The sequence below is a fragment of the Bradyrhizobium sp. USDA 3256 genome (assembly GCF_054058275.1).
Window position 1 is genome coordinate 1,813,159 of the sequence record NZ_JBSSAE010000002.1, and the last position, 115,343, is coordinate 1,928,501.

Below are 115,343 nucleotides of genomic sequence, written 5' to 3' on the forward strand. Positions count from 1 at the left end.
ATCAAGGGCAATCCCGATTTCACCTATCACAACAAGTCGGAGAAGCGCGCCGAGATCGACCGGCAGGGATTCATCACCTCGGGCGATGTCGGCTATATCGATGCCGACGGCTACGTCTTCATCTGCGATCGCAAGCGCGACATGGTGATCTCGGGTGGCGTCAACATCTATCCGGCCGAAATCGAGGCGGTGCTGCATGCCGTCCCCGGCGTGCACGACTGCGCGGTGTTCGGCATTCCCGATGCCGAGTTCGGCGAGGCGCTGATGGCGGTGGTCGAGCCGCAGCCAGCCGTCGTGCTCGACATCGCCTCGGTCCGCGCCCAGCTCAAGACCGCGCTCGCCGATTACAAGGTGCCCAAGCACATCGAGATCCAGACCAACCTGCCGCGCGAGGATTCCGGAAAGATCTTCAAGCGCCGGCTGCGCGATCCCTATTGGGAGCGGGCGGGGCGGAGAATCTAGGCCGCAAAACTCGACGTCGTCCCGGCCTACGTCGGGACGACGTTGGTGGATGTGTGCACCGCCACCAAGTTCATCTTGCGCTGCGGCAGAAAAAGCGCACACTCGGGAGGAGCCGGGCAGCCTCTGGAGTAGCCAAGCCATGTCTCCCCAGGTAATGCCTCCCCAGACCATGCAGTCCGAGGCGGAAATCCGCGCAAAGCGTGCCGCAGAGGCCAGCCTTCTGGAAGCGACCGCGCAGGAGGAGGATGCGCGGCTCCGGAACGACATCCGCCTCCTGGGGCGCGTTCTCGGCGACACCGTGCGCGACCAGGAAGGGGCAGATGTGTTCGACCTGGTCGAGCGCATCCGCCAGACCTCGGTTCGCTTCCATCGCGACGAGGACAAGCTGGCGCGGCGGGAGCTGGAGGGCATCCTCGACGGCATGTCGATTGCCGAGACGCTGCAGATCGTCCGCGCCTTCAGCTATTTCTCCCACCTCGCCAACATCGCCGAGGACCAGAACAACATCCGCCAGATGCGCAGCCACGGGCCGAGCGGGGCACCGCGGCCGAGCACGCTGGAACAGACGCTGGTGCATGCCCGTCAGGCCGGCATCAGCCCGGCCGATCTGCGCAGCTTCTTCAAGAGTGCACTGGTCAGCCCGGTATTGACCGCGCATCCGACCGAGGTCCGCCGCAAGAGCACGATGGACCGCGAGATGGAGATCGCCGATCTGCTCGACCGCCGCGAGCGGTTGCAGATGACGCCGGACGAGAGCGAGGCCAGCGACGAGCAGCTTCGCCGCGCCGTGGTGACGCTGTGGCAGACCAATCTGCTGCGCCGGACCAAATTGACCGTCCTCGACGAGGTCGCCAACGGCCTGTCGTTCTACGACTACACCTTCCTGCAGGAGGTGCCGCGGCTGCATTGCGCGCTGGAGGACCGCCTGAACAAGGAGGGCGGCGAGGCCGGCGAACTCGCATCCTTCCTCAGGATGGGAAGCTGGATCGGCGGCGATCGCGACGGCAATCCCTTCGTCACCGCGGAGGTGATGCGCGGCACGCTGCGCCTGCAGTCGAGCCAGGCGCTCAACTTCTACCTCGAGGAGCTGCATGCGCTTGGCGCCGAATTGTCGCTGGCGGCGCATCTCGCTGACGTCTCGGACGAGTTGCGGAGCCTGGCCGAGCGTTCGCCCGACACCTCACCGCATCGCAGCGGCGAACCGTATCGTCTGGCCGTTTCGGGCATCTATGCGAGGCTTGCGGCGACGGCCTCTCGGCTCGAGGTCGAGACCACGCGGCCGCCGGTCGGCAAGGCCGAGCCGTATGCGACCGTGAAGGAGTTCCAGGCCGATCTCGACGTGCTCAACCGCTCGCTGATCGCGAACAATTCCAGCGTGATCGCGCGCGGCCGGCTGCGGCTGTTGCGGCGGGCGGTGGATTGCTTCGGCTTCCATCTGACGCGGCTCGACATCCGCCAGAACTCGGCGGTGCACGAGCGCACCATCGCCGAACTGTTCGACACCGCCAATCCGGGGATGTCCTATCTGGCGCTCGGCGAGGACGCCCGCGTCAGCCTGCTGCTCGGCGAGCTGCGCAATGCACGGCCGCTGGCCTCGCCCTTCGTGAAATATTCCGAGGAGACCCAGAGCGAGCTCGCCGTGTTCCGAGCCGCGGCCGAGGCGCACGCCAGGTTCGGGCCGGAGGTGATCTCCCAATGCATCATCTCGATGTGCCAGGGCATGTCCGACATGCTCGAGGTCGCGGTGCTGCTGAAAGAGGTCGGGCTCGTCAATCCGTCCGGCCGCAGCGCCGTCAACATCGTGCCGCTGTTCGAAACCATCGAGGATCTGCAGGCCTCCAGCGGCATCATGGATCGCATGCTGGTGCTGCACGACTATCGCAAGCTGGTCGACAGTCTCGGCGGCGTGCAGGAGGTGATGCTCGGTTACTCCGACAGCAACAAGGATGGCGGCTTCGTCACCTCGGGTTGGGAACTCTACAAGGCAGAGATCGGCCTGGTCGAGGTGTTCGAGCGCCACGGCGTGCGGCTGCGCCTGTTCCATGGCCGCGGCGGTTCGGTCGGTCGCGGCGGCGGCCCGAGCTATGACGCGATCATCGCGCAGCCCGGCGGCGCCGTGAACGGCCAGATCCGCATCACGGAGCAGGGCGAGATCATCTCGTCGAAATATTCCAATGCCGAGGTCGGCCGCAGCAATCTGGAGATCCTCGCGGCTGCAACGCTGGAAACCAGCCTGCTGCAGCCGCGACAGAGCGCGCCGCGCCCCGAATATCTCAAGGCGATGGAGGAGATTTCCGCGCTCGCCTTCAAGGCCTATCGCGGCCTTGTCTATGAGACCGAAGGCTTCGCCGATTATTTCTGGGGCTCGACCGTCATCAACGAGATCGCGACGCTGAACATCGGCAGCCGCCCGGCCTCGCGCAAGAAGACCCGCGAGATCGAGGACCTGCGCGCCATTCCGTGGGTGTTCTCCTGGGCGCAATGCCGGCTGATGCTGCCGGGATGGTATGGTTTCGGCAGCGCGGTCGAGAGCTGGATATCAGAGCATCCGGAGCAGGGCATGGCGTTCCTGCAGGAGCTCTATCGGGAATGGCCGTTCTTCCGTACGCTGCTCTCCAACATGGATATGGTGCTGGCGAAGAGCTCGATCGCGATCGCCTCGCGCTATGCTGAACTGGTGCCTGACGTCGCGTTGCGCGAGAAGATTTTCGGCCGGATCCGCCGCGAATGGCACCTGTCGATCGAGACGCTGCTCGACATCATGGGGCATGACCGGCTGCTGCAGGGCAACCCGCTGCTGGAGCGCGGCATCCGCAACCGCTTCCCTTACATGGATCCGCTCAATCACGTGCAGGTCGAGCTGTTGAAGGAGTATCGCGCGCAGAATCCGGACGAGCAGGTGCTGCGCGGGATTCAGATTACGATCAACGGGATTTCGGCGGGGCTGAGGAATAGCGGCTAGCTACGCTGTCGTCCCGGCGAAGGCTGGGACCCATAACCACGACCGGGAGTGTCGTGAACGATGTGGGCCCCAGCTTTCTTACAACCAACTGTAGTGGTAATGGGTCCCGGCCTTCGCCGGGACGACGGTTAGATCAGCAGTTATGCGCGCCCTTCGTCTCCACATAAACCGCGTAGAGCGACTGGCTTGCCGTCATGAACAGGCGGTTGCGCTTCTTGCCGCCGAAGGTGAGGTTGGCGCAAGTCTCCGGCAGCAGGATCTGGCCGATCCGCTGGCCGTCGGGCGCGAACACCTGCACGCCGTCATAGCCCGGTCCGACCCAGCCGGCGCCGACCCAGATATTGCCGTCGATGTCGACACGCATGCCGTCCGGGAAGCCTGACTTGCCGTCCAGCGTCATGTCGATCAGCGTACGCGGGTTCGAGATCTTGTCGCCGTTGAGGTCGTACTGCCAGACGATGTTCTTGGCATTCGGATAATGCGTGATGCCGGTGTCGCAGACATAGACCTTCTTGTAGTCGTGGCTGAAGGCGATGCCGTTCGGCTTGAACGGCTCGTCGGCGACCTTGGTGATCTGGCCGGTAACAGCGTCGATGCGATAGACGGCTTCCTTCTGGTAGGGCTGCTTCGATCCCGTGTTGGCCAGCTGGCCCTCATAGATCGAGATCGCGCCATAGCCGGGATCGGTGAACCAGATCGACTTGTCGTTGGGATGCACGACCATGTCGTTCGGCCCGTTGAGCTGCTTGCCATTGGCCTGCTCCGCCAAGGGCGTGACGGTTCCGTCGTGCTCGTAGCGCACCAGGCGCGTGCGCTCGGCGGTGATCTGGCGGCCCTCGAAATCGAAAGTCGAGCCGTTGGCCTCGTTTGACGGCTTGTGGAATTGCTCGGAGATGTGGCCGTCATCATCGAGATAACGCAACTGCCGGTTGGCCGGGATATCGCTCCAGACCAGATACTGGCCCTGCGCGTTCCAGGCCGGACCCTCCGCCCACAGGCAGCCGGTGTAGAGCCGCTTGATCGCGGTGTTGCCGACCTTGGCCTTGAAGCGCTTGTCGTCGATCACGACGATGTCCGGATCGGGATAGCGCTGCGGCTCCGCGTTGGAACCGAAGTCGCGCGCTGCGGCATCGGATGCCGCCATCGCGGTGGCAGCAAGCGCGGTTGCGCCGCGCAAGATTGTCCGACGGTCGAACGCCTTCGCACCGTCGCGCTCGTGTTTCTGAATGTTGCTTGGATTTGTCACGAAAGTCCTCCCAGGCTTTTTTGTTATCGGGAGGACGATCATACCCCCGCAATTCTGGCACAATGCGGGCACGCTATGCTGAAACAACCAAAGAGTGTGTCGCCCCCGCTGTTTCGCGGAGGCGACGATTTCATAAAAATGTCAGATCGGATCGGAAGATCAGATCAAATTCAGATCGGATCCCAGGTGAAGACGTCGGCCGAGCGGTCGAGCTTGGCGAACGATCCCTTCAGCGCCGGCATGCCGTGTTCGGCAATGGTCTCGGGCGTCCAGCCTTCGCCACGATGAACCGAGCGCACCGGACGATGCTGGCCGAACAGGAAGATCTCGTTCATGCGCACGCCGAAGATCTGTCCGGTGACGTCCTTGGCCGCGTCCGACAGCAGATAGGCGCAGACCGGCGCGATCTTCTCCGGCCCCATCTGCTTGATCTTCTCGACGCGCGCCTTCTCGGCGTCGGTCTCGGTCGGGATGGTGCCGATCATGCGGGTCCAGGCGAACGGCGACACGCAGTTCGAGCGCACGTTGAAGCGGCCCATGTCGAGCGCAATCGATTTCGACAGGCCGACGATGCCGAGCTTGGCGGCGGCGTAGTTGGCCTGGCCGTAATTGCCGATCAGGCCGGAGGTCGAGGTGAAGTGCACGAACGAACCCGATTCCTGCTCGCGGTAGATGCGCGCCGCGGCGTGGCTGACATAGAACGAGCCCATCAGATGCACCTTGATGACGGCCTCGAACGCTTCCACGCTCATCTTGTGGAAGATCATGTCGCGCAGGATGCCGGCGTTGTTGACGACGCCGTCGAGCCGGCCGAAATGATCGGTCGCGGTCTTCACGATCTTGCTGGCGGGAATGGCTTCCGCCACCGACTCGAAATTGGCGACCGCGGTGCCGCCGCGCTTCTTGATCTCCTCGACCACCTCCTCGGCGGGCGCGGCGCTCGTGCCGGCACCGTCGGCGGCGCCGCCGGGATCGTTGACCACGACCTTGGCGCCTTCCGCCGCGCAGAGCAGTGCGATCTCGCGGCCGATGCCGCGGCCCGCGCCGGTGACGATGATGACTTTATCCTGCAGTGATTTTGCCATGTCGGTTCTCCTGGTTGGGACCGTCATTCCGGGGCGCACGAAGTGCGAACCCGGAATCTCGAGATTCCGGGTCTGGTCCTTCGGACCATCCCGGAATGACGGAGGTTGTTACTTCTCGTTCGTAAAGATGATCGTGCCACTTGCGGCGAACATGCCGCCAACGCCGTGACAGACCGAGATCTTTGCGTTCGGCACCTGCGCCGGCGCGATGCCGCGCATCTGCCGCACGCTCTCCTGCAGCGCGTACATGCCGTACATGCCGGAGTGCATGTAGCTGAGGCCGCCGCCATTGGTGTTGAGCGGCAGCTTGCCGCCGGGGCGGGTGTTACCGTCGGCGATGAACTTGCCGGTCTCCTCGTACGGCATGAAGCCGAGGTCGCCGAGGCCGTAGAGCGGCAGATGCGCGAAGGCGTCGTAGATCATCAGATGATCGACGTCCTTGTGGGTGATGCCGGCCTCCTTGAAGGCCAGGGGACCCGCCACCTTGAAGGCGCGCGACGAGTCGAACGTCTTCATCTGGCTGACCATCGGCGTCTCCACGCTCTCGCCGGTGCCTGATATGTAGACCGGCTTGTTCGGGAAATCCTTGGCGCGGTCGGCCGAGGTGAGGATCAGCGCGCCGCCGCCGTCGGTGACGAGGCAGCATTGCAGCAGCCGGAACGGATAGGCGATCATCCGCGAGTTCAGGACGTCGGCGATGGTGATCGGATCCTTCATGGTCGCGCGCGGATTCTTCGCCGCCCATTCGCGCTGCACGACGGCGACCATTGCAAGCTGCTCATGCGTGATGCCGTGCGTCTTCATGAAGCGCAGCACGGGAATCGGGAACATGCTCGGTGGCCCGTAGACGCCGAACGGTGCCTCGAACTGCCCATTGAGGCTGTCGGCCGGCGTGAAGCGCGGCTGCTTGCCGATCATCGACTTGCCGCTCTCGGCATGGGTGATCAGCACGGTCTTGCAGAGGCCGGCCTCGATCGCCGCGGCGGCGTGGCGGACATGGAGCATGAAGGAGCAGCCGCCGACCGAGGTGCCGTCGACCCAGGTCGGCGTGATGCCGAGATAGTGCGCCATCTGCTGCGGGGTCTCGACCGCGGTGGCGAACCCGTCGATATCCGACAGCTTCAGGCCGGCGTCCGCGATCGCATTCAGCGCCGCGTCCGCGTGCAGCTGGATCTGCGACATGTTCGGGATGACGCCGAGTTCGGTGGTTTCGGCCGCACCGACGACGGCAACCTGGTTCCTGCGCATCACATTACCCCTTTGCCGGACGGAACAAAGGAAGGGTGATCTTGTCGTCGAGCGCCTCGAAGGCGACCTCGAGCGGCATGTCGAGTTCGAGCGCTTCCGGCGTCTGCGGACAATCGACGATGTTGCTCATCATGCGCGGGCCCTCGTCGAGCTCGACCACCGCGATCGCGTAAGGCGGCGTGAAGCCGGGCGCGGCCGGACGGTGGTTGATGACGTAGCTGTAGAGCTTGCCCTTGCCGCTGGCCTTGAAGATCGAGACCTTGCGCGAGGCGCAGGAGGGGCAGAACGGCCGCGGCGGAAAGTAGACATTGGCGCAGGCATCGCAGCGCTGCAGGCGCAACTCGCCGGCCTTGGTGCCATCCCAGAAATGCTGGGTCTCCGGTGTCGGCTTTGGTTTCGCGCGCGCGGGCTCGGCCATGTCTGATGTCTCCTCCCGAAATCGTTACAGTCTTGATGCGACATTGAACCAAGGCCCGTCAACGGTCCATCCATGCTCCGCGCAGCGGCCTGTGTCCCGCGCATGCCGCATATTCCGCCCCTCGCACAATTGCTAAGGCCGCGATGCTTGTGTCGCTCCGATCCGGCGCGTAGAAGGGCCGCGTCCAAGATACGTCCAAGACACGTTCAAGATAGCCGGGAGGAACATATCATGCTGAGGATCATCGGCGCGGCACTCGCTGCCAGCCTCGCATTTGCCACGCAGGCGATGGCCGCCGACGCACCGTCGGAGATCAAGATCGGCACGCTCTATGCGTCGTCGGGGCGCTACGCCTCGATCTCGATGCCGGTCTACAGCTCGCTAAAATTGTGGGTCGAACAGAAGAACGCCGAGGGCGGCGTGTTCGTGAAGGCGTTCGACAAGAAGATCCCGATCAAGCTCGTCTCCTATGACGACCAGAGCAACACCGCGACCGCCTCGACGCTTTATAATCAGCTCGTCACCCAGGATAAGGTCGATCTCCTGGTCGCCGATTCCGGATCGGTGCTGACGGCGCCCGCGGTTGCGATCGCGCGCGATCACAAGATGTTCCTGTTCGACCAGACCGGCACCGGCGCGAGCTTCTTCTCCAAGGACAATCCCTACATCGCGCTGATGGCCGATCCGGTGTCGACGGTGTGGCCGAAGCCGGTCGCCGACTTCATCAGCCATGACGGCCCTGGCCTCGGCATCAAGAAGGTCGCGATCCTCTATTCGACCAACGAGTTCACCGGCACCCAGGCCAACGCGTTCCGCAAGTTCGTCAAGGAGTCCGGTGCGCCGATCGAGATCGTCTATGACCAGGGCGTTCCGACCGAGACCACCAACTACAACGTCATCATCAACAACATCAGCAACGCCAATCCGGACGCGGTGATCCATTTTGGCTATGCGCCGAACGACATCGCCTTCCTGCGCAACGTCCAGGACGTCGGCACCAAGTTCAAGATGCTGTTTGCGATCTATGCCGGCCTCGAGACCGAGTTGCTCGAGAAGAATGTCGGCGCCAAGGGCCTCGAGCACATCTGGACCTATGTGCCGCCGTCCGAATTGGACTATCCCGTCAATTTCGGGATGAACATGAAGGATTTCCGCGCCGCCTGGACCAAGAAGTACAACGACGGCAAGATGGAGTTCGGCTTCAACGCGGTGGCCGGCTACACCACGGCGCTGGTGATCGAGAAGACGCTGTCGGTTGCGACCAGCCTCGACCAGATGGAGCTGCGCCGCGCGGTGTTCTCGCTCAGCGGCCAGCTCAAGACGCTGGACGGCACCTTCGCGCTGGATGAGACCGGCGGTCAGATCGGCGAACTGACGCCGCTCGGCCAGCTCACGGTCGACGAGCACGACCACATCAAGTTCGTCTCGATCTATCCGCACGAGACCGCCACCGGCAAGCCGATCTATCCGGCGCCGTGATGCAGGTGAGTGCGGCAGGCGTAACCTTCGGCGGCGAGCGGTAGCATGACCTATGCGCTCGTTGCCGGCGTGCTGTTCGGGCTGTATTTCAGCCTGGTCGGCATCGGTCTCAATCTCGTGTTCGGCGTCGTGCGTATCGTCAACCTTGCGCATGGCGACATCCTGATGCTCGGCGCCTTCATCGCGCTCGGCGTGGTCGGCCTCGCCGGCATCGACCCGCTGTTCGCGGTGCCGCTCGCCTTCGTGGTGTTCGTGCTGGTGGGCGTGCTGCTGTACTGGGTGCTGGTACCGCGGCTGCAAGGCTCGGCCAATCCGGAAATGCTGTCGATCATCCTGTTCTTCGGCCTGTCGCAGGTGATCGAAGCCGTCACCACGATCTTCGCCGGCACCAGCGAGCGTTCGATCCAGAGCCGGCTGCTCGGCACCGTGTTCACGACCATCAAGGTGAAGTGGTTCGGCGGCAAGGCAGGCGGCGCAGGGCCGATCCAGATCTTCGGCCAGGGCTTTCCCGCACCCTGGGTGATCGCGGCCATCACCAGCCTGATCGCGATCGCGCTGGTCTACCTCTACCTCTACCACACCCGGCTCGGCACCCTGACCCGCGCGGTGATGTCACGGCGCGACGAGGCATTGGCGACCGGCATCGATGTCGATCGCGTCTCGGCGGCGGCGTTCGGTATCGGGCTCGGCATCGCAGCGGTCGCCGGCGTATTCGCGCCCTTCATGTTCGGCTCGGTGACGCCAGCGTTCGGCGCCGACGCGACCGTGACGTCGTTTGCGATCGTCGTGCTGGGTTCGCTCGGCAATCCGCTCGGCACCGCGCTCGGCGGTGTCGTCTACGGCCTGTGCTACATGCTTGTGCAGACCTATCTCAGTTCCTGGGCCGACTTGCTGCCCTATGTGTTGTTGATCGTGATCCTGTTGTTGCGTCCGAGCGGTCTGCTCGGAAGGCGGGTGCGCGTTGCATAACGCCTCGAAACACCTGCTGTTCATCTTGGCGCCGCTGGTGGTGGTGTTCGCACTGCTGCCCGGCGTCTATCAAAACCATCTGCTGCTGTTCAACTTCGTGATCTTCTTGATCCTCGCGCAAGGCGTGAACATCATCTATGGCTTCACCGGCTATCTGCCGTTCGGCTATGTCGGCTTCTTCGGCGCCGGCGCCTATGGCTTTGCCATCATGGTGATGCATCTGCAGACGCCGGCGCCGCTCGCCGTGCTGGTCGGCGGCGTCGTGGCGGTTGCGCTCGGCCTGCTATTGACGCCGCTGCTGCGGCTGTCGGGTGCGTATTTCGCGATCGCCAATCTCGCGGCCTCGCTCGCGGTGCTGCACTTCGTCGCCAATCCGGCGCTGGAGGGCATCACCAAGGGGCCCTACGGCGTGTCGCTCACCGGCACGTTCAACCCGAGCCATGCGTATTATGCCGCGGTCGTCGTGATGGCGCTGACCGTCGGCGCAGTGGTCTATCTGAAGAACTCGCCGTTCGGGCTGGCGCTGCAGGCTGTGCGCGAGGACGCGGTGTCGGCCTCGATGGCCGGCGTCAATATTGTGAAGATGCGGGTGATCGCCTGGCTCGCCTCGGCGCTGGTCGCCGGCCTCGCAGGCGGCATCTACGCCTGGTACGTCTCGGTGTTCTATCCGGACAACGTGTTCTCCGGCGAGTTCTCGATCTTCGCGATCGTGTTCGCGCTGTTCGGCGGCGTCGCCACCATCACCGGACCGATCGTCGGCGTGCTGATCCTCTACGGCATCTACAATCTGATCGGCTTCACCACGCCGCAATATTTCCAGCTGATCTATGGCCTTCTGATCATGGGCCTGGTGCTGTTCCTGCCCGCAGGACTGGTGTCGCTGGCAACCCGCAGGGGGTGGCATGTCCCCTGAGAAAACCCCGATCCTTGAGGTCTCGAAGCTGGTCAAGCGCTTCGGCGGTTTCCACGCACTCGACGGCCTCAGCTTTCACGTCGTGCCGGGCGAGATCCTCGGCCTCGTCGGCCCGAACGGCTCCGGCAAGACCACGGCGATCAATGTGATCTCCGGTCTCTATGCGCCTGATGGCGGCGAGGTCGTGTTCGACGGCGCGTCCGCCGGCGGCGTCGCCTCGCACAAGCTCGTTCATCGCGGCATCAACCGCACCTTCCAGGTGCCGAAGCCGTTCCTGTCGCTCACGGTGCGCGAGAACATCCAGGTGGCGCTGGCCTATGGCGGCGCGACCGGTGCGCCGTCGATCGCCGAACTGCTCGAGGATTTCAGGCTGAAGGAGGTCGCCGACCGTCCGGCCGCCGATCTCAACAGCGCGCAGCAGAAGATGCTCGATCTGACCCGTGCGCTCGCCACGCGGCCGCGGCTGTTGCTGCTCGACGAACTCGCGGCCGGCCTCAACCCGGCAGAGCTCGACTGGATCGCCGGCCGCATCAAGGCCTTGGCCGCGACCGGCATGGCGATCATCGTGGTCGAGCATCTGATGGGCTTCATCGAGCAGATCACCGACCGCGTCATCGTGCTCAATGCGGGCAGGGAGATCTTCGAGGGCACGCTGGCGACCGCGGTACGCGAGCCGCAGGTGATCGAGGTATTTTTGGGAGGCGAGCATGCCCACTGATGCGGTGCCGCTTCTGGACACGAGGGGCGTCGATGCCGGCTACGGCACCATGCAGGTGCTGTGGGGCGTCGATCTCGACGTCCGCCCCGGCGAGACCGTGCTGCTGCTCGGCGCCAACGGCGCGGGCAAGACCACGTTCCTGAAGTCGCTGGTCGGCCTGATCGAAGCCCGCAGCGGCCACATCAAGCTCGGCGGTGAGGACATCACCAGGATGCGCTCGTCGGACCGCATGAAGCGCGGCATGACCTACATGTCGGAGCTTGCGGTGTTTCCCGACCTGTCGATCGAGGAGAACATCCGCGTCGGCGCGCAGGCGCTGGGCCATGCCGATCCGGGGGCGCGGGTCGACGAACTGTACGGCCTGTTCCCGGTGCTGCGCGACAAGCGCCGCGACCCCGCATCCAGCCTGTCCGGCGGCCAGCGCAAGATGCTTGGCATCGCCAAGGCGCTGTCGGCCGAGCCGAAGCTGCTGGTGATGGACGAGCCTTCGGCCGGGCTGTCGCCGCTGTTCGTCAAGGAGGTGCTGCGCGCCTTGTCGAGCCTGCAGGGCCGCGGACTGGCACTCTTGATCGCTGAGCAAAATATCGGTTTTCTTGAGATTGCCACCCGCGTATTCGTGCTGGAAGGCGGGCGGATCCGCTTCTCCGGCACGGTTGCCGAGATGAGCGGCAATGAAGAGCTGCACCGCGCCTATTTCGGGCTGAAGTGATGCGAGGTGAGGGGCCGGCGGGCTGGAAATCGGCCCCGGTTCGCGCGACAATTAACTGCAAGCCATGAAGTGCAAGCCGTGAAGTGAAAGCCATGCCCAAGAATCCGACACTCGCCTCCCTTGCCGCCGATCTCGCCAGCGGCGCGACCTCTGCCCGCAAGCTCGTCGAGCAGTGCATCGCCAGGATCGCTGATCCCTCAGGCGAGGGCCAGCGCACCTTCATCCATGTCGACCGCGACGCTGCGCTGGAGGCCGCCGACGCCATGGACCGGCTGCGCAAGGCCAATGCGGCGCCGTCGCCGTTTGCCGGCATTCCGGTCTCGATCAAGGACCTGTTCGACATCAAGGGGCAGGTGACCCGCGCCGGCTCGCGGGCGCTGGACGATTCGGCGCCGGCGGATGCCGATGCGCCGGTGGTGGCGCGGCTCAAGCGCGCCGGCTTCGTCGCGATCGGCCGCACCAACATGACCGAGTTCGCCTATTCCGGCATCGGCATCAATCCGCATTACGGCACGCCGAAGAGCGCCTGGACCCGGAGCGTCGGTCACGTGCCGGGCGGCTCGTCCTCGGGGGCGGCGGTCTCGATCGCCGACGGCATGGCGTTCGGCGCGCTCGGCACCGACACCGGCGGCTCCTGCCGGATTCCCGCGGCCTTCAACGGCATCGTCGGCTACAAGCCGACGCAACGCCGGATTCCGCTCGATGGCGGCGTGCCGCTATCGTTCACGCTGGACAGCTACGGTCCACTGGCCAATTCGGTGGCCTGCTGCGCCGCGCTCGACGCGGTGCTGGCGGATCAGCCGGTGACGCCGGTCACGCCGCGCCCGGTCAAGGGCATGCGGCTCGCGGTGCCGACCACGGTTGCGCTCGACGACCTCGACGATGCCGTCGCAAAAACCTTCGAGCGCGCGCTCGCTTCGCTGTCGCGCGCCGGCGCCTTGATCGAGCGGATCGAGGTGCCCGAATTGCTCGATGTCGGCGTCATGAACGCCAAGGGCGGCTTTGCCGCCGCCGAAAGCTATGCCTGGCATCGCTTCCTGCTGGCCAGCAAGGGCGACGTCTACGATCCGCGCGTCGCCGTGCGCATCCAGCGCGGCGAGGGCTTTCCTGCCGCCGACTATATCGATCTGCTCAACGCGCGCCGCTCCTTCATCGCCCGCACCGAGAAGCGGATCGCGCCCTATGATGCGATGGTGCTGCCGACCACGGCGAACCTGCCGCCGACGATCGCCAGCCTCTCCGACGACAAGGCGTTCGCCACCGAGAATTTGCGCGCGCTGCGCAATTGCACGCTGATCAATGTGCTCGACGGCTGCGCGATCTCGCTGCCCGCGCATCGCGAGGGCGAGGCGCCGGTCGGCCTGATGCTCGCCGCCGCGGGCGGTTCGGATCGGCGCATTTTCGAGCTCGCTGCCGGAATGGAGACCGTGATCCGTGTTTGATCTCACCTTCAATGTCGACGACAAGGGCGTCGCCACTCCGCTGACGCTGGAAATCAGGCAGGCCGTGATCGCCGGCTGGACAGGCCGCGATCCGGTGGCGCGCGACAAGCATATCGCCGAGCTCGAGGCGCTCGGCATCGCGCGGCCCGCGACCACGCCGATCTACTACCGCTGCTCGGCGCGCCGGCTTACCTTCGCCGATGCCATCGAGGTCTGCGGCGAGGATTCCAGTGGCGAGGTCGAGTTCGTGCTGATCGGCTGGCAGGGCCGCATCTTCGTCGGCTGCGGTTCCGACCATACCGACCGCAAGGTCGAGAGCTACAGCGTCACGGTGTCGAAGCAGATGTGCGACAAGCCGATGGCATCGGAGCTCTGGGAGCTCGAGGACGTGATCGGCCATTGGGACCAGCTGGTTCTGCGCTCCTGGGCGGTGATCGGCGGCCAGCGCGTGCTCTACCAGGAAGGCACGCTCGATCACATGCTGCCGGTGAAGGACCTGATCGCGCGCGGCTTCGATCAGGGCGCGCTGCCGGACGGCTGCGCCATGTTCGGCGGCACCTTCGCCGCCAAGGGCGGCATCCGCCCGGCCAGCCGGTTCGAGTTCGAGTTGGAAGACCCGGTGCTGAAGCGGAAGATCAGCCACGGCTACGATGTGGTGACGCTGCCGGTGAGGGGTTGATTTCGTCGCAAGTCGCGCCCGAAAAAGTCAGCTAACACTCGCTCCACGCGTCGTCCCGGCGAAAGCCGGGACCCATAGCCACGGGGCGTTGTGGTTGGCACGCTGTGGCCCCAGCGATTTCAACAACTAGCGACGGTGGTTATGGGTCCCGGCTTTCGCCGGGACGACACCGTAATTGCGGTGACGTTCTCCAACTTTCGATCAGAAATCGGGTGGCGACTCCCGCAATCAGGGGCCAGATTCCGTCCCATGACAGCAACAGCCAAAACCATCACCCGCCTACCCACCGGCATCCCGGCCCGCGTCGACGGGCTCGATTGGGACCGGATCACGACCGACCTCGACGGGCAGGGATGCGCCGTCCTCAACAGTCTGCTGACGCCTGAGGAATGTGATGCCATCGCCGCGCTGTATCCCGACGACAGCCAGTTCCGTGGCCGGATCGTGATGAGCCGTCACGGCTTCGGCCGCGGCGAGTACAAGTATTTCTCCTATCCGCTGCCGGATTTAATCGCGGAGCTGCGGCCGGCGCTCTATGCGCGGCTGACCGCGACAGCCAATTGCTGGAACGAGACGATGGGGATCGATATCCGATATCCTCCGTCGCATGCGGCGTTCCTGAAGCGCTGCCATGACGCCGGACAGACGCGGCCGACGCCGCTGCTGCTGCAATATGGCGAGGGCGACTACAATTGCCTGCATCAGGATCTCTATGGCGAGCATGTGTTCCCGATCCAGGTCGCGATCCTGCTGTCGCAGCCCGGGCGCGATTTCACCGGCGGCGAATTCGTGCTGACCGAGCAGCGGCCGCGGATGCAGTCACGGCCCGAGGTGGTGCCGCTCGCCAAGGGCGATGCGGTGGCTTTTGCCGTGCATCATCGCCCGGTGCAGGGGACGCGCGGACCGTATCGTGTCAATCTGCGCCACGGCGTCAGCCGGATTCGCTCCGGCCATCGCCACACCGTCGGTGTGATCTTCCACGACGCGAAGTGAGTGCGAGAGAGGCGTGGCCGCTGATCTGTTCGAGACCATTGGCGATGCTCGGCCGTCGCGCGAGACGATCGCGGATGGCGCGGTGCTGTTGCGCGGCTTTGTCCGGCCGTTCGAGGCCGAGCTGATCCCGGCCTTGCGCACCATTGTCAAGCAGGCGCCGTTCCGGCATCTGATCACGCCGGGCGGCCACCGCATGTCGGTCGCGATGACGAATTGCGGCAGCGTCGGCTGGGTCTCCGATCCCAGCGGCTATCGCTATGATGCGATCGATCCCGACTCGGGACAACCCTGGCCTGAAATGCCGGAGGTGTTGCGCAGGCTCGCCGCCGGCGCCGCTGACGAAGCCGGCTTCAACGGCTTCGCGCCTGAGGCCTGCCTGATCAATCGCTACGTCCCCGGCGCAAAACTGTCGCTGCACCAGGACAAGGACGAGCTCGACTACCGCGCACCGATCGTGTCGATCTCGCTCGGGCTGCCGGCGATCTTCCTGTTCGGCGGCCTGCAGCGCAGCGACACGCCGCGCCGCTATCGACTCGAACATGGCGACGTTGCGGTGTGGGGCGGCCCGTCACGGCTATTTTATCACGGCGTCGCACCGCTCGCCGATGGCGAGCACAGCGTGCTCGGCCGCCAGCGCATCAATTTGACCTTCCGCAAGGTGCGCTGAAGCGCCGGGTGGTCTAGACTTGGCGGATGACCACCAAGGCCGACCGCGCCGTCAACCGCACCGGCGTCTATCTCGCCGTGCTGCAGCTCGTGTTCACGCTGGGCTGGACCACCTATCTGATCTATCTGCCGAAGCTGTGCGCCGATGTCGGCATCGCACCGTCGACCGTGATCCTGATCCTGATGATGGATCAGGGCATCTTTACCGTCACCGACACGGCGATGGGCATGGCTGCCGACAGGATCTCGAGCCTGGTCGGCCGCCTCGGCTTGTTTGTCGGTATCCTTGCCGCAATCTCCTGCGCCGCCTTCATCGCGTTGCCTTACGTCGCCGGCACCGGGCCGGGTGCAAAGGTCTGGCTGATCGTGCTGATCGTGATCTGGGCCGTGACGTCGTCGGCCTTGCGGGCGCCGCCGCTGACGCTGCTCGGCAAGTATCGCGCGCAACCCTCGGTCCCGTTCCTCGCGGCGCTGGCGATGCTGGGTTATGGCATCGCGGGCGCGGTCTCGCCCTATCTTGGCGTCGTGCTGCGCAACCAGGATGCACGGCTGCCGTTCGTGCTGTCAGGCGCCGTGCTGCTGCTGACGGCGCTCGCCTTCTCCGGCGTCGAGCGCCGCATCGCGGCGGAGGCGCAGCCGGCGCGGCTGGCGCCCCCGGCGAAGCGGCTCGGCGCGGTGCCGATGTTCCTGATCGGATCGATGGTGCTGCTGTCGCTCGGCTACCAGCTGCACTTCAACATCAACAGCGCGCCGTTCTATTTGCGCTTTGCCAAGGCGGACGAGCTGCAATGGCTGATGCCGGTATTCTGGATCGGTTTCAACATCGCGATGTTTCCGGCAAGCATCGTCGTCAAGCATCGCGGCGGCCTGATCGCGATGGGCATGGCGGGGCTGCTTGGCGCCTTTGCGCTCATCGCCGCCGAGATCGCCGGCAGTCTCAACGTCCTGATCGTGGCGCAATTCATGGCGGGGGCCGCCTGGGGCTGCATGCTGATGAGCGCGGTGTCCGCGGCGCTTGCGATCGGGGAGACCGGCGCGGAAGGCAAGGTCACCGGCCTCGTCTTCTCGGCGCTCGCGCTTGCGACCTTTGCGCGGATGGCGGCGGTCGCGGGCGGCCTGCAGAAGATGCCGGACTATGCGCCGTTGGTGCACTGGGCGCCGGTCGCCTGCTGGTCGGTCGCCGGCGCCGGCCTGCTCGTGATCGCCGCGTCACGGCTGCAACGCGGCATGAAGAGCGCTTAGCGTCGTCATTCCGGGGCGCGAAGCGAACCCGGAATCTCGAGATTCCCCGATGCGCAATTGCGCATCTGAGGTTCGATGCTGCGCATCGCCCCGGAATGACGAGCGTTTGGCTTAGTTATTCCGCGCCGGATGGATGAACGCCCAGGGGCTAACTTCCGAATCCGTCGGCACTTCCACCGAGATCACGTAAGGGCCGCCGTCGGCCAGCGCCTTCTCCAGCACGGGGCGGAAGTGATCGGGCGAGGTGACGCGCGCGGCGCCGACGCCGAAGGATTCTGCAAGCTTCACGAAATCCGGATTTACCAGGTCGGAGGCGACGACGCGGCCGTCGAAGCGTTCGCGTTGGTCGCGGCGGACATTGCCATATGCGTTGTTGTTGAACACCAGCGTCACCACGCCGATCTTGAACTGCACGGCGGTGGCAAGCTCCTGCACGCCGAACATGAAGCCGCCGTCGCCAGTGATCGCGACCACCGGCTTGTCCGGATTGGCGACCTTGGCGCCGAGCGCGGTCGGGAAACCCGAGCCGAGCGCGCCCTGATAGCCCGAGGTGACGAAGGTCCGCGGCTCGTAGATTGGAAAACCGTACCAGGAGGCGAAACCGACCTGCGACAGCTCGTCGGTGACGATGGCGCTCGCCGGCAGCACCTCGCGCAGGATCTTCAGATAGGCCATCTGCGGCTGGATGCGCTGGATCTCCTGCTCGGTCGCGGCCGTCGCCTCGCGGATCGCGGCGCGGCGGCCGGAGGTCTTGCGGTAGCCCATGCGCATAGCGGCGGCGAGATCGGCGGTGCCGGCCTTGGCGTCCGCGATCACGCCAGCATCGGCCGGCCAGCGCCGCAGCTCGACCGGATCGATATCGATGCGCACGCATTTCAGTCCGGCGGGCTGGTAGGGCCAGCGCGACATCGTCGGCAGCTCGAGGCGCGTGCCGATGCCGATCATCAGATCGGTCTTCGGCCAGAGCTTGTAGGCCGAAGCCATGGTGAGCCCGAGCTCATGCGCGTTGGAGACGATGCCGCGGCCGCTGCGGAATGCGACGACCGGTGCGTCGATCATCTCGGCCAATTCGAGGATCTCCTCGCGCGCCTCGATGGCGCCGCTGCCGACGAAGATCATCGGCGCCTTGCTGCCGGCGATCAGGTCGGCAGCGGCCTTGATACGGTCCGGATCGGGATGCGGCGCCGGCAACGGATCGAACGGCTTGACGGGGGCGACCTGGGTGCGCTGGGTGAACACGTCCCACGGCATCTCCAGCGAAGCCGGGCCGCGCCGGCCCGACAGCATCTCCTGGAATGCGCGTGACACCAGTGCGGGCGCGTTGTCGGGATATTCGATCCGGTCGGCCCATTTCACGAAGGTGCGCAGCGTCGCGAGCTGGTCCGGCATCTCGTGCAGATGGCCGCGGCCCTTGCCCAGAAACTGCGTCGGCACCTGACCGGTCAGGCACAGCACCGGCTCGTTGCAGCCGAATGCGGTGAGCAGCGCCGCCGAGGCGTTGAGCACGCCAGGGCCGGGCACCACGCTGAACACGCCGGGCTTGCCGCTGGAGCGTGCATAGCCGAACGCCATGTAGCCGCAGGCCTGCTCATGTCGGGCGCCGATCACCTTGAGCTGGGCCTGGTGGAAGGCATCGAACAGGCCATAGATCTGCGCGCCGGGCAGGCCGAACACGGTGTCGACGCCGTGGGCGACGAGGCCGTTGACGATCGCTTCGCCGCCGGATGTTGAGGTCATGGCACTGTCCACTTTGCTTGTGAGGTTAGGTGGCTTCGTCGACGACGCCATTGCGCAGGATGCCGACGCCTTCGGCCTCGACCTCGACGACATCGCCGGGCTTCAGATAGCGCGGTGGATCGAACCGCGCACCTGCGCCGGTCGGCGTCCCCGTGACGATGATGTCGCCGGGAACCAGCGTCGTGAAGGTCGAGATATAGTTGATGAGGTAGCGGAAGCCGAAGATCAAGCGCGAGGTGCGGTCGTCCTGGCGGGTCTCGCCGTTCACCCGCGTGGTCAGACGGATATCGGCGATCTGCGCTTCACCGCTGTAGGGCACGATCCACGGGCCGAGGCTGCCGGTGGAATCGAAGTTCTTGCCCTGGGTGACGTTGAACTTGGCGTGGCGCACCCAGTCGCGGATGGTGCCTTCGTTGCAGAGCGTGATCGCGGCGATGTGATCGAGCGCGACGCTCTCCGCAATGTGCCGGCCAGCCTTGCCGATCACCAGCACGAGCTCCCCCTCATAGTCGAGCTGCGGCGAGACGCGCGGCCGCACCACCGGCGTGTTGTGGCCGACGAAGGAACGTGGCACCCGCAGGAACATGCTCGGGTATTTCGGCGCGTCCGAGCCGTCTCTGTATTCGGCATTGCGGTCCGGGTAGTTGACGCCGATGCAGATGATTTTTTCCGGCGTGGGAATCGGCGGCTTCCACGCGACTGCGTCGAGCGCGTGGTCGGGCGCGCGCCTGGCGGCGTCCTCCACGAGCCTGCTCAGCGCGCCGGCGGCGATCGCATCGCGCAAGGTCGGATAGTCCTTGAAGCGCGACGAGAGGTCGACGATGCCGGTGTCGGTGACCGCGCCATAGCTGGTGGCGCCGTTGACGGAATAGGTGGCGAGGCGAGGGGCAGTCATCGGCAATCCAATCATTGGTGTCGTCCCGGCCAAGCGAAGCGCGAGCCGGGACCCATAACCACAGGCTTCACATTATGGCACGCGGGGCGACGATCTTCGCAACAACGTGGGTCGGTGGTTATGGGTCCCTGCTTTCGCAGGGACGACGGGTGAGCAGTATCTCGTATCAGTCCGCGACCAGCACGTCGGCGACGAAGCGCGGCTCGCGCACCGCCTGGCCGGCGAAGGTCGAGCCTTCCTCGAACCAGGAGCGCGGCGCCGGCGCGCCCCACAGCGTCTGGCGGCGCGGATCGCGCAGCGACCAGCGCAGCGGCTCATGGTCGTGATCGCCCGTGAAATAGTCGCTGGTGTAGAGCTCGATGCGGTGGCCGTCGGGATCGCGGATGTACAGGAAGAAGGCGTTGGAGATGCCGTGCCGGCCAGGGCCCCGCTCGATGTTCTTTAGGTAGCCGGAGGAGGCCATCACGTCGCAGAGATGCACGATGTTCATCGCGGTCGGTACCCAATAGGCGATGTGGTGCAGGCGCGGGCCGCGGCCGTTGGTGATCGCGAAGTCGTGGACGTTGCCCTTGCGGTGCATCCAGGCGGCTGCGATGCGGCCGTTGTCGCCGTCCTCCTCGGCATATTCGGTGAGGCGGAAGCCGAGCCGGGCGTAGAAATCGACGGTGTCCTGCACCTCGGCGGCGAACACGTTGAAATGGTCGAGTCGCTGCGGATGGCAGCCCTTGTAGAGATCGTAGCGCCGCAGCAGATGCGGGCGCTTCTCCATCGTAGCGTAAAGCTCGATCTGGAAGCCGAACGGATCGGTGAATTGCAGGGTGCGGCCCTGAAACGGCTGGTCGACGAAAGCGTAGGCGATGCCGTTCTCGGAGAAGAAGGCAGCGGCCTTGTCGAGGTCGCCGTCATTGCCGACCTTGAAGCCAAGCCGGTTGCAGGCCGCCTTCGCTGCCTTGCGCAGCACCACCGAGTGATGCTGGTGCTCCTCGCTGGCGCGCAGATACACCGACTTGTCGTCGCGGTCCTCGATGTGGAGGCCGACTGTCTTTTCGTAGAAGGCGGCGCTCTTGTCGAGATCCGTGACGTCGAGCACGGCATGGCTGCTGCGGATGATGTTGAACGGCGGATCGAAAACGTGTGTCGGAACGGGCATCGGTGTTTCCTCAATTTGTGTCCGTCATTCCGGGATGGTCCGAAGGACCAGACCTGGAATCTCGAGGTTCCGGGTTCGCCGCTACGCGCCACCCCGGAACGACGTGCAATCAAATTCCCAGTTTCTGAATCTTGTGCGTCCCGCGCGCGAGCGAGACGTGCTTGGTTTCCATGTAGAAGTCGAACGAGTAGTCGCCGCCGTCGCGGCCGATGCCTGACGACTTCATGCCGCCGAACGGAGTCGGCAGATGGCGGACGTTTTCCGAGTTAAGCCAGATCATGCCGGCTTCCAGCGCATCCGCCACGCGCAGCGCGCGGCCCATGTCGCCGGTCCAGACATAGCCGGTCAGGCCGTATTGCACGCCATTGGCGATCTCGATCGCCTCTCGCTCGTCCTTGAACGGGATCACGGTCAGGAACGGGCCGAACACCTCCTCCTGCGCGACGCGCATTGCCGAGTTCGCGCCGGTGACCAGCGTCGGCTGCACATAGTGGCCGCCGCCGGGGCCGTCATGCGGCTGGCCGCCGACCGCGATCGTCGCGCCGTCCTTCTTTGCGACGTCGAAATAGCTGCACACCTTGGCGAGATGCCGCTCATGGATCAGCGGCCCGATCTCGGTGACGGGATCGAGGGGGTGGCCGACCTTGAGCGCCTTGACGCGCGCGGTCAGCTTCTCGATGAACTTGCCGGCGACGCTCTCCTGAACCAGCAGCCGGCTCGACGACGTGCAGCGCTCGCCATTGAGCGAGTAGATCATGAACACGACGGCATCGAGCGCGCGGTCGAGGTCGGCATCGTCGAATACGATCACCGGGTTCTTGCCGCCGAGCTCGAAATGCACCCGCTTCAGGGTCGGCGCGCCCTGCGCCATGATCGCCGAGCCCGTCGCGCTTTCGCCGACGAAGCCGATCGCCTTGATGGCGGGGTGCTCGGTCAGCGCCTTGCCGGCCTCCTCGCCGAAACCATGCACGGTGTTGAGCACGCCGTCGGGGATGCCGGCCTGTTTTGCGAGTTTGACCAGCAGATCGGCGGTGACCGGCGACCATTCCGCCGGTTTATGCACCACGGTGCAGCCGGCGGCGAGCGCCGGCGCGATCTTCCAGGTCGAGAGCATGAACGGCGTATTCCACGGCGTGATCACGCCGACCGGGCCGATCGGCACGCGGGTCGAGATGTTCCAGTGCTCGTCCGACGGCGTGTTGAGGCCGTCGCGGGCCTCGCCGCATTTGTCGGCGAAGAAGCGGAAATTCTCCGCGGCGCGGATCGCGGCTTTGGCCATGAAGCGGTGCGCCTGGCCGGTGTCGATGCATTCGAGCACGGCGATGTCGTCGGCGCGCGCCTCGATCGCATCGGCGACGCGATGCAGCAGCTTGCGGCGCTGCGCCGCCGGCATGTCGCGCCAGGCCTTGAAGGCCTTGGACGCCGCGGTCGCGGCACGGTCGATGTCTTCTGCATTGCCGCGTGCGACGGTCGCCAGCACCGTGCCGTCGATCGGTGATTTCGTCTCAAAAGTCTGGCCGGAGGCCGCCGGGACGATCTTGCCGTCGATCACATGACCGATGCCTTCGGCTTTCAAACTTGCGAGCAGCGGGCCGGCGCGATCGCGGTTGGCCTGGAACACGTCGGCTGACGATTTCGGGGCGGCTTTATCCATTGACCGTCTCCACCTTCAGTGCATCGTGGATGTTGTTGCGCTTCCAGCTGGTTTCCTTGTCGTTGATCTGCATGTCGAACGACAACGCGAATTTGCTGTTGGCGAAGACCGGATCGAGATGGGCCGACAGCGCCTTGAAGATGTGCTCGCCGGCCTTCTTGCGGGTGGCGAGATCGCGGCCTTCGCCGAGCCGGAGCACCATGTCGAGGAAGCCGTAATTCTTGCGGCCGTCGGCGATCGCGTAGTGCTCGCATCTGACGGCACGGACGCGGATGCCGCCGAGCGGGAAGATGCCGGTCTCGACCGCCGCCTTGCGGACCAGTTCGACCGTCGCGCCCATGTCGACGAGATCGTCGAGATTGGCGGAGTATTCAAGGGTGAAATGCGGCATGCAGCGCTCCTGCTGAAGGCGTCAGGCGAAGTAGCAGCTCACGGAACCGTACGGTCCGTAGTCGGCCTGGATGGTGTCGCCCTTGCGGGTCTCGATCGGACGGATGAAGGAGCCCGCCAGCACGACGTGGCCGGCTTCCAGCGCCAGCCCGTTCGGTGCGATCTTGTTGGCGAGCCACGCCACCGCGGTCGCCGGATGATTCAACACGCCGGCGGCCAGACCGGTTTCCTCGAGCTGGCCATTTCGGAAGCACAACGCGCCGATCCAGCGCAGGTCGGCGTCCAGCGGGCGGATCGGCCGGCCGCCGAGCACGATACCGGCATTGGCGGCGTTGTCGGCGATGGTGTCGAAGATCTTGCGCGTCGTCTCGGTCTCGGGATCGACGCGCTCGACCCTGGTATCCAAGATCTCCAGCGCCGGTACCACGAAATCGGTGGCGTTGAGCACATCGAACAGTGTGCAGTTCGGCCCGGCCAGGCGATGCTTCATCACGAAGGCGAGCTCGGCCTCGACGCGGGTGGCGATGAAGCGGTCGGTCGGCACCAGGCCGCCATCGGCGAAGAACATGTCGTCGAGCAGGATTCCAGAATCGGGCTCGTCGATATGGAGCGCGCTCTGCATCGCCTTCGAGGTCAGGCCGATCTTGTGGCCCTTGACGACGCGGCCCTGCGCCACCTTCATCTCGACCCAGGCCTTCTGAATCGCGTAGGCGTCATCGAGGGTGATGCGGGGGTATTCCAGCGAGAGCTGGCGGATTTGCTTGCGGGTCTTTTCCGCGCCGTCGAGCCGTTCGGCTGCACCGCGGATATCGTCCTTGGAGAGGGCCATGCGTGCTACACAAAAGTGGATGCCGGGAGATGATTAACATGTTAAGTGAATTCCCGCAAACTGAATCAGGGCATGCTGCGACGCAAAAATTTGTTGCGCAGGATTAGGTAATGGCGCGCAAAAATTCGAACGACATTCAGCCCGGGCAGGGCGACGACGCGGCGGCGCGACGGACCCCGATGCGCGAGTTTTCGCGCTCGCTGCCGATGTCGCTGCTTCGCGGCCGCGAGGCGGTGATGCGGCAATTCCGTCCGTCGCTGCGCAATCACGGGCTGACCGAGCAGCAATGGCGGATCCTGCGCGCGCTCACCGCGGTCGACGAGATCGAGGTCACCGAACTAGCGCGCATGGCGTTTCTGCTCGGCCCGAGCCTATCGCGAATCCTTCGCGATCTCGAGGGCCGCGCGTTGATCGAGCGCAAGGCGGCGGAGAACGACGCGCGGCGCGCGGTGGTCTCGATCTCCGCCAAAGGGTTGAAGCTGATCGAGGCGGTGGCGCCGACGTCGGAGGTGATCTATGCCGAGATCACCCGGCGCTTCGGGGCGCGCAAGCTTGCCGAATTGCAGGAGATGCTGGGCGCGCTCGAAGCGAGCCTGGCCGGAATGGGCTCGTCCGATGACGCCGAAGTCGAGGCTGACGAGTAGCTGCGATCATGCGCGGCATTCGCCCTCAGGCCATGTAGGGCACGCGCGAAATCACGTTGATGGCGCGGAATTCGGCAATCCAGCCCGCAACCTTCGAGTGGGACCATTCGATATGGCGGCGCAAGATGGCTGCCGCCGCGTCGCCGTCCCGCGCGCGCAAAGCCTCGATGATCACCAGATGCTCGTCCATGAAGGAATCGATCTGCGGCGCGGTCAGGGCGACCTGGATGTGCTTGCCGATCACGAACGCACAATGGGTGCGCTTGAGCGCTTCGATCATCTCGCGATTGGCGCCGTAGCCCAGGCAGCGGATATGGAGGTCGCCTTCGATCTCATCGAGTTCGCCGACGCCGACGCGGTCGCGGTGCTGGATCCCCTCGCGCAGCCGCTCCGCCATCCGGTCGAGCAGGGCGGCAGGAATCGTCGCCGTCGCGGATTTGAGGAGCAGCGGCTCGAGCGTTGCGCGCACCTCGAAGATGTCGCGGAGGCGATCCTCGTCCAACGGCACCACGTACCAGTGCGCCTTGGCGCCCTTCTCGAGGATGCCGATCGCCTGCGCACGCAGCAGCAGGTTGCGCGCCACCGTGCGCCCCACCCGGAAATGCCGCGCCAATGCGAGCTCGCTGACGCGGAAGCGTCCGAACAGCGACCGGTAAATGATCTCACGTTCGAGCTTGTAGTAGAGCGTATCCCAGGCGTCGCTGCGCACGGCGTCGACGGGGCCGTCGGTCAGCCCGAACATTTCCGGTGTGATCGGGACGCGCCGAGGGTCGACCTTGCGCTTGCCGGCGATGACGCCGCGACCATCGAACCGGCGCACCAGACCGATATGCTCGAGCTGTTCGAAAGCCTGCCGCACCGGAGAGCGGCTGGAGCCGAACAAGGTCGCGATCGCCGATTCGGAGAGGACCGTTCCGGGTGGAACGTCGCCGGCCCGGATGTGCTTTGCCAATGCGCTCTTGATCAGCGCGTAAGCCGGCTGTTTTCGTCTGGTTTGCGATTTCGCTCGTGGAATCGACATGGAATGGCTGCCCGCTGGCCACACTATCACGTGATCGCGTCATGGTCGCTCGTAGCAGGCATTTACGCACCTCTGCCAGCGAACTTTTGACTATTGCGTGCAATGTGCAATCATGTTTAGCTGGATCAAACGCCAGATTGATGGTCGCCGTTGTACGTCTTGTGCACTGCAGCGGCGCTCACGTTTGCTCGTCGCGCCGTTTGATGGCTGCGGATGGGCCGACAGATCGACGCGTCCGCTCGTCTCAACGCAGCCGACAGCAAGCTCGGCGCATCACAGGGAGGATGGAATGAAACTGACGAGACGTGAGTTTTCCGCCGGTTTGGCGGCAGGTCTCGCTGCACCGGCGCTGATGCGCAGCGCTTGGGCGCAGGGTGCGACGATCAAGATCGGCATGTGCGTGCCGGTGACCGGACCCGCCGCGGAGCAGGGGCTGTGGGCCCAGAACGGCGCCAAGCTGGCGCTGGCCGCGGTTAACAAGGCCGGCGGCGTGCTCGGCAAGCAGGTCGAGCTCGTCATCGAGGATGATCAGACCACCAATCCGGGCATCGTGCTGGCATTCTCCAAGCTCGCCGCGCAATCCGACATCGTTGCATTCCTCGGCTCGATCCGTTCGACCCAGGTGCAGGCGATGGCGCCCGACGTAATCAAGGTCGGCAAGCCTGTGATGATCGGCGGCACCAATCCCGATCTCACCCATTCCGGCAATCCCTGGCTGTTCCGCTTCCGTCCGAACGACAATTATTCCGGCCGCGTGATCGCCGACTTCGGCGTCAACACGCTCGGCAAGAAGAAATGGGCGATCGTGCATTCCACCGACGCCTTCGGTACCGCAGGGGGCAAGGCGCTGTCCGAAGCGCTGACCAAGCTTGGCGCGCCGCCGGTGCTTGACCAAGGCTATGCCAACCAGAGTCAGGACTTCACCCCGGTCGTGCTGGCCGTGAAGCAGTCCGGCGCTGACGTGCTCGGCACCTACTTCACCTTCGAGAACGATCTCGGCATCTTCGCCCGCCAGCTGCGCCAGCTCGGCGTCAATATCCCCTGGGTCGGCTCGCCCTCGGTGGTGGCGGTCTCCTCGACCAAGCTCGCCGGCCCCGCGCTGTTCAACACCTACGGTGTCGCCGACTTCGCCGAGGATTCGAGCGATGCCGCGAAGGCGTTCGGCAAGGCCTATCGCGATGCCTACAAGACCGCGCCCGACAACCAGAGCGCCTGGCCGTACGATGCGATCACCATCCTGTCGGCGGCGATCAACAAGGCCGGCTCGACCGATCCGAACAAGATCCGCGACGCCATCCTTGCGACGCAGAAGTTCGCCGGCGCCGAGGGCGAGTACAATTTCGACAAGAACGGCGACGGTCTGCACGGCTACAATGTCGTGAAGAACGACAAGGGCAAGATCGTCTACGACAAGCATATCGACTTCAACGATTGATAGCGGTTCGGCCTCTCCGGGTCGCCTCGGAGAGGCCGTTCGTTCGCGACACAATTCTCAGATCGAGCGCTCGTCATGGATCTCGTCCTCCAACTGCTCTTTACCGGAATCGGCATTGGCGCGGTCTACGCGCTGGTCGCGCTCGGTTTCGTGCTGATCTTCCGTGCCACCAACGTAGTGAACTTCGCGCAAGGCGAGTTCTCGATGGTGGCCGCCTATCTGATGGTGGTGTTCTCGGTCGATCTCGGCTGGCCTTACTGGCTGTCGTTCCTGATCGCGCTCGCCGGCATGGCGTTGTTCGGCGTCATCTTCAATCTCGGCGTCTACTATCCACTGCGCAATCGCACCTATCTGCCCGTGATCATCGCCACCATTGGTGCCTCGATCCTGCTGTCGAATTCGGTGCTTGCGATCTATGGCCCGCAGCCGCAGGTGCTGCAGGGCTGGTTCGATACGCCCGGCATTCAGCTCGGCCCGGTCTATCTCGACAGCCAGTATCTTCTGATCATCGGCGTCACGATCCTCTTGGTGCTGTTCAATTTCTGGTTCTTCGAGAAGACGCTGCTCGGCAAGAAGCTGCAGGCGACCTCGCAGGACAAGGAAATGGCCTCGCTGCTCGGCATTTCCGTTTCCACCATGATCATGATCACCTTCATCTATTCGGCCGTGCTCGGCGGTCTCGCCGGCATCCTGGTGGCGCCGGTGCTGTTCGTCTCGATCCAGATGGGCTCGACGATTGCGCTGAAGGCGTTTGCCGCGACCATCATCGGCGGCTTCGGTGACGTCGCCGGCGCCATCGTCGGCGGCCTCGCGCTCGGCGTCATCGAGACGTTCGGTGCAGCCTACATCTCGGTGCCATACAAGGACGGCTTTGCCTTCCTGGTGCTGATCGCTTTCCTGGTGTTCCGGCCGCAGGGCATCTTCGGCGAACGTGTCGCGGAGAAAGCATGAGCGCCACCGACAACATGATCCCCGCGCCGGCCGTGCGCTCGAAGCCGTTGATCATCCGCCATCTGCCGTACTTCATCGGCGCCGCGGTGCTGGTGGCGCTCGCCGCCGGCATGCGGTTCGACGGTTACATCCTCAACATCCTGCTGCAGGCCACGACCTTCTCGATCGCGGTGTTCGGGCTGTCGGTCGTGCTCGGCCTGTGCGGCCAGATCAACCTCGCGCAGGCCGCGTTCTTCGGCTTCGGCGCCTATGCGGTCGGGCTCGGGACCGCGGATCTGCATCTGAACTTCTGGCTCTGCCTGGTTGGCGCCTGCGCGATCACGCTGATCGCCGGCGCGTTCCTCGGCATGTCGACGCTCAGATTGGGCGGGCACTACCTTGCGATGGTGACGATCTCGTTCCAGCAGATCGTGACGCTGGTGATGATCAACGCCATCGGCGTGACCCACGGGCCGGACGGCGTTGCCAATATTCGCCGGCCGGAGCTGTTCCAGTCCTCGCAGAGCTATCTGGCCTTCTGCGTCGCGATGCTCGCGATCGTCGGCTATCTGGTCTGGCATCTGCCGGACACCAAGCTCGGCCGCGCCATGCGCGCGGTGCGCGACAACGAGCTTGCGGCGGGCGTCAACGGCATCGACGTGTTCCGCACCAAGATCTACGCCTTCGGGCTCTGCGCGTTGCTCGGCGGTCTGGCCGGCGGTCTGTTCGCCGGCGGCTTCGCCTATGTCAGCCCGGATCAGTTCTCGTTCGCGGAATCGATCGTGTTCCTGACCATGTCGCTGCTCGGCGGCGTGGCCTCGCCGATCGGCTCGGTGATCGGTACGGGCCTCTTGATCCTGATCCCGGAATGGCTGCGCTTCCTCAAGAGCGTGCCCGGACTTTATCTGGCGATCTATGGCCTGTTCGTGATCCTGATCATCCGCTTCATGCCCGACGGTATCTGGGGTTTTGTGTCGGACGCATTCACGCGCTGGCGTGCGCACACCAAGGCGCCGCCGGCCGCGGCGGCCTTGCAGCTCAAGCCGGCGACGTCAGGCGGCGACATCGTGCTCGAAGTGACCGGGCTCTCGAAGCATTTCGGCGGCCTCAAGGCGGTGGACGGCGTCGATATCGCGGTGAAGCGCGGCGGCGTGCACGCGCTGATCGGGCCCAACGGCTCCGGCAAGACCACGACGCTGAACGTGCTGTCCGGTCTCTACAAGGCGACCGCGGGCAGGATCGTGCTCGACGGCACCGACATCACCAATATGGCGCCGCATCAGCGCACGGCGGCGGGCCTCGGACGCACCTTCCAGAACATCCGCCTGTTCCGTTCGATGACCGCGCTGGAGAATGTCGAGATCGGCGCCGAACGGCCCGGCAACACCATGATCGGGAAGGGCGAGGACGCGCTGACCGAGCGCGCGATGGAGGCGCTGACCTTCGTCGGGCTCGGCAACCGCGCCAACGAATTGATCTCGAGCTTCTCTTACGGCCACCAGCGCCTGATCGAGATCGCGCGGGCGCTGGCGTCGAACCCGACGCTGCTGCTGCTCGACGAGCCGGCGGCCGGCCTCAACTCGACCGAGAAGCTCGAGCTGCATGAGCTGCTCAAGCGCATCGCAGCCCAGGGCCTCACGATCCTGATCATCGATCACGACATGACGCTGGTCTCGGAAGCCGCCCAGCACATCACCGTGCTGAACTTCGGACGCCGCATCGCGGATGGCGAGTCCATGGCGGTGCTGCGCCATCCCGACGTCGTCTCCGCCTATCTCGGGAGCGAATGATGCCGCTGCTCGAAATCCGCAATCTCGTGGTCCGCTACGGCGAGATCGAGGCGCTGCGCGGCGTCACCATCGCCGTGGAGCAGGGCCAGGTGGTCACGCTGCTCGGCGCCAACGGCGCCGGCAAGTCGACCACGTTGCGCGCGATCTCAGGCCTCGCCAAGCCCGCCTCCGGCGACATTATGTTCGACGGCCACTCGATCGCGGGCCTCGGGCCGGAAGCGATCGTCCGGCTCGGCATCTCGCATGTGCCGGAAGGCCGCCGCGTGTTTCCGGGCCTCACCGTGAAAGAGAACATCATGCTCGGCGCGTCGAACCGGAAGGTGTCGGCGTCGCAGATCTCGCGCGAGGCCGACGCGATGTTCGACCTGTTTCCGGACATCCGCGCCTTTTCCAACGCGCTCGGTTGGACGCTGTCGGGCGGCCAGCTGCAGATGGTCGCGGTGGCGCGCGGCCTGATGGCCAAGCCGCGGCTGTTGCTGCTCGACGAACCGTCGCTCGGGCTGGCGCCTGTCATCGTGCAGGCGGTGTTCCGCATCATTTCGCAGATCAGGAAGGACACCACGGTCTTGCTCGTCGAGCAAAATGCGCGCATGGGACTCTCGGTCGCCGATCACGGCTTCGTCCTGGAAACGGGGCGGATCGTGTTGGGCGGCAAGCCCGACGAATTGTGGGGCAATGAAGCCATCGCCGCGGCCTATCTCGGCGGCCACGCCAAGACCCACGCCTGACAACGTCCTGTGCTTTACTGAGCGAGCTGGTTTTTCATGGTCACCATCAAGGTCGATAACCTCATCAACTTCGTGTCCGAGGTGTTTTCCCATTCGGAGTCCTCTCCGGAAGAGGCGAAGCGCATCGCGACCTATCTGACGACAGCGAACCTCACCGGGCATGACAGCCACGGCGTGATCCGCGTGCCCGTCTATGTCAGGTGGAAGAAGATGGGCTCGATCGTGCCGAACCAGACTGCGGAGGTGGTGGTCGACACGCCGTCGCTCGCGGTGGTCGACGGCAAGTTCGGCTATGGCCAGACCGTCACGCCGGTTGCGGTCAAGCTCGGCATCGAGAAGTGCAAGAAGGCGGGGCTCGCCGCGGTCGCGCTGCGCAACTCCGGTCATCTCGGCCGCGTCGGCGACTGGGCCGAGATGGCCGCCGCCGAAGGCCTTGTTTCAATTCATTTCGTGACCGCGGCCGGCTCGCTGCTGGTTGCGCCTTACGGCGGCGTCGAGAAGCGCCTGTCCACTGCGCCGTATTGCGTCGGCATTCCACGTCAGGGCCAGGATCCGATTGTGCTCGATTTTGCGACCTCGGTTGTCGCCGAGGGCAAGTGCCTGGTCGCAAGCCGCGGCGGCAAGAAGCTGCCGACCGGCGCGCTCGTCGATGCCGACGGCACGCTGAGCGAGGATCCGCACGTGCTGTATGGTCCGTACACGCCGGACGGACCGCGCGACCACACCAAGGGAACCGGCGCGATCCGCGCCTTCGGCGATCACAAGGGCTCGGGTCTTGCCTTCATCTGCGAACTGCTCGGTGGCGCGTTGACCGGCACCGGCGCGACGTCGTCAGACCGGCGCTTCGCCAACGGCATGATGGCGTTCTACATCGACCCCAAGGTGATCGACACCAGCAATTTCTTCGACGGCGAAATCACCCGCTACACCGATTTCATCCGCGCCACCAAGCCGATCGCGGGCACGGATTCCGTGCTGGTTCCAGGTGATCCGGAGCGAAAAACCCGTGCCGATCGCACCAGGAACGGCATCCCCTTGCCTGACGACACCTGGGCGGCGATAGTGAATACCGCGCGCGAAGTCGGCGTCAGCGAAGTTTCTATCCAGCGGGCGACCAGCTGAAGGCTCGTCCCCCAATAAACCGCAAAGGGAAACGCGATCAATGGCAAACAAGGTCAAGCAAGTCTGGGCATCCGGCAAGGCGGTGGTGAACGCGTGGCTTGCGATTCCCTCCGGGTTTTCAGCCGAGGTGATCGCGCAATGCGGCTTCGACAGCGTCACCGTCGACATGCAGCATGGTGTGCAGGATTATCAGTCGATGGTGCAATGCTTCCAGTCGATGCACGCCCATCCGGTGACGCCGATGGTCCGCGTGCCCTGGAATGAGCCCGGCATCATCGGCAAGGTGCTGGACGGCGGCGCCTATGGCGTGATCTGCCCGATGGTCAACACGCCGCAGGAAGCCAAGAACCTCGTCTCCTACGCCAAATATCCGCCGAAGGGCGTGCGCTCCAACGGCCCGATCCGCGCCGGCATGTACGGCTCGGCCGGCACCTATCAGCAGACCGCCAACGACGAGATCGTGCTGCTGCCGATGATGGAGACCAAGACCGCGGTCGAGAACATGGAAGCGATCCTCGATGTCGAAGGCATCGACGGCGTGTATATCGGCCCGTCCGATCTCGGCTTCTCCTACGGCCTGGTGCCGAAGCTCGATCGCGACGAGCCGGAGATCCTCAAGATCTACGAGAAGATCATCAAGGAGTGCGGCAAGCGCGGCCTCAATCCAGGCATCCACTGCTCGGGCGCCGAGGGCGCGGTGCGCGCAATCAACATGGGCTTCAAGCTCGTGACGCTGTCGAACGAAGTCGGCCTGATGCAGGTCTACGCCAAGATGCAGGTCAATGCGACCCGCGAGAAGTCCGGCGGCAAGGCGTAAGCTCTGTCCGCGATGTTAGCTCTGCTCCCTCGCCCCGCTCTCTTGTCCACCGAAGCCCGCCTTCGGGCGAAGGCGGATGCGGGGAGAGGGTTGGGGTGAGGGGCCTCTATCCGGCGAGCACCATCGTTGTAAGTGACATCGTGCCTCGCCCCTCACCCGGATCGCTGACGCGATCCGACCTCTCCCCGTAAAGGACGGTGAGAGGTGAAGAAGACACCTAGGAGAACTCCCATGGCCACGGCACAAGTGATCCGCCTGCACGCCGACGACAGCGTCCTGATCGCGCGCGCGAGCTTGCCGCCGGGGCTTGAGGTCGCCGATGGCGTCACCACCGTGGATCGGATCCCCGCGGGCCACAAGGTTGCGATCAAGCCGATCGCGCAAGGTGAGCCGATCCGGCGCTACGGTCAGATCATCGGCTTCGCGACCCAGGCGATCGCGCCCGGCCAGCACGTGCATACCCAGAACTGCGGCATGGGCGATTTCGCCAAGGATTATGCCTACGGCGTCGACGTCAAGCCGGTGCCGAACTTCGATCTGCCGGCGACCTTCGAAGGCATCCGCCGCGCCGACGGCCGCGTCGCGACCCGCAACTATATCGGCATCCTCACCTCGGTGAATTGCAGCGCCCATGTCGCCGGCATCGTGGCCGACATGTTCAAGAAGAATCCGTTCACCGGCGACAATCCGCTCGCCGATTACCCGAATGTCGACGGCGTCGTCGCGCTGACCCACAAGACCGGCTGCGGCATGACCCAGGACGAGCCCTTGGCGCTGCTGCGCCGCACGCTCGGCGGCTATGCGCGGCACGTCAATTTCTCCAACGTCATCGTGCTCGGCCTCGGCTGCGAGGTGAACCAGATCGGCGGCCTGATTCAGGAGCAGAAGCTCGCCGGCCGTCTGCGCGCGATGGACATCCAGGAGGTCGGCGGTACCCGCAAGACGGTGGAAGCCGGCGTTGCCTTCGTGAAGGAGGCGCTTGCCGATGGCAACAAGGTCAAGCGCGAGGCGGTGCCGGCGAGCGAACTCACCGTGGCGCTGCAATGCGGCGGCTCGGATGGTTACTCCGGCGTGTCGGCCAATCCGGCGCTCGGCGCGGCGAGCGATTTGCTGGTCCGCCACGGCGGCACCGTGATCCTCTCGGAGACGCCCGAGACCTATGGCGCCGAGCATCTGTTGACTCGCCGCGCCGTCAGCCGCGAGGTCGGTGAGAAGCTGGTCGGCCTGATGCGCTGGTGGGAGGAGTACACCCAGCGTGAGGGCGCTGAGATGAACGCCAATCCGAGCCCCGGCAACAAGGCCGGAGGTCTCACCACCATCCTGGAGAAGTCGCTCGGCGCGATGGCCAAGGCCGGCAGCACCAATCTCGTCGACGTCCTCAACTACGCCGAGCCCGTCACCAAGAAGGGCTTTGTGTTCATGGACACGCCCGGCTACGATCCGGTCGCGGCGACCGGGCAGGTCGCGGGCGGCGCCAACCTCGTGTGCTTCACCACTGGCCGCGGCAGCGTGTTCGGCTGCAAGCCCGCGCCGTCGATCAAGCTCGCCACCAACACGCCGATGTACAAGCGGATGGAAGACGACATGGACGTCAATTGCGGCACCATCCTCGACGGCGAGGAGAGCGTGCAGGAATGCGGCCAGCGCATCTTCGACCTCATCCTCAAGATCGCCTCGGGCCAGCCGACCAAGAGCGAGAGCTTTGACTTCGGCGGCGCCGAATTCGCGCCGTGGGTGCTCGGCGCGACGATGTAGTTTAGAGCCACGATCTAGCCCTTCACTCCGCCGTCGTCCCTGCCGAGTGCGCTATTGCGCACGGAGCAGGGACCCATAACCACCGGCCGTAGTGTGTGCAAGGCATCCGCCACCTTCTTTCATCAATAGGATCACGCGGTATGGGTCCCTGCTTTCGCAGGGACGACGAGGAAGTACGTTGGCGAATGCAGCTTCCCGGACTACGCTGCCCCTCCATCCGGAGCTACGGATGGGGCGGAGGAAGCATGCGTGCGCGTCGGTTGGGAATTGTTGGATGCATCGCATTTCTCGCCGCTTTGAGCCTCGGCGTCGGTTCGGCTGACGCCGCAACCATAGTCGCTCTTGGCGCGAGCAATACCTACGGCAAGGGCGTGGCGCGCAACCAGGCCTATCCCGCGCAGCTCGAAGCGATCTTGCGGGCGAAAGGATTGAACGTCCGTGTCGTGAACGCCGGCATCAACGGCGATACCACGGAAGGGATGCTGCAACGCCTGGACCGCGCCGTCCCGAACGGGACCCGTGCGGTTATTTTGCAGCCAGGCGGCAATGATCGACGCAAGGGCAGCCCAGACCGGACAGCGGATATTCAAAGTCGCCTCAGCGCCCGCGGCATCGCGGTGATCATGCTCCCTAACGGGATGCTGGGTGGACTCCCCCATCAGCCCGATGGTGTGCATTTGACCCCCGACGGCTATCACATGCTCGCCGAGCAACTCGCGTCGCAGGTATCCGGCGCGATCGGCCGCTAGCTATCGCGTAGCCCGGATGAAGCCAACGGGTCGCGCGAATGCGCGCCCGATGACGGGCTCCGCGCAATCCGGGACTCTTCCTGCGGATGAAGACCTCGGATTTCGCTTCGCTCCATCCGGGCTACGGATCACGCCCTTACCTTGGGCACCCCGTGCCCGTTGTTAGTGCTTGATGTCGACCGGCAGCAGTGTTCTGCTCAAAAAAGCTGCTGGAGCCCTCGGTCCGTGTCGATATCAGTCGCACTGCATCACGTCACGCACTACAAATACGACCGGCCGATCGATCTCGGGCCTCAGACCATTCGGCTTCGGCCCGCGCCGCATACGCGCACGCCGATCACAAGCTACTCGCTCAAGGTCTCGCCCGCCAATCACTTCGTGAACTGGCAGCAGGACCCGCAGGGCAACTGGCTGGCGCGCTACGTCTTTCCGGAGAAGACCACCGAGCTCAAGGTCGAGGTCGATTTCACCGCTGACATGACGGTGGTCAATCCGTTCGACTTCTTCGTCGAGCCCTTTGCCAACAGCTTTCCGTTCGAATATCCCGGCGATCTCAAGACCGAACTCGCGCCCTATCTCGAGACCGATGAGCCCGAGCCGTTGCTCGCGGCTTACCTGAAGGAGATTCCGCGCCAGGCCGACAGCACCGTCAACTTCCTGGTCGAGCTGAACGCGCAGCTGCAAAAGAAGATCGGCTACGTGATCCGCATGGAGGCCGGCATCCAGACGCCGGAGGAGACGCTGGCCGCGGGCTCCGGCTCCTGCCGTGACTCGGCGTGGCTCTTGATCCAGACGCTGCGCCACCTCGGGCTCGCCGCGCGCTTCGTCTCCGGATATCTCATTCAGCTGCGGCCCGACATCGATCCGCTCGAGGGACCGCGCGAGGTCGAGAGCGATTTCACCGACCTGCACGCCTGGGCCGAGGTCTATCTGCCGGGCGCGGGCTGGATCGGTTTCGACGTCACCTCCGGCATGCTGACGGGCGAGGGCCACATCCCGGTCTGTGCCACGCCGCACTATCGCTCGGCCGCGCCGGTGACCGGCACCGCGGGCGTTGCCAATGTCGAGTTCGGCTTCGAGATGAGCGTCAAGCGCATCGGCGAGGCGCCGCGCATCACCAAACCATTCTCCGATGAATCCTGGGCGCGGCTCGACCGGCTCGGCGAGCAGGTCGATGCCGACCTGGGGAAAGACGATGTGCGCCTGACCATGGGCGGCGAGCCGACCTTCGTTTCGGTCGACGATCTGGAATCGCCGGAGTGGAATGTCGCCGCGGTCGGCCCGACCAAGCGCGCGCTGGCCGACGAATTGATCCGCAAGCTGCGCACGCGGTTCGCGCCCGGCGGCCTGCTGCATTACGGTCAGGGCAAATGGTATCCCGGCGAGAGCCTGCCGCGCTGGGCGTTCGGTCTCTACTGGCGCAAGGACGGCAAGCCGATCTGGAAGAATGCCGAGCTGATCGCCGGCATCGAGAACTCGCGGAAGGCCGAGATCGCGGAGGCCCAGCGTTTCGTCGAAGTAACAGCAACCAAGCTTGGTCTCGGCGCCGACTATGCCATGCCGGCTTATGAAGACCCCGCCTTCTGGCTGCAGCGTGAGGCCGGCCTGCCGGCCAATGTCAGCCCGGCGAATTCCAAGCTGACCGATCCGGAAGAGCGCGCCCGGATGGCGCGGGTGTTCGATGAGGGGCTGACCACGCCGAAAGGTTACGTGCTGCCGATCCAGCGCTGGAGCCCGCTCGGCGATCGTGTGCCGGCACGCTGGCGCAGCGAGCGCTGGAAGATCCGGCGTAGCCATCTGTTCCTGTCGCCCGGTGACTCGCCGCTGGGCTTGCGGCTTCCGATCGCCTCGCTCGAATATGTGCCACCGGACGATTATCCCTACGTCGTCGAACGCGATCCGATGGCGCCGCGCGCTGCGCTTTCCGACGAGCTGCAGCAGGCCTTGAGGGAGATTCCCGAACCGCTGCCGGTGCGCACCGCGATGTCGATCGAGGTTCGCGACGGCGTGCTGTGCGCCTTCATGCCGCCGGTCGAGAGGGCCGAGGATTATCTCGACCTGATCGCAGCGATCGAAGCCGCCGCCGAGGAGCTGCAGCTACAAGTTCATGTCGAAGGTTACCCGCCGCCGTTCGATTCGCGCATCGAGGTGATCAAGGTGACGCCGGATCCCGGCGTGATCGAGATCAATGTGCAGCCGGCACAGAGCTGGCGCGAGGCCGTCGACATCACGCTCGGCCTCTATGAAGACTCCGCCAAGACGCGGTTAGGGGCCAACCGTTTCCTGATCGACGGCCGCCACACCGGCACCGGCGGCGGCAACCACATCGTGGTCGGCGGCAGCAAACCGGAGGATTCACCTTTCCTGCGCCGGCCCGACTTGTTGAAGAGCCTCGTGCTGTACTGGCAGCGTCATCCGTCGCTGTCCTATCTGTTTTCCGGCATGTTCATCGGCCCGACCAGCCAGGCGCCGCGCATCGACGAGGCGCGGCATGACGGGCTCTATGAGCTGGAGATTGCGCTCTCGCACGTGCCGCCGCCGGGCATGGATGCGCCGCTGTGGCTGGTCGATCGCCTGTTCCGGCATATCCTGGTCGACATCACCGGCAACACCCACCGCGCCGAGATCTGCATCGACAAGCTCTATTCGCCCGACGGCCCGACCGGCCGGCTCGGCCTGGTCGAATTCCGCGCGCTCGAAATGCCGCCCGACCCGCGGATGTCGCTGGCGCAGCAATTGTTGATCCGCGCGCTGATCGCAAAGCTGTGGCGTGAGCCGCAGCAGGGCCGGTTCGTGCGCTGGGGCACCGCGCTGCATGACCGCTTCATGCTGCCGCATTTCCTCTGGGAGGATTTCTTGGGCGTGCTCGCCGAGCTGAAGCAATCCGGCTACGATGTCGAGCCGGAATGGTACCAGGCACAGCTCGAATTCCGCTTCCCCGCCTTCGGCCGCGTTCATCACGGCGGCGTCGGTCTCGAACTGCGGCAGGCGCTCGAGCCCTGGCATGTGCTGGGCGAGGAGGGCACCTCGGGCGGCACCGTGCGCTACGTCGATTCGTCGGTCGAGCGTCTGCAGGTGAAGGCGACCGGATTCGTCGAGGGGCGCCATGTCATCACCTGCAACGGCAGACGGATGCCGATGACCGAGACCGGCCGTGCCGGCGAGGCGGTCGCCGGTGTTCGTTTCAAGGCCTGGCAGCCGGCCTCCGGCCTGCATCCGACCATTCCCGTGCATGCGCCGCTGACGTTTGACCTGATCGACACCTGGAACGGCCGCTCGCTCGGCGGCTGCGTCTATCATGTCGCCCATCCCGGCGGCCGCAACTACGAGACCAAGCCGGTCAATTCCTACGAGGCCGAGGCGCGGCGGCTGGCGCGCTTCCAGGAGCACGGCCATACCCCCGGCAAGATCGAGACGCCGCCGGAGGAACGCACAATTGAGTTTCCCTTGACCCTCGACTTGCGGACGCCGCTCCTGCACTAATTGTGTCAAGGGGAAGTGGAATGACCGCATCGGGTGGCCAAGGCAATAGTCAAGGCAGCAGTCAGGAGAGCAGGGCCCGTCCCGGTCAGCGCCGGATGGCGCAGTGGACCCGCGACTATGTCCGGCTGCCCGGCATTCCCGACGAGTATATTGCAGACAACGGCGCGCCGCGGCCGGTCTGGGCCCGCTTCTTCGACGCCTTTGCCGCGCTGTCGCCGGCCGATATCGAGCGCCGCTTCGCCTCCGCCGATCGCCATCTGCATGAGGCTGGCGTCACCTATCGCGCGCCGGGCGACACTTCCGACCGGATCTGGCCGCTCAGCCATCTGCCGCTGATCATCGACGCGGCGGACTGGCGCCAGCTCGCCGCCGGTGTCGCGCAGCGCGCGCAGCTTCTGGAGATGGTGCTGGCCGATCTCTACGGCGAAGGCCGCCTCGTTGCCGACGGAGCCATCCCTGCCGCTGCGATCGCCGGCAGCAGCGAGTATCTGCGCGCGGTCAGCGGCATCAAGCCGCCGGGGGGCCGCTATCTGCATCTCTATGCCGCCGACATCGGCCGCGGGCCCGACGGCCGCTGGTGGGTGCTCGGCGATCGGACGCAGGCACCGTCGGGCGCGGGCTATGCGCTGGAAAACCGCCTGGTGCTGTCACGCGCCTTTTCCAATCTCTACAAGTCGATGAATGTCGAGCGCGTCGCGCCGTTCTTCGAGGGGTTCCGCGATTCGCTGCGCGCCAGCGCCGATCGCGACGAGCCGCGGATCGGCCTGCTGACGCCCGGCGCGTTCAGCGAGACCTACTTCGAGCACGCCACGCTGGCGCGCTATCTCGGTTTCCTGCTGGTCGAGGGCGACGATCTTGCGGTCTCCGGCGACCGCGTCCACATCCGCACCGTCGCCGGGCTGAAGCGGCTCGACGTGCTGCTGCGCCGGGTCGATTCCAACATGCTCGATCCGCTCGAGCTTGACGCGTCCTCCTATCTCGGCGTGCCCGGGCTTGTCGAGGTTCTGCGCAAGGGCGGCGTCGTGGTCGCCAACATGCCTGGCTCCGGCGTGATGGAGGCGAGGGCGCTGCTCGGCTTCCTGCCCAATCTGTGTCGGCGCCTGCTCTCTGAAGACCTGATGATGCCGCACATCGCGACCTGGTGGTGCGGCCAGAAATCCGCCCGCGAAGAAGTGCTGTCGCGGCTCGACGAGTTCGCGATCGAAGGCGCCTATGGCCGCGGCGTTGCGGATTTTCCCGGCAACGGACCGGTGCTCCCGGGCGAATTGTCGGCCGCGGACCGCGACCGCCTGAAGGATGCCATCAGTCATCGCGGCATCGATTATGTCGGTCAGGAGCTCGTGCGGCTGTCGACCACGCCGGTATGGGAGAACGGCCGCATCGCGCCGCGTCCGTTCGTGTTGCGGGTGTTCGCGGCGGCGACGCCGAGCGGCTGGACTGTGCTGCCCGGCGGCTTCTGCCGGATTGCCGATCGGGCCGATGCGCGCGCGGTGTCGATGGGCGATGGCGCGGTGTCCGCCGACGTCTGGGTGGTCTCCGACAAGGCGGTTGAGACCTCGACCCTGCTGCCGGCGGTCGACACCGTCCGCATCCGCCGCATCGCCGGCGTGCTGCCGAGCCGCGCCGCCGACAATCTGTTCTGGCTCGGCCGCTATCTGGAGCGCGCCGAGGCTACCATCCGGCTGATCCGCGCGCTGTGCACGCCGCTGCGCGATCCTGCGCGCGCGAATTCGAACGGCTCGGCGCCGGCGATGCATTCGGCCGAGCGCATCCAGCGCATGCTGGTCGCCTGGGGCGCGGCCTCGCAGACCGCGCGCGCCAATCTCGCCAAGGTCGCGCTCGAAGCGCTGCAGAGCGAGGAGAAATTCGGCTCGGCGCTGTCGCTGGTGCGATCCGCGCAGCGCACCGCGACCTCGCTCCGCGAGCGGCTGTCGCCGGACGCCTGGCAGGTCATCACCGAGATGGCTGATCGGCTCGCCATCGAGGTTCATGACGATGACGGCGTCGTCAGCGCCGCCGAACTGACCTTGCAGGAGCTCGCAAGCTTCGCCGGCCTCGCGCAGGAAAACATGAACCGCGCCGCCGGCTGGCGTTTCCTCGAGATGGGCCGCCGCGCCGAGCGCGCCGTCAATACCACGCGCTTTGCCCGTCAGTTCGCTTATGACGAAGCCGGTGACGAGGACCTCGACGTTCTGCTCACGCTGGTGGACTGCCAGATCACTTATCGCTCGCGCTATCTGGTGCAGCCGCTGCTCGCACCGGTGCGCGATCTGGCGGTGCTCGACCCCTACAATCCGCGCTCGGTCGCATTCCAGGTCGCGGCGCTGAACGAGCATATTGCCGCGCTGCCGAGCCTGAAGGAGCACGGCCTGATCGAGCGGCCGCAGCGCCTTGCCGTCGCGGTGGAGGCAATGCTCACAACGGCTGAAGCCTCGAGCCTCGACGTCAAGACGCTGTTCGCGCTGGAGCAGGATCTGCTCAACCTCGCCGACGCGATCGGGCTGCATTATTTCCCGCACGGACCGAATGCCAGCCGGCCGGAGAAGCTCACGGGGCTGGCGTGATCTACGACATCCGTCACGTCACGACCTACAGCTACGAGACCCAGGTCAGCTTCGCGCGCTGCTCGCTGCGGCTGGAGCCGGGTAGCGGGGACGGGCAGCAGTTGATATCGCATTCGGTCGAGATCCGTCCGAGGCCCGCGGAACGCACCGCAAGGCGCGACTTCTTCGGCACGCTCACTGAAAGCGTCCTGATCGAGACCGCGCATCGCAGTCTGCGCATCGATGCCCGCTCGCGGGTCTCGGTGTCGCGGCAGCCGCCGGCGCGCGCCGCCGCCAGTCCGCCCTGGGAAGACGTGCGTGACAATGCGTTCGAAGCGTTGAGCCTCGATGCGGCCTCGCCGGTCGGCTACGTCTTTGCCAGCGCACTGGTGCCGGTGCTACGGCCCGTGACGGCCTACGCTTCCGCGAGCTTCGTGCCCGGTAGCGGCATCCTCACCGGGGCGGCCGACCTGATGCGCCGCATCCGCAACGACTTCAAATACGATCCCAAGGCGACCGTGATCTCGACGCCGCTTCGCGACGTGTTCGAGAAGCGCCATGGCGTGTGCCAGGACTTTGCCCATGTGATGATCGCGGGGCTGCGCGGCCTCGGCCTGCCTGCGGCCTATGTCAGCGGCTATTTGCGCACCATTCCGCCGCCGGGCCAGCCGCGGCTGCAGGGCGCGGACGCCACCCATGCCTGGGTCTCGGTCTGGTGCGGGAGCGCGCTCGGCTGGGTCGGGTTCGACCCGACCAACGATCTGATGGTCGGAAGCGACCACATCATTCTCGCCATCGGCCGCGACTTTGCCGACGTCTCGCCGGTCGATGGCGTCATCGTCGGCGCGCGCAAGCAAAAGCTCGCCGTTGCGGTCGACGTGTTGCCGGTGGAGTGAGACGGGATGGGCGCGCGGCGCGCTCGACCGCGCCAATGCAATCGCGATCAGGCGACGTGCCGCTTGCCCGATTTGTCCCACCCGATCGGGCTGACGATGACGCGGTCGCGGCCTTCACGCTTGGCTTGATAGAGTGCAAGGTCCGCGGCCTTGAGCAGATCGCGCGATGTGCGCTCGTGGTCCGGGACGAGGCAGGACAATCCGATGCTGACGGTCGGCAACTCAGGCTGGGATTCCCGCGCAGCCGTCAGCTTGGCGCGAATCCGTTCGGCAATTTCCAGGGCGCCCGCCTTGCCGATGCCCGGCAGCAACACCGAAAACTCCTCGCCGCCATAGCGGGCGCCGAGATCAGTTGCACGCTTGGCGCTGCCTGCGATGCACCGTCCCACGGTGGTGAGCACGGCGTCGCCGGCCTGATGCCCGTACGTGTCGTTGTAGATCTTGAAATGATCGACGTCGATCATCAAAAGCGAGACCGGCGCCTTTGCGCGCATGCCACGGCGCCATTCGACGTCAAGGGTATCGTCGAGGCGGCGACGGTTGGCGAGCCCGGTCAGTGCATCCGTGCTCGCGAGGTGCGCGAGCCGATCTTCCGCGGCGGCCCGCCGTTTGAGAGCGGCCACCAGGTAGAACATCAGGACGATCGAGAAGCCGCAGAGCGCTGCCACCACGCTGCCGATCAGCCAGAGCTGCTGCCACCAGTCGGCATAGATGCCGTCGAGCGCAAGACCCTCGGCGATGAGCAGGCGATTATATCCGACCGCCTGGAAAACATAGAGCCGGCTGACATGATCGACGATCGATTTCGTGATGTAGGAGCCAGATTGCCGTGCCGGAAACTGCTTGAAGACCAGAGAGTCCTTGATGCTTTGGCCGATCTTGCTGATGTCGAACGGGGCGCGCATCAGTATGACGCCATCGCTGTTGAACAGCGCCATGCTGTCGCCGAAGCCGAAGTTCAGCTTGCGAAACAGATTGTGGAAATAGCTGAGCCGCATGCTGCCCGCGACCACGCCGGCAAAGGAGCCGTCGTCATTGTTGATGCGGCGGCTGAGGCTGATCAGATATTCGCCATCAGGAGTAATCCACGGAGCACTGATGAACAGGCCGCTGTCCGCTCGCGTCTGATGTGCCCGGAAGAAGTCTCGATCGGCGAAATTTGCGACCCGTGGCGTCAACGTCCTGGAATCGAGCGTGACGTCCCCCGCCGCATTCAGCACGAGGATCGAGCCGAGATCCTTGGCTGTGGCGGCGCGGTCGAACAGCACGACCTGGCGAAGCTCCGGGCTGATCTTGCCGAGCTCCTGCAGCTTGACGCCGTCGGCGACCGCCTGGAGCGAGAGGTCGTAGAGGTCGATGTTGCGGTCGATCTCGCTGGCGATTGAGGCGACGAGGTTGGTCGCGCCTTCCTTCGCATGCCGATAGTCCTTGCCCGCCATCTCCCAGAGAATGGATGCGCAGATCGCCGAAAAGCAGAGAACGAGGCCGATCCCGAGTGTAAGGAGCCGTTTGGTCGGCACTGCCTTCGGCTTTGGCAAAAGCCCGTTCATTGCTCGCTTCCACTTCCCCGCGCCCTCGCGCAGCGACGCTTTTCTATGGAGGCATCAAATTGAGAAATGCGACCCGAAGCGGAGGCAATTTGTATCCGTGCGTTGGGAGAGTCTTAACCATCCGGATTGCCGGGGCCCTGTCGCAGGGTCCCGCCACATCGCCGCTCAGGTTCCGGTCCGCTGCAGGCCGTCGGCCGCGTCGCTGCGCAGGTTGCGGAAGAACTGCTCGACCTCGCGCGACAGCGTCTCGGCGGTTGTGGTCAGATCGTTCGAGGCCGCGAGCACCGATTCCGCCGCCTTGCTGGTCTGGTCCATGTCATCGCGGAGCGAGCCGACATTGGTGACCAGGGTCTCGTTGCCCTGGGCGGCCATCTGGGCATTGGCGGAGATTTCGCGCGTCGCCGCGTCCTGCTGGCCGATCGCGCTCGCGATGTTCGCGGTGACGTTGCTGATCTCGCGCACCGCCTGACCGATCTCGCGCACAGCGGCTACCGAGTTGCGGGTCGAGGCCTGGATCAGGCCCACATTCTCGCTGATCTCGGCGGTTGCCTTCGCGGTCTGGCCGGCCAGCGCCTTGACCTCGTGCGCGACGACGGCGAAGCCACGGCCGGCATCGCCGGCGCGGGCGGCTTCGATGGTGGCGTTGAGGGCGAGCAGGTTGGTCTGCTCGGCGATCGCCTGGATCAGGCTCAGCACCCCGTCGATGCGCTGGGTGGTGGCGGCAAGGCCCTCGATCTCGTTGATCGAGCGGTCGGTGCGCGCACCGGCCTGATCGACTGCGCCGGACGACTGCTTGACCTGGCGGCCGATCTCCTCGACCGAGGCGGAGAGTTCTTCGGCCGCGCCTGCCACCGCGGAGACGTTGCTCGAAGCCTGTTCGGTGGCGCCTGCCGCCGCCACCGCGCGGCCGCTGGCGTCCGACGCGACGGTTGCGATGGTCTGCGCGGTTTGACGCATCGTCGCGGCGTTGTCGTGCACCGCGCGGAGCACCTCGCCGATCGTGCCACGGAACGCTTCGACGAAGGTCTCGATATGCCGGCCGCGCGCGTCGCGCGCCGCGGACTCCTGTACGACCTGCGCGTTGAGGCTGCGATTGCGGTCCATCGCCTCCTGGAAGACCTTTATGGCGCGTGCCAGTGCACCGATCTCGTCGCCGCGCCCGACATGCGGTACTTCGACATGGTCGGTGCCCTCGGCGACGCGCTTGATCGTCGTGGTGATCTGCGACAGTGGCCGGGCCACCGAGCGGGCGATGATCAGCACGCCGAGTACCACCACAATCAAGGCCGCGGCGCCGAGGCCGGTCAGCACCAGCGCCATCGTGCGGTTGGTGTCGGTCTCCCGCGCCAGTTTCTTGCTGCGCTCGGCATAGACCTTGGAGAGCGCCTCGAGATCCTTGTTCAGCGCGGTGCGCACGTCGCGATTGGCGTCGTTGTCGCCCCACTCCCGCCCGGCTGCGGCGCCGATCTCGATGCCGCGGCGTACCAGCTCCTTGCGGAAATCGATGAACTGCTCGATGCGCTTCTTGAACACCGCGAACTGGGCGGCGTCGTCGGCCTGCACCAGGGTTTCCCAGTTTTTTACCACGCCGAGAATGCGTTCGTTGAACGCCAGCAGCCCGTCGCCGTATTTCTTAACGGCCGCCGGATCGGTCGACATGTAGATGCCGCGGGATTCCATCACCACGGCATAGACCAGTGAATTGACCCGCTCGACATTGAGCGCGGCACGGCTTGCGAGGTCGACGGCCTCGGTCAGCTCGGCATTGCGCCGCGCATTGTATTCGGACAGGAAGGTGATGGCCGCGGTCAGCGCCGCAATCAGCGCAAACGTCGAGTACAGCCTGGCAGCAAGCGAGAATCGGGATGCCATTGGAGGCCGGGACATGGAGATGGGGTATGTGACGGGGGCGGGCATTGCGGGGCACTCCAAGAGGCCGGGGAGTACCTTCGGCCGATTAAAGCTTATGCAAAATTTTCATGGACAATTTCTTAACGCGCGAGTTTTGTGCAGCCGCAACCGTTAAAATCTGTAAATAATCCCAATGCCTTATCGGTAGCTTTGAGTCTGCCGGGTCCCCGCGGCTTGCGGCCGCGCCGATGATACGCCGCCGTCACCGCCAACGGCGCCGGCACGCGGGGCGAAACCGCTGGCACGCCTTTCGCAAAGAGGTGCTAGGTTGTGCTGCCCCAGCCCGCGACGAACCTCCCATGCTCTATCGTCACACCATCGACGCCACCAATTATGCATTCGACGATCTGCGCATCCTGCTTGCCAAGGCCTCGCCGCCGCGTTCAGGCGACCGCCTGGCCGGCATCGCGGCCGACAGCGCGGAGGAGATGATCGCCGCACGGCTTGCGCTGGCCAACGTTCCGCTCAAGCAATTCCTCGATGAGCCTGTCATCCCCTATGAGGATGACGAAGTCACCCGCCTGATCCTCGACAGCCACGACGTTGCCGGCTTTCTGCCGGTGTCGTCGCTCACCGTCGGCGGATTCCGCGACTGGCTGCTGTCGGATGCCGCTAGCGGGGAAGCGATCAAGAAGATCTCGCGCGGCATCACGCCAGAGATGGTTGCGGCGGTGTCGAAGCTGATGCGCAACCAGGATCTGATCCTGGTCGCGAAGAAATGCGAGGTGACGACCCGCTTCCGCAACACCATCGGTTTGCGCGGGCGAATGAGTACGCGGCTGCAGCCGAACCATCCTTTCGACGATCCCAAGGGCATCACCGCCTCGATTCTCGACGGGCTGCTGCTGGGAGCGGGCGATGCCTGCATCGGCATCAATCCGGCGAGCGACGATCCGAAGGTCATCGGCACCCTGCTGCGGCTGTTGGACGACATCATCACGCGGCTCGAGCTTCCGACGCAGGGATGCGTGCTGACCCATGTCACGACCACGCTCGGACTGATCGGGCAGGGGCTGCCGGTCGATCTCGTGTTCCAGTCGATCGCCGGCACCGAGGCGGCCAATCGCAGTTTCGGCGTCGACCTCTCGCTGCTGCGGGAGGCCCGGGAAGCGGGGCTGTCGCTGCGCCGCGGCACGGTCGGTGACAGTGTGATGTATTTCGAGACCGGGCAGGGTTCGGCGCTGTCGGCCAATGCCCATCACCAGGTCGATCAGCAGACGTGCGAGGCGCGGGCCTATGCGGTGGCGCGCGCGTTCGATCCGCTGCTCGTCAACAGCGTGGTCGGCTTCATCGGTCCTGAGTACCTCTATGACGGCAAGGAAATCATCCGCGCCGGGCTCGAGGACCACTTCTGCGGCAAGCTGCTCGGCCTGCCGCTCGGGATCGACGTCTGCTATACCAACCACGCCGAGGCGGACCAGGACGATATGGACAATCTCCTGACGCTGCTTGCGGCGGCCGGCGTGAACTTCATCATGGGCGTGCCGGGCGCGGATGACGTCATGCTGAACTATCAGTCGACATCGTTTCACGATGCGCTCTATGTCCGCGACCTGTTCGGCCTGAAGCGGGCCCCCGAATTCGACGACTGGCTCGCGCGCGTCGGCCTTGCCGGGCAGGACTTCCGCCTCCTTGCCGATGCGGGGCGGTTGCCCGATCTCGCTGTCAGGCTGCTGACCTGAGGGGGATAGCGAAATTCTGCAGAGCAACTATCTCGCCGATGTGACGTTAGTAAGTGCCACAATGTTGAAGAATTTCTGGCCCAGCGTTCCACGCCATGGTTAGATTTGCGGGTGCTTCGGGGTCGATTGATGAGAGCTGAGGGCATAAAGACAATTCGGCGTATCCTCTGCGTCTTTCCGCGCTATACGTCGTCCTTTGGGACCTTCGAGCACGCCTACCCCCTCACTGACGGCGTCAAGGCGTTCATGCCGCCGCAGGGCCTGCTGCTGATCGCCGCATACCTTCCCGAGAACTGGCTGGTGCGTTTCATCGACGAGAACCTGCGTCCGGCGACGGCGGAGGATTTCGAGTGGGCGGATGCCGTGTTCGTCAGCGGTATGCATATCCAGCGCCAGCAGATGAACGACATCTGCCATCGCGCGCATGACCATGACCTGGTGGTCGCGATCGGCGGCCCGTCGGTCAGTGCTTGCCCGGACTACTATCCCTCATTCGACTACCTCCACGTCGGCGAGCTCGGCGATGCGACCAATGAGCTGATCAAGCGTCTGGCTGATGATACCAGCCGTCCCGACAAGCAGGTGGTGCTGACGACCGTCGACCGGCTGCCGATGACGGATTTCCCGCTACCGGCCTATGAGCTCGCCGAAACCAAGAAGTACTTTCTCGGCAGCATCCAGTTCTCCTCGGGCTGCCCCTATCAGTGCGAGTTCTGCGACATCCCCGGGCTCTATGGCCGCAATCCGCGGCTGAAGTCGCCGCAGCAGATCATCGCCGAGCTCGACAAGCTGCGCGCGTGCGGTGCCACCGACACCGTGTATTTCGTCGACGACAATTTCATCGGTAACCGCAAGGCGGCGAGCGAGCTGTTGCCGCACCTGATCGAGTGGCAGAAGCGGACCGGATATGTCACGCGCCTCGCTTGCGAGGCGACGCTCAACATCGCCAAGCGCCCCGAGATCCTGGAGAAGATGCGCGAGGCCTTCTTCGTGACGATCTTCGTTGGCATCGAGACGCCCGATCCCGACGCGCTGAAGGCCATGCACAAGGATCAGAACATGATGGTTCCGATCCTTGAGGGCGTGCGCACCATCAATTCGTTCGGCATGGAGGTCGTCTCCGGCATCATCATGGGGCTCGATACCGACAAGCCCCAGACCGGCGACGCGTTGCTCTCCTTCGTCGAGGAGTCGCGGATTCCGCTGCTCACCATCAACCTGCTGCAGGCGCTGCCGAAGACGCCATTGTGGGATCGGCTCGAAAAAGCCGGGCGGCTGATCGATGACGAGGGCCGCGACTCCAATGTCGAGTTCCTGTTGCCCTATGAGGACGTGGTTAGTTCCTGGCGCAAATGCATGGAAGTTGCCTACGAGCCGAAGAGGCTGTTCGCGCGCTATTTGCATCAATGCAACTACACCTATGCCAATCGCATCAAGGTGCCGGTCAGCCCGGAAATGAAGAGCTGGGCCAACATCCGGCGCGGACTGATCATGCTCCGCAACATCTTCTGGAAGGTCGGCGTGCTCGGCGACTACAAGCGCGTGTTCTGGAAGTTTGCGCTCGGCCGGCTCAAGCGCGGCGACATCGAGGGGTTGATCTCGGCGACGCTGGTTGCGCATCATTTGATCACCTTTGCGCGTGCAGCCTCCAGCGGCCGGCAGAACGCCTCGAACTACTCGATCCGGCTGCGCGAGGCCTCTGTCCCCGCCGAATAGCAGCATGACGACACCGCCGGCGCCCTTGTCCCCTTCGCTTGCCGATCTGCGCGAGCTCACGCCGGCGCGCGTCGGCCTTGGCCGGTCCGGGGCCAGCCTGCCGACCGATGCGCTGCTGTCGTTCACGCTCGACCATGCCCGCGCCCGCGACGCTGTCCACGCCGCCTTCGATGTCAGAGGGATCGCGGCCGGTCTTGCCGGCCTCGGCATCACGCCGCTTGAGGTGTCGAGCCAGGCGCACAGCCGGCGCGACTATCTGCGGCGGCCCGATCTCGGGCGCATGCTGGATTCTGCGTCGCGGCGGTCGCTCGAGACCTGCGCCATCACCGCATGCCCCTGCGCCATCGTGATCGGAGACGGCCTGTCGCCGACGGCGGTCAATGTGCATGCCGTCGAATTGATCCGGCATCTCGTGCCGCGCTTGGCGGCCGACAAGATCGACGCCGGCGCGGTGATCGCAGCGTCCGGGGCGCGGGTCGCGCTCGGTGACGAGATCGGCGCCATCATCGGCGCGCGCATGCTGGTGATGCTGATCGGCGAACGGCCGGGCCTGTCCGCACCCGACAGCCTCGGCGCCTATCTCACCTTCGCCCCGCGGATCGGCCTCACCGATGCCGACCGCAACTGCATCTCCAACATCCACCGTGCCGGGCTGAGCTATGCGGAGGCCGCATTCAGGATTTCGTGGCTTGTGCGCGAGGGCCTGGCACGCCAGATCACAGGGGTCGCGTTGAAAGATGAAAGCGGCGGTGGATCGTCGAGGAATGCGCTACCAGGGTGTGACAAATCAGATACTTAATGGCGGGGATCGGCGGTTCCCTGTCGATTTGCCTCGCCCCTCGCGCTTGCGAGCAAAGGGTCGGGCAGGTAAAACCGGCGCCGGTCAATATTCGCGTGTTTTCAAGGACTAGCGCCGATCAGTTGCGCTCACCCGCCTCATTCGCGCCCCTAGACCCAAGCTAGACAGATTGAGCCGTTTTCAGAACTGGACAGGGCATGCTCGAAAAGAATTCCGAAAGTCAGGTCCACGTCGAGAAGATCGAAGAGCCGCGGTCGGGCCTCAGCATCGCGTTCGGGATCGAGCGTCTCGGCCTGATCCCGATGCGGGCGCCGATCCTGTCCTGCATTGTCCTCGTTCTGTTGCTGATCGGCGCGGTGTTCGGGGTGCACCGGATCAAGATCGACGACTCGCTTTCGCAGCTGTTCCGCTCCGACTCCAAGGACTACAAGCAATATGAGGCGGTGACCAAGCGCTTCCCGGCGACCGAGTTCGACGTCCTCGTCGTGGTCGAAGGCAAGACGCTGCTCGCCCGCGACAATCTCGAAAAGCTGCGCGACATGGTCACCGACCTGCAGCTCGTCGAGGGCGTGCGCGGCCTGGTGTCGCTGTTCTCGGCGCGGCAGGCGCCGGAGCCCGGCAAGCTGCCGGCGGCGCTGTTCCCGAATGAACTTCCCGAGGGCGCGGCCTACGACAAGTTCGTCGAGACCGTGAAAAGCAACGAGATCATCCGCGGCAAGCTGCTGTCGGAGGACGGCACGCTCGCGCTGATCGTGCTGTCGCTCGAGCCCGAAGTGGTCGGCAGCAACAAGCTCAGCAAGGTGGTCGGCGACATCAGGAAGATCATGGCCGACGATCTCGGCGGCAGCGGGCTCAATGCGCAATTGTCCGGCGTGCCGGTCATGCAGCTCGAGATCCGCAATGCGGTCGAGCGCGACGGCCTGACCTACAACATCCTCGGCATCCTCGCCGGCTGCATCATCGCCATCGTCTTCTTCCGCAAGATATCCTTCATGGTGGCGGCCGCGTTCCCGCCGATGATCGCGATCCTGCTCGCGCTCGGCGGCCTCGGCTGGGCCAATTTCAATCTCAACATGTTCCTCAACGTGATGACGCCGCTCATCATGGTGATCAGCTTCTCCGACTCGATGCAGCTGACATTCGCAGCGCGCGACCGGCTGATCGCCGGGCAGGACAAGTTCACCGCGTTCAAGAATGCGGTGCTGGTGGTCGGTCCCGCCTGCGTGCTGACGCACGGCACGGCCGGAATTTCCTTCATCGCGCTGCAGTTTTCGGATTCCGATCTGATCCGCAAGTTCGGCGAGGCCGGGCTAGCCGCGACCATCATCGCGCTGATCGCGGTGCTGTCGCTGGTGCCGGTGTTCGGCGTGCTGTTCGTGCGCAACGAAAAGATCTTTGCGGTCAAGTTCCAGAGCGCGGATGCCGGCGTGCAGGCGCTGCGCAATTTCTGCTACTGGATCGCGGTGCGCATGGTCGGCCGTCCCGGGCTGTTCAGCCTGCTGGCGCTGATTGTGGTCGGCGGCCTCGGCATCATCTACGCCAATCTCGAGCCGCGCTACCGGCTCGCCGATCAGGTGCCGGACAAGCGGCAGGCGGTGGCGGCGTCGAGCCGGCTCGACGCCAAGCTGACCGGCGCCAATCCGATCGACGTGCTGATCGAATTCCCCAAGGGCGCCTCGCTCTACGCACCCGATACGCTGAAGACGATCGCCGACGTCCACGCGATGGTCGAGAAGACCGCAGGCGTCGGCAACGTCTGGTCGCTGGAAACCCTGCGGCGCTGGCTTGCGGAGAAGGCCGGCTCGTCCGACGTCGCGACGTTGAAGGAATATGTCGACCTGATCCCCGAGCATCTGGTGCGGCGTTTCATCTCCAAGGATCAGGATGCGGTGGTGGTCTCGGGCCGCGTGCCGGACCTCGATTCCAGCCAGATCCTGCCGGTGGTCGACAAGCTCGACAAGGAGCTCGACAAGGTGCGGGCCGAGCATCCCGGCTATGAGATCGCGGTCACCGGTCTGTCGGCGATCGCGGCGCGCAACAGTGCCAGCATGATCGAGAAGCTGAACCGCGGCCTCACCGTCGAGTTCGCGCTGGTCGCGATCTTCATCGGCCTCGCGTTCCGCTCGATCGTGGTGATGTTCTCCTGCATCCTGCCGGGCATCTTCCCGGTGGTGCTGTCGGGCACCGTGCTGTGGCTGCTCGGGGAGGGGCTGCAATTCGCCAGCGTGGTGGCTTTGACGGTGTCGTTCGGCCTCGGCCTCAGCGCCACCATCCACTTCCTCAATCGCCTGCGGCTCGAGACCAAGCCGGGTGTCACGCCGGAACTTGCGGTGGAGCGCGCCACCGTCCTGGTCGGCCCTGCGCTGATCCTGACCACGGTGGTGCTGGCCTGCGGCCTCGTCGTCACCGTGTTCTCCGACCTGCCGTCGCTGCGCCTGTTCGGCTGGCTCAGCGCGTTCTCGATGGTGGCGGCCCTGGTCGCGGACCTTTTCATCCTGCGGCCGACCTCGATGTTCCTGATCAACCTGTCGCAAAAGCTCCGCGGCAGGGGCGGCCAGCCCGCGCCGATCGAAAAGGCCTGATCGGCGAACAGGCAAAAAGCTGCAGCAAAAAGGGCCCGGTTCCGAAGCGTTCGGAACCGGGCCCTTGTGTCTTGCGGGCGCAATCGGCCGGGAGCGTCAGCTCTTCGTCATCGTGATCGAGACACCGCGGATCTCACCCTTGGAGTCGATCTGCACGACCTGCTTGGAGCCGTTGGTCTGCAGGTTCAGGTTCGCGGCAAAGCCGGACGCCTCGACGAACACGTCGATCCGCCCGCCGCCCGCGGTGCCCTGCAGATTGCCGAAGATGTTGCGGCTCGCCTCGCTCCAGTTGCCGGAGATCCGGTCGCCCTGGCTGGTGACGTCGCTGGAGAGGTCGAACTTGTAGCTGTCGCTGGCGCAATGCAGGGACTGCTTCAGGCTCATGCCCGAGGGTGCGACCTTGTAATCCGCCTTGCAACGAATCCGTTCAGTCGTGCCGTTGGACAGCGCCACCGTGCCCGTTCCGGTCCACGAGCCGGCAAAACCGGCAAACGGCCCGCTGGCCTGGGCGTGGACGGCGGAGGCAGAGAGCATCAGTGCGGCGCCGACGCCCACAGCCCTGAGAGCCTGACCATAAAGGCTGGAACCAAACCGTTTCATTGTGAATTTTCCCATCAAAATCAACGCTTCCTACGCAAGAAAGCGTCTCGCCGCATCGAAGGTTTAGTGTCACCGAAGAATGTTAGGTTCAAACGACAGAAACGGCGCGCGGCGCCCGTTTTGTCATCGAACAGAATCAGAAACCGTCGCTTCGTGACGGCATGTAGCTTTGCGCAACTGCTAACCGCAATAGCCGAACGCGACAAAGTGATGGCACGAATCGCCATTGCGAATCAATTACTTATGTAGGGGTTTACAGCGCCGCAAATTTAGCCGCATTTAGCGGTGCTTGTCGTCAATCCATTGCCGCGTTACGTGGCGTCTGCAATCCCCAAAATCCGTCCCGGCCGTGCCGAAGCGCTTTTCGGGAACAGATTTTCTGCTGTCGGAAATGAAGGAATACGATGCGTAAATTTCTCTTGGCTCTTGCCCTGTTGTCGATCCCGCTCTCGTCCAGCGCCTTCGCCCAGCAGACGCGCGGGACACCCGATGAGCAGAAGGCCTGCACGCGCGACGTGCAGCGTCACTGCCGCGCCGTGATCGATCAGGGCGATTTCACCATTCTCGCCTGCCTGCAGCAGAACCGCAGCAAGATCAGCGCCGCCTGCGACCAGGTGCTGAAGACCCACGGCCAGTAAGGCCGGTTCGGGCCCCATGGATCGCCGCAAGGCCCGTGCTCGGCAGGTGTGCCGGCCACGGGCTTCGTATGCTGGCGGTCACGGACAGCATTGGTTTTGGTGGCGTATTCCCCTATATGGGGCTCGCAAATCCCCCGCATGCGCTGACCTTTCGCGCCTGCGTCGTGCCATGACCAGTGTAGCCCAAATTTCCCATGACCACCGCGAGCGACCTGCGATCCGGAAAGACCCACCGCGACGAGAATTTCCCGGTCGCGTCGTGGATCATTCATCCGCGGCATCGTGCCCTGATCCTGGCCTTCTATAATTTCGTCCGCACCGCCGACGATATCGCCGATCACGCCACGCTGCAGCCTGCGGAGAAGCTGCGCTACCTCGACCTCATGGAGGCCGAGCTGCTTGGCAATGGCGACACCCAGAAGGAAGCGGTCAATCTGCGCCGCGCCTTCGCCGAGCGCGGCATGCCGCCGCGGCACGCGCTCGACGTGCTGGTGGCGTTCCGCCTCGACGTCACCAAGCTGCGTTACGAGAACTGGGACGACGTGATCGATTATTGCCGGTACTCGGCGATGCCGGTCGGGCGGTTCATGCTCGACGTGCACGGCGAGGATACCTCTACCTGGGCGGCGTCGGACGCGCTCTGCGCCGGGCTGCAGATCAACAACCATCTGCAGGACTGCGGCAAGGACTACCGCAACCTGAACCGTGTCTATTTGCCGCGCGATGCCCTGGCCGCCGCGGGCGCGACCGTCGAGATGCTCGGCGAGGCGAAGTCGCAGCCGGCCCTGCTCAAATGCCTGCAGGCGCTCGCCGCGCGCACCGAGGCGCTGCTCGACCAGAGCAAGTCGCTCGCCGCCGAAGTGAAGGATTTCAGGCTGGGGCTCGAGATCTCCGTGATCCAGGCGTTCGCCGACAAGATCGTCAACATGCTGAAGGTGCGCGATCCGCTCAGCGAGCGCGTGCATCTGAGCCCGCTCGAACTGCTGCTGCAGAGCCTTGGCGGCGTCGCCGGCGAGACGGCGCGGCGCGCGACCGGACGGCGTGCGGTCTCCAAATCGGCGGCTGGCGCATGAGCGTGGAGGCGGCGGCCAACGCAAATTACGGAAGCACCGCGTCGGGCAGCTCGTTCTACGCCGCGATGCGCATTCTGCCGCGCGCGCAGCGCGAGGCGATGTTCCAGATCTACAGCTTCTGCCGGCAGGTCGACGACATTGCCGATTCCGACGGCCCGCGGCCGCGGCGGCTGGCCGCGCTGCAGCAGTGGCGCGACGATATCGATGCGCTCTATGCGGGGCATCCGCCGGAGCGGCTGAAGGACTATGTCGCCTCGGTGAAGACCTTCGGCCTGAAGCGCGAGGATTTTGTCGCGATCGTCGACGGCATGGAGATGGACGTGCCGCAGGACATCCGCGCGCCGGATCTCGCGACGCTCGATTTGTATTGCGATCGCGTCGCGAGCGCGGTCGGCCGGCTGTCGGTGCGCGTGTTCGGCCTGCCCGAGGACGACGGCATCCAGCTCGCCTATCACCTCGGCCGCGCGCTGCAGCTCACCAACATCCTGCGCGACATCGACGAGGATGCCGGCCTCGGCCGGCTCTATCTGCCGCGCGAATGGCTCTGGCATGCCGGCATCACCAATAACGATCCGGCGCGCGTCACCGCCGACCGCGCGTTGCCGAAAGTGTGCGCGCCGCTGGCCGAGCGGGCCAAGATGCATTTCCAGAAATCCGACGAGATCATGAAGCGCAATTCGCGCCGCGCCGTGCGCGCGCCGCGGATCATGTCGAAATACTACCGCGCGATTCTCGATCTCCTGATCGCGCGCGGCTTCACCGCCCCGCGCGCGCCGGTACGTGTGTCCAAGGCCGCCAAGATCGGCATCCTTCTTCGTTACGCGATCATCTGATGCAAAAGACCGTTCATATCATCGGTGCCGGCATTTCCGGCCTCTCCGCGGCCGTGCGCCTCGCCAATGGCGGCTATAGGGTGTTTGTCCATGAGGCGACGCAGCAGGCCGGAGGCCGCTGCCGCTCCTATTTCGACGCGGCCACCAATCTCACCATCGACAATGGCAACCATCTGTTGCTGTCGGGCAACCGCCATGCGCTGAGCTATGCGCGCGCGATCGGCACCGAGGCCGGCCTCGTCGGGCCCGCGCGCGCGCAGTTTCCGTTCGTCGATCTTGCCAGCGGCCGGCGCTGGCAGCTCGACCTCGGCGATTCCCGCCTGCCGCTGTGGGTGTTCGACGAGACGCGCCGCGTCCCGGACACCAGCCTGCGCGACTATCTTGCCTTAGCGCCGCTGGCCTGGGCCGGCACCGGCGCGCTGGTCGGCAACACCATTCCCTGCAAGGGCACGCTGTATGACCGCCTGGTGCAGCCGCTGCTGCTCGCTGCGCTGAATGTCGATCCCCCGGAGGGCTCGGCCGGGCTCGCCGGCGCCATCGTGCGCGAGACGCTGCTTGCGGGCGGGCAGGCCTGCCGTCCGTTGATCGCGCGCGACGGCTTGAGCTCGGTTCTGATCGAGCCGGCCGTGAAGCTGCTGCAGGAGGGCGGCCACAGCGTCCGGTTCAGTCACGAATTGCGTGCGCTCGGCATGTCGGGTGGCCGCATCACTGAGCTTGATTTTGGTAATGGCGACAAGGTCGCGCTGGGAGCCGACGACGCCGTCGTGCTTGCGGTGCCGCCGCGCGCCGCGGCGGCGCTGCTGCCCGGCCTGAAAACTCCGACCAAATTCCGCGCCATCGTGAACGCGCATTTCCGCGTTGATCCGCCGCGCGACGCCGCGCCCATTCTCGGCGTGGTCGGCGGCCTCGTGGAGTGGCTGTTCGCGTTCCCGCAACGGCTGTCGGTGACGATCAGCAACGGCGACCGCCTGGTCGACATGCCGCGCGAGGAGCTCGCGCTGGCGATCTGGCAGGACATCTGCGAGGCCTTGGGGGTTTCCGGCGACCTGCCGCCCTGGCAGATCGTGCGCGAGCGCCGTGCCACATTTGAGGCGACGCCGGAACAGAATGCCCTGCGTCCGGGGCCCGCGACGGCGCAAAAAAACCTGTTCCTTGCCGGCGACTGGACTGCTACCGGGTTGCCGGCAACCATCGAGGGATCGGTGCGATCCGGTGATCGCGCCGCAGATCTGGTTCTGGCCAGACGTTAGATTCGACCTGTTGGCGCGTTTTCGAGCGAAGTGGCTACCGGTTCGCGTGAAGCAAACGCGACTGAACAAAAGGACAAGAGCTGATCCGGTGCAATCGGATCAGCTCTGGAGCGGCCGCGGCTTTCGATCAGCCGGCCCGCGATGAAGAGGATATCGAGCGAAATGCTTGCGAGAGATCACAGCGTTGCAGTCGACCCGGTCGCGCTGGAGAAGAGCATCTCCAAGGCAACCGAAGCGCTGCTCGGCTATCGCCAGTCCGACGGACATTGGGTGTTCGAGCTCGAGGCCGACAGCACCATTCCGGCCGAGTACATCCTGCTGCGCCACTATCTGGCCGAGCCGATCGATGCCGGGCTGGAGGCCAAGCTCGGTAACTATCTGCGTCGCGTCCAGGGCGCGCATGGCGGCTGGCCGCTGGTGCATGACGGCCCGTTCGATATGAGCGCCAGCGTGAAGTCCTACTTCGCGCTGAAGATGATCGGCGATTCCGTCGACGCGCCGCACATGGTGCGGGCGCGCGAGGCGATCCGTTCGCGCGGCGGTGCTTCGGGCAGCAACGTGTTCACGCGCTTCCTGCTTGCGCTCTATGGCGTCGTGACCTGGCGCGCGACGCCGGTGCTGCCGATCGAGATCATGCTGCTGCCGATGTGGTCGCCGTTCCACATCAACAAGATCTCCTACTGGGCACGCACCACCATGGTGCCGCTGATGGTGCTTGCCGCGCTAAAGCCGCGTGCGAAGAATCCGAAAGGCGTCGGCATCGACGAGCTGTTCCTGGAGGATCCGAAATCGGTCCGCATGGCGCCGAAGGCGCCGCATCAGAGCGCGAGCTGGTTCTATCTGTTCCGCTCGCTCGACGCCGTGCTGCGGGTGATCGAGCCGATGTTTCCGAAGAGCCTGCGCCAACGCGCGATCGATGCCGCGCTCGCCTTCACCGAAGAGCGGCTGAACGGCGAAGACGGCATGGGCGCGATTTATCCGCCGATGGCCAACATCGTCATGATGTACGAGGCGCTCGGCAAGGACGAGAATTTCCCGCCGCGCGCCATCACCCGCCGCGGCATCGACAAGCTGCTCGTGATTAGCGAGCTCGAGGCCTATTGCCAGCCTTGCGTCTCGCCGGTGTGGGACACCGCGCTGGCCTGTCATGCGCTGCAGGAAGCGGGCGGCGACGCTACCCTTGCCAAGGCCAGGCAGGGCCTCGACTGGCTGAAGCCGCGCCAGGTGCTGGAGCTGAAGGGCGATTGGGCGGTCAAGGCGCCGAACGTCCGCCCGGGCGGCTGGGCGTTCCAGTACAACAACGACCACTATCCCGATCTCGACGACACCGCGGTGGTCGTGATGGCGATGGATCGCGTGCGGCGTCATACCGGAACCAGGGAATATGACGAGGCCATCGCGCGCGGCCGCGAGTGGATCGAGGGGCTGCAGAGCCGCGACGGCGGCTGGGCCGCGTTCGACGTCAACAACCTCGAATATTACCTCAACAACATCCCGTTCTCCGATCACGGCGCATTGCTCGATCCGCCGACCGAGGATGTCACCGCGCGCTGCATCTCGATGCTGGGCCAACTCGGTGAGACCGTCGAAAGCAGCAAGACGATGGCCGACGGCGTCGCCTATCTGCGCCGTACCCAGCTTGCCGAGGGCTCCTGGTACGGCCGCTGGGGCCTGAACTACATCTACGGCACCTGGTCGGTGCTCTCGGCGCTAAACGTCGCAGGGGTCGATCGCGACGACCCGATGATTCGGAAGGCGGTCGGCTGGCTGGCGTCAGTCCAGAATCAGGACGGCGGCTGGGGCGAGGACGCCGTCAGTTACCGGCTGGATTACAAGGGTTATGAAGTTGCGCCGTCGACCTCCTCGCAAACGGCATGGGCTTTGCTTGGATTGATGGCGGCCGGAGAGGTCGAAAATCCCGCTGTTGCGCGGGGGGTGGAGTACCTAAAGGCAACACAGACGGAAAAAGGGCTGTGGGACGAGCAGCGATACACAGCTACGGGGTTTCCGCGGGTATTTTACTTGCGATATCATGGCTACTCGAAGTTCTTTCCGCTCTGGGCGCTGGCGCGGTATCGAAATTTGAGAAGCACCAATAGCAGGGTGGTAGGGGTCGGGATGTGATTGTTGAGGCGGGGGCCGCCGAGACCGCGGGCAGTAGAATTGATCCTCGGCCGGTATTGATTGTGACTGGATTGGTGCAGGAGGCCCGCATCGCGGCAGGCCCCGGCATGATCGTAATCTGCAGTTCGAGCGATCCGCAGCAGCTGCGTGAATTGCTGGCGACGCTGGATCCGACCACCTTCCGTGGCGTGATTTCGTTCGGCGTGGCCGGCGGACTCGATCCGTCGCTCAAGTCGGGCGACGTCGTGGTCGCGACCGAGGTGATGTCGGGCGATACCCGCTTCCTGGCCGCATCCGCGCTGAACGAAGAGATGATCGCCAGCGCCGCGCTGAAGCGCCGCAGGATCGTCCGCGGCAGTCTAGCCGGCGTGGAAGAGGTGATCGCGGCGAAGGCCTGCAAGGCCGCTCTGCGCTCGATGACGGGCGCAGCCGCAGTCGACATGGAGAGCCATATCGCGGCGGCCTATGCTGCCAAGGCCGGCATTCCGTTTGCCGCGCTACGCGTAATCAGCGATCCCGCGCACCGGGCGCTACCGGAACTTGCGAAATCCGCGGTGAAGCCGAACGGCGACATCGACCTGCGCAAGGTGCTGCGCGGCATCGCGCGCAATCCACGGACGCTGCGCGCGCTGGTGTCGACCGGAATCGACTTCAACCGCGCGCTGCGCTCGCTGCGCAGCTGCCGCGGCTTCCTGCTCGGCAACGACGCGCTGATGCCGGTGGAAGACGTTCTGATCACGGCGAAGGCGGCCTGATCCTCCGCCGGCCCGGGAATGGGTTTCTCGGCGTATCAAGCTCAAAACAAAGGCCCGGTCGCATCGCGATCGGGCCTTTTGCTTTGGTGCCTGAAGGTTTCGTCTGATGCCACGCTGTTCCGGTTCCGCGCGGTCAGCGGGGACTTGCGCGTCGGCTGTGCGGTGAGACCCCCGTATCGCTGTTCCTCGCGTCCGTGGGTCGCGCCTCCAGCCTCTACGCCAGCAGCGCGCCGGCGCCCCGGGAACGGCCCTACGGCCGCAGGGCGCCTGGTCGATACTTGACAGCTACGCCTATTCGTCCGAGAGTGAACTATGATCCTTTATTCATGAACTAAGGTTCACTATGGCAATTGCTGCGGTTCGTCTCAACCAGCTGGTCGAAACCAAAGCGCGCATTCTCGATGCCGCCAGGGAGGCCGTGGCGCTGAGTGGCTGGAGGGACGCCCAGATCGCCCTGATCGCCTCACGCGCCGGCGTGGCCACCGGCAGCGTGTATCGCTACTTCGACTCCAAGGCGGACCTGTACGCGCAGGTGCTCGGCCTGGTGTCTGAGCGCGAGGTGGCCGTGGTCGCCGCGATCGTCGAGGCGGAAGGCTCGGCGTCCCAATGTCTGGTGGATGCGATCTACACCTTCTCGGTCCGGGCGATGCGCGGCCGCCGCCTGGCCTACGCGTTGATCGCCGAGCCCTGCGAACCCGAGATCGACGCGGCGCGCCTGAAGTACCGGGCGGCCCTGGCCGATCAGATCGCAAGGCTGGTCCGGCGCGGCATCGCCGGCGGCGAGTTCGTTGAGATCGACGCGAACGTCGCGGCATCCTGCGTGACCGGCGCCTTCATGGAGGCGCTGGTTGGTCCGCTTGCGCCCGAAGCGGCCCCTGATTCCGACGCGGCGAAGGCGATCGCGCAATCGATCGCGGGGCTTTCCGCGCGCATGCTGTTTCGCCACGCGACGCCTGAACTCACCCCTGTATCGCGAGTCTCCGCATGAACGCGAGCGCCCGGCCGGTTGCCGTCGCTGAAGCGAAAGCCGCTCCGTTTGCGACCCATGACGTGCGCAATCAGGCGTGGCCCGCGCGCGGCTTCAATGCATTCGACGACGACCGCGCGTTGAGTGGCCTGATCGCAAAGATCGCGCCGTGGGCGAAAGACAAGCTTTCCGCGCTCGGAGCCCATGCCGGCAGCGAATCCGTGCAGGAGGCGGCACGGCTGGCCAACGAGCACGAGCCGAAGCTCCTGACCCATGACCGGTATGGCAACCGCAATGATTGGGTCGAATTTCATCCGGCCTGGCATCAATTGATGGCGCTGGCGTTCCGGAGCGAGGTGCATAGCCTCGCTTGGTCGACGCGCGAACCACACGGCCATCTGGCGCGCGCGGCGCTGAGCTATCTCTGGAATCAGATCGAGAACGGCGTCGGCTGCCCCACGGGAATGGCGTACGCCGCGATCGCCGGGTTCTCCGGCAAGCCGCAATTCAACCTGTGGCGGGAGCGAACGCTGGCGGCGGACTACGATCCGCGGCGGCTTCCGATCGAGGCCAAGCGCGCCGCGGTCATCGGTTACGCCATGACCGAAAAGCAGGGCGGCTCCGATCTGCGCGAGACCCAGACCACCGCGCGCTTCGTCGAGCGCGGCGCGCATGGCGAGATCTATGCGATCACCGGCCACAAATGGTTCTTCTCGGTGCCGGTGGCCGATGGTTTCTACACGCTGGCACGCACCCAGTCCGGCGTCAGTTGCCTGTTCGTGCCGCGCCTGCTGCCGGACGGTAGCGCCAACCGTATCTACATACAGCGCCTGAAGGACAAGTGCGGCAACCGCTCAAACGCATCGAGCGAGATCGAGTACCACGATACGTGGTCGATCCTGGTTGGCGAAGAGGGCCGTGGCATCTCGGAAATCCTTTCGCATGCCCATCTGACGCGGCTCGATTTCGCGGTCGGCTCCGCCGGGTTGATGCGCCAGGCGCTGAGCCTCGCCCTCAACCACGCGCAAACCCGAACCGCGTTCGGCAAGCCGATGTCCGAGCTTCCGATGCAGCGCAACGTGCTCGCCGAGCTCGCGCTCGAGAGCGAGGCGGCGATGCTCGGCGCGTTTCGGGTCGCGCGTGCAACCGACGGCCTGCAGACAAGCGAACACGAGCGATTGCTGGCGCGGGTCGCGACGCCCGTGATGAAGTTCTGGAACTGCCAGCGCGCGCCGGCCTTCACCTATGAATGCCTGCAGGTGCATGGCGGCAACGGCTTCATCATGGAGAATCCGATGGCCCGGCTCTATCGCGAGGCGCCATTGAACTCGATCTGGGAAGGCACCTCGAACATGATGTGCATGGACGTTTTGCGCGCCATGCAACGCGATGCGAATTGCCAGGACGCATTCGTTGACGAGTTGCGTGCGAGCAGGGGCCTCAATCCGGTCTATGACCGAAGCACGGACGATCTCGCCGATCGCTTGCGTGCACGATATCCGGACGACGGGCACGCGAGAGCGCTCGTCACCCGCATGGCACATGCGCTGCAGGCCGCCGAGATGCTGAGGCATGGCGACGCCGCTGCCGCCGATCTGTTCGTGAGATCCAGGCTTGGCGCAGACGGGATACAGGTATTCGGCGGGCTTCCATCGTCGGAAGACCTCAGCCGTATCGTCGAGCGCGCCTCCGTCATCCGTCACTGAGGGGCCAAGTTATGCGTCAAATCGAAGTTTGTGCCGTCAACGATATCCGGGCCGTCGTGGGAGAACAGGAGTGGGCAACCCGCGTCGATCTTGCGGCGTGCTACCGCCTGGTCGCGCTCTACGGAATGACCGACCTGATCTACAACCACATCAGTGCACAGGTCCCAGGGCATCACGATCAGTATCTGATCAATCCCTATGGCATGCTGTACGAGGAGATCACCGCGTCGAGCCTCGTCAAGATCGACATCGAGGGCCGCACCCTGCTGCAGCCCGACCATGGCTACAACGTCAACGTGGCCGGCTTCTATCTGCACGCCCCGATCCATCGCGCGCGACCTGACGTGAAGTGCGTCCTGCATACCCACACCAGGGCAGGCACCGCGGTCAGCACGCTTGCCGAGGGGCTGCTGCCGCTGTCGCAGACGGCGATGCGGTTTCACGGTCGGATCGGCTATCACGATTTCGAGGGGCCGGCGATCGACCGGGACGAATGCGACCGGGTCGTCGCCGATCTCGGCCGCCACAACGTGCTGGTGTTGCGCAATCATGGCCTGCTGGTTTGCGGCAACACGATTCCGCAGGCGTTCAATGCGATCTACTGGCTGGAGCAGGCCTGCCGGATCCAGGTCGACGCGCTCGGCTGCGGCCGGCCGCTGCATGTGCCGACCGAGATGGCGATCGGCAACACGGTGACCTGCTTTGCCGGCACCGAGATCACACTGGACAATGAGCGCGACACCAATCCGGTGCTGAATGAAGCGGCGCAAAATCTGCAGGCCGGGTACGGTCTGCTGGAATGGCCGGCGCTGCGGCGCAGGCTCGACCGCATCGACGGAAGCTACGCGCAATGAGCACGGCGTTCGCGGCGTTGCGGATCGGCTTCATCGGCGCCGGCCGCGTGGCGCAAACGCTCGCGCCGGCGTTCGCCCGCGCGGGGCTGAACGTCGCGGCGTTCTACAACCGCGGTGCCGATGCCGCGCAGCGGCTCGGATTCCGCATCCCGTCGGCAAGGCCGATGACGGACGCGCAGCAGGTCGTCGACCGCTGCGACATGGTTTTCCTCACCGTAAGCGACGATGCGATCCTGCCGGTCTGCCGCGATTTGCGCTGGGAGCCGCGCCACCGCGTGGTTCATTGCAGTGGCGCGACTGAACTGGCCGCGCTCGCTCAGGCCAAATCCGCAGGCGCCGCGACCGGCGGATTTCATCCAATGCAGATGTTCGCCAATCCCGACGTCGCGCTCGAGGGGTTGCGCGGATGCACCGTCGGCATCGAGGCAGAGGGCGACTTCAGGCGCGACCTGGAATTGCTTGCGACCCGCATCGGGTGTGAACCGCTGGCGCTGCCGGCCGGTGCGCGGGCGCTCTATCATGCGTCGGCATATTACGTCGGTCCGTTCCTGATCGCGCTGCTCAAGGAAGGCGTCGAGCTCTGGAAGAGCTTCGGCGCCAGCGAGGCCGACGCGTTGCGCGCGATGATGCCGCTGCTGCGCGGGACTGTCGCGGCTGTTCTCGACGGTGGCCTCGCCAACGGCATGGGCGGCTGCGTGGCGCGCGGCGACGTCGGAACGATCCTCAAGCACCTCCGGGCGCTGGATGAGCGCTTTCCTCCCTCCGGCGCGCTGTATCGCGAGCTCGCCCTGCGCAATGTCCCGCTCGGGATCGAGCGTGGCACACTCAGCGCACCGCGCGCCGCCGAGATCGAGAAATTGCTTCTGCGCACGAGATTGGAAAAGCAGGCGGCATCCTGATCCAGGAAAAAAGCCCCGGTTCGCTGAACCGGGGCTTTCATGTTTCTGCTTTCGCTCACATCGAGCTTCAGGCGGCGGTCGAGGCCTTCGCTTGCTGCTTGGCGGCGGCGGCCGCTGCCTCGTCGCGGCGGATCTCCGAGAGCTTCTTCTGCACCTGCTCGGCGAAGATGTACTGCGCCGGACGCTGCTTCGACATGTCGATTTCGGGCGCCATCGGGCCTGATGTCCTGATGCCACGCAGCGCGACCCACATCGCCTTGAGCGGATTGTTGATCGCAGCGGTCGCCGCGGTCGGCTCGTAGCCGCAATGGGCCATACAGTCGGCGCACTTCTCGTACTTGCCGGTGCCGTAGGTGTCCCAGTCGGTGGTGTCCATCAGCTCCTTGAAGGTCTTGGCGTAGCCTTCACCGAGCAGATAGCAGGGCTTCTGCCAGCCGAAGATGTTGCGCGCCGGCATGCCCCAGGGCGTGCACTCGTATTCCTGGTTGCCGGCGAGGAAGTCGAGGAATAGGCCGGAATGCATGAAATTCCACTTCTTGCCCTTGCCGAGCGCAAAGACGTCGCGGAACAGCTTCTTGGTCTTGGTGCGGTTGAGGAAGTGCTCCTGGTCGGGCGCACGCTCATAGGCGTAGCCCGGCGACATCGAGACGCCGACGCCGAGCTCGGTGGTGAAATCGAGGAACTTGGCGATCTCCTCGGCCGGGTGACCGTCGAAGATGGTGGCATTGACGTTGACCGTGAAGCCGCGCGCCTTCGCCGCCTTGATCGCCGAGACGGCGCGATCGAACACGCCCTTCTGCGACACCGCCTTGTCGTGATGATCCTTCAGGCCGTCGAGATGCACCGAGAAGAACAAATAGGGCGACGGCTCGAACAGGTCGAGCTTCTTCTCGAGCAGCAGCGCATTGGTGCACAGCGAGACGAACTTCTTACGCGCCACGAGGCCGCGCACGATCTCGCCGATCTCCTTGTGGATCAGCGGCTCGCCGCCGGGGATCGCCACCATCGGCGCGCCGCACTCATCGGCGGCATCCCAGCATTCCTGCGCCGTCATGCGGCGATTGAGGATCGCATCGGGATAGTCGATCTTGCCGCAGCCGACGCAGGCGAGGTTGCAACGAAACAAGGGTTCCAGCATCAGCACGAGCGGATAGCGTTTGCGGCCAAGCAGTTTCTGCTTGATCAGATAACCGCCGATACGCATTTCCTTGAAGAACGGTATAGCCATTAGACGATTTCTTTCTGCACTTATCAAAGGGATGTGGGTTCAGATCAGCCCGCGGTCAGTTCGGCTGGCAGCCGGAATTCGATATTCTCTTCTCGGCCCGGAACGACCGAGACCGATACCGGTCCGATCCGCCGCAGAGCCTCGATCACATCGTCGACCAAAACTTCGGGCGCAGAAGCGCCCGCGGTAATGCCGACGGCCTTCGCATCCTTGAGCCAATCCGGATTGAGTTCGCTCCCATCGGCAATGAGGTAACTCGCGACGCCGACCTCGGTGCCGATTTCACGAAGCCTGTTCGAGTTGGAACTGTTGGCGGCCCCCACCACCAAAATGACGTCAACCAGTTTGCTCAGGTCCCTTACCGCAGATTGGCGGTTCTGTGTCGCATAGCAGATATCCCTGATATCCGGGCCTTGAATATCTGTAAATTTTGACTGAAGAGCCGCGATAATGTCCCTGGTGTCGTCCACGGACAGGGTGGTCTGGGTGATGTAGGCGACCGGCGCATCGCTCGGCAGCCTCAGTTCCGCCACATCCTGGACGCTCTGGACCAGCAGAACCGGCCCCGGAACCTGGCCCATGGTTCCCTCGACCTCGGGATGGCCGGCGTGCCCGATCAGGATCAGGGTGCGGCCCTTCGAGATATAGCGCTTGCCTTGGTTGTGGACCTTGGTGACGAGCGGGCAGGTGGCATTGAGCACCGGCAGGTCGCGGGCTTCCGCCTCCTCCTCGACGCTCCTGGCAACGCCATGGGCACTGAAGACGGTCACCGCCTTGGCCGGCACTTCCGAGAGGTCTTCGACGAAGATCGCGCCCTTCTTCTTCAGGCTCTCGACGACGTGTTTGTTATGCACGATCTCGTGGCGGACATAGACCGGGGGCCCATACTTCTCGAGCGCGCGTTCGACGATCTCGATCGCGCGCACAACGCCCGCGCAAAAGCCGCGCGGCTGAGCAAGAAACACTTCCATCGGACGTCCGTTACGCAAATTGCACCAATCTCGTTCAATGCCCTGCGGCCTTTTCGGCAACGCACTCCACAGGTCGGACGTCGCAACGTCAGTTGCAATGTCCGAGCCATCACAGTTCCTGGACGGGATCTGCGCCCCAAGCGCATGGAAATACAGCGATTTGTGGCAAAAAGGTAGCGGTTCGATGGGGGCGTGGTCACGGACGAGGGGCAGTAGAGGTAACATGGTATGGGTTTCGACGCCTGCGACCGTCCGTCTCCCTCACTTGTTCGTCACTTTATCGCCCACTGATGCGGTTTATACCGGCCATTCGTGGCCGTTCCTGTGGTTTGGAACCTCCTCGCCGTCCCGTCGAGGAAGACAACCAAAACAACATTAGATCGGTCCCGGGAACTCCGCTACAGAGCGGGCGTTTTCGGCCATGCTTCCCCGAGATTAGAAAGAAACGAAGTGCTGACAAATATTGTCGTCTCCGTTGTTAGAACCTGTACGCGTTTTGCCCTTCCGGTCGTGATCATCTCTGTCCTGTTGTCGATCGGCGCCGGCTTCTACACGGCCCGCAACTTCTCGATCAACACCGACATCAACAAGCTGATCTCGCCGGATCTCGATTGGCGCAAGCGCGACAACCAGTTCGAGGAAGCGTTTGATCGCGAGCGGTTGATCCTGGCGGTGGTCGAGGCTGCGACGCCGGAGCTGACCAGCTCGGCCGCGAAGGCACTCACCGCGAAGCTGCAGGCCGACAAGAAGAACTTCGAGGCGATCACCGCGCTCGGCTCCGGCGAATTCTTCGAGAAGAACGGCCTCTTGTTTCTGCCGACCGAAGAAGTCGGCAAGGTCGCGGGCCAGCTCGAATCGGCCGCACCGTTGATCGAGATCATGGCCGGCGATCCCTCGATACGCGGCCTGACCGGCGCGCTCGAGACAGGCCTTGCCGGCGTCAAGCGCGGGCAGGTCAAGCTCGACAATGCCGCGCCGCCCTTCAACCTGATCTCCGAGACGGTCGAGACCGTCCTCGCCAAGGGCAACGCGACCTTCTCGTGGCGCGAGCTCACCAGCGACAAGCCGCTGACCGATTCGGACAAGCGTGCCTTCATCGAGATCAAGCCGATCATCGACTATTCGGCGCTGGAGCCGGGCAAGGCCGCGACCGATGCGATCCGCCAGGCCGCGGCCGATCTGAAATTCCCGACCGAATATCACGCGCGCGTTCGCCTGACCGGACCGGTGCCGATCGCCAACGAGGAATACGCCACCGTGCAGGACGGCGCGATCACCAACGGCATCGGCACCGTTGTGATCGTGCTGGTCATCCTCTGGATGGCGCTGCATTCCGGCAAGATCATCTTCGCCGTGTTCGTGAACCTGTTCATCGGGCTTGCCATCACCACGGCGGTCGGCCTGATGATGGTCGGCTCGCTGAACCTGCTCTCGATCGCCTTCGCCGTGCTGTTCATCGGCCTCGGGGTCGACTTCGGTATCCAGTTCAGCGTTCGCTACCGCTCCGAGCGGTTCAAGAACGACAATCTGACGCTGGCGCTGGAAAACGCGGCGCGCCGCTCCGCGGTGCCGCTGTCGCTCGCCGCGATGGCGACCGCCGCCGGGTTCCTCTGCTTCCTGCCGACCGACTACAAGGGCATCTCGGAGCTCGGCAAAATCGCCGGCGCCGGCATGCTGGTGGCGTTCGTCACCAGCATCACGGTGCTGCCGGCGCTGCTCGATCTGCTCAACCCGCCCGGCGAGAAGGAGCCGGTCGGCTACGCCTTCCTTGCGCCGCTCGATCTGTTCCTGGAGAAGCATCGCGTTCCGATCATCGTCGGCACGCTGCTGGTCACGGTCGCGGGCCTGCCGCTGCTCCATTACATGAAGTTCGACTTCAACCCGATTAATCTGCGCAATTCCAAAGTGGAATCGATCGCGACCTTCCTCGACCTGAGGAAGGATCCGAACACCGGCGCCAACGCCATCAACGTGATGACGCGCTCGGAAGCCGACGCCAAGAAGATCGAGGCCAAGCTCGAGAAGCTGCCGGAAGTGTCGCGCGTGATGTCGCTCGACAGCTTCGTGCCCGACGACCAGCCGGCCAAGCTGAAGCTGATCGCGCAGGCGGCCAAGACGCTCGGCCCCGCGCTCAACCCGGATTCGGTCGATCCGGCCCCGTCGGATCAGGAGAATGTCGAGTCGCTGAAGAGTTCGGTCGACAGCCTGCGCAAAACCGCGGGCGACGGCAAGGGGCCGGGCGCGGTGGCCGCGCGCCGGCTCGCCGACGCCCTGCAGAAGCTTGCCGATTCGAACCAGGCGACCCGCGACAAGGCGCAGGACGTCTTCGTCGCGCCGATGAAGATCGTGTTCGATCAGCTCCGCAATACGCTGCAGGCCCAGACCGTCACGCTGCAGAATCTGCCGCCGGAACTCGTCAACAGCTGGAAGACCAAGGACGGCCTGATGCGTGTCGAGGTGGAGCCGAAGGGCGATCCGAACGACAACGACAATCTGCGCCGCTTTGCCGACGCCGTGCTCGCCGCCGAGCCGACCGCGATCGGCGGGCCGGTCTCGATCCTGAAGTCGGGCGACGTCATCGTGAAGGCGTTCATCCACGCCGGCATCCTGGCGCTGGTCACGATCGGCCTGCTGCTGTGGCTCACGCTGCGCCGCGTCGTCGACGTGCTGATGACGCTGGTGCCGCTGCTGGTCGCTGGCATCGTCACGCTGGAGATCTGCGTCTTGATCGGGCTGCCGCTCAACTTCGCCAATATCGTCGCGCTGCCGCTGCTGCTCGGCGTCGGCGTGGCGTTTAAGATCTACTATGTCACGGCGTGGCGGCAGGGCAGGACGAATCTGTTGCAGTCGAGCCTGACACGCGCGATCTTTTTCAGCGCGCTGACCACGGCGACCGCGTTCGGCAGCCTGTGGCTGTCGAGCCATCCCGGCACCGCCAGCATGGGCAAGCTGCTGGCGCTCTCGCTCGTCACCACGCTCGCGGCGGTGTTGCTGTTCCAGCCGGCGCTGATGGGCAAGCCGCGCGAGGTCAAGGAGGAGGATATCGCCAACGACGTCACCTGACGCGCTGGCGATTCGCTTTCGAACCGGCTTGGCGGCAGGCGCCGCCGAGCCGCGATGTCAGCGGACGGTGTTCCCCGCCGACTTCCGCTAATGCGTCGGTCGCGCGATGTCCGGGAGCAGGCAGATATCGCCCACGGCGTCGGCCTGCGCATTGGCGTTGCCCGGAACCTGCTTTTGAGCCGGCTTGGTGGCCGGCGCCACGGCACCGGTGGTTTTCTGCGGTGCTGTCGACTTGGGCTGGGTGCCCTTCGTCGCCGGATTGCCGGCGGCGCTCACCGGGATCGGCGGACCGACGCGGGTCCAGGTCTCGCCGCCGCACAGGAAGCCGAGCACGCAGCCCTGGATCTCGAGCTGATCGGTGCCGACGGGCTTGATGGTCGAGCTGTAGAGCTGGCCGTCCTTGGCGTTGTAGACCTGACCTTCCCACGCATCGGCGCCGGCCTTCTTCTTCATGTCGATCAGGATCGGCATGCCGAGCGTCGGCCTGCTCTGCTTCGCAGGATCAGGATTGTTCTTATCCTTGCCGCCCGGGGTTTTTTCCCAGGACACCGCACCCCACATGTTGCCATTACACTGGGCGACGCGGATGGTGGCGACACCGTCAGCGACCTTCCAGTCGCCGGTCGGGTCCGCTGCAAGTGCCGGTGATAATACGGTGGCCAAAAATAAACCTGAAAAGGCTATTGTACGCGCGAAAGTTCTTGGGCAGTGCAACATGGTCCAAACCTGTGCTTAACTGGACGATCCGAGCGGGGGGCAAAACGCCGCTAGCGAGCGTTTTAAGTTGACGAGATGGCCATCAACCGACGTATGTGACGAATGGTAAGTTCCAATTTAGACGTTTCCGAGATTTTTGTGGAGCGCGAGGGGCAGCGCGGTGCCATGCACACGCGTCACCTCAACGAGCAGCTCGTTCGCGTTCTCAAGACCATCGGCTACGACGTCGGCTTCCAGAAGGGGCAAGGCCAATACCTCTTCGATCGTCAGGGGGCTCGTTACCTTGATCTATTGAGCGGATTTGGCGTTTTTGCGATTGGCCGCAATCATCCGGCCCTGCGCCAGGCGCTGAAGAGCGTGCTCGACGCCGATCTGCCCAATCTCGTGCAGCTCGATGTCTCGACGCTCGCCGGCGTGCTCGCGGAACGTCTTCTGGAACATGTTCCATATCTGGACAAGGTGTTTTTCGCCAATTCCGGCGCCGAAACCGTCGAAGCCGCGATCAAGTTCGCGCGCGGCGCGACCGGCCGCCCCGGTATCGTCTATTGCGGGCATTCGTTCCACGGCCTGTCCTACGGTGCGCTGTCGCTGACGGACGATTCGAATTTCCGCGGCGGATTCGAGCCGTTGCTGCCGGGCTGCACCCCGATTCCGTTCAACGATCTCGAAGCGCTGGAGAAGGCGCTGTCATCGCGCCAGGTCGGCGCGTTCATCGTCGAGCCGATCCAGGGCAAGGGCGTCAACATGCCCACCGACGAGTTCCTGCCCGGCGCGCTGGCGCTGTGCCGCAAATACGGCACGCTGTTCATCGCCGACGAGATCCAGACCGGCATCGGCCGCACCGGGAAATTCCTCGCGATCGAGCATTGGGGCATCGAGCCCGACATGGTGCTGCTGGCGAAGGCGCTGTCCGGCGGTCACGTGCCGATCGGCGCGCTGCTGACGCGCAAGAACATCTTCGACAAGATCTTCAACCAGATGGACCGCGCGGTCGTGCACGGCTCGACCTTCGCCAAGAACGATCTCGCGATGGCCGCCGGCATTGCCACGCTCGACGTCATCAAGGCCGAGAAGCTCGTCGAGAACGCCGCCAAACGCGGCGCCGAGCTCCGTCTTGCGCTGACGCGCATGGTGCCCGGCTATGAACTGATGAAGGAAGTGCGCGGCAAGGGCCTGATGATCGGCGTCGAGTTCGGTCCGCCGAAATCGCTGCGGCTCAAGGCGTCGTGGAATCTGCTGGAGACCGCCAACAAGGGTCTGTTCTGCCAGCTGATCACGGTGCCGCTGTTCAAGGATCACAAGATCCTGACCCAGGTCGCCGGGCACGGCCTCCACACCATCAAGCTACTGCCGCCGCTCATGATCACCGAAGCGGACTGCACCTGGATCGAGAAGTCGTTCGACGAGGTGATCGCCGGCAGCCACAAGGTGCCCGGCGCGATCTGGTCGCTCGGCAAGACGCTGGTCGACAACGCGGTGCGCAAGTCGGCGTAGGCCTCACGATGTAGCCCGGATGGAGCGCAGCGAAATCCGGGGTTCTCGAAGCGGGTAAGACCGTCCCCGGATTACGCTGCGCTCCATCCGGGCTACAAGACTCACCCCTCCTTGTTCGCGCGCATCGCGCCCTCGAACTTGTCGCCGAACTCGCTCAGTTCGTCGGCGCCGAGATCGCTGACTGCCCAGTAATTCAGGCCGCGGTCGCTCCAGCGGCGGATATTGAAGCCCTGCAGTGTCGAGATCTTCGCCGTCTTGCGTTCGGTGTTCGCGGTCTGCGCCACGAACAGGTTGATGACGTGCTGGCGCCGCTTGTAGACCACGGCGCCGATCTCGCGGGCGTTGACGTAGTCGAGCCGGCCACCGATCAGCGTGAAGCCCTGCGCGGTGAGATCGATCACCGGCGGCGAGACGTCGAGCTTGCCGTTGAACCAGGGCTTGACCGTGTGCTGATCCGTCGAGATCACGTCGGTGAGGTGGCCGGCCTGCAGCGAACGCAGATGCGCCGACACCACCTCGTTCTCGATGCGCTGCTCGTCATCGTTGCGCAGCACGATCGCGACAAGGCCGGTCGCTGCCATCGCCGACACCGCGGAGCCCAGCGCAAAGCCGCGCAGCACCGAGCGCCGGGTCGGCGCCGCCTGCGCTTGTGGTTGCGGCAGTGACTTCTCGATCTTGCGGCGCAGCTCGAGCGGCGCCTTGTAGCGCAAATCGCTCTCGGCGATCGCCTGGCGGATCTCCTGATACTCCTTCATGAGCGCGGCGCAATGTGCGCACCCCTCGACATGGGCCTCAACTTCGCGCGCATGGCCGGCGTCGAGTTCGCCGTCGATCAGCGCGTGGATCAGCACTTCGGCTTCCTCGCAGGTCATTTCGCTTGCTCCTGTTCCGCAAGCCAGGCCGATCGCAGCATGGCGCGGGCGCGCGCGAGGCGGGACATTACGGTGCCGACTGGCACGGCGGCGACATCGGCGATCTCGCGGTATGAAAGATTCTGGATTTCCCTGAGCACGAAGGTCTCGCGGAACGGCTCGGCAAGCGCCGCGACCAGCTTGCGCACGGTCTCGCCGTCGAAGCGGCGCAGCAGCTGCTTTTCCGGGGTCTCCGGGGCTTCATTCCACAGCGGGGTCTGCTCGCCGCCTTCGGGCAACTCCTCGACCGCGGTCGGGGCGGTCTTGCGCCTTGCATATTCGGCCCGGCAGACATTGCGCAGGATCGCGAACAGCCACGGCTTCATCGCAGGTCCGCGGTAGCTGTCGAAATGCTTGTAGGCGCGCAGATAGCATTCCTGCACCGCATCCTCGGCGTCGGCGGCATCGCGCAGCAGATAGCGGGCCAGCGTATAGGCATCGTCAAGATACGGCAGCGCGGCCTCGCGGAAGCGTCGCGCCTTTTCGGGATCGTCTTGCGACGCGTTGACAACCATCGTGTCCTGCCCGGCATGTCGAGAGACGGCTCGTGCCCGGCCGGGAGCGGAGAGCCACCGGCCGGGCATGGTTGTGATTGTATGGGTTGTCACGTTACCCAACCTTGACACTGCCTGTCATGTGCGGATGCAGCGAGCAGAAATACTTGTACTCGCCGGGCTCCGTGAAGGTGAACGAGAAGGTGCCGTCGGTATCCATGGTCTTGGAGCGGAATTTGCCCGCACACACCACGGTGTGCGGGATGTCGTCGCGGTTGGTCCAGGTCACTGTGGTGCCGACCTTCACCTCAAGCTGGGGCGGGGTGAACGAGAAGTTGTCGATGTGAACCGCGGTATCCTCGGCGCGGGCCGCCGTGACCGGCAGCAGCATGGTCGCGACCACGGCGATCCCGAAGTCGCGTCGATTGATCGAACTCATCGGTCTTGTCCCTCAGCCTTGCAGCGGCGTGTCGATGATCGCCAGCGGCTGGCTGTTCTGCTTGAAGTTGATGCTGGCGACGCCGAGCATGCTGCGCAGCTTGGCATCCTCCACCTTCATCGGGCCGGGCGAGGGGGCGGAGCCCGGCGCCGGCTGCGGGAAGGCGGTCGAACGCGCGGTGTGGAAGGTGACGTTGCCCTCGACCTTCTGCATCACTTGGTGGATGTGGCCGTTGAGCACGGTGACCGAGCCGAAGCCCTTGACGTATTCCAGCGCACGGGCGCCGTCCTCGGTGCCCCAGCCCCATTGCGGATAGACCGTCCACAGCGGGATGTGGGCGAACAGCACGATCGGCGTCGACTTCGAGCGGCCCTTGAGGTCGTTCTCCAGCCATTCGAGCTGCTCGTTGCCGAGATTGCCGAGGCCGCCGCCCTTGAGGTCGACGACGTTGACGAGGCCGATGAAATGCACGCCGCCGGCATCGAAGGAATAGTAGCCCGGACCCTTGGTGCCGCGGCCGTAGCGCTCCTTGTAGAGCTTGACCTCCTCGTCGATGAAATCGTGCTCGCCCGGCACGTAGTGCACGTCGAGCTTGGCCTGCGAGATGATGCGATCGGCGTCATCGAATTCGGACGCCTTCGACAGATGGGTGATGTCGCCGGTGTGGATCATGAAGGATGGCTTGACCTGCATCGCCCGGACCTTGTTGATGGCCTCTTCCAGCGTGCCGATGGCGTTCGGGTTCGCCGGCTTGTCGAAGCCGACATGGCTGTCGCTGATCTGCATGAAGGTCATGCCGGGTGCAGCTTCCGCAGCCGCGGCCGAGCCGACGATGCCGAACGAATGCGGCACGCCGCCGGTGACGGTCCACAGCACGCCGGTGCCGGCCCAGGTCATGCATTCGAGCACCTTGCGTCGGCTGACGCCTTTTTCCTCATCGCGATGGTCGTGATCGTGTCCGCTCATGGCAGTCTCCCGTGGGCCCAGGGATTGGGTTTCCGGGGAGGTGATCGGCGGGGGTGGGGCTTTATTCCCGAGGCCTGGGCGGGGCCGATGGCAGGGATGACGATTTCGTGAGGTGCGACGCCGGCCCGCCATGATCGGCGGGCGCAGGGGACCGCGCGACAGCTCGACGCAAGGGCAAGATGCGCAATTGAAGCGTTGGTGCTTGCGACGTTATCGACCCGCCCGACAACCCACTGATCGAGCGGAGGAAAACATGGCTGACGTCACCGGCGGCTGTCACTGCGGCGAGATCCGTTACGAGGTGACCGGCGAACCGGTCGTCCATGCTTTGTGTCACTGCACCGATTGCCGGCGCCACGCCGGCGCACCGATGGTCGGCTGGGTCATGGTTGCCAAGGACATGGTCAAGGTGACCAAGGGGCAGCCCAGGATCTACCGATCCTCGGAGCACGGCCGGCGGCACTTCTGCGCGAAATGCGGCAGCGGACTTTTCTATACCAATCGCAACATGCTGCCCGGGTTCATCGACATCCAGAGCGGCACCTATGACGATCCCGATGCGGTGCCGGCCACGATGCATATCCAGGTCGCGGAGCGGCTGCGCTGGATGGTGGATGCGCATGAGCTGCCGACCTTCGACCGCTTTCCGCCGCCGGAATGACCGGGTTGATGAACGCGGTGCTTTCCGGCGAAGCGACTATGCGCGCCACGACATGGAATCGCCGCAACATAGATGGACGGTTGCAATACGGCGTTTTCTTTTTGGCAGGTGCGCGTGACGCTCGCGTTGGTCGGGCGTCCATTTCACGCACAAACCAGCGCGGGCTGTTCGCTTGCGTCGGGTTGGCCTTATTCGTCCTCGTCGTCCGGACCGCCACGCTGCTCGATCGCGTTTCGTACGCCGCGCATGATGGCGAACGACACGAATGCCATCCTTCGCTTCTGATCATCGCTCAATGTCTTGTAGAGCGGCTCCCAGGCATCGGAGAGCTTCTTGAGATCGGTCCCGCGCTGAATCAGCCGGTCGGCTCTGCGTTGCATCATCTCGACCGGATTGCTTCCGCCAAGGGCCTCCATCGGTCCGTTGTCCTGGAGTTCGGCAATTCGCTCCAACCGAGCCTGCCGGTTTTTCGCTCGCGCACGGATGGCATCCTCGATGGCCGGCCAGTATTTCTCCTGATCGGGTGTCAGCTGCAGGGCAGCCTTGACGATGCCGACACGCATGTCCGTCAGGCTCTTCAGATCGGCTGCACTGGGTTGCGCGGCTCCGACTGTCGTGGATGTCTCTGCTGCAAAAGCGAGAGACGAGGTCGTCACCAAGAATGCAATCGCTGCGACAGCTGCGTTCCTCGTCATTGTGAGCTCCTGAGCTGGTCATCAAGGATGTCCGCGAGAGCAACCACAATCATGTCGGCCACGGGTTGATCTAGGTCAAACGGGAGAGGGAGCCGGAAAATATGGACGCGCTTCTGACCGTTCGGGAAATTCCGTGAGGCTCCGGATCGGCTTGTCGGCTCAACCCGTGACCGGCGCGACGGTGGCGCCGGATTGAGCTAGATCAAGGTTCAGCGGATCGCAGTGTTCAGAAACTGCCGTCGACCTCGTTTCGACCGGGCGGTACCATGCACCATCTGCTCAAGGAAATTCGACATAATCCACTGCTCTGGATGCTGGTCTTCGTACCGATCGTGCTGGCGGTCGAGACGGCGGCTCCGTCCGCCCACACCGCGCTGTTTGTGCTCGCTGTTCTGGCCATCGTGCCGTTGGCCGCCCTGCTCAGCCACGCGACGGAGAGCGTCGCAGAGAAGACCGGCGATGCAGTCGGAGGCCTGCTCAACGCAACTTTGGGCAATCTGACCGAGCTGATCATCGCGATCGCTGCGCTGCATGCCGGAGAGTACATGCTGGTCAAGGCATCGATCGCCGGTGCCATCGTCACCAATTCACTCTTTATGCTCGGCGCATCATTCCTGCTCGGCGGGCTCCGCCATCACGTTCAGGAGTATAATCGGGCCGGCGGGAGGATGTACGCAGCGCTGCTGCTGATGGCCACGATTGCGCTGCTTGCGCCCTCGGCTGTTGCCGACCTCGATCCGGCGCGCGGCGAGGCCATGGCGCTGGCTCTCAGTACGGGCCTCGCTGTGCTGCTGATATGCGCCTATGGGCTCGGCTTGCTGTTCTCGCTCAAGACACACAAGGAGCTGTTCGCAAGCGAGGAGCATGGCGAAACCGGCGGCGCCGGCTGGCCGATCGGACTTGCGTTAGGTACCCTTCTCGTCGTCACGGTGCTGGTTGCACTGGTCAGCGAAATATTCGTGAGCTCGGTGCAGAAAGCGGGCGAGACGCTCGGATTGAGCCCGGCGTTCGTCGGTTTCATCATCGTCGCGCTGGTCGGCGCCGCGGCAGAAATGGCGGTCGCGTTTTCTGCGGCGCGCAAGAACCGTCTCGACATGAGCGTCAGCATCGCGCTCGGCAGCGCGTCTCAAATCGCCTTGTTCGTCGCGCCGGCGCTGGTGCTTCTGAGCTACGTCGTCGGTCCGAAGCCGATGGATTTGCAGTTTTGGCCGGGGGCCGTGACGATGGTCATGATCGCCTCCGTGACGTCCTGCTTCATCACCAACAGCGGACGGTCGGCATGGTTTATCGGTGCCTTGCTCGTGCTCATCTATGCGATTTTCGCGATGACCCTGTACATGGTGCCACCGGGATCGCACGGCCCGGTTTGACCAGCGGCGAGCGTTGCCGGCACCGATCCGGACGAGGGCGCGTGTTCCTCGTCGCGTTCACGCGGACCCCTGATGGCTTTACAGCGGTAGCTCGCTCTGACCGCGCGTCCAGTCGATAATGTCGATCTGGAGCCCCCGTTTCAGAATCTCGGCCTCAAGATTGCTGGCATGCCGCTTCCATTCGGCCGTCGACCGGACCCGGAATTTTGGATCTTCACCGTTTGCCTCGAACTCATCGTCGGCTTCGAGCGCGCCGCGAACAGCCTCGTACATCATCTTAAGGCTCGCGTCGGTGAAGGCGTCGTACTCCATCGAGCCGTCTCCCTGGAAAAGCGAAATTCAAGGGACCGCCACGATGGCGATCGTGGCGTCCCTTTGCGGTCGATCCATTCAACATGGAAATGCCGATGCCTGACCGGAACTCGACAGCGAGCCGGTGCGGTGCAACCGCATGTCCATCCATTGCGGCTCAGCCGGATCAATACTGCGGGCAGACCATTTGCCCGTATTCATTGTAGTAGCAGCCTTGGTTGCCGTAGTAGCCATAGGCGCCATACGCGCCGGCTGCGGCTGCAGCGCCGACGGCAGCAGCACCATAACCCCAGCCCGGCCGATAGTAGCCTCTGCCGTAGCCGGGATAGCCGGCGACCGGGCGGCCGGGGCGCCCTGCAATCGGTCGACCGGGATAGCCCGGACGCCCTGCAACGCGATATCCTCCACCGTGAACTCGTCCGCCGCCTACATGCATGCCACCGCCACGCATCCCGCCGCCGTGAAAGCCGCCTCCGCCGCCGCGGAAGCCGCCGCCTCCTCCGCGACGGGCATAGGCGTCATCAGGAATCAGGCAGACAGCGACGAGAACCAGAGCCGCCAGAGCGGCGAGGATACAACGAAGCATGGCGTGTCCTCCCTATCGGACAATATTGCGAGCGGCGACACTGCGACAATTTCGCCTCGCGAGATTGACGTAGATCAACGGAATGCAGCAGGGCGCGCGTTCGAAAAGGGTCAGGCAGCTGTCATCAACCCCAGGCACAATCTGTACTTTGCCGCGTAGCATCTTGCCTGGAATGCGAACGTGAGTTCCATGGCATTTGCTTTCGCCTCAGTCAGGCGACAGCCATCGTTTCTTTGCCGAGTTCACCTGGTGTTTTTACGTCCTGCAGAACGCAGCCAAGAGGATCAATGTGCGGAAAGCGGATGTAACGTGCGCGTGCTGTGGCGCAGGTTTCCGGCGGTTGGAGCTATGGTCACGACCCGGCGCCAAGGGTGAGTATCGCTGTCCCGTTTGCGACTACCTGCTTGAAGCATTCGATGGCACCAACCTGATCGCCTATCGGCTGACGATCCAGCCGGAACGCGCGCCGGTCTCCTCGGCGAAGCTGTTCGACGAACAATGATCGCCTGACGATCGGTTGCCATCGGCGTGCTTCGGTTTTTCGAGGTGACGGCCGACGCCATGACTGTTTGGCCGTGTCACTGCACCGATTGGCGCCGCATGCCGACGGGCCGACGGCCGACCCGGTGATGGCCGCAGAGGACACAGCCAAGGCGACACGGGGCAGATCTGCCCGTCGTCGGAGCGCGGCCGGGAGGCGGGTCGCTCGGATGGTCTCGGTGCTCGCTTGCTCGTGCGCCGGGACGCCGGCTAGTTCTTGACGGCATACAGAGGCGTTCTGAACGTCAGTTGATAGGCGGGTTTCGGCACCCACATGATTTCGGCTGTGAGGCCAAACAATCGGTTGTCATTATCGTCCATGCGGTCGAGATCGAGCCGCACGATCGGTTGCGCGAAAGGCTGAATCGAGGCGACGTTCATAAGTTGCGCGCCCTCGAAGGATTGCACGCCCACGCGACCGGTAAATTTCCAATCGTTCGGCCATTGATAGTAGCCGCCGACATAAGCAATCGTGTTCGGATTGATTCTCCCCAGCGCACTGCCGGCGTCGGTTCGGGTGTATTGGACACCGCCGAGGAAGCCTCGGGTTTCATCGGAATCGAGCGCATAGTCGAATTCGAGAATGTTGTTGAAGGACGTTGTGCCCAGCGGGCCATTGGGAATCGACTGTGTGATGGTTGATTGCAGCGTCACGGTAGGAAAGGTCCCGCCGTTCTGCTGATAAAGGTCCGCCTGGAAGCCGATATTCCAGCTTGTGACCTGAAAGGGCGAAAAGCCGGTACTCCCGAAGTTCGTCGAACTGCCGGAGACGCCGGCATAGAGCGACACACTATCGGTGACATCGACCGTTAGGGGAAAATCCATGTTGAGAGATTTCGCGGCTGGCAGGCCGGCCGGAAAGACCGCGCTCCCCGATGCCGCAAGCGTTTGAGTATTGAACAGCGTCGGATGTCCAAAGCCGAACGCGAGCGACCCCGCCGGTACCTGTGCGTAGATCGTTCTGAGGTCGAGGTAGATGTTCGGCACCGAGACATTGGCAGCGCCGTCGTCATTTGCGGCAAGAGCCTTGGCAATCGGGACGATAAGGACCGCGCACGATGCCGCCCTCAGGATCGATCTGAAGGCCGAGCGCCCTGCGCTGTTACGTGGCGGCGCGTTCAAGGCGAAAATCTGCCTAGGCGCGATTGTCATTGGGCAGGGAGGCGCGTTGATCGATCGCAGCTTGTCCGTTCCTCGATCTCACCCGAAACTCCCGCGGGGTGCAGCCGGAGATCCGGCGGAAGGCACGCGTAAAATGAGCTGGATCGGCATAGCCCGATGAGAGTGCCACGTCGATGATCTTGATTTCAGTGTCGCCCAAAAGCTTGGCCGCATTGTTGAAGCGAGCCTGCTCAACCAGACCCGAATATGTCAGCCCGGCGAGCGAAAGCCTCCGTTGCAAACTCCTGGTGCTCACTCCCATCATCTCGGCCGCCTGCGTTATCGTGAGGCCTCCTTGGTCGAGGTAGGAGGGCAAGCTCAGCCTTAATGCGCTGACCACGCCCTTGCCGAATGACTGCGGCTCGTGATCGGACGGCGCCGGCCGAAAGTCATTTGAGGGATTTGCAAGACTGAGGAGTTTTACCGGCACCTCGATCCATGAGGCCTTCTGACCCGACAGGAACCGCGTGTTCGGCCAATGCGACTGGACCTCAGGGCTCGGCGTATAGAGCGCTTCAAATGCAATCACTCTTGGAGACCAGCTCGCCCCGGCGAACTGACGGACGATGTGCAGCACGAATATGTTTTGAAGCCACTGGGATATCTCAAGATGGGAAATGCCCTCCGTTCCAATGAGCTTGCTGCAAATCTTCAAGTTTTCGCCGCTTGGCTCGAGCCATAGTTGGAGGATCGTATCCTCGCACGGTGCCCACCGACAGGTTTGCTGCAAGGCAACCAACAGGGTCGGCGCATGGCGCACGCGCGCGCGCATGGCTTCGCTCAAATGTTCAAACGAGGTTCGCTGGGCTGCGCGAAAGGCGATTTCTGACAGGCCCTGCTTTTGCTGAGCGGCCGTCGCGAACCGAACAGCAGGCAGCAAAGGTACATAATGGTCCGCTTTCTCTTCAAAAGACGTCGGAAGTTGAAATTTGGCGAGGAGTGCCGCCGTAGGCCCGCCAGTTTCGGAATGAAGCTCAGCGAATGGGATCAAAAATTGACAACGGATCAATGGAATGACGGTCATTACTACCTGCCCAAGAAGTTTTGCCGCGATTGCAGCTTAGCAGACCGGAACTCCTCTTGCGTTGTCTTTATCGAGCAGCCGACGCGACACGCATTCGCGAATTTCGCTTGACGAGAATTTTGGCGGCTGATGGCCAGATTGATCCCCGAAGCTGCTCTATCCTGATGCGTCGTTTCTCTTGCAGGAGCACGGGCCTCACGCCTCAAACCAACCGATGAGAGCTGTCCGATTGCCTTCAGCCCAGGCGGTCCGCGCGGCCATTGTCGCGTCGCTGCGACACGGTGACGCAACTCTGGATAGCACCGCTCAGGCCCTCAAGATCAGCTCGCGCACGTTGCAGCGGCACCTTGGTCGCCTGGGCACCAGCCACAGCGAAATGCTCGCCGAAGTTCGCCTGGACATCGCCTGCCGCCTGCTCGGGGACTCAAGCAAGCGCCTGTCGGAAATCGCAAAATTCGTGGGATACAGTAATGCCAGCAGCTTCAGCCGCACTTTCGTGCGTTTGATGAAAATCCAACCCATCGCCTACAGGCAGCAGCAACTTTCCGATCGGCCGAGCGGGGCGAACCATCGCAAGAGATCTCACGCCGCCGGGCGATGAGAAGTTGTATCATTGGCGCGAAATGGCAAGACGCGCGATCTGAATTGGCGCGAAATGCGTAGCGAAGCTGATTGCCGAAATAATTGCGGCGCTCCCCCAAAGGGCGCCAAAGGAGATAACAACCATGACCCTTCGCTCAGCTCTGCTGGTATTCTGCGTCGCCGGATTGATTGCCGCTCCCCATAAGGTGCTTTCCCAATCTGCACCCGAGACCAAACCGCACGTCCCGCTTGAGAAGTCGATCGGTCAGGCAAAGCCGGAAGTCGTGCCATCGCTGTTCGTCCTCAATTCGCGCGGTGCGAGCCTGAAGGACGGGAAGCTCGTGCTGACGGGGGTTTCACCGAATGCGATCGTGTTCGCCGATCGGCCCGTGCGGGCAGCCGGTCACGATCTCACATCGCGAATTGTCGAGGATTGGGGCAATGGCACCGACAATTTCGCGAAAGATCCTCCAAACGCCACCGTGTCCGGGTTCAGGAAAGACGGATCGTCGGTAGCCGACGCCGTCGTCGTCCTGAAATCGCCCAAGCTCGACGGCGACAAGCTGACCTTCGATGTCGATCTGCTCGAAGGTGACCTTGCGGGAGCTGATGGACCTGCGTCGATCTTCATCGACATCATCGGTCGCCCATTCACGCCGCTGTCCTTTGCCGGCGTTGCCCGTCGAACCGCCTGGCGAGGGGCTTATTATCGCGGCGCTGCAGTCGCAGGTGCAGCCGCCCTTGGCGCCGCGGCTGCTTATCCCTATTACGCCCCGCGGTGCGGGTTCTATCCGTATCCGCCTTGCTACTGAGCATGCGACCGGCCACGTCGCAGCCTCCGGGCCGACCATGCAAGGTCGGCCCGATTTAAAGCCGAACATACGAGCTCACAGGAGAGGATCGTGGGACGAACCGCTATGATTGCAGCATCGCTGATCATCGCCGGCATTCAATCAGCGCATGCGCAGACCGACCTCAGCGCTTACGCCAATGCCGAAGGCTATCTGGATGTTCAGAAGCTGACATGCGCACAGCTCGCCGGAACGTGGCAAGGAGACGCCGATCTTCTCACTGCCTGGTACAGCGGCTGGTACAACGGCCTCGCGCGCAAGCATTACCTCGATATCAAAAAGTCCCGTGAGGCCGAGCACGAGGTGATCCAGCACTGCAAGGCTCATCCCGACCAGCTCATCATCGAGGCGATCGCAGTAGTCTTCAAGGATATGAGAGCGGCGCTAGGGATCAGGATGCAGCCGTAATTGTGAGCTCGGACACACCTTTACGGCAGGCCGACCTCGGGGCGGCCCCGACGATCGTTTGAAGACCATTCGATTTTGACACAAGGAGAGAACCATGGACATCACTCGTCGCAATCTTGGGCTTGGCGGAATGGGTCTGCTCACCGGAGCGGCGATCGGTCGACCGGCCGTTGCCGAGGAGGGGGCTTTCCTGGGTGTCGGCCAGGGCCTTGAAGACTTCTGGCTCGCGAGCGACGCCTACATATTCGGCTATCCGTTGGTGACGATGGAGATGACGCGGAGGATCATCACCAACGTCGCGGAGCCCGTGGGCACGCGAGGGCCGATGGGCCATATCATCAAGCTGCGCCAGTATCCGGACGCGTCGTTCCGCGATGTCACTGCGCCCAACGCGGACACGCTCTACACCACGTCCTTCCTCGACGTCGGCAAAGAACCGTGGGTCCTCAGCATCCCGGACATGAAGGGGCGTTATTTCCTGATGCCCATGCTTGATGGCTGGACTACGGTGTTCCAGGTGCCGGGCAAGCGCACCACCGGCACCGGCGCACAAACCTATGCCATCACCGGGCCCGGCTGGAAGGGCACGCTGCCGGACGGCGTGAAGGAGTACAAATCGCCCACCAACATCGTGTGGCTGCTCGGCCGCATCTATTGCACCGGAACGCCGGAGGACTACGCCGCCGTCCACAAGCTGCAGGACGAGTGCAAGCTCGTTCCGCTCAGTGCCTACGGCAAGCCGTACACGCCGCCTCCGGGAAAGGTCGATCCGTCGATCGACATGAAGACGGCTGTCCGTGAGCAGGTCAATCGCATGGACGCGGTGTCATATTTCAAGCTGCTGTGCGAGCTGATGAAAGCCAATCCGCCATATGCAGCAGACGCGCCCCAGCTCGCCAAATTTGCTCGCATCGGCATCGTTCCCGGACAGGATTTCGACGAGAGCAAGCTGAAGGCGGATTTCCTGAAGCGCGTCCCGGAGGTGTCGTTCGACAGGATCATGCTTCAGTTCAAAGTCAACAAGGCCGTCAGGGACGAGAACGGCTTTGCGTTCACGACGAAAACCGGCATCTACGGCACCGACTACCTGATGCGAGCCCTGGTGACCGCGATTGGGCTTGGTGCCAATCGTCCGCAGGATGCGGTCTACCCGACCTCGCAAAAGGATGCGGACGACCGCAAGTACAATGGTGCGAACAAGTACGTCATGCGGTTTCCCAAAGGCCACCTGCCTCCGGCCGAGGGATTCTGGTCGCTCACGATGTACGACAGCAGCTACTTCTTCGTGAACAATCCGCTCAACCGATATTCGATCAGTGCGCGGGAAAACCTGAAGGAGAATCCGGACGGCTCGACCGATCTCTACATTCAGAAGGACTCGCCCGGCAAAGACAAGGAATCCAACTGGCTCCCCGCGCCGGAGGGAGATTTCATACTCATGCTGCGCATGTACTGGCCGCAGGAAACCGACCCGTCGATCATCAACGGCACCTGGACGGTTCCTGCCGTCAAGAAGGTCGGGGCTTGAGAACCCGGCTTCGTGCCGGCTCCGCCGGGGCCGGCACGAACCAACGTGCTTCGATTTGCGGTCGCGAATCGTACGCTCGCGCAAGCCGGACCAGATCGTTCTGCGATGCGCCAAAGGTGGGGTGGGTGCGAAATGCGGCGTCATGATCTTTCGAAGAGGCGGCAACCAAACGGGCGAGGCAAGACACTCAGGGATGTCGGCATCGCCATGACAATGATCGTGGCATCATGCTCGTCTGAAGCCGCGCGTGCCGACGAGGCCGGCGTCTCATATTGGCTTCCCGGCCGCTTCGGCAGCCTCGCTGCGACCCCGCAGGTCCCCGGCTGGTCGATGGCGGAGGTCTACTATCACACCAGCGTAAGTGCATTCGGCAATGCCGCGGCCGCCAGGGAAATCCAGGTCGGCAGAATCCCCGCCGCGGCAAACGTCGATCTAAATCTGCATCTCAACGCGCAGGCGGATCTCATCCTTCTCAATCCCACTTATACGTTCGCAACGCCGGTGCTGGGTGGCCAACTTGCCATCGGCGTGACCGGGCTGTTCGGACGGTCAAGCGCGGATCTTGCGGGGACGCTCACGGCGGCCGTCGGTCCGCTGGCGACAACCCGCACCGGCAGCTTCGGCGATTCGATCACATCGGTCGGCGACCTCTACCCGCAGGCGACGCTGAAGTGGAACGCCGGGGTGCACAATTTCATGAGCTATGTAACAGGGGACATCCCCGTCGGAGCATACAGCCCGAGCAGCCTTGCCAATCTCGGCATCGGTCACGCGGCCATCGATGCCGGCGGCGGCTACACCTACTTCAACCAGCAGGCGGGCCACGAATTTTCCGCGGTCGCGGGCTTCACCTATAATTTCAAGAATCCGGATACCCAGTACCAGAACGGGGTCGACTTCCATCTGGATTGGGGCGCCTCCCAGTTCCTGTCAAAGCAGGTTTTCGTCGGCCTGGTCGGATATGCCTATCAGCAGATCACCGACGATTTCGGCCAGCACCCTCTCCTGGGAGGCTTCCGGTCCCGCGTGCTTGGCCTTGGTCCGCAGATCGGCTTCCTGTTTCCCGTAGGTGACATGCAGGGTTATCTGAATCTCAAAGGGTATGGAGAATTTGCAGCAGAGAATCGCCCGGCCGGCTGGAACACCTGGTTGACGTTCTCGATCTCTCCGATGGCGCCGACCAGCACCGTGACGCCGACCCGACGGGTCGCGACAAAATAGCAGCGCTGCTGGCGCCTTCGATTGTGCCGAGATCACGCCACTATGGGCCGCAACCGTGCCGGTGGCTGCCGATGCCCGCCGTTCGGACGCCGCCCGGCAATTTTCGCCGACGCCGGTTCGATACGCGGGCGTCGTGATTGTCAGGCCGCACGGCCCATGTTGCCAATGCTCGGCCGATTGATTTCAGCCGCGCTAATCCGAAAGTGGAGTCGATGTTACCGGATACGCCGTCGGTCAGTCAGCTCTCTCAGGTGATTTCTCAAGCGGCGGCGCCCGCATTTCTGCTCGGCGCATTGGCGGCCTTTATCGCGGTGCTGATTTCCCGCCTGAACCGGATCATCGACAGATCGATTTACCTGAACCAAATTTCGGATCAGGATCAGGAGAGATGCCGGCTCAAGGCAGACCTGCCGCGTCTTGCTCGGCGTGCCACCATGATCAATCGTGCGATCTTCTGGTCTATCATGGGAAGCATCTCGATCAGCATTGTCATCGTCGTCGGCTTTGTGAGTGCGTTCCTTCACATCCAACACGAGCGGGGCGTCGCCATCCTCTTCATTGTCTCCGTTGTGGCTTTCATCGTGTCGTTGGTCGATTTCGCGCGAGAGGTCCGAATTGCCCTGAGCGAGCTCGATCACTACGGCTAGATGCAATTGATACATTCACGCCTTAACGCGCGCGCGCGGAAGCCGATGAGGGCGTCGCCGCTTCCGACGGATGCGACTATGCGTGCCGCAACATGGAATCGACCCGCGACATAGATGAACGGCCCCATGCCCAGTACCACCACACCGAGGCGAGCCGGCATCACGCCGAGAACTACGGCAAGCACTAGCCGTTTTGGCACTGCGTGAGCAGCCTGCGCCGTCCCCGCAATGGGACGGCGATTTTCTTTTTGGCGGGCGTTCAGCCCCTATCGCCTGATGAGCAGCGCCGAGACGGCGCTCGCTGCGCACAGGCATGCGACGGTCGGAAAGATGATCGCCGTATTGCCGGTGTGATCCATGAATCGCCCGATCAACGGCTCGCCAATCCCGGCGCAGGCGTACGAAATGAAATTGAGGACGCCGGTTGCGGTTCCGGCCAGGCGACGGCCGAAGATGTCGGGACATAGCGCCCAGAACGACGACGCCGGGCCGAACACGAAGAAGCCGCACAGGAACAGGCCCGCGATCCCGACCAGGCTGCCGTGTGGCACGAGCTCCATCGCGAGCGCGATGATCGCGGCCATCACCATGTAGGAGATGATCGCGAGATAACGCCGTGATCTAAACAGAACATCCGAAATCCAGCTGTTGGTCGACGCGCCAAGCGCCATACCGACCGGCAGTGCGACGGTAATCCAGACCGGATCGATGACCGTCGCGGCCGATTTCCAGTTTGGCCCGAGGAAGTGGACGGGGACCCAGACCAGCAGGGCGTATCGCGCGGCGTTCTGAAATCCGATCGACAGGCCCGTTGCGTAGAGCCGCCAGTTCGAGAGCACCGCGCGATAGCGCGCGCCGCTGGTCTTGGTGTCGACCTCGCTGTCGCCGTCCGCCTCATCGGGCGACTTCTCGTCGGCGGGCCCTTTGAGGCCGAGATCCTCGGGCCGCTCGCGCACCACGAGGAACATGACGACGGCGCCGAACAACATCAGGAACACCGACAGCCGGAAGATCCACCGCCAGTCGAGCCCGAGCGTGCCGAGAATGATGATCGGCACGAAATAGGCGAGGACCGACGAAAATCCGGACATGCCGACATAGAATGAATAGACGAAGCCGCGATGCCGGTGTCCCCACCAGTTCGAGAGCAGCCGGCTGCCCGGCGCGAATCCCATCGCCTGGAAATATCCGTTGAGGCCCCACGCCAGCAGCAGGGCGACGAAGCCGCCTGACAGGCTCGTCGCCCAATTCGCCGCGAACGAGAGGACCGCGCCGGCGAGCATCATGACGCGGCCACCCCATTTGTCGCCGAGATTGCCGTTGATCGACTGGCCGAGCGCGTAGGCCCACAGCATCGATGCGCTGACCCACCCGAGCATCTCCTTGGATAGTCCGAGCTCCCTCTGAATGCCAGGGATGGCAAAGCCAAAGGTTTGGCGTCCGAGGTAGTAGAAGAGGTAGCAAAAGGAGACGCCGAGCAGCGCCGTCCATTTGTAGCGCCGATACATCTGCGCCGCAGCCGTTTCGGTTGCGAGCGCCCGTGCAAAGGCCTGCCCAGTATCGAGCATGGCGTGTCCTCCTGTGCTTTTGTTTTGATTTATTGCGCGCCGTTCAGCGCAAACTCGAAGATGTCGAAGTTGCGCATGCGCCTGGTCTTCGCGAGCTTGCGATAGGCATCGTTCAGCTGGTGCGACAGGATGAACGGCACGATCTGCTCGCTCAGTCCGCCATGCGACCGGAGGCGGTGGCCGTCGAGTCCGCTGAGATCGTGCTCCGCCCGCGTCGAGCCGATTGTCGTGTGGGTGTCGCCGATCGTGACGAAATCCCCTTCGCGGTCGAGCGGCATTTGGTAGCGGCTCGCGGCGCTCGGCCCGTCGAGCACGAGCGCAATTCCCGGAATGGCCGCCGACGCCTCCATGACCTCGGCGAGGTCGAGCCCCTTACGCAGGTAGACGCGAACGAAGGAGCCAAGCGCGCCATGATGCTTCACGAACGGATCGGTGATCGGACAGATCACCCGCGCCGCACGTGGACCGAAGCGCCGGTTCAGCTCGTCCTCGAGGAAGATCACGCGCGGGGTTCCGTCCGTGTTCGCCTTGTCGTTCATCCCGTGATCGGCAATCAGCCCGACCACGGCGCCAAGCTCGGCGATGCGGCCCACCTTCTGGTCGACGGCGCGGTGAAAGAAATCCGCTGCCGCCTCGCCCGGACCGTGCGCGTGCTGAACCAGATCGGACAGCGAGAGATAGAGCAGCTCGGCGCGATCTTGCTCAAGAAGCTTGATGCCGGCGTCAAGGACGAACAGCGACAGGTCGGGGCTGTACATGTCGGGCGTCGGCCGCCCGACCAGGGCTTCGACATCCGCAATGCCGTTCTCCGCCATGGTCGCGCTTCCGGCTTTCTCCGACGAGAAGCAAATTCCGCCTTCCATCCGGTGGCCGAGCATCTTGCGCAGCTTGTCCTTGGCGGTCACCGCAGCGACGCGAACGCCGGCGCGCGACATCTCGGCGAGGATGGTCGTCGCCCGCATCGGCGTTGCATCGACGATCATGATTTCCTTGCCGGTCTCGCGATCGAGATAATAGTTTCCGGAGATGCCATGAACCGCCGGCGGCGCGCCGGTCACGATCGAGACGTTGTTCGGATTGGTGAAGGTCGGCATCGCGGCGTCGGCGAGGGCCGCGAACCCGCTTCGCATCATCTGCGAAATATTGGGGAAGACCTCCCTCGCGTTGGGGAAATTGAGATAGCGCGGGTCGCATCCGTCGAGGCAGATAACGACGGTGGGGCGTGTGGGCTTGCTGTAGGTCCGCCCGTTGACTTCGATCATGATGGCTCCTTGTCCGGCCAGGGCCGATAAGCGGCTTCGGAGCGATCCTAGGAAGCAGCGGTCGGAATAAAAATTGAATAATTTACCGGTTCATGTAACTTCCATTCCCATGAAGCTGCGCGATCTTCCACTGGTGTCGCTCCGGACGTTCGCCGTCGTCGCGGAGACCGGCGGGGTCGGCGCCGCTGCGGACGCGCTCGGCGTCACCCACAGCGCGGTCAGCAAGCAGGTCAAGTTGCTCGAACGCTGGCTGGGACAGGCACTGTTCACACTGGAGGGCCGACGGCTGGTTCTCACACCCTTCGGCCTTGTGCTGTCGCGCGAGGTGGGGCGTGCGCTGGAGGATATTGCCGGTGCCTGCGCCTATGTGCAGCGCCAGCGCGAGCGCCGCACGGTCACGATCGAGGCGCCGGCGACCTTTGCGATGTACTGGCTGCTGCCGCGCGTCAATCGCTATCGCGCCCAAAACCCCCGCACAGATGTGTGGGTATCAACCAGGATGACGGGGCAGCTGCCGAATTTCTCGGCCCATGACCTTGTCGTGACGCGCGGGGAGGCGGCGGTGACTTCCTCGCGTCTCAGCGAGCGCGCCCTGCTGTTTCGCGAGGACCTGGCGGTATTGACGTCGCCGAAACTGCTGGCGCGGAAGCCGCTCGCAAAGGCCGCCGACGTCAAAAGCCATCATCTGATCGAGTCGATGACCCGGCCCCAGGAATGGGCGGCATGGTTGAAGCACGTGGGCATCACCGATGCGTTCGTGGCCGGCGGTCACCGCTTCGATCACCTGTTTGTGGCAATACAGGCAGTCAAGGATGGACTTGGATCGGTGGTAGCGCCGCAGAACGTCCTGCGAGAGGCGATCGCGAGCCATGATCTGGCAAGTCCGTTCCCGGAACTGAACTTTCCGGGTGAATGCTATTTCTGCTATGGCGCGGCCACCAGCGTCGATCCCGCGACACAGAAGTTCAGGGACTGGCTGGTTCAGGAAGCGCGATCGCAAGCCAAGGCGCCGCGCGCAACACAGCGGACCGGAGAATGTCCACGTCCGGTGAAATCGAGCTCCAGGCGCAGCCGTTGATCTAGCCGGTTCGTGTTGCAAAAGCCCTGAGCGCTGCCACCATCAGCTCCGGCGCTTCCTGCGCGACGCAATGTCCGACGCCGTCGAACGTCCAGCGGCTCGCATGCGGGATCAGCGCCGCGGCGCGGCCTGCCATCTCCTTGTAGATCGGCCATGACTGTTCGGCGGTCGCGATGCAGACCGGGCAGGCGATGTCGGAGAACCACGGGAACGGATTGCCGCGGCCATCGCCGGTATAGATCTGCTCCATGGCCTGGAAGATCGGCAGCAGCATCGCGGATTCGATTTCGGGCGTGCAGTGCAAGCGCACGCGGCCGTCGTCGAGCTTTGCGAAGCCATGATGGACATAGGCCCGCAACGATGGTTCGGTCCATGTTGCGAAGGTCGGCGCGGCGCGCAGCCGCCGGAACAGGTCGTCGGCGTTGTCGAACTCGGCCCGGCGGCGCAGCGCGCCCTGCACCGAGCCGTTCGCGATCTCGCTGAGGCCGCCGGCGCGCGGCGCGCGCGGATCCATCGCGGTCGGCTCCGTGACATGCAGGCGCGCGAAGCGACCGGGCATCAGTCTGGCTGCGAGCAGCAGGTCGGTTGCGCCGGCACTGTGACCGATGCCGTAGATGTCATGGAGGTCGAGGCGCTCCACCACCATGCGGACGTCTTCGGCAAAATCCCGGAAGTGATAGCGATCGGCCGGCGGCTTGTGGCTCAGGCCGTGGCCGCGGCGGTCGAGCGCGTAGACGGTGTAATCGGCCGCTAGCGCCTCTGCGACCTCGGTCCACACCTCCGCGACAAAGCCTGTGCCGTGCTGCAGCAGTGCCGGCGGCTTGTCCGACGCAGGCTCGCCCCATCGCGACACTGCGATGTTCGCGCCGTCATCGCCAACAAAGAGACGCTGCGGCTCGGTCATGTTCTGCTATCGCGCATCCTGCAGGATCATCGCCGCGGCCTTTTCGGCGATCATCGCCGTCGGCGTGTTAGTATTGCCCGATGTGATGGTCGGCATCACGGAGGCATCCGCGATGCGCAGGCCGTGCAGGCCGTAGAAGCGGAGCCGCTCGTCGACCACGGCCATCGGATCGTTGGCCGTTCCCATCTTCGCGGTGCCGACGGGATGGAAGATCGTGGTGCCGATGTCGCCGGCAGCCTTGGCGAGCGAAGCATCGTCGTCGCCGACCGAGGGGCCGGGCAGGAATTCCTCGGGATGATATTTCTCCAGCGCCTTCTGCTTCATCAGTCTGCGCGTGGTGCGGATGGCGTCGGCCGCGACCTGGCGGTCGTCGTCGGTCGACAGATAATTCGGCGCGATCGACGGCTTGTCGTCGGGTGCGGACGATTTGATGCGCACGGTGCCGCGCGAGCTCGGCTGCAGATTGCAGGCGCTCACCGTGATCGCGGGGAAGCGGTGCAGCGGATCACCGAACTTGTCGAGTGACAGCGGCTGCACGTGGAACTGGATGTTGGCGCGCGAGCGCGTCGCGTCCGAGCGCGTGAAGATGCCGAGCTGCGACGGCGCCATGGTCAGCGGCCCGCGGCGGCGAAATGCGTAGTCGAGGCCCATCAGGCCGCGGCGAACCAGATTGTAATAGGTTTCGTTCAGCGTACGCACGCCGGAGACCTTGTAGATCGCGCGCTGCTGCAGATGATCCTGCAGGTTATGGCCGATGCCCTGCACGTCGAGCACGATGTCGATGCCGAGCGGCGACAGCCATTCGGACGGACCGATGCCGGAGCGCTGCAGCACCTGCGTGGTTCCGATCGAACCGGCGCAGAGGATCACCTCACCCCTGGCGCGCGCCTCCACGGTCTCATTGCCCTGGCGGAACAGCACGCCGGGCGGCGCGGCCGCTCTCGATGACCAGGCGGTCGACCAGCACGTCGGTTTCGAGCCTGAGATTGCTGCGGTTCAGCACCGGTTTGAGGAAGCCGCGCGCCGACGACCAGCGCCGGCCGCGCTTCTGGTTGACGTGGAAGTAGCTGGTGCCCTCGTTGTCGCCGGTGTTGAAATCCGGGATGCGCTTGATGCCCATCTCCTCGGCGGCATCGCCGACCGCATCGAGGATCTGCCACGACAGCCGCGGCGCCTCGATGCGCCAGCCGCCGCCGACACCATGATGCTCGCTTTCACCGAGGAAATGATCCTCCAGCCGCTTGAACGCCGGCAGCACGTCGCTGTAGCTCCAGCCGGTGAGGCCAAGCTGCCGCCAGTGGTCGTAATCAGCGGCCTGGCCGCGCATCGAGATCATGGCGTTGATGGCGGAGGAGCCGCCGATCACCTTGCCGCGCGGGTAGGCGAGCGCGCGGCCGTTGAGGCCGGGCTCGGCCTCGGTCTTGAACATCCAGTCCGAGCGCGGATTGCCGATCGCGAAGAGATAGCCGACCGGGATATGAAACCAGATCCAGTTGTCCTTGCCGCCGGCTTCCAGCAGCAGCACGCGCTTCTTCGGATCGGCCGACAGGCGGTTGGCCATGATGCAGCCCGCCGTGCCTGCGCCGACGATAATGTAGTCGAAATCACCCTCGAGCCTTCGCGGCATGTCCTCGTTCCCGGCAAGCGTCTTTTGTTGGGCCCCTTCTATAGCGTTTTCGAGCGAAGTGGAGCCCGGTTCGCGTGAAGAAGACGCGTCAATACTAGAAAATAGACCTCGGTTCTGACAGGGTCAGGACCGGGTTCTATCCAGACGCAGCGGGCCGACACAAGCCCGGCGGAGCGCGCCGGGCGTGCGCTGGATGCTCAGGGGCGGCTCGGTTCGGCCAGTGTGACCTCATGTCTCGCGCGGGGAACGCAGACGATCAGCGTCAGCATGCCGATGCCGAGCAGGGCGCCGACGAGGGCGACCGGTGCGTAGATGCTCCCGGTCGCGACATTCATCCAGCCGATCAGGGCAGGGCAGACCGCGCCGCCGAACGAGCCGATCGCTGAGATCAGCGCGATGCCGCCGGCCGCGGCGCTGCCCTCCAGCATCGCGTTCGGAATCGTCCAGAACAGCGACAGGATCGCGAAGATGCCGATCGAGGCGACGGCAAGCAGCGTCACGGTCAGGAGCACGCTGTCTTGCGCGGCCTGCAAGGCGATGAAGCAGGTCGCCGCAACGAGGCCGCAGCAGACCACGTGCCAGCGCCGTTCCTGTGTGCGGTCGGAACTGTAGCCGATCGCCACCATGCCGATCGCGGACGCAACCGAGATCGCGCCGCTCAGCCAGCCGATCTCGGTGGTGGTCGCCACGCCGACGCGTTTCAGCAGCGTCGGGGTCCACAACAGGATGGTGTTGAGCGAGCAGAAGAACGCGAAGTAGATGAAGGAGAGCAGATAGACGCGCGGCTCGCGCAGCGCCGCCGCGAAGCTCCGCGTGGTGCCGGGAACGGCGGCGCGGTCGCGGGCGAGGTCGCTTGCGACCTGCCGTCGCTCGTCGGCGTTCAGCCAGCTCGCGACCTGCGGTCCGTCGGCGAGGTAGAAATAGGCGGCGATGCCGAGCAGCACGGCCGGCCCGCCTTCGAGGATGAACAGCCACTGCCAGCCATGCAGGCCATGGACGCCCTGCATGTGGTCCATGATCAGGCCCGACAACGGTCCTGCAATGACGCCGCCGAGCGGCACCGCCATCACGAACAGGCTCGTCATGCGGCCGCGCACGCGATCCGGGAACCACAGCGTCAGATAATACAGGATGCCGGGGAAGAACCCGCCCTCGGCGGCGCCGAGCAGGAAGCGCAGCAGATAGAGGTGATACTGGTTCTGCACCAGCGCGAGCAGCACGGTGACTGCGCCCCACAGCACCATGATCCGCAGCAGCGTCTTGCGGACGCCGACCTTGACCAGCAGGAGATTGCTCGGCACTTCGAGCGCGACATAGCCGACCGAGAAGATGCCGGCGGCAAGCCCGAACACGGCGTCGTCGATCTGCAGGTCGTGCAGGAATTGCAGCTTGGCAAAGCCGATGTTGAAGCGATCGATGATCGCAACCGTGTAGCACGCCAGCAGGAACGGGATCAGGCGCCAGGCGATCCGTCCATAGAGCCGCGAATGGGCCGCATCCTGCATCGAAACCTCCGAATAATTCTTTTGATTGTTGAGTGGGGTCGCGCCGCGACGGCGCTACGCTCCCTCGCCCCGTCCTTACGGGGAGAGGGCTGGGGTGAGGGGCTGCCTCCGCATAATGCGGCGATAGCTGTGTCCGCGGAGGCTCCCCCTCACCCGGAGCGCATCTGACGGTGCGTTCCGGCCTCTCCCCGCACGGAGGAGAGGCGAAGTGGGAGCCCCCGAGTTGCGTCCCGCTAGCCCGCCTTCGCGTTCGGCGGAAACTCCAGCATCGCTTCGCCGGCTGCGACCGTCTCGCCGCGCTGGTTCTGTACGGCGACGTCGACCAATACCCAGCGCGATTTGGCCGATATCTGCTTGGCTTTGACGGTGCCGGCCGGGCGGATGGTGTCGCCGGGCTTCACCGGCTTCAGCCAGCGCGTCTCGAGCCTGCGATGGATCGCGCCGGCCGGAAGCGCCCAGTCGGTCAGCATGCGCGAGATCAGGCCGAAATTGTTCATGCCGTGCATGATGATGCCGCCGAAATTGGTCTTGCCGAAATCGCCCTTCATGTAGTTGTCGTCGAGATGCAGCGGGTTGTAGTCGAGCGATGCATCGCAGAACAGGCGGATCGATTCGCGCGAAACCGCGAATGCCGGGCCGTCGATGGTGTCGCCGGCCTTGAGAGATTCGAAATTCGCCGTGGTCATGGTGATCCTCCTTACATCGGACGGATGGTCTGGCCGCGACCCGAGCAGATCACGTCGCCATGCTGGTTGAAGAAGACGTTGTCGTGCACCACGAACAGCCGCTCGCGCTTAATGAACTTGTCGAGCGCGCGAGCCTGCAGGGTGATGGTGTCGCCGGGGCGGGCCGGGATGTTGTAGCTCCACGACTGTCCGGCATTGACGGTGCCCGGCGAGCGCATCCAGTCGTCGGCCGGCGTGCAGGCGAACATCAAGAGGATATGGATCGCGGGCGGCGCGATCAGCCCGCCATAGGGCCCGGCCTTCGCGGCTGCTTCGTCCAGATAGAGCGGATTGGTCTCGCCGACCGCGCGGCAGTACAGCGCGATCGCTTCCTGCGTGAGCTTGTAGGGCAGCGTCTTGCGCGGCTCGCCGGGCACGATGTCGTCCCACACCTTGCGCAGCTTCGCGTCTTTCCAGAAATCGGTTTCGAACGGGGTGGCCGCAGAACTTTCCGCTTGCGCCATCGTGCATCCTCCTGCTATTTGGTTCGCTAGGCGAACAATTCATTCGCTGTATGAATTGACGCTAGCGCGGTCGGGAGCCCCTGACAAGCGCGCAGGGTCGCGTCATGTGCAGGCAGCCATGCGGGCTGCGATGTCGCGAGCGCGATGACGGAACCAGCTAGGCGCCCGCCATGAGCAAAGAGAGTGACGGCTTCGTGCGCGCGATTGCGCGCGGCTTCTCGATCATCGAGGCACTCGGCAAGCCGCCGGGGCGGCACACGCTGGCGGAGGCTGCCGATACTGCCGGCCTCAACCGCGCCACCGCGCGGCGTATCCTCGCGACCCTGATCGCGCTGAAATATTGCGCCTCCGACGGACGCTATTTCAGCCTGCGGCCGCGCGCGCTCGGGCTCGGGCTGTCTTATCTCAACGCGCTGCCATACTGGGGTCATGCGCAGCGTGCGCTGGAAAACCTGCGCAACGAGATCGGCGAGTCCTGTGCGATGGCGGTGCTCGACGAGGATGAGATCGTCTATGCGCTGCGCCTGCCGGCGCGGCGGATTCTTTCCGCCAATCTCGGCGTCGGCAGCCGGCTGCCCGCGCATCTGGTTTCGCTCGGCCGCGTCATGCTCGCGGCGCTGCCGCCCGGCACCCGCGAGGCTTATCTCGCGACCGGGGGCTTCAGGCAGGTCACGCCGCGCACGGTCACTGATCCGGAGCGTCTTGGCGAGTTGCTCGCGCGGGTGGAGAGCGACGGCTATGCCTGGATCGATGGTGAGCTCGATCCGGCGATCTGCGGCATCGCGGTGCCTTTGCGCGATCCCGCGGGCGCGGTGGTCGCCGCGCTCAGCGTCAACACGATCTCGGGGACGGTGAGCGAAGCCGGCGCGCGCAAGAAATTCCTGCTGCCGCTGCGCCGCACCGCGCAGGAGATCCGCAGCCAGATGCTGACATCAGGGTAGGGAACGGCCGTCATCGACGCCTTTTCACCCGCTCCGGACCTGGATGGCTTTCCACGCCCATGCCGAATGAATAGTCTTTCGCCTTGCTGGCCGGGTGAACTGCCAAGGAAAATCCCGGCTACGTCAACGTCGATTGCTCAACTTGCCGGAGGATTCCTGTGGCCGACCCAGTCCGCGCCCCTTTCTATCACGACGGAATGCGTGAGTTGCAGGACCGCTTCGACGGTCGTCGTGTCGCCGACGGCCTCGAGAAGCATCGCCTGCATTTCGAATTCTGGGAACAGGACCGCAAGCTCATCGAGGAGACACGATTCTTTTTCATCGCGACCAGCTATCAGGACAACGTCGATTGCTCGATGCGGTCCGGCGATCCCGGCTTCGTGAAGATCACCGGGCCCGATACGCTTGAATTCCCTGAATACGACGGCAACAACATGTATCGCACGCTCGGCAATATTCACCGCAACCCGAACATCGGGTTGCTGTTTGTACGGCTCGACGGCAAGACGTTTCGCACGCGCATCCGAGGCAAGGCAACGATCCACGATAGCGCGGAGGCGCTTGCCGGGCATCATGGCGCGAAGGTCGTCGTGCGCGTCAAATGCGAGATCTTTCCAAATTGCCCGCGCTACGTTCCGGACCTGATGGGCGCCTCAGCGGACGTACCGGCGAATCTGTATGTGCCTCGGCCCGGGTACGAGCCGCCCGCACCGGAATGGAAAAGCCGGGACTACCTCAAGGACGTCCTGTCGAAGTACGATCCGCATCGGAAACGTGACGCATAGCGGACAGCCGGGAACCGCAGCCGGACGAGCGAGCAAACCGCGATCAGGGCAGCGGCGCCATGTAGGGGATGCTGCCGACCAGAGCGAACACCTGCACCGCGTTGCACAGCATGCCGCCCCAATGCAGCTGGCGCAGCCGCCGCACCGCGGTCGGATCGCCGGCGTCTCGCGCGTCTGCCTCGGCATCGAGCCGCCGCAGAAACCATTGCCGCGCCAGCACCGCGAACCCCGCGATCAAGGCGATGCCGAGCGCAACGGCGTACCGGCCGGCCGTGGCAAAGGCCAGTGTCCCGATCACGCCCGAGACAGTGAGCACCAGGAAATAGGCGTTGAACATGCCGCGCAGCAGCCGGGTGACGGGTGGGACGTCGAGCTTCACAAGCAGGAACGCCGGCGCCGCCAGCAGGAAGTATCCCATCGGCACCAGCAGGATGATGGTGGAAAACAACACCGCCTGATCCGGCGTCATGCAGCCGCTCCCTGTTGGAAGGCGAGAGGATTTCGGTGCGGAAAACCTGGGGTAGTATCCGCGCCGGATATTTCTCGCACTATTAGGCTTTGGTCGGATGCGTTCGTTTGCGTCGGGTCTGTCGGTGACAACGATTCTGACGGTAGACCCGTCCGGCAAGTCCTTGGTCTCCGAGTAGATCTTTGCTGTAAAGGCGAGCCAGTCTCGACAGGAGCACATCCATATATTGTCGACCGTGTATTCGTCGCCGAACAGGGGAAGTGTCGTGAAGGCGTAGCACCGGGAAGGGTCAAGAATCAGTCCTGCCGAGCGGCACCGATCGACCAATGCGCGCAATAGCCAGCCATCTGCATCATCAACGCAACGTTGGCGGAACGTTTCCTCCGAGTCGGCAATCTTGTTGATCGAGCCCGCCGATACCTCCAGCATGTGAACGGCTCCCTCCGCATCGGCCAAGAATACGTCCAGGAACAGGTTGGCTCCCAGAACGCGGCTCCCGGCAGGCAGGATGTCCGACCAGGCGGCGAGTTGGGTGAGCGTTACTTCAACCGGAAGGAAGTCTGTGCGGTCCTGTTCCATCGCAAGATCATGAATGCCCGGTCGCACTGCGACAAGCCGGAATGCACGGCAACGCGCTTTCGACGATTTCCGGTCGGCCGGCTCTGCATTTGCCGTGCCGCCGGACCCAATCCGGAGCATGCCACATCTGTTTGGGTGGACCGGCTCTTGCATGCTAGAGATGACTTACGTCCAACCTCTGAGGCCAGAATTCTCATGCCCATCGTGAACCGCGTCGCCGATCTGCAACCCGATATCCAGGCCTGGCGCCGCGACATCCATGAAAACCCCGAGTTGCTCTACGATGTGCACCGCACTGCATCATTCGTCGCCGACCGGTTGCGCGAGTTCGGCTGCGACGAGGTCGCGACCGGGCTCGGCAAGACCGGCGTGGTCGGGGTCATCAAGGGCAAGAAGGGGCCGGCCAAGGGCGACGTCAAGGTGATCGGCCTGCGTGCCGACATGGATGCGTTGCCGATCCACGAACAGACCAATTTGCCCTACGCCTCGAAGACGCCGGGCAAGATGCACGCCTGCGGCCATGACGGCCACACCGCGATGCTGCTGGGGGCGGCGCGCTATCTCGCCGAGACGCGCAATTTCGCCGGCGACGCCGTCGTGATCTTCCAGCCGGCCGAGGAGGGCGGTGCCGGTGCGGCGGCGATGATCAAGGACGGCCTGATGGACCGCTTCGGCATCGAGCAGGTCTACGGCATGCACAACGGTCCGGGGATTCCGATCGGCTCGTTCGCGATCCGCACCGGCCCGATCATGGCCGCGACCGATGCGATCGACATCAAGATCGAAGGGCTCGGCGGCCATGCGGCGCGGCCGCACAAGTGCATCGATTCCGTGCTGGTCGGCGCGCAGCTCGTCACCGCTTTGCAGCAGATCGTCGCGCGCACCGTCGATCCGCTCGACTCCGCCGTGATCTCGATGTGCGAATTCCACGCCGGCAACGCCCGCAACGTGATCCCGCAGACCGCGGAGCTGCGCGGCACTGTGCGCACGCTGACCCGCGAGGTGCGCGACCTCATCGAGAAGCGCGTGCGCGAGGTGGTCGACGGCGTTGCGAAGATGACCGGCGCCAAGATCGATCTGACCTATGAACGCGGCTACCCCGTCACCGTCAACCATGAGGCGCAGACCGAATTTGCGAGCCGCATCGCGCGTGAGGTCGCGGGCGCGTCCAACGTGCACGAGATGCCGCCGCTGATGGGCGCCGAGGATTTTTCCTACATGCTGGAAGCGCGACCCGGCGCCTTCATCTTCTGCGGCAATGGCGACAGCGCCGGCCTGCATCACCCTGCCTACAATTTCAACGACGAGGCGATCGTCTTCGGTACGTCGTATTTCGTGAAGATCGTGGAGAACGCGCTGGCGGCGTGAAGTTCACGCATCCCATCTGACCGGCAGCGTCACCGGACCGCGGAACACCCAGCCGCGCACGACCGGCGGCGCCTCCGCGCGGAGGCGCAGATTGCGCAGGCGCGCGAACAGCATCGGCGCCACGATCCTGCCGACGGTGAGCCGCGACACCCAGGTGCCGGCGCAGAAATGCGGTCCGGCGCCGAATGCCAGATGCGATTGCTTGGGCCGCGTCACGTCGAAGCGATCGGGTTCGGCGAAGCGGCTGCCGTCGCGGTTCGCGGCGCCTACGCAGAGGCCGATCTGAAGGTCTTGCGGCAGCGTGGTGCCGGAGAGATCGACGTCGCGGGTGACGCGGCGCGGATACATGCCGATCGGCGAGATCCAGCGCACCGCTTCCTCGAGCGCGGCCGGCCACAGCTCGGGCTTCGCCAGCACGCCGACCTTCTGCGCCGGGTTTTCCAGGAGGCCGAGCACAAGCGTCAGGATCGCGTCGCGCGGCTCGTTCAGGCCGCCGCCGATGATCACCTTGATGTTGGCGCGGATGCCCTCGATCGGCATCGGCGGATCGGCATTGATCATCGAGGACAGGATCGAAGGATTCGGCTGACGGCGGTGATCGTCGAGCACCGCGTCGATCGCGGCATCGACCTCGGCGCTCGCCTGCATCGCCTTACGCTCGATCTCGGCATCGGCGGTATAGTTTCCGGCGCCGTCGATCAGCGCCTGCGACCACTCGGCGAGGGTCTGCCACGGCATCGCGCGAAAGCCGATCATCGCCATCAGGCTGAGCGAGGCCATCGGCGCGGCAAGGGCGGAGAACAGATCGGCCTCGTCGCTCGCGGACAGGTCGTCGATCAGCGCCGCCGCGATCGCGGTAAATTGCGGTGCCCAATACTCCTTGATTGTGGCCGGACGGAACGAGGGCTCGATCGCCCTGCGGCCGATCGCATGCTCGGCGCCGTCCTTGCGCATGAAGGTCGGCCCCATCACCTTGTTGACCAGCGAGGCCGGATTGTCGGCCGAGTAGGTCTCGGGATCGCGCTCGATCCGCATGATGTCGTCGAAACGCGTCACCAGCGTCAGCTTCGCGGGCGCGACGAAGACCGCCGGCGCGATCTCGCGCAGGCGGCGGAAGATCGGATACGGGTCGTCGAGCAGATCCTGATACGCGATATCGGTGACGACAGGCACGGCGCTGGTCATTGGTCCTCCCGGGAGCGCTTTTTCGCCAAGGCTAGTCCCGGGTACACGATCGCTCAATTCGATGGAATTGATTTGCTCCATCGAAATATCCCATGACCTTGTGCTAGGCTGGGCCGCCAGCAATGCGGGAGGTATAGCGTGGCGGCCAATTCCTCGATCGATCCGATCGACATCGGGACTCTGCGGACCCTTGTGCTGGTCTATGACTTGCAGTCGTTCTCCGCCGCGGCCAAGCGGCTCGACGTCAACCAGTCCACCATCAGCTATGCGGTCGAGCGGCTGCGCGGCGCGCTGCATGACCCGCTGTTCGTTCGCAGCGGCAATGGCGTGACGGCGACCGAGCGCTGCGTGGCGCTGGTTGCCTGGGCGCGGGACATGATCGACGAGATCGACGGGCTTGCATCACCGGCGGAGTTCGATCCGGCGACGGCGCAGGGCAGCGTGACGATCTCCTGCAACTATCACGAACGCCAGACCCTGATCCCGCAATTCAGCGCGCGGCTGCGTGCCGGCGCGCCGCGGGTCCGTCTCGTCCTGCTCGATGCCGCGGGCCATGGCGACGTCCATCTCAAGCAGAACCAGTGCGACATCGTGCTCGGTCCGGTCGGGATCGCCGGCGAAGGCTTCTTCCGGCGCAACATCCTCGCCGATCACTATGTCTGCGTGATGGATCCAGCCAATCCGCTCGCGCGGGGCCGGATCGCGCTATCGGCCTATGCCAGGGCCGAGCATGTCTTCATCACCCACAGCGGTGAGTGGCAGCCGCTTTATCTCGCGGCGCTGAGGGCGAGGAAGATCGAGATCGAGGCGGTGGTCAGCCTTCCCAACCACGATAGTCTGGAGCGCATCATCACAGGCACCAGGCTCGTTGCGACCATCCCGTATCATCTGGCGCGGGCGATGCACGGCGGCCTCCATGTCGCTGCACTGCCGTTCCGCGTGCCGATCTCGATCGACATGTACTGGGGCGCCAGGACGGCCAAATCCGGCTTGCACAGATGGGCGCGCGGCCTGCTGGCCGAGGTTGCGAAGGCTTGCGCCGCCTGAGCGACGAGCAGGGCTGCAGGTCCAAAGCAAAAGGCCCGCACCGGAGTGCGGACCTTTGTCCGGCGCGTTGCTACGCCGAAAGCGTGGGGCGTCAGAACAGGTGGTAGAACACGTAGTAGAGAACGCCCGAGATGATCATCGCGGCCGGCAGCGTCAGCACCCAGGCCATCGCGATGTTGCGGATCGTGGCCCATTGCAGGCCGGAGCCGTTGGCGGCCATGGTGCCGGCGATGCCTGACGACAGCACGTGCGTGGTCGAGACCGGCAGGCCGTAGCCGTCGGCCGCCGCGATCGTCGCGGCCGCCGTGATCTCGGCGCAGGCGCCCTGCGCGTAGGTCAGGTGGGTCTTGCCGATCTTCTCGCCGACGGTGACGACGATACGCTTCCAGCCGACCATGGTGCCGAGGCCGAGCGCGATGGCGACGGCGAACTTCACCCAGCTCGGGATGAACTTCGTCGCGGCATCGAGCGAGCCCTTGTACTCGTTCAGCGTGGCGATGTCGGCGGCGGTCAGCTCGGCTTCCTTGTCCTTCATCAGGAAACGGATCGCCTCTGACGCAAGGTACATGTCGTTACGGGTGTTGCCGACCGCGTCAGCCGGGAACTTGGCCAGCGATCCATACTGGGCAACCTGCTGGCCGATGTCGCGCACCAGCAACGCAAGCGACGGAAAGGTGCCTTCGTTGATCTGGTGCTGCGCGACATAGTTGGTCACAGCCGGGCGCGGGTTGCCGATCACGTTGTAACCGGCGGCCTTGCCTTCGATGACCTTGCTGGCCGCGGTCGAGTGCGCCGTGAACAGCTCGATCTGGCTCGAGGGCATTGCGCGGTTCAGCGCATAGGCGGTCGGCACGGTGCCGATCAGGATCAGCATGATCAGGCCCATGCCCTTCTGACCGTCGTTGGAGCCGTGGAAGAAGCTGACCAGCGTGCAGGTCAGGATCAGGATGCCGCGGATCCACCACGGCGGCGGCTGGTCGCCGACCGGTTCGCCGAACAGCGCCGGCGTCGCGCGCTGCAGCGCGATCTTGAGGAGATAGAGCAGGCCGGCGGCGAGCGCGAAGCCGAACAGCGGCGACAGCAGCAATGCCTTCGCGATGTTGGTCGCCTGCGACCAGTCGACGCCTGAGGTGCCGTCACGGCCGCGCAGCAGCGCGTTGGTGATGCCGACGCCCATGATCGAACCGATCAGGGTGTGCGAGCTCGAGGCCGGCAGGCCGAGCCACCAGGTGCCGAGATTCCAGATGATGGCGGCGATCAAGAGCGCGAACACCATGGCAAAGCCGGCACTGCTGCCGACCTGCAGGATCAGCTCGACCGGAAGCAGCGAGACGATGCCGAACGCGACGGCGCCGCTGGAGAGCAGCACGCCGATCAGGTTGAACATGCCCGACCACACCACGGCGACATGCGCCGGCAGCGAGCGGGTGTAGATCACGGTGGCGACCGCGTTCGCGGTGTCATGGAAGCCGTTGACGAATTCGAAGCCGAGCGCGATCAGCAGCGCGACGAACAGCAGGATATACGGCAGGAACGAGGTGATGCGCGTGCCGGTGGCGTCGACATCGGCATAGATGCTGTAGGCAACGAACAGCAGCGCGGCCGCAACCACGCCCAAATAGATAATCCCGGTGAGAGGATGAAAGCCCTTGTCGAGGTCCGGACCCTTCTTCAGGGCGGGCTCGATCGAGCCGGGTAACGCCATATCGCTCATGGTAAACTCCTGTCCCAATGCCCCCGATTTTGATCGATGCATATGACAAGCAATTGAAATCCGCCCCGCGAGACGCGCCGGTCTCCCGTGGCGGTGGACATCGAGCCGAAGTTTTGTGCAACGCATTGAGCGCGCACGTGGCTTGGCGGCCTCGTGGCAATCTTCAGCAACAAGGGACCGCCGATCGCGACGGAAAGCTGTGGCCTGCGTTTCGCAGGACGAGACATTGTGCGGACGACAATCACACCGGCATCCGATCGGGCCGGCGTGGCCGCCGGAGAATTCGGCAGGCGCCTGCGAGCGGGAAGGTTGCGAATGAGGGAGGGGGATTGAGAGATGAGGTGGCGCGCCGCACGATCGGGGCTAGCAAACCGTGCAGCGCGCCCGCCTCAGGGTACGTCATGGCGTGAACATGACGCCCGATACCTGCGGAACACGCTACCTTACCACGGATCAATTCAAGGTTGTAGGTATTTGTCCGCCTTTAGAACAATTTCTCGTTGCGATGTGGTTCCTCGGTTCCGTTGGTTTTGCGGAACTCAGGCCGCATCGGCCGATCTGCGCAACTGGTGTGCGGCGATTTTCAGATCGTCGACAAAGCGCTGATATTCCAGCGCCTTGGCTTTTTCATCCGGCAGCCGCAACAGATAGGACGGGTGCACGGTGATGAGCACCTTGGTTCCGTCGTGGTCGATCAGATGGCCGCGGTTCTTGTTGATCGGCGTGATCTTGCCGAGCACGCTCTGCGCCGCGGTGGCACCGAGCGCCATCACGAGGTCCGGCTTGATGGTGGCGAGCTCGCGCTCGTACCACTGGCGGCAGGCGCGGATCTCCGGTGTGCTCGGCTTCTGGTGCAGCCGGATCTTGCCGCGCGGCACGAATTTGAAGTGCTTCACCGCGTTGGTGACATAGACCTTGCGGCGATCGATGCCGGCCTCCTGCAGCGCGCGATCGAGCATCTGGCCGGCCGGTCCGACGAAGGGGTGGCCTGCGAGATCTTCCTTGTCGCCGGGCTGCTCGCCGACCAGCATCAGCGTTGCGCTCTGCGGTCCCTCGCCGAACACGATCTGGGTTGCGTCTTTCCACAGCGGGCAGGCGCGGCAATCGGCGGCCTCCTCGCGCAAGGCCGCGATCGTGTCGTGAGCTTGCCTGTCTTGAACTTGCTTGCCTTGAACTTGCTTGCGGGGCATCGGCGTATCCTGCCGCTTCTGCGGCTCGGCCGCCTTGCGTGCGATGAAGGGGCCGCTGGTCATGCGCATTGCGTCTTCGATCAGAGGCTTAATGATCGAGTCCTCGGGCAGGTTCCTCCAATAGGCCTGCGGCATCTCCATCACTTTCAGCCGTGCGGGATTGAAGCGGCCGTTGTCGTGACGCCGCCACGCCTCCTCGAGCCGGTCCTCGGTCGGCACTTCGGATTTGGCGACGCCCGGCGTGATCGAGATCGCGTGCCCGTCCCAATGTGCGCAGACGTCGGGGGTCAGGATTGACCACGGCATGTCGGCGAAGCGGCCGGCGAAGAACGGCGCGGCAAGCTCGACGATGCGATGCTCCGGCTCGAACCAGGCGACGTAATGCGCCGTCCGCTCGCGGCCGATCTCGCGGAAGCGCAGATGCGCATGCATCCTGTCGATATCGACATAGACCGCGCGCGCCATCGCGTGGACCTCGGCGACATCGGGATCATCGGTCGCACTGAGCAGATCGTGATGGCTGCGCAGCCGCCACAGCAGGCGATAGAGCAGGGCAAAGCGTTCGTCACTGCGATGCAGGATCGCGGCCTTTGCGAGCTCGACGAATTTGGCTGACACATTGAACCGCGCCTGCGGCGTATCCGGCAATTCGTTCATGCAGGATGCCGACGACAATTCGTCGTCGTTGCGTACGGTCCATGTGATCTCCGCGGGCTTCACATCGTTCAGCGCCAATCGCCGCGCGGCCTTGCGCCAGCCCTCGAAATCGGTGTCGTTGTCGAGCACGATGATGCGCATGCGATTGCTCCGTTTCCGTCACGCCGCCATTTTCGGGGCCTGCGTGCCTGACACTGCGGAAGATCAGGGCCCGTCCGGTTCGGCGGCTGCTGAATCCCATTGATTCCACTCATGAATCGATGAGCTCACCAATCCGATTGACTCCGCGGGCCCTGTTAGCTTTATATTAGAACATACCATGAACAATTGAGCCAGTCCCTGGTTCTCTGTTCAGGCAGTGACGACCTCAAATTTTCAAGTTGAAGGAGCGGCGCATATGAACGGCGCACGCATGGGTACGCTTGCGTCTCTGCGCGGCAGCATCGCGCGCATCGAGGCGCCATCGGATGCGGCGATGCCGAACCGCGTCGCGCTCGGCCATACGAGCGCGGATGCGATGCTGCGCGGCGGGCTTGCGCCGGCCGCATTGCACGAGGTGTTCGCGGCCGGCCATCAAGGCGGCGCGGCGACCGGCTTCATCGCGGGGCTCGCCGGACGGCTGTCGGCACGCAAGCCGCTGGTCTGGGTGCGGCAGGATTTTTCCGATCGCGAAAACGGCGCGCTGTCGATGCGCGGGCTTGCCGAGCTCGGCCTCGATCCGCGCCTCTTGGTCACGGTGCGCGCCGCCGATGTCGACAGCGGCCTGCGCACCGCGGCCGACGCGCTCGCCTGCGATGCGCTCGGCGCGGTCGTGCTCGAGGTCTGGGGCCAGGCGCGCCAGCTCGATCTCGTCGCCAGCCGCAAATTGACCCTGGCCGCGCAAGCCTCCGGCGTCACCGCGCTGGTGCTGCGGATCGCGGCGACGGCGATCCCCTCGACCGCGGAGACGCGCTGGATCGTGCGCGCGGCGCATTCGCCGCCGGGCAATGCCGCGAGCGTGTGGGGCACACCGCGCTTCGAGGCCGAACTCGTGCGCAATCGTCATGGCCCGGTCGGGCGATGGATCATGGAATGGAAATGTGATGAGTGCCAATTCAGTGAATCGTCGGCGTATCCTCAGCCTGTGGCTGCCACGCCTGCCCATCGACCGCATCAAACGCAAGCTCGCGCAGGACATCGCCTCGCAAGCTGATGCACGGGAGGTGGCAGGGCTCCCTCTCCCGCAAGCGGGAGAGGCGAAGAAAGCAGAACTCCCCAGCGTCGTCGTCGCAAAAGACCACAATGCGATCCTGCTGCATGCCGTCGACGAGGCCGCGGTGCACGCCGGGCTGTCGATCGGGCTGCCGCTCGCCAATGCGCGGGCGATCTGTCCGGAGCTCACGGTCTATGATGCCGATCCCGCCGCTGATCTGAAGACGCTGAACGACATCGCTGACTGGTGCGACCGCTTCACGCCGCTGGTGGCGCTCGACGCGCCCTACGGTCTGTTTCTCGACATCACCGGCTGCGCGCATCTGTTCGGCGGTGAGCGCGCGCTGCTGCAGATCGTGACGGGGGCGCTGAGTCGGCGCGGCTTTGCCGTCAGCGCGGCGATTGCCGGCACCTCGATCGCGGCGCGTACGCTGACGCGCACCGCCTCGGGCAAGATCGTCGCCGATGGCGAGGAAGCAGCGGCGGTCGGTCCGCTGCCGGTGTCGGCGCTCGGTGCCGATGCCGCTGTCACCACCGGCCTGCGCCGCGCCGGCTTGAAGACCATCGGCGATGTCGCCTCGCGCGCGCCGCATGAAATCTCGGCGCGGTTCGGTGCGGCTTTCACCACCCTGCTTGGCCACGCGCTCGGGCAGGGCGATGCTCCGATCAGCCCGCGCAAACCGCTGCCCGATTACATCGTCGAGAAGCGTTTCCCCGAGCCGGTCGCGACCGACACCGTGATCACGCTGACGCTCTCAAGCCTCGCCAAGATGCTGGTTGCGGCGATGGACAAGCAGGGCAAGGGTGCCCGGCAGCTGGAAGCGAGCTTCTTCCGCACCGACGGCGCGGTGCGCGCGATCATGGTCGAGACCGGGCGTCCGGTGACGCGGCCCGAGATGATCGATCGCCTGTTCCGCGAGCGGCTCGATGCGCTGAACGATCCGCTCGATCCCGGCTTCGGCTTCGATCTCATTCGCCTCGCCGCAGGACGTACCGAGATCGTGGTACAGCAGCAGCGCGATCTCGACGCCACCATACACGACAATGACGAGCTCTCGGCGCTGATCGACCGCATCGCCGCCCGCATCGGGGGAAAACGCGTCGTCGTGCATCTGCCGCTCGAAAGCCACGTCCCCGAGCGATCGGCGCTGGCGCTGCCGGCGCAGCATCATCTGGCCGCGGCGGGCGCCGCCGCCTGGCCGGAGCGCGTCGCCGGCGAACCGCCGCTGCGTCCGCTCAGGCTGTTCGAGCGGCCCGAACCGATCAAGGTGCCGTTCGCGACCGTGCCCGACGGTCCGCCGCATCAATTCACCTGGCGGCGCGCGCAGCATGACGTGGTGCGGGTCGAGGGCCCCGAGCGCATCGCGATGGAATGGTGGAAGCAGGACGGCGCGCCGCTGACGCGCGATTATTTCCGCGTCGAGGACGCCGAAGGCCAGCGCTTCTGGATCTTTCGCGACGGCCTCTACGAGAGCGAGCTGCGGGACGAGGATGGCAAGCCCGTTCCGGCCAACTGGTATGTGCACGGGCTGTTCGCATGAGCACACCTCCACCCGACTATGCCGAGATCGGCATCACCAGCAATTTTTCCTTCCTGCGCGGCGGTTCCGATCCGCGCGCCTATGTGCATCAGGCGAGCGAACTCGGGATTCCCGTGATCGGGCTCGCCGATCACAACACGCTGGCCGGCGTGGTGCGCGCCTGGAAGGAACTCGACAGCGAGAAGGTCGCCCATCCGCCAAAGCTCTTGATCGGCGCCCGCATCGTCTTCATCGACGGCACGCCCGACATCCTGGTCTATCCGCGCGATCGCGCCGCCTATGGCCGGCTGTGTCAATTGCTGACCCGTGGCAAGCGCGGCGACGACATCAAGCGCATCGAGAAGGGCGACTGCCGGCTGATCCTGTCCGATCTCATCGACTTCGCCGAAGGTCAGCTTTTGGTGCTGGCGCTGCCGCATCGGTTCGAGGCTGCCGATGCGCTCGATATCCTTGCGCAACTGAAGGCAAGCGCCGCCGACGGCGTCTGGCTTGCCGCAAGTCTGCTCTATCGCGGTGACGACAGGCGCCGCCTCGCGCGGCTGCATGGCCTCGCCACTGACGCCGGCGTGCCGCTGCTCGCCACCAATGAGGTGCTCTATCACCATCCGGCGCGCCGCCCGCTGCAGGACGTGCTGACCTGCATCCGCGAAAAGACCACGATCGAGACGGTCGGCCGCAGGCTCGAGGCCAATGCCGAGCGGCATCTCAAGCCGGCGCATGAAATGATCAGGCTGTTCCGCGATCTGCCGGACGCGATCGCGGAAACCATGCGTTTTGCTGCGCGCATCTCTTTCTCGCTCGACCAGCTCAAATATCAGTATCCCGACGAGCCGGTACCGCCGGGCAAGACCGCGCAACGCCATTTGGAGGATTTAACCTGGAAGGGAGCGCATAGAAAATTTCCAATTCGCATTTCGCCTAAACTCAAGAAGACCCTGCACAAGGAATTGCGCCTCATCAGAAAGCTGAAATACGCGCATTACTTCCTCACCGTGCACGACATCGTGCACTATGCGCGCAGCCAGAACATCCTGTGCCAGGGGCGCGGCTCGGCGGCCAATTCCGCTGTATGCTTCGTGCTCGGCGTCACCTCGGTCGATCCGACCAAGGTCGATCTGTTGTTCGAGCGCTTCATCTCCAAGGAGCGGCTGGAGCCGCCCGACATCGACGTCGATTTTGAGCATTCGCGGCGCGAGGAGGTGATGCAATATGTCTACCGCCGCTACGGCCGCCACCGCGCCGCGATCATCGCCACCGTGATCCATTATCGGCCGCGCAGCGCGATCCGTGACGTCGGCAAGGCGCTCGGGCTGACCGAGGATGTCACCGCGGCGCTCGCCGACACCGTGTGGGGCAGCTGGGGCAAGGGCCTCAACGACATGCAGGTGCGGCAGGCCGGGCTCGATCCCAAAAATGCGATGATCAACCTCGCGGTCGAGCTCGCCACCGAGCTGATCGAGTTTCCGCGCCATCTCTCGCAGCATGTCGGCGGCTATGTGCTGACCCAGGATCGGCTCGACACCTATGTGCCGATCGGCAACGCCGCGATGGACGACCGCACCTTCATCGAATGGGACAAGGACGACGTCGACGCCCTTAGCATGATGAAGGTCGACGTGCTGGCGCTGGGCATGCTGACCTGCATCCGCAAATGCTTCGACCTGATCGCCGACCACAAGGGCGAGCACTGGGAGCTCGCCTCGGTCCCGCAGGACGAAGAAGAAGTCTACGACATGCTGTGCCGCGGCGAATCGCTCGGCGTGTTCCAGGTCGAGAGCCGGGCGCAAATGAACATGCTGCCGCGCCTGAAGCCGCGCACCTTCTACGATCTCGTCATCGAGGTCGCGATCGTGCGCCCCGGGCCGATCCAGGGCGACATGGTGCATCCTTATCTGCGCCGGCGGAACGGCCAGGAAAAGGTCAGCTATCCATCGCCGGCGCCCGACCAGGGCGACAAGGACGAGCTCTACAACGTGCTGCACAAGACGCTCGGCGTGCCGCTGTTCCAGGAGCAGGCGATGCGGATCGCGATCGAGGCGGCCCATTTCACGTCGGAGGAAGCCAACGGCCTGCGCCGCTCGATGGCGACCTTCCGCAACCTCGGCACCATCGGCAGCTACGAGGAGAAGCTGGTCGGCAACATGGTGGCGCGCGGCTATTCGCCCGACTTCGCCCGCAGCTGCTTCGACCAGATCAAGGGCTTCGGCTCCTACGGCTTCCCGGAAAGCCACGCCGCGAGCTTCGCGCAGCTCGTCTACATTTCCTCATGGCTGAAGCACCATCATCCCGATGCATTCTGCTGCGGCCTGCTCAACTCGCAGCCGATGGGCTTCTATGCCCCGGCGCAGATCGTCGGCGACGCCCGCAAGAACGGCGTCACGGTGCGCGAGGTCGATGTCTCCCATAGCTTTGCGCAGAACACACTGGAGGAGCGCGATGGGAAATACTGCGCGGTGCGGCTCGGCTTCCGCCAGATCGATGGATTTCACTGGCTGGATGAGGACGAGGAGCGGTTGAGGAAGCTTCAACTGTCATTCCGGAGCACGCGAAGCGTGAACCCGGAATCTCGAGATTCCGGGTTCGATGCTATCGCATCGCCCCGGAATGGCAGCGTTGGAAAAGAAGACTGGGCCGACCGCATCGTTGCCGCGCGCAACCGCCGGCCGTTCACCTCGCTGGAAGACTTCGCCCGCGATACCGGCCTGCCCAAGCGCGCGTTGATCCTGCTCGCCGACGCCGATGCGTTCCGCTCGCTCGGACTCGACCGCCGCGAGGCGCTGTGGGTGGTGCGGCGGCTGCCCGACGACGTGCCGCTGCCGCTGTTTGAGGCCGCCACCGCGCGCGAGCAGCCGGATGAGGGCGCCAAGCCACTGCCGGAGATGCCGCGTCCGGAGCAGGTGGTCGCCGACTATCAGACCATCCGCCTGTCGCTGAAGGGCCATCCGATGGAGTTTTTGCGCGACATCTTCACGAAGGAGCGCGTCGTCGCCTGCCATACCATCAACCAGAGCAACGACCGCCGCCGCGTCCGCTGTGCCGGCGTCGTGCTGGTGCGGCAGCGGCCGGGCAGCGCCAAGGGCGTCGTGTTCATGACGCTGGAGGACGAAACCGGCATCGCCAACATCGTGGTGTGGCCGAAGGTGATGGAGCAGTACCGGAAAGAGGTGATGGGCGCGCGCCTGATCCTGGTCGAGGGCTATATCCAGAGCAGCCCGGAGGGCGTGACGCATCTGGTGGCGCAGCGCATGACCGATCGCTCCCACGATCTGATCGGCCTCGCCAACGAATCCTTGAGCCGCAAGCATCCGGTACCGGCGGGCCCCGCGCTGATCGAGCCGCTCAACGACGACCGCCGCGATCACGGCGACAACTCGCCGCAAAAGATCCGCCACCCGCGCAACGTCCGCATCCTGCCACCGTCCCGGGATTTTCATTAGCTGTCGTGCAATGACGGCAGCTGTTGAACCAGCTCCATCCCCAACGTCGTCCTGGCGAAAGCCAGGACCCATAACCACCGCTGCAAATGGTTACGCGGTGCTGCAAGGACGAGTGCCATCCACAACATCCTCCGCGGCGTATGGGTCCCGGCTTTCACCGGGACGACGCCGGGGAAGCAACCGTGGACTCTCATTCTCCCCGGGGGGGCGCATGCGAGCGATCCAGTACGCCGCGGCCTCTTGGCTCAATAACGGCCGTCTCTGGAATACTGGTTCACCCGCATGCGCGGGTGATGACGCCGCGTGGTGTGGCAACTTGAATCGCGAACCATCCTCATCGTCGTCCCTGCGAAAGCAGGGACCCATAACCACCGAAGCAAATTGTTATGCACTCTTGCGACGGCGAGTCCCGCCTACAACATTCGCTGCGGCGTATGGGCCACCCTGAGTCCCTGCGGCGCGAACGCGCCAGTGTCCATCCAATCGGTTCATCGACTTATGTCGTGAGAATGCGAACGTGTAAGCCTACACGCCAATGCTGACACGTAGCTTACAACCGGTCCCTGTCGGACAGGCCCATGTCGCATCGACGACGGATGACTTCCTCAGTCGCTGCATGCTACTCCACCGCGGCGCCGACCGGCGGTCCGCCCGGCGGGCGGTGCAGGAAGGTGATCGATGCGTAGGCGCCGACCCACGAGCCGAGGGCGGCGAAGGCGACGTAGAGCCAGTTTTCGGTGTAGCTGATCACCGCATAGGAGGACAGCACATACCAGACGCTGCTCCAGGTCGCCGCCGGCACGCGCTTGCGCGCCACGACCGCCGAGGTGAACATGACATAGACTGCGTCAGTCGCTGCGGTCGCGAGGAAGACAGCGCCGGCGGTGAGAGGATCGATGGCAGCCATTGCAACTCCTGTGTGGGTCAGGCAGAGCTGGATAGAAGCAGGACCGGAAATGACGGTTGGGATCGGGCACCGCCTTTTTGTCATCATGCTCGGGCATAGAATAATCGCAAACGGATATGCGCATGCAGGACATTCGTGAAATCCTTTCCGATGTCTGGACCGGCGCCGGCGGCGCGCCGGCCGCGCTCGATGCGGTCACATTGACCGGCAGCGAGCCGCAGCTGCCGTCGTCGTTTCGGGTCGCGGCGGCAGCGCAGGCACCGATCGCAGCAGCCGGCCTTGCCGCGGCCGAGATCTGGAAGGCCCGCAGCGGCGAGCAGCAGGACGTCGCGGTCGACATCCGCCATGCCGTCGTTGAATGCCGCAGCGAGCGCTATCTGCGCGTCGACGACAAGCCGCCGCCGCCGGCCTGGGACAAGATCGCCGGCGTCTATCGTGTCAGAGACAACCGCTTCGTCCGCCTGCACACCAATTTCCCGCATCACCGCGACGCCGTCTGCAAGGTGCTCGGCTGCAACGCCGAGCGTGACGAGGTCCAGGCCGCGCTGCTGCAATGGGACGGCGAGGCGTTCGAGACCGCGGCCTACGCCGCCGGCGGCGTCGTCGCCTTGATGCGCTCGCACGACGAGTGGTCGGCGACGCCGCATGCCAAAGAACTGGCAAAGCTGCCGCTGATCTCGATCGAGAAGATCGGCGAGGCCGCGCCGAAGCCGTGGCCCGCGGGCAACCGGCCGCTGGCCGGAGTCCGTGTGCTCGACCTGTCGCGCGTGATCGCCGGTCCCGTCGCCGGCCGCACGCTCGCGGCGCATGGCGCCGACGTACTCCTGATCTCCGGTCCCGATCTGCCGACGATCCCCTGGCTCACCATCGACACCGGCCGCGGCAAGCTCACGAGCTTCCTCGAGCTGCGGAGCGAAGAGGGGCGGGGCGTGATGCAGGGTCTGGTGGCGCAGGCCGATATTCTCTCGCAGGGTTATCGTCCGCAGGCGATCGCGCGGCTCGGCTTCTCGCCGGAGGAAGCGGCGCGGATCAATCCCGGGATCGTCTATGTGACGCTGTCGGCCTATGGCCATGCCGGACCGTGGGCCGGGGGCCGCGGCTTCGACTCGCTGGTGCAGACCACGACCGGCTTCAATCACGCCGAAGGACAGGCGGCCGGCACGGATGGGCCGAAGGAATTGCCGGCCCAGATGCTCGACCACGCCACCGGATATTTCATGGCGTTCGGTGCCATGATGGCGAAGGCCCGCCAGGCCCGCGAAGGCGGCAGCTGGCACGTCCGGGTATCGCTGGCACAGACCGGGCGCTGGCTGTGGAATCTCGGCCGCCTCGAAGGAGGCCTTGCGACCGAGGACCTGGAGGCGGATGCGGTGCAGCCCTTCATCGAACGGCTGCCGTCCGGCTTTGGCACGCTCAGCTCGGTCCGGCATGCCGCCGTGCTGTCCAGGACCCCGGCCCATTGGTCCCGTCCGGCCATGCCGCTCGGCAGCCACCCTCCGGAGTTTCCTGCCCCGGAGTTTCCCGGATGAGACATTCAGCTGCCGTTCAGGCTATGCAAACTTTAACGACAGGCGTCGCCGAAGGGCGATTTTTAGGTTGTTTGAGACGCCAATTCAGCACTATTAGCGCACCGCTGGGGCCGTCCCGCCGGATGCTGCAACGATCGACCCCGCGGACCGCATGGTGAAAGAGTTTACCAAGAGAATGCAGAGCTTTAGCCGCCCGCGCCTGGTCGTGGCCGCGGCGCTGCTGGCGGTTGCCTGCGCGGGTGCCTATGGCTACACGCGTTTCGGCTCGGAAAAGCAGACATCTTCGGAAGTCTCCAGCCAGTCCCGCAAGGGCGGCGCGCGCTATGCGCCGTCGGCGGCCGAGTGGGCCAGCCTGACCTTCCAGACCGTGAGCGAGCACACCTTCCGCTCCGAGCTGGTGACCGAGGGCAAGATCGGCATCGATGAGGACCGCTCCACCCCGGTCTACTCGCCCTATACCGGACGCGTCACGCGCCTCATGGTGCGGCCGGGCGATGCCGTGGTGAAGGGCCAGCCGCTGTTCGTGATCGAGGCGGCCGACACCGTGCAGGCGCAGAACGATTACATCGCGGCGATGACCGGCCTCAACAAGGCGCAGTCGGCGCTCGACCTGGCGCAGATCCAGGAGAAGCGCGCCAAGGATCTGTCCGAGGGCAAGGCGATCCCGCTGAAGGATTATCAGCAGGCGCAGGCGGCGCTGGTGCAAGCGCAGAACGATGCGCGCTCGGCGCAGACGCTTTTGGAAGCGGCGCAGAACAAGCTGCACATTCTCGGCTTCGGCGACGACGACATCACGACGCTGCGGCAGAAGGGCCGCCTCAATCCGGAGACGACGGTGTTCGCGCCGATCGGCGGCACCGTGGTGCAGCGCAAGGCCGGTCCCGGCCAGTATGTCTCGACCGGCGCCAGCGACCCGGTCTACGTGATCGGCGATCTGTCGACGGTCTGGCTGATCGCCTTCGTCCGCGAATCCGACGCAGACAATGTCGCGGTCGGCCAGGACCTCACCTTCAGCGTGATGGCGCTGCCGGGGAAGACGCTGAACGCCCGGGTCAACTATGTCGCCGCGGCGATCGACGCGACCTCGCGCCGGCTCCTGGTTCGCGCCACCATCGACAATGCCGACAAGCGGCTGAAGCCCGAGATGTTCGCCAATGTGACGCTGTATTCGAAGGGCGATCACCCGGCGGTCGGCGTGCCGAAGCAGGCGCTGATCTACGAGGGCGACCAGGTTCGGCTCTGGGTCGCGAGGGCCGACGACAAGACCATCGAGCTGCGTCAGATCAAGCCCGGCCTCATCAATGGCGACCTCGTCGAGGTGGCCGGCAACCTCAAGCCGGGCGAGCAGATCGTGACGAAGGGAAGCCTCTTCATCGACCGCGCCGCATCAGGCACCTAAGCGCATGATCCGGAAAAGCGGGAAGCGGTTTTCCCTCGCGACAAACGCGCAACGCGTTTGCGCGGAGATCACGCTCAATAAGAAAACTCCCTTCCAGTTGAAAGCGCCGATCTGAATGGATCGCCTCGTCGCCCTTGCCGTCAATCGCCGCTACTTGATGGTGGCCATGTTCGTGGCCGTCTTGATCGGCGGCCTGCTCGCGTTCAGGCAGCTCAACATCGAGGCCTATCCCGATCCGACCCCGCCGATGGTCGATATCGTGACGCAGAGCCCGGGCCTCTCGGCCGAGGAGATCGAACGCTACATCACGATCCCGATCGAGACCCAGGTCGCCGGCATCAAGAACCTCAAGACCATCCGTACCATCTCGCTGTACGGCCTTTCCGACGTCAAGCTGCAGTTCTCCTTCGACTACACCTATGACGAGGCGCTGCAACAGGTGCTCAACCGCCTGTCGCAGCTCGCGCCGCTGCCGGGCAACGTGCTGCCCGGCATCTCGCCGCTGAGTCCGATCGGCGAAATCTTCCGCTACCGCCTGAAGGGACCGCCGAACTACAGCGTGCTCGACCTCAAGACGCTGCAGGACTGGGTGCTGCAGCGCCGCTTTCGCGCCGTGCCCGGCGTGATCGACGTTACCGGCTGGGGCGGCAAGACCAAGACCTAT

The 115,343-nt window shown here is 64.5% G+C and carries 97 protein-coding genes and 1 pseudogene (2 of these 98 only partly in view); 60 read left to right on the forward strand and 38 right to left on the reverse strand.

Annotation, left to right across the window (positions count from 1 at the left end; all coding sequences use genetic code 11):
- A protein-coding gene (locus tag ACVWY5_RS10165) for an acyl-CoA synthetase (RefSeq protein WP_028331760.1) crosses the window boundary here: on the forward strand, positions 1–462 show its 3' portion. Its footprint begins 1,083 nt before the window's first position; the window shows 462 of its 1,545 coding nt (coding positions 1,084–1,545); its start codon lies off the left edge, out of view; the stop codon is at positions 460–462.
- 154 nt (positions 463–616) lie between these two features.
- Positions 617–3,424: a phosphoenolpyruvate carboxylase gene (gene ppc, locus ACVWY5_RS10170; RefSeq protein ID WP_028331759.1), complete on the forward strand. Its 2,808-nt coding sequence runs from the start codon at positions 617–619 to the stop codon at positions 3,422–3,424.
- A 133-nt stretch (positions 3,425–3,557) separates the two neighbouring features.
- Here the strand turns inward: ppc and ACVWY5_RS10175 are convergent, their stop codons facing one another.
- The 4 genes from ACVWY5_RS10175 to ACVWY5_RS10190 form a co-directional block, all read right to left on the reverse strand.
- Entirely contained in the window at positions 3,558–4,670 is a 1,113-nt protein-coding gene (locus tag ACVWY5_RS10175) for an SMP-30/gluconolactonase/LRE family protein (protein ID WP_321176785.1), read from the reverse strand.
- A gap of 170 nt (positions 4,671–4,840) precedes the next feature.
- Positions 4,841–5,755 (reverse strand): SDR family oxidoreductase, encoded by a 915-nt coding sequence (locus tag ACVWY5_RS10180; protein WP_018270553.1) that lies wholly within the window; start codon positions 5,753–5,755, stop codon positions 4,841–4,843.
- A gap of 108 nt (positions 5,756–5,863) precedes the next feature.
- Positions 5,864–7,003, reverse strand: coding sequence for a thiolase C-terminal domain-containing protein (locus ACVWY5_RS10185; protein WP_028331757.1), 1,140 nt, complete (start codon positions 7,001–7,003; stop codon positions 5,864–5,866).
- A 4-nt stretch (positions 7,004–7,007) separates the two neighbouring features.
- Positions 7,008–7,421, reverse strand: a complete 414-nt coding sequence (locus ACVWY5_RS10190; RefSeq protein WP_028331756.1) for a Zn-ribbon domain-containing OB-fold protein — start codon at positions 7,419–7,421, stop codon at positions 7,008–7,010.
- Positions 7,422–7,652: 231 nt separating this feature from the next.
- On the opposite strand from ACVWY5_RS10190, the gene ACVWY5_RS10195 reads away from it, so the two are divergent.
- The 10 genes from ACVWY5_RS10195 to ACVWY5_RS10240 all read left to right on the forward strand — a co-directional run bounded on the left by ACVWY5_RS10195 (position 7,653) and on the right by ACVWY5_RS10240 (position 17,231).
- Positions 7,653–8,900, forward strand: a complete 1,248-nt coding sequence (locus tag ACVWY5_RS10195; protein ID WP_028331755.1) for an amino acid ABC transporter substrate-binding protein — start codon at positions 7,653–7,655, stop codon at positions 8,898–8,900.
- A gap of 45 nt (positions 8,901–8,945) precedes the next feature.
- Positions 8,946–9,869 (forward strand): branched-chain amino acid ABC transporter permease, encoded by a 924-nt coding sequence (locus ACVWY5_RS10200; RefSeq protein ID WP_028331754.1) that lies wholly within the window; start codon positions 8,946–8,948, stop codon positions 9,867–9,869.
- Positions 9,862–10,782 (forward strand): branched-chain amino acid ABC transporter permease, encoded by a 921-nt coding sequence (locus ACVWY5_RS10205; protein WP_028331753.1) that lies wholly within the window; start codon positions 9,862–9,864, stop codon positions 10,780–10,782. Before ACVWY5_RS10200 ends, ACVWY5_RS10205 begins: the two co-directional genes overlap by 8 nt.
- Positions 10,772–11,500 carry an ABC transporter ATP-binding protein gene (locus ACVWY5_RS10210; RefSeq protein WP_028331752.1) on the forward strand — a complete coding sequence of 243 codons (729 nt, stop codon included), beginning with the start codon at positions 10,772–10,774 and terminating at the stop codon, positions 11,498–11,500. Before ACVWY5_RS10205 ends, ACVWY5_RS10210 begins: the two co-directional genes overlap by 11 nt.
- Positions 11,490–12,209, forward strand: a complete 720-nt coding sequence (locus ACVWY5_RS10215; protein WP_050386059.1) for an ABC transporter ATP-binding protein — start codon at positions 11,490–11,492, stop codon at positions 12,207–12,209. Before ACVWY5_RS10210 ends, ACVWY5_RS10215 begins: the two co-directional genes overlap by 11 nt.
- A gap of 92 nt (positions 12,210–12,301) precedes the next feature.
- Complete coding sequence (locus ACVWY5_RS10220) at positions 12,302–13,651, forward strand: amidase (protein WP_028331750.1); 1,350 nt, start codon at positions 12,302–12,304, stop codon at positions 13,649–13,651.
- The gene (locus tag ACVWY5_RS10225) at positions 13,644–14,330 is read left to right on the forward strand and encodes a DUF2848 domain-containing protein (RefSeq protein ID WP_028331749.1); all 687 of its coding nucleotides are present in this window, start codon (positions 13,644–13,646) and stop codon (positions 14,328–14,330) included. Before ACVWY5_RS10220 ends, ACVWY5_RS10225 begins: the two co-directional genes overlap by 8 nt.
- A gap of 249 nt (positions 14,331–14,579) precedes the next feature.
- Positions 14,580–15,323, forward strand: coding sequence for a 2OG-Fe(II) oxygenase (locus ACVWY5_RS10230; protein WP_028331748.1), 744 nt, complete (start codon positions 14,580–14,582; stop codon positions 15,321–15,323).
- Between the two features lie 13 nt (positions 15,324–15,336).
- A complete protein-coding gene (gene alkB / locus ACVWY5_RS10235; RefSeq protein WP_028331747.1) occupies positions 15,337–15,990 on the forward strand; it encodes a DNA oxidative demethylase AlkB in 654 nt (217 codons plus the stop codon).
- A gap of 26 nt (positions 15,991–16,016) precedes the next feature.
- Entirely contained in the window at positions 16,017–17,231 is a 1,215-nt protein-coding gene (locus ACVWY5_RS10240) for an MFS transporter (RefSeq protein ID WP_028331746.1), read from the forward strand.
- Positions 17,232–17,342: 111 nt separating this feature from the next.
- On the opposite strand, the gene ACVWY5_RS10245 is transcribed toward ACVWY5_RS10240, so the two are convergent.
- The 6 genes from ACVWY5_RS10245 to hpaH all read right to left on the reverse strand — a co-directional run bounded on the left by ACVWY5_RS10245 (position 17,343) and on the right by hpaH (position 23,886).
- Entirely contained in the window at positions 17,343–18,968 is a 1,626-nt protein-coding gene (locus ACVWY5_RS10245; protein ID WP_028331745.1) for a thiamine pyrophosphate-dependent enzyme, read from the reverse strand.
- Positions 18,969–18,993: 25 nt separating this feature from the next.
- Positions 18,994–19,863, reverse strand: a complete 870-nt coding sequence (locus ACVWY5_RS10250; RefSeq protein ID WP_028331744.1) for a fumarylacetoacetate hydrolase family protein — start codon at positions 19,861–19,863, stop codon at positions 18,994–18,996.
- Between the two features lie 166 nt (positions 19,864–20,029).
- Complete coding sequence (gene hpaD / locus ACVWY5_RS10255; RefSeq protein WP_028331743.1) at positions 20,030–21,013, reverse strand: 3,4-dihydroxyphenylacetate 2,3-dioxygenase; 984 nt, start codon at positions 21,011–21,013, stop codon at positions 20,030–20,032.
- 109 nt (positions 21,014–21,122) lie between these two features.
- A complete protein-coding gene (gene hpaE / locus ACVWY5_RS10260) occupies positions 21,123–22,667 on the reverse strand; it encodes a 5-carboxymethyl-2-hydroxymuconate semialdehyde dehydrogenase (RefSeq protein WP_028331742.1) in 1,545 nt (514 codons plus the stop codon).
- Positions 22,660–23,058, reverse strand: coding sequence for a 5-carboxymethyl-2-hydroxymuconate Delta-isomerase (locus ACVWY5_RS10265; RefSeq protein WP_028331741.1), 399 nt, complete (start codon positions 23,056–23,058; stop codon positions 22,660–22,662). Before ACVWY5_RS10265 ends, hpaE begins: the two co-directional genes overlap by 8 nt.
- A gap of 21 nt (positions 23,059–23,079) precedes the next feature.
- Entirely contained in the window at positions 23,080–23,886 is an 807-nt protein-coding gene (gene hpaH, locus ACVWY5_RS10270) for a 2-oxo-hept-4-ene-1,7-dioate hydratase (protein ID WP_028331740.1), read from the reverse strand.
- 110 nt (positions 23,887–23,996) lie between these two features.
- Here hpaH and hpaR point away from each other — a divergent pair, with 110 nt between their 5' ends.
- Positions 23,997–24,530 carry a homoprotocatechuate degradation operon regulator HpaR gene (gene hpaR, locus ACVWY5_RS10275; RefSeq protein WP_051375982.1) on the forward strand — a complete coding sequence of 178 codons (534 nt, stop codon included), beginning with the start codon at positions 23,997–23,999 and terminating at the stop codon, positions 24,528–24,530.
- Positions 24,531–24,555: 25 nt separating this feature from the next.
- Here the strand turns inward: hpaR and ACVWY5_RS10280 are convergent, their stop codons facing one another.
- Positions 24,556–25,551, reverse strand: coding sequence for a GntR family transcriptional regulator (locus tag ACVWY5_RS10280; RefSeq protein WP_028331738.1), 996 nt, complete (start codon positions 25,549–25,551; stop codon positions 24,556–24,558).
- 289 nt (positions 25,552–25,840) lie between these two features.
- Between ACVWY5_RS10280 and ACVWY5_RS10285 the strand changes: the two genes are divergently transcribed.
- From ACVWY5_RS10285 to ACVWY5_RS10335, 11 genes are all read left to right on the forward strand, one after another.
- Positions 25,841–26,986, forward strand: coding sequence for an ABC transporter substrate-binding protein (locus ACVWY5_RS10285; protein WP_028331737.1), 1,146 nt, complete (start codon positions 25,841–25,843; stop codon positions 26,984–26,986).
- Positions 26,987–27,061: 75 nt separating this feature from the next.
- Entirely contained in the window at positions 27,062–27,937 is an 876-nt protein-coding gene (locus ACVWY5_RS10290; RefSeq protein WP_016841141.1) for a branched-chain amino acid ABC transporter permease, read from the forward strand.
- Positions 27,934–29,706, forward strand: a complete 1,773-nt coding sequence (locus ACVWY5_RS10295) for a branched-chain amino acid ABC transporter ATP-binding protein/permease (protein ID WP_028331736.1) — start codon at positions 27,934–27,936, stop codon at positions 29,704–29,706. Before ACVWY5_RS10290 ends, ACVWY5_RS10295 begins: the two co-directional genes overlap by 4 nt.
- Positions 29,706–30,434 carry an ABC transporter ATP-binding protein gene (locus ACVWY5_RS10300; RefSeq protein ID WP_026192494.1) on the forward strand — a complete coding sequence of 243 codons (729 nt, stop codon included), beginning with the start codon at positions 29,706–29,708 and terminating at the stop codon, positions 30,432–30,434. Before ACVWY5_RS10295 ends, ACVWY5_RS10300 begins: the two co-directional genes overlap by 1 nt.
- 36 nt (positions 30,435–30,470) lie before the next feature.
- The gene (locus tag ACVWY5_RS10305) at positions 30,471–31,556 is read left to right on the forward strand and encodes a malate/lactate/ureidoglycolate dehydrogenase (RefSeq protein WP_028331735.1); all 1,086 of its coding nucleotides are present in this window, start codon (positions 30,471–30,473) and stop codon (positions 31,554–31,556) included.
- A gap of 40 nt (positions 31,557–31,596) precedes the next feature.
- Positions 31,597–32,373 (forward strand): HpcH/HpaI aldolase family protein, encoded by a 777-nt coding sequence (locus tag ACVWY5_RS10310; protein ID WP_018270573.1) that lies wholly within the window; start codon positions 31,597–31,599, stop codon positions 32,371–32,373.
- Positions 32,374–32,604: 231 nt separating this feature from the next.
- Positions 32,605–34,128 (forward strand): altronate dehydratase family protein, encoded by a 1,524-nt coding sequence (locus ACVWY5_RS10315; RefSeq protein WP_028331734.1) that lies wholly within the window; start codon positions 32,605–32,607, stop codon positions 34,126–34,128.
- A gap of 245 nt (positions 34,129–34,373) precedes the next feature.
- Positions 34,374–34,877 carry a GDSL-type esterase/lipase family protein gene (locus ACVWY5_RS10320; RefSeq protein ID WP_028331733.1) on the forward strand — a complete coding sequence of 168 codons (504 nt, stop codon included), beginning with the start codon at positions 34,374–34,376 and terminating at the stop codon, positions 34,875–34,877.
- 225 nt (positions 34,878–35,102) lie between these two features.
- Positions 35,103–38,360, forward strand: a complete 3,258-nt coding sequence (locus ACVWY5_RS10325) for a transglutaminase family protein (RefSeq protein WP_028331732.1) — start codon at positions 35,103–35,105, stop codon at positions 38,358–38,360.
- 20 nt (positions 38,361–38,380) lie between these two features.
- Positions 38,381–40,924 (forward strand): circularly permuted type 2 ATP-grasp protein, encoded by a 2,544-nt coding sequence (locus ACVWY5_RS10330; RefSeq protein ID WP_028331731.1) that lies wholly within the window; start codon positions 38,381–38,383, stop codon positions 40,922–40,924.
- Positions 40,921–41,799, forward strand: a complete 879-nt coding sequence (locus tag ACVWY5_RS10335) for a transglutaminase-like domain-containing protein (protein WP_028331730.1) — start codon at positions 40,921–40,923, stop codon at positions 41,797–41,799. Before ACVWY5_RS10330 ends, ACVWY5_RS10335 begins: the two co-directional genes overlap by 4 nt.
- A 47-nt stretch (positions 41,800–41,846) precedes the next feature.
- Here ACVWY5_RS10335 and ACVWY5_RS10340 read toward each other — a convergent pair whose 3' ends face one another.
- Both ACVWY5_RS10340 and ACVWY5_RS10345 read right to left on the reverse strand, forming a co-directional pair.
- On the reverse strand, positions 41,847–43,349 hold the full coding sequence (locus tag ACVWY5_RS10340; RefSeq protein ID WP_028331729.1) for a sensor domain-containing diguanylate cyclase: 1,503 nt from the start codon (positions 43,347–43,349) through the stop codon (positions 41,847–41,849).
- A 165-nt stretch (positions 43,350–43,514) separates the two neighbouring features.
- A complete protein-coding gene (locus ACVWY5_RS10345; RefSeq protein WP_028331728.1) occupies positions 43,515–45,221 on the reverse strand; it encodes a methyl-accepting chemotaxis protein in 1,707 nt (568 codons plus the stop codon).
- 338 nt (positions 45,222–45,559) lie between these two features.
- On the opposite strand from ACVWY5_RS10345, the gene ACVWY5_RS10350 reads away from it, so the two are divergent.
- From ACVWY5_RS10350 to ACVWY5_RS10365, 4 genes are all read left to right on the forward strand, one after another.
- Entirely contained in the window at positions 45,560–46,942 is a 1,383-nt protein-coding gene (locus tag ACVWY5_RS10350) for an ethanolamine ammonia-lyase subunit EutB (RefSeq protein WP_028331727.1), read from the forward strand.
- 129 nt (positions 46,943–47,071) lie between these two features.
- Positions 47,072–48,658, forward strand: coding sequence for a B12-binding domain-containing radical SAM protein (locus ACVWY5_RS10355; RefSeq protein ID WP_028331726.1), 1,587 nt, complete (start codon positions 47,072–47,074; stop codon positions 48,656–48,658).
- A gap of 4 nt (positions 48,659–48,662) precedes the next feature.
- Complete coding sequence (gene eutC / locus ACVWY5_RS10360) at positions 48,663–49,457, forward strand: ethanolamine ammonia-lyase subunit EutC (RefSeq protein WP_028331725.1); 795 nt, start codon at positions 48,663–48,665, stop codon at positions 49,455–49,457.
- Positions 49,458–49,654: 197 nt separating this feature from the next.
- Positions 49,655–52,039 (forward strand): efflux RND transporter permease subunit, encoded by a 2,385-nt coding sequence (locus ACVWY5_RS10365; protein WP_028331724.1) that lies wholly within the window; start codon positions 49,655–49,657, stop codon positions 52,037–52,039.
- A 96-nt stretch (positions 52,040–52,135) separates the two neighbouring features.
- Here the strand turns inward: ACVWY5_RS10365 and ACVWY5_RS10370 are convergent, their stop codons facing one another.
- A complete protein-coding gene (locus ACVWY5_RS10370) occupies positions 52,136–52,639 on the reverse strand; it encodes a hypothetical protein (protein WP_028331723.1) in 504 nt (167 codons plus the stop codon).
- A 404-nt stretch (positions 52,640–53,043) separates the two neighbouring features.
- On the opposite strand from ACVWY5_RS10370, the gene ACVWY5_RS10375 reads away from it, so the two are divergent.
- From ACVWY5_RS10375 to ACVWY5_RS10420, 10 genes are all read left to right on the forward strand, one after another.
- Positions 53,044–53,277 (forward strand): hypothetical protein, encoded by a 234-nt coding sequence (locus tag ACVWY5_RS10375; protein ID WP_028331722.1) that lies wholly within the window; start codon positions 53,044–53,046, stop codon positions 53,275–53,277.
- A 194-nt stretch (positions 53,278–53,471) separates the two neighbouring features.
- A complete protein-coding gene (gene hpnC, locus ACVWY5_RS10380; RefSeq protein ID WP_028331721.1) occupies positions 53,472–54,350 on the forward strand; it encodes a squalene synthase HpnC in 879 nt (292 codons plus the stop codon).
- Positions 54,347–55,183 carry a presqualene diphosphate synthase HpnD gene (gene hpnD / locus ACVWY5_RS10385; RefSeq protein WP_028331720.1) on the forward strand — a complete coding sequence of 279 codons (837 nt, stop codon included), beginning with the start codon at positions 54,347–54,349 and terminating at the stop codon, positions 55,181–55,183. Before hpnC ends, hpnD begins: the two co-directional genes overlap by 4 nt.
- Entirely contained in the window at positions 55,183–56,433 is a 1,251-nt protein-coding gene (hpnE, locus tag ACVWY5_RS10390; RefSeq protein ID WP_028331719.1) for a hydroxysqualene dehydroxylase HpnE, read from the forward strand. The genes hpnD and hpnE overlap by 1 nt, the downstream gene beginning before the upstream one ends.
- A 162-nt stretch (positions 56,434–56,595) precedes the next feature.
- Entirely contained in the window at positions 56,596–58,557 is a 1,962-nt protein-coding gene (gene shc / locus ACVWY5_RS10395; protein ID WP_028331718.1) for a squalene--hopene cyclase, read from the forward strand.
- Positions 58,554–59,312 (forward strand): phosphorylase, encoded by a 759-nt coding sequence (locus tag ACVWY5_RS10400; RefSeq protein WP_028331717.1) that lies wholly within the window; start codon positions 58,554–58,556, stop codon positions 59,310–59,312. Before shc ends, ACVWY5_RS10400 begins: the two co-directional genes overlap by 4 nt.
- A 343-nt stretch (positions 59,313–59,655) precedes the next feature.
- Positions 59,656–60,300, forward strand: coding sequence for a TetR/AcrR family transcriptional regulator (locus ACVWY5_RS10405; RefSeq protein ID WP_028331716.1), 645 nt, complete (start codon positions 59,656–59,658; stop codon positions 60,298–60,300).
- Positions 60,297–61,985 carry an acyl-CoA dehydrogenase family protein gene (locus ACVWY5_RS10410; protein ID WP_028331715.1) on the forward strand — a complete coding sequence of 563 codons (1,689 nt, stop codon included), beginning with the start codon at positions 60,297–60,299 and terminating at the stop codon, positions 61,983–61,985. Before ACVWY5_RS10405 ends, ACVWY5_RS10410 begins: the two co-directional genes overlap by 4 nt.
- Before the next feature lie 11 nt (positions 61,986–61,996).
- Positions 61,997–62,839 (forward strand): class II aldolase/adducin family protein, encoded by an 843-nt coding sequence (locus ACVWY5_RS10415; protein ID WP_028331714.1) that lies wholly within the window; start codon positions 61,997–61,999, stop codon positions 62,837–62,839.
- Positions 62,836–63,738, forward strand: a complete 903-nt coding sequence (locus ACVWY5_RS10420; RefSeq protein WP_028331713.1) for a DUF2520 domain-containing protein — start codon at positions 62,836–62,838, stop codon at positions 63,736–63,738. Before ACVWY5_RS10415 ends, ACVWY5_RS10420 begins: the two co-directional genes overlap by 4 nt.
- A 67-nt stretch (positions 63,739–63,805) precedes the next feature.
- On the opposite strand, the gene hpnH is transcribed toward ACVWY5_RS10420, so the two are convergent.
- Both hpnH and ispH read right to left on the reverse strand, forming a co-directional pair.
- On the reverse strand, positions 63,806–64,966 hold the full coding sequence (gene hpnH / locus ACVWY5_RS10425) for an adenosyl-hopene transferase HpnH (protein ID WP_028331712.1): 1,161 nt from the start codon (positions 64,964–64,966) through the stop codon (positions 63,806–63,808).
- A 44-nt stretch (positions 64,967–65,010) separates the two neighbouring features.
- On the reverse strand, positions 65,011–65,937 hold the full coding sequence (gene ispH / locus ACVWY5_RS10430) for a 4-hydroxy-3-methylbut-2-enyl diphosphate reductase (protein WP_028331711.1): 927 nt from the start codon (positions 65,935–65,937) through the stop codon (positions 65,011–65,013).
- 450 nt (positions 65,938–66,387) lie between these two features.
- On the opposite strand from ispH, the gene hpnN reads away from it, so the two are divergent.
- Entirely contained in the window at positions 66,388–69,000 is a 2,613-nt protein-coding gene (gene hpnN, locus ACVWY5_RS10435; RefSeq protein ID WP_028331710.1) for a hopanoid transporter HpnN, read from the forward strand.
- 87 nt (positions 69,001–69,087) lie between these two features.
- Here hpnN and ACVWY5_RS10440 read toward each other — a convergent pair whose 3' ends face one another.
- Positions 69,088–69,717, reverse strand: a complete 630-nt coding sequence (locus tag ACVWY5_RS10440) for a DUF2147 domain-containing protein (protein ID WP_051375980.1) — start codon at positions 69,715–69,717, stop codon at positions 69,088–69,090.
- A gap of 102 nt (positions 69,718–69,819) precedes the next feature.
- Here ACVWY5_RS10440 and hpnO point away from each other — a divergent pair, with 102 nt between their 5' ends.
- On the forward strand, positions 69,820–71,211 hold the full coding sequence (hpnO, locus tag ACVWY5_RS10445; protein ID WP_028331708.1) for an aminobacteriohopanetriol synthase HpnO: 1,392 nt from the start codon (positions 69,820–69,822) through the stop codon (positions 71,209–71,211).
- A gap of 101 nt (positions 71,212–71,312) precedes the next feature.
- Here the strand turns inward: hpnO and ACVWY5_RS10450 are convergent, their stop codons facing one another.
- From ACVWY5_RS10450 to ACVWY5_RS10465, 4 genes are all read right to left on the reverse strand, one after another.
- Positions 71,313–72,083 (reverse strand): anti-sigma factor family protein, encoded by a 771-nt coding sequence (locus ACVWY5_RS10450; protein ID WP_028331707.1) that lies wholly within the window; start codon positions 72,081–72,083, stop codon positions 71,313–71,315.
- Entirely contained in the window at positions 72,080–72,637 is a 558-nt protein-coding gene (locus ACVWY5_RS10455) for a sigma-70 family RNA polymerase sigma factor (protein ID WP_018270594.1), read from the reverse strand. Before ACVWY5_RS10455 ends, ACVWY5_RS10450 begins: the two co-directional genes overlap by 4 nt.
- Positions 72,638–72,731: 94 nt before the next feature.
- Entirely contained in the window at positions 72,732–73,055 is a 324-nt protein-coding gene (locus ACVWY5_RS10460) for a cupredoxin domain-containing protein (protein ID WP_028331706.1), read from the reverse strand.
- A gap of 12 nt (positions 73,056–73,067) precedes the next feature.
- Positions 73,068–74,021, reverse strand: a complete 954-nt coding sequence (locus tag ACVWY5_RS10465; protein ID WP_028331705.1) for a metallophosphoesterase — start codon at positions 74,019–74,021, stop codon at positions 73,068–73,070.
- A gap of 253 nt (positions 74,022–74,274) precedes the next feature.
- Between ACVWY5_RS10465 and ACVWY5_RS10470 the strand changes: the two genes are divergently transcribed.
- Positions 74,275–74,682 carry a GFA family protein gene (locus ACVWY5_RS10470; RefSeq protein ID WP_028331704.1) on the forward strand — a complete coding sequence of 136 codons (408 nt, stop codon included), beginning with the start codon at positions 74,275–74,277 and terminating at the stop codon, positions 74,680–74,682.
- 188 nt (positions 74,683–74,870) lie between these two features.
- Here ACVWY5_RS10470 and ACVWY5_RS10475 read toward each other — a convergent pair whose 3' ends face one another.
- Positions 74,871–75,338: a Spy/CpxP family protein refolding chaperone gene (locus ACVWY5_RS10475; RefSeq protein ID WP_456671771.1), complete on the reverse strand. Its 468-nt coding sequence runs from the start codon at positions 75,336–75,338 to the stop codon at positions 74,871–74,873.
- A gap of 305 nt (positions 75,339–75,643) precedes the next feature.
- Between ACVWY5_RS10475 and cax the strand changes: the two genes are divergently transcribed.
- Positions 75,644–76,747, forward strand: a complete 1,104-nt coding sequence (gene cax / locus ACVWY5_RS10480) for a calcium/proton exchanger (protein WP_028331702.1) — start codon at positions 75,644–75,646, stop codon at positions 76,745–76,747.
- 78 nt (positions 76,748–76,825) lie between these two features.
- Here the strand turns inward: cax and ACVWY5_RS10485 are convergent, their stop codons facing one another.
- Together ACVWY5_RS10485 and ACVWY5_RS10490 are read right to left on the reverse strand one after the other, a co-directional pair.
- Positions 76,826–77,059: a hypothetical protein gene (locus ACVWY5_RS10485; protein WP_028331701.1), complete on the reverse strand. Its 234-nt coding sequence runs from the start codon at positions 77,057–77,059 to the stop codon at positions 76,826–76,828.
- Positions 77,060–77,225: 166 nt separating this feature from the next.
- Positions 77,226–77,645: a hypothetical protein gene (locus tag ACVWY5_RS10490; RefSeq protein WP_080666919.1), complete on the reverse strand. Its 420-nt coding sequence runs from the start codon at positions 77,643–77,645 to the stop codon at positions 77,226–77,228.
- A 196-nt stretch (positions 77,646–77,841) separates the two neighbouring features.
- On the opposite strand from ACVWY5_RS10490, the gene ACVWY5_RS10495 reads away from it, so the two are divergent.
- Complete coding sequence (locus tag ACVWY5_RS10495) at positions 77,842–78,147, forward strand: hypothetical protein (protein WP_321176783.1); 306 nt, start codon at positions 77,842–77,844, stop codon at positions 78,145–78,147.
- A gap of 248 nt (positions 78,148–78,395) precedes the next feature.
- Here the strand turns inward: ACVWY5_RS10495 and ACVWY5_RS10500 are convergent, their stop codons facing one another.
- Both ACVWY5_RS10500 and ACVWY5_RS10505 read right to left on the reverse strand, forming a co-directional pair.
- Positions 78,396–79,307 carry a hypothetical protein gene (locus ACVWY5_RS10500; RefSeq protein WP_321176782.1) on the reverse strand — a complete coding sequence of 304 codons (912 nt, stop codon included), beginning with the start codon at positions 79,305–79,307 and terminating at the stop codon, positions 78,396–78,398.
- A gap of 13 nt (positions 79,308–79,320) precedes the next feature.
- Complete coding sequence (locus ACVWY5_RS10505) at positions 79,321–80,370, reverse strand: AraC family transcriptional regulator (RefSeq protein ID WP_028331697.1); 1,050 nt, start codon at positions 80,368–80,370, stop codon at positions 79,321–79,323.
- A 229-nt stretch (positions 80,371–80,599) separates the two neighbouring features.
- Between ACVWY5_RS10505 and ACVWY5_RS10510 the strand changes: the two genes are divergently transcribed.
- The 6 genes from ACVWY5_RS10510 (at position 80,600) to ACVWY5_RS10535 (ending at position 85,607) form a co-directional block, all read left to right on the forward strand.
- A complete protein-coding gene (locus ACVWY5_RS10510) occupies positions 80,600–80,971 on the forward strand; it encodes an AraC family transcriptional regulator (protein WP_321176781.1) in 372 nt (123 codons plus the stop codon).
- Between the two features lie 124 nt (positions 80,972–81,095).
- Complete coding sequence (locus ACVWY5_RS10515; protein WP_198400294.1) at positions 81,096–81,764, forward strand: hypothetical protein; 669 nt, start codon at positions 81,096–81,098, stop codon at positions 81,762–81,764.
- A gap of 105 nt (positions 81,765–81,869) precedes the next feature.
- Positions 81,870–82,211 carry an HdeA/HdeB family chaperone gene (locus ACVWY5_RS10520; RefSeq protein WP_028331694.1) on the forward strand — a complete coding sequence of 114 codons (342 nt, stop codon included), beginning with the start codon at positions 81,870–81,872 and terminating at the stop codon, positions 82,209–82,211.
- Positions 82,212–82,305: 94 nt separating this feature from the next.
- On the forward strand, positions 82,306–83,739 hold the full coding sequence (locus tag ACVWY5_RS10525) for a DUF1254 domain-containing protein (RefSeq protein WP_028331693.1): 1,434 nt from the start codon (positions 82,306–82,308) through the stop codon (positions 83,737–83,739).
- Positions 83,740–83,946: 207 nt separating this feature from the next.
- Positions 83,947–84,960 carry a transporter gene (locus ACVWY5_RS10530; RefSeq protein ID WP_051375979.1) on the forward strand — a complete coding sequence of 338 codons (1,014 nt, stop codon included), beginning with the start codon at positions 83,947–83,949 and terminating at the stop codon, positions 84,958–84,960.
- A gap of 137 nt (positions 84,961–85,097) precedes the next feature.
- Positions 85,098–85,607: a DUF2721 domain-containing protein gene (locus ACVWY5_RS10535; protein ID WP_321176780.1), complete on the forward strand. Its 510-nt coding sequence runs from the start codon at positions 85,098–85,100 to the stop codon at positions 85,605–85,607.
- 266 nt (positions 85,608–85,873) lie between these two features.
- On the opposite strand, the gene ACVWY5_RS10540 is transcribed toward ACVWY5_RS10535, so the two are convergent.
- Both ACVWY5_RS10540 and phnA read right to left on the reverse strand, forming a co-directional pair.
- Entirely contained in the window at positions 85,874–87,175 is a 1,302-nt protein-coding gene (locus tag ACVWY5_RS10540) for an MFS transporter (RefSeq protein WP_080666918.1), read from the reverse strand.
- Positions 87,176–87,204: 29 nt separating this feature from the next.
- The gene (gene phnA / locus ACVWY5_RS10545) at positions 87,205–88,437 is read right to left on the reverse strand and encodes a phosphonoacetate hydrolase (protein WP_038377100.1); all 1,233 of its coding nucleotides are present in this window, start codon (positions 88,435–88,437) and stop codon (positions 87,205–87,207) included.
- Positions 88,438–88,546: 109 nt separating this feature from the next.
- On the opposite strand from phnA, the gene ACVWY5_RS10550 reads away from it, so the two are divergent.
- Positions 88,547–89,515: a LysR substrate-binding domain-containing protein gene (locus ACVWY5_RS10550; RefSeq protein WP_051375978.1), complete on the forward strand. Its 969-nt coding sequence runs from the start codon at positions 88,547–88,549 to the stop codon at positions 89,513–89,515.
- Between the two features lies 1 nt (position 89,516).
- On the opposite strand, the gene ACVWY5_RS10555 is transcribed toward ACVWY5_RS10550, so the two are convergent.
- From ACVWY5_RS10555 to ACVWY5_RS10575, 5 genes and pseudogenes are all read right to left on the reverse strand, one after another.
- Positions 89,517–90,419 (reverse strand): alpha/beta fold hydrolase, encoded by a 903-nt coding sequence (locus ACVWY5_RS10555; RefSeq protein ID WP_028331688.1) that lies wholly within the window; start codon positions 90,417–90,419, stop codon positions 89,517–89,519.
- A gap of 6 nt (positions 90,420–90,425) precedes the next feature.
- Positions 90,426–92,046: pseudogene (locus ACVWY5_RS10560) on the reverse strand (GMC family oxidoreductase).
- A 197-nt stretch (positions 92,047–92,243) separates the two neighbouring features.
- Positions 92,244–93,551, reverse strand: a complete 1,308-nt coding sequence (locus ACVWY5_RS10565; protein WP_028331686.1) for an MFS transporter — start codon at positions 93,549–93,551, stop codon at positions 92,244–92,246.
- 233 nt (positions 93,552–93,784) lie between these two features.
- Positions 93,785–94,237, reverse strand: a complete 453-nt coding sequence (locus ACVWY5_RS10570; RefSeq protein WP_028331685.1) for a MaoC family dehydratase — start codon at positions 94,235–94,237, stop codon at positions 93,785–93,787.
- 11 nt (positions 94,238–94,248) lie between these two features.
- Positions 94,249–94,740 carry a MaoC family dehydratase gene (locus tag ACVWY5_RS10575; protein WP_028331684.1) on the reverse strand — a complete coding sequence of 164 codons (492 nt, stop codon included), beginning with the start codon at positions 94,738–94,740 and terminating at the stop codon, positions 94,249–94,251.
- Between the two features lie 170 nt (positions 94,741–94,910).
- Here ACVWY5_RS10575 and ACVWY5_RS10580 point away from each other — a divergent pair, with 170 nt between their 5' ends.
- Together ACVWY5_RS10580 and ACVWY5_RS10585 are read left to right on the forward strand one after the other, a co-directional pair.
- Positions 94,911–95,681, forward strand: a complete 771-nt coding sequence (locus tag ACVWY5_RS10580; RefSeq protein WP_028331683.1) for an IclR family transcriptional regulator domain-containing protein — start codon at positions 94,911–94,913, stop codon at positions 95,679–95,681.
- 158 nt (positions 95,682–95,839) lie between these two features.
- Positions 95,840–96,466 carry a pyridoxamine 5'-phosphate oxidase family protein gene (locus ACVWY5_RS10585; protein ID WP_157347933.1) on the forward strand — a complete coding sequence of 209 codons (627 nt, stop codon included), beginning with the start codon at positions 95,840–95,842 and terminating at the stop codon, positions 96,464–96,466.
- Positions 96,467–96,509: 43 nt separating this feature from the next.
- Here ACVWY5_RS10585 and ACVWY5_RS10590 read toward each other — a convergent pair whose 3' ends face one another.
- The gene (locus ACVWY5_RS10590) at positions 96,510–96,935 is read right to left on the reverse strand and encodes a hypothetical protein (RefSeq protein ID WP_028331681.1); all 426 of its coding nucleotides are present in this window, start codon (positions 96,933–96,935) and stop codon (positions 96,510–96,512) included.
- 774 nt (positions 96,936–97,709) lie between these two features.
- Here ACVWY5_RS10590 and ACVWY5_RS10595 point away from each other — a divergent pair.
- A complete protein-coding gene (locus ACVWY5_RS10595) occupies positions 97,710–98,882 on the forward strand; it encodes a M20 aminoacylase family protein (RefSeq protein ID WP_028331680.1) in 1,173 nt (390 codons plus the stop codon).
- 3 nt (positions 98,883–98,885) lie between these two features.
- On the opposite strand, the gene ACVWY5_RS10600 is transcribed toward ACVWY5_RS10595, so the two are convergent.
- Positions 98,886–100,067 carry a cytochrome P450 gene (locus ACVWY5_RS10600; RefSeq protein WP_028331679.1) on the reverse strand — a complete coding sequence of 394 codons (1,182 nt, stop codon included), beginning with the start codon at positions 100,065–100,067 and terminating at the stop codon, positions 98,886–98,888.
- Positions 100,068–100,205: 138 nt separating this feature from the next.
- Here ACVWY5_RS10600 and ACVWY5_RS10605 point away from each other — a divergent pair, with 138 nt between their 5' ends.
- Entirely contained in the window at positions 100,206–101,114 is a 909-nt protein-coding gene (locus tag ACVWY5_RS10605) for a LysR family transcriptional regulator (protein WP_028331678.1), read from the forward strand.
- A 91-nt stretch (positions 101,115–101,205) separates the two neighbouring features.
- Here ACVWY5_RS10605 and ACVWY5_RS10610 read toward each other — a convergent pair whose 3' ends face one another.
- A complete protein-coding gene (locus ACVWY5_RS10610) occupies positions 101,206–102,828 on the reverse strand; it encodes an inorganic phosphate transporter (protein ID WP_028331677.1) in 1,623 nt (540 codons plus the stop codon).
- Between the two features lie 539 nt (positions 102,829–103,367).
- A complete protein-coding gene (locus ACVWY5_RS10615) occupies positions 103,368–104,816 on the reverse strand; it encodes a UdgX family uracil-DNA binding protein (protein WP_028331676.1) in 1,449 nt (482 codons plus the stop codon).
- Between the two features lie 256 nt (positions 104,817–105,072).
- Between ACVWY5_RS10615 and ACVWY5_RS10620 the strand changes: the two genes are divergently transcribed.
- Genes ACVWY5_RS10620 through ACVWY5_RS10630 form a run of 3 tightly spaced genes read left to right on the forward strand, consistent with a single transcriptional unit; the run spans position 105,073 to position 110,844 of the window.
- On the forward strand, positions 105,073–105,867 hold the full coding sequence (locus tag ACVWY5_RS10620; RefSeq protein WP_028331675.1) for a DNA repair protein: 795 nt from the start codon (positions 105,073–105,075) through the stop codon (positions 105,865–105,867).
- Entirely contained in the window at positions 105,758–107,407 is a 1,650-nt protein-coding gene (locus tag ACVWY5_RS10625) for a Y-family DNA polymerase (protein ID WP_038377097.1), read from the forward strand. Before ACVWY5_RS10620 ends, ACVWY5_RS10625 begins: the two co-directional genes overlap by 110 nt.
- Positions 107,404–110,844 carry an error-prone DNA polymerase gene (locus ACVWY5_RS10630; RefSeq protein ID WP_028331673.1) on the forward strand — a complete coding sequence of 1,147 codons (3,441 nt, stop codon included), beginning with the start codon at positions 107,404–107,406 and terminating at the stop codon, positions 110,842–110,844. The genes ACVWY5_RS10625 and ACVWY5_RS10630 overlap by 4 nt, the downstream gene beginning before the upstream one ends.
- 619 nt (positions 110,845–111,463) lie before the next feature.
- Here the strand turns inward: ACVWY5_RS10630 and ACVWY5_RS10635 are convergent.
- Positions 111,464–111,751, reverse strand: coding sequence for a hypothetical protein (locus ACVWY5_RS10635; protein ID WP_018270628.1), 288 nt, complete (start codon positions 111,749–111,751; stop codon positions 111,464–111,466).
- 122 nt (positions 111,752–111,873) lie between these two features.
- Here ACVWY5_RS10635 and ACVWY5_RS10640 point away from each other — a divergent pair, with 122 nt between their 5' ends.
- The 3 genes from ACVWY5_RS10640 to ACVWY5_RS10650 form a co-directional block, all read left to right on the forward strand.
- On the forward strand, positions 111,874–113,280 hold the full coding sequence (locus ACVWY5_RS10640) for a CoA transferase (protein ID WP_028331671.1): 1,407 nt from the start codon (positions 111,874–111,876) through the stop codon (positions 113,278–113,280).
- Between the two features lie 151 nt (positions 113,281–113,431).
- A complete protein-coding gene (locus ACVWY5_RS10645) occupies positions 113,432–114,679 on the forward strand; it encodes an efflux RND transporter periplasmic adaptor subunit (protein WP_028331670.1) in 1,248 nt (415 codons plus the stop codon).
- Between the two features lie 115 nt (positions 114,680–114,794).
- Positions 114,795–115,343, forward strand: the 5' portion of a protein-coding gene (locus tag ACVWY5_RS10650) for an efflux RND transporter permease subunit (RefSeq protein WP_028331669.1). Its footprint extends 2,586 nt past the window's final position; only the first 549 of its 3,135 coding nucleotides appear in the window; the start codon lies at positions 114,795–114,797; its stop codon lies beyond the right edge, outside the window.

Bases quoted from the DNA above. Each gene is read 5' to 3' on its own strand.
- ACVWY5_RS10590 (WP_028331681.1), bottom strand. From the start codon at position 96,935: ATGACGCCGGATCAGGCGGTGTTGTTTTCCACCATCATCCTGCTGGTG.
- ACVWY5_RS10180 (WP_018270553.1), bottom strand. From the start codon at position 5,755: ATGGCAAAATCACTGCAGGATAAAGTCATCATCGTCACCGGCGCGGGC.
- hpaD (WP_028331743.1), bottom strand. From the start codon at position 21,013: ATGCCCGTTCCGACACACGTTTTCGATCCGCCGTTCAACATCATCCGC.
- hpnO (WP_028331708.1), top strand. From the start codon at position 69,820: ATGGTAAGTTCCAATTTAGACGTTTCCGAGATTTTTGTGGAGCGCGAG.
- ACVWY5_RS10265 (WP_028331741.1), bottom strand. From the start codon at position 23,058: ATGCCGCATTTCACCCTTGAATACTCCGCCAATCTCGACGATCTCGTC.
- ACVWY5_RS10195 (WP_028331755.1), top strand. From the start codon at position 7,653: ATGCTGAGGATCATCGGCGCGGCACTCGCTGCCAGCCTCGCATTTGCC.
- ACVWY5_RS10230 (WP_028331748.1), top strand. From the start codon at position 14,580: ATGACAGCAACAGCCAAAACCATCACCCGCCTACCCACCGGCATCCCG.
- ACVWY5_RS10250 (WP_028331744.1), bottom strand. From the start codon at position 19,863: ATGACTGCCCCTCGCCTCGCCACCTATTCCGTCAACGGCGCCACCAGC.
- ACVWY5_RS10575 (WP_028331684.1), bottom strand. From the start codon at position 94,740: ATGGCGCAAGCGGAAAGTTCTGCGGCCACCCCGTTCGAAACCGATTTC.
- ACVWY5_RS10285 (WP_028331737.1), top strand. From the start codon at position 25,841: ATGAAACTGACGAGACGTGAGTTTTCCGCCGGTTTGGCGGCAGGTCTC.
- ACVWY5_RS10455 (WP_018270594.1), bottom strand. From the start codon at position 72,637: ATGGTTGTCAACGCGTCGCAAGACGATCCCGAAAAGGCGCGACGCTTC.
- cax (WP_028331702.1), top strand. From the start codon at position 75,644: ATGCACCATCTGCTCAAGGAAATTCGACATAATCCACTGCTCTGGATG.
- ACVWY5_RS10300 (WP_026192494.1), top strand. From the start codon at position 29,706: ATGCCGCTGCTCGAAATCCGCAATCTCGTGGTCCGCTACGGCGAGATC.
- ACVWY5_RS10520 (WP_028331694.1), top strand. From the start codon at position 81,870: ATGATTGCAGCATCGCTGATCATCGCCGGCATTCAATCAGCGCATGCG.
- ACVWY5_RS10210 (WP_028331752.1), top strand. From the start codon at position 10,772: ATGTCCCCTGAGAAAACCCCGATCCTTGAGGTCTCGAAGCTGGTCAAG.
- ACVWY5_RS10645 (WP_028331670.1), top strand. From the start codon at position 113,432: ATGGTGAAAGAGTTTACCAAGAGAATGCAGAGCTTTAGCCGCCCGCGC.
- ACVWY5_RS10515 (WP_198400294.1), top strand. From the start codon at position 81,096: ATGACCCTTCGCTCAGCTCTGCTGGTATTCTGCGTCGCCGGATTGATT.
- ACVWY5_RS10415 (WP_028331714.1), top strand. From the start codon at position 61,997: ATGCGTCAAATCGAAGTTTGTGCCGTCAACGATATCCGGGCCGTCGTG.
- ACVWY5_RS10185 (WP_028331757.1), bottom strand. From the start codon at position 7,003: ATGCGCAGGAACCAGGTTGCCGTCGTCGGTGCGGCCGAAACCACCGAA.
- ACVWY5_RS10340 (WP_028331729.1), bottom strand. From the start codon at position 43,349: ATGAACGGGCTTTTGCCAAAGCCGAAGGCAGTGCCGACCAAACGGCTC.
- hpnC (WP_028331721.1), top strand. From the start codon at position 53,472: ATGACCACCGCGAGCGACCTGCGATCCGGAAAGACCCACCGCGACGAG.
- ppc (WP_028331759.1), top strand. From the start codon at position 617: ATGCCTCCCCAGACCATGCAGTCCGAGGCGGAAATCCGCGCAAAGCGT.
- ACVWY5_RS10370 (WP_028331723.1), bottom strand. From the start codon at position 52,639: ATGAAACGGTTTGGTTCCAGCCTTTATGGTCAGGCTCTCAGGGCTGTG.
- ACVWY5_RS10350 (WP_028331727.1), top strand. From the start codon at position 45,560: ATGCTCTATCGTCACACCATCGACGCCACCAATTATGCATTCGACGAT.
- ACVWY5_RS10330 (WP_028331731.1), top strand. From the start codon at position 38,381: ATGACCGCATCGGGTGGCCAAGGCAATAGTCAAGGCAGCAGTCAGGAG.
- phnA (WP_038377100.1), bottom strand. From the start codon at position 88,437: ATGATCGAAGTCAACGGGCGGACCTACAGCAAGCCCACACGCCCCACC.
- ACVWY5_RS10240 (WP_028331746.1), top strand. From the start codon at position 16,017: ATGACCACCAAGGCCGACCGCGCCGTCAACCGCACCGGCGTCTATCTC.
- ACVWY5_RS10365 (WP_028331724.1), top strand. From the start codon at position 49,655: ATGCTCGAAAAGAATTCCGAAAGTCAGGTCCACGTCGAGAAGATCGAA.
- ACVWY5_RS10315 (WP_028331734.1), top strand. From the start codon at position 32,605: ATGGCCACGGCACAAGTGATCCGCCTGCACGCCGACGACAGCGTCCTG.
- ACVWY5_RS10405 (WP_028331716.1), top strand. From the start codon at position 59,656: ATGGCAATTGCTGCGGTTCGTCTCAACCAGCTGGTCGAAACCAAAGCG.
- ispH (WP_028331711.1), bottom strand. From the start codon at position 65,937: ATGGAAGTGTTTCTTGCTCAGCCGCGCGGCTTTTGCGCGGGCGTTGTG.
- ACVWY5_RS10610 (WP_028331677.1), bottom strand. From the start codon at position 102,828: ATGAGCGATATGGCGTTACCCGGCTCGATCGAGCCCGCCCTGAAGAAG.
- ACVWY5_RS10465 (WP_028331705.1), bottom strand. From the start codon at position 74,021: ATGAGCGGACACGATCACGACCATCGCGATGAGGAAAAAGGCGTCAGC.
- hpaR (WP_051375982.1), top strand. From the start codon at position 23,997: ATGGCGCGCAAAAATTCGAACGACATTCAGCCCGGGCAGGGCGACGAC.
- ACVWY5_RS10620 (WP_028331675.1), top strand. From the start codon at position 105,073: ATGAACGGCGCACGCATGGGTACGCTTGCGTCTCTGCGCGGCAGCATC.
- ACVWY5_RS10625 (WP_038377097.1), top strand. From the start codon at position 105,758: ATGAGTGCCAATTCAGTGAATCGTCGGCGTATCCTCAGCCTGTGGCTG.
- ACVWY5_RS10615 (WP_028331676.1), bottom strand. From the start codon at position 104,816: ATGCGCATCATCGTGCTCGACAACGACACCGATTTCGAGGGCTGGCGC.
- ACVWY5_RS10305 (WP_028331735.1), top strand. From the start codon at position 30,471: ATGGTCACCATCAAGGTCGATAACCTCATCAACTTCGTGTCCGAGGTG.
- ACVWY5_RS10460 (WP_028331706.1), bottom strand. From the start codon at position 73,055: ATGAGTTCGATCAATCGACGCGACTTCGGGATCGCCGTGGTCGCGACC.
- ACVWY5_RS10440 (WP_051375980.1), bottom strand. From the start codon at position 69,717: ATGTTGCACTGCCCAAGAACTTTCGCGCGTACAATAGCCTTTTCAGGT.
- ACVWY5_RS10190 (WP_028331756.1), bottom strand. From the start codon at position 7,421: ATGGCCGAGCCCGCGCGCGCGAAACCAAAGCCGACACCGGAGACCCAG.
- ACVWY5_RS10355 (WP_028331726.1), top strand. From the start codon at position 47,072: ATGAGAGCTGAGGGCATAAAGACAATTCGGCGTATCCTCTGCGTCTTT.
- eutC (WP_028331725.1), top strand. From the start codon at position 48,663: ATGACGACACCGCCGGCGCCCTTGTCCCCTTCGCTTGCCGATCTGCGC.
- ACVWY5_RS10200 (WP_028331754.1), top strand. From the start codon at position 8,946: ATGACCTATGCGCTCGTTGCCGGCGTGCTGTTCGGGCTGTATTTCAGC.
- ACVWY5_RS10550 (WP_051375978.1), top strand. From the start codon at position 88,547: ATGAAGCTGCGCGATCTTCCACTGGTGTCGCTCCGGACGTTCGCCGTC.
- ACVWY5_RS10320 (WP_028331733.1), top strand. From the start codon at position 34,374: ATGCGTGCGCGTCGGTTGGGAATTGTTGGATGCATCGCATTTCTCGCC.
- ACVWY5_RS10540 (WP_080666918.1), bottom strand. From the start codon at position 87,175: ATGCTCGATACTGGGCAGGCCTTTGCACGGGCGCTCGCAACCGAAACG.
- ACVWY5_RS10295 (WP_028331736.1), top strand. From the start codon at position 27,934: ATGAGCGCCACCGACAACATGATCCCCGCGCCGGCCGTGCGCTCGAAG.
- ACVWY5_RS10280 (WP_028331738.1), bottom strand. From the start codon at position 25,551: ATGTCGATTCCACGAGCGAAATCGCAAACCAGACGAAAACAGCCGGCT.
- ACVWY5_RS10570 (WP_028331685.1), bottom strand. From the start codon at position 94,237: ATGACCACGGCGAATTTCGAATCTCTCAAGGCCGGCGACACCATCGAC.
- ACVWY5_RS10215 (WP_050386059.1), top strand. From the start codon at position 11,490: ATGCCCACTGATGCGGTGCCGCTTCTGGACACGAGGGGCGTCGATGCC.
- hpnH (WP_028331712.1), bottom strand. From the start codon at position 64,966: ATGGCTATACCGTTCTTCAAGGAAATGCGTATCGGCGGTTATCTGATC.
- ACVWY5_RS10245 (WP_028331745.1), bottom strand. From the start codon at position 18,968: ATGACCTCAACATCCGGCGGCGAAGCGATCGTCAACGGCCTCGTCGCC.
- ACVWY5_RS10530 (WP_051375979.1), top strand. From the start codon at position 83,947: ATGACAATGATCGTGGCATCATGCTCGTCTGAAGCCGCGCGTGCCGAC.
- ACVWY5_RS10310 (WP_018270573.1), top strand. From the start codon at position 31,597: ATGGCAAACAAGGTCAAGCAAGTCTGGGCATCCGGCAAGGCGGTGGTG.
- ACVWY5_RS10490 (WP_080666919.1), bottom strand. From the start codon at position 77,645: ATGCTTCGTTGTATCCTCGCCGCTCTGGCGGCTCTGGTTCTCGTCGCT.
- ACVWY5_RS10485 (WP_028331701.1), bottom strand. From the start codon at position 77,059: ATGGAGTACGACGCCTTCACCGACGCGAGCCTTAAGATGATGTACGAG.
- hpnE (WP_028331719.1), top strand. From the start codon at position 55,183: ATGCAAAAGACCGTTCATATCATCGGTGCCGGCATTTCCGGCCTCTCC.
- ACVWY5_RS10375 (WP_028331722.1), top strand. From the start codon at position 53,044: ATGCGTAAATTTCTCTTGGCTCTTGCCCTGTTGTCGATCCCGCTCTCG.
- ACVWY5_RS10580 (WP_028331683.1), top strand. From the start codon at position 94,911: ATGAGCAAAGAGAGTGACGGCTTCGTGCGCGCGATTGCGCGCGGCTTC.
- ACVWY5_RS10410 (WP_028331715.1), top strand. From the start codon at position 60,297: ATGAACGCGAGCGCCCGGCCGGTTGCCGTCGCTGAAGCGAAAGCCGCT.
- ACVWY5_RS10345 (WP_028331728.1), bottom strand. From the start codon at position 45,221: ATGGCATCCCGATTCTCGCTTGCTGCCAGGCTGTACTCGACGTTTGCG.
- ACVWY5_RS10630 (WP_028331673.1), top strand. From the start codon at position 107,404: ATGAGCACACCTCCACCCGACTATGCCGAGATCGGCATCACCAGCAAT.
- shc (WP_028331718.1), top strand. From the start codon at position 56,596: ATGCTTGCGAGAGATCACAGCGTTGCAGTCGACCCGGTCGCGCTGGAG.
- ACVWY5_RS10450 (WP_028331707.1), bottom strand. From the start codon at position 72,083: ATGACCTGCGAGGAAGCCGAAGTGCTGATCCACGCGCTGATCGACGGC.
- hpnD (WP_028331720.1), top strand. From the start codon at position 54,347: ATGAGCGTGGAGGCGGCGGCCAACGCAAATTACGGAAGCACCGCGTCG.
- ACVWY5_RS10505 (WP_028331697.1), bottom strand. From the start codon at position 80,370: ATGACCGTCATTCCATTGATCCGTTGTCAATTTTTGATCCCATTCGCT.
- ACVWY5_RS10525 (WP_028331693.1), top strand. From the start codon at position 82,306: ATGGACATCACTCGTCGCAATCTTGGGCTTGGCGGAATGGGTCTGCTC.
- ACVWY5_RS10640 (WP_028331671.1), top strand. From the start codon at position 111,874: ATGCAGGACATTCGTGAAATCCTTTCCGATGTCTGGACCGGCGCCGGC.
- ACVWY5_RS10635 (WP_018270628.1), bottom strand. From the start codon at position 111,751: ATGGCTGCCATCGATCCTCTCACCGCCGGCGCTGTCTTCCTCGCGACC.
- ACVWY5_RS10595 (WP_028331680.1), top strand. From the start codon at position 97,710: ATGCCCATCGTGAACCGCGTCGCCGATCTGCAACCCGATATCCAGGCC.
- ACVWY5_RS10470 (WP_028331704.1), top strand. From the start codon at position 74,275: ATGGCTGACGTCACCGGCGGCTGTCACTGCGGCGAGATCCGTTACGAG.
- hpaH (WP_028331740.1), bottom strand. From the start codon at position 23,886: ATGGCCCTCTCCAAGGACGATATCCGCGGTGCAGCCGAACGGCTCGAC.
- ACVWY5_RS10420 (WP_028331713.1), top strand. From the start codon at position 62,836: ATGAGCACGGCGTTCGCGGCGTTGCGGATCGGCTTCATCGGCGCCGGC.
- hpaE (WP_028331742.1), bottom strand. From the start codon at position 22,667: ATGGATAAAGCCGCCCCGAAATCGTCAGCCGACGTGTTCCAGGCCAAC.
- ACVWY5_RS10555 (WP_028331688.1), bottom strand. From the start codon at position 90,419: ATGACCGAGCCGCAGCGTCTCTTTGTTGGCGATGACGGCGCGAACATC.
- ACVWY5_RS10290 (WP_016841141.1), top strand. From the start codon at position 27,062: ATGGATCTCGTCCTCCAACTGCTCTTTACCGGAATCGGCATTGGCGCG.
- ACVWY5_RS10220 (WP_028331750.1), top strand. From the start codon at position 12,302: ATGCCCAAGAATCCGACACTCGCCTCCCTTGCCGCCGATCTCGCCAGC.
- ACVWY5_RS10600 (WP_028331679.1), bottom strand. From the start codon at position 100,067: ATGACCAGCGCCGTGCCTGTCGTCACCGATATCGCGTATCAGGATCTG.
- ACVWY5_RS10565 (WP_028331686.1), bottom strand. From the start codon at position 93,551: ATGCAGGATGCGGCCCATTCGCGGCTCTATGGACGGATCGCCTGGCGC.